This is a genomic window from Streptococcus sp. ELY_90, assembly GCF_058314475.1.
Genome location: NZ_JBZFUJ010000004.1, coordinates 1 through 115343, shown reverse-complemented (window position 1 = coordinate 115343; position 115343 = coordinate 1). Strand labels below are relative to the sequence as shown.

113 protein-coding genes, 1 pseudogene and 1 other annotated feature (1 of these 115 running past the window's edge) are annotated in these 115343 nt (G+C 42.6%); of the genes and pseudogenes, 29 read left to right on the top strand and 85 right to left on the bottom strand.

Annotated features, from left to right (window positions below; genetic code table 11):
* The 5 genes from AC4HAF_RS03915 to xerS form a co-directional block, all read left to right on the top strand.
* Positions 1 to 749, top strand: partial view of a glycosyltransferase family 8 protein gene (locus AC4HAF_RS03915; RefSeq protein WP_491096752.1) — the 3' portion only. Its footprint begins 94 nt before the window's first position; only the last 749 of its 843 coding nucleotides appear in the window; the start codon falls outside the window, past its left edge; the stop codon is at positions 747 to 749.
* Between the two features lie 52 nt (positions 750 to 801).
* Positions 802 to 1791, top strand: a complete 990-nt coding sequence (gene dhaK / locus AC4HAF_RS03910; RefSeq protein ID WP_491096751.1) for a dihydroxyacetone kinase subunit DhaK — start codon at positions 802 to 804, stop codon at positions 1789 to 1791.
* Between the two features lie 17 nt (positions 1792 to 1808).
* Positions 1809 to 2387, top strand: a complete 579-nt coding sequence (gene dhaL, locus AC4HAF_RS03905) for a dihydroxyacetone kinase subunit DhaL (protein ID WP_491096750.1) — start codon at positions 1809 to 1811, stop codon at positions 2385 to 2387.
* Complete coding sequence (gene dhaM / locus AC4HAF_RS03900; RefSeq protein WP_491096749.1) at positions 2387 to 2761, top strand: dihydroxyacetone kinase phosphoryl donor subunit DhaM; 375 nt, start codon at positions 2387 to 2389, stop codon at positions 2759 to 2761. Before dhaL ends, dhaM begins: the two co-directional genes overlap by 1 nt.
* Positions 2762 to 3059: 298 nt before the next feature.
* On the top strand, positions 3060 to 4130 hold the full coding sequence (xerS, locus tag AC4HAF_RS03895) for a tyrosine recombinase XerS (RefSeq protein WP_491096748.1): 1071 nt from the start codon (positions 3060 to 3062) through the stop codon (positions 4128 to 4130).
* 82 nt (positions 4131 to 4212) lie between these two features.
* Here the strand turns inward: xerS and AC4HAF_RS03890 are convergent, their stop codons facing one another.
* The 9 genes from AC4HAF_RS03890 to AC4HAF_RS03850 all read right to left on the bottom strand — a co-directional run bounded on the left by AC4HAF_RS03890 (position 4213) and on the right by AC4HAF_RS03850 (position 11130).
* Entirely contained in the window at positions 4213 to 5604 is a 1392-nt protein-coding gene (locus tag AC4HAF_RS03890) for an oxaloacetate decarboxylase subunit alpha (RefSeq protein ID WP_491096747.1), read from the bottom strand.
* Positions 5605 to 5722: 118 nt separating this feature from the next.
* The gene (gene citX, locus AC4HAF_RS03885; RefSeq protein WP_491096783.1) at positions 5723 to 6256 is read right to left on the bottom strand and encodes a citrate lyase holo-[acyl-carrier protein] synthase; all 534 of its coding nucleotides are present in this window, start codon (positions 6254 to 6256) and stop codon (positions 5723 to 5725) included.
* A 4-nt stretch (positions 6257 to 6260) separates the two neighbouring features.
* Positions 6261 to 7796 carry a citrate lyase subunit alpha gene (gene citF, locus AC4HAF_RS03880; protein WP_491096746.1) on the bottom strand — a complete coding sequence of 512 codons (1536 nt, stop codon included), beginning with the start codon at positions 7794 to 7796 and terminating at the stop codon, positions 6261 to 6263.
* 1 nt (position 7797) lies between these two features.
* Positions 7798 to 8685 carry a citrate (pro-3S)-lyase subunit beta gene (citE, locus tag AC4HAF_RS03875; RefSeq protein WP_491090466.1) on the bottom strand — a complete coding sequence of 296 codons (888 nt, stop codon included), beginning with the start codon at positions 8683 to 8685 and terminating at the stop codon, positions 7798 to 7800.
* Positions 8673 to 8981: a citrate lyase acyl carrier protein gene (citD, locus tag AC4HAF_RS03870; protein ID WP_491090467.1), complete on the bottom strand. Its 309-nt coding sequence runs from the start codon at positions 8979 to 8981 to the stop codon at positions 8673 to 8675. Before citD ends, citE begins: the two co-directional genes overlap by 13 nt.
* A 92-nt stretch (positions 8982 to 9073) precedes the next feature.
* Complete coding sequence (locus AC4HAF_RS03865) at positions 9074 to 9202, bottom strand: OadG-related small transporter subunit (RefSeq protein WP_491090469.1); 129 nt, start codon at positions 9200 to 9202, stop codon at positions 9074 to 9076.
* Between the two features lie 28 nt (positions 9203 to 9230).
* A complete protein-coding gene (locus tag AC4HAF_RS03860) occupies positions 9231 to 10352 on the bottom strand; it encodes a sodium ion-translocating decarboxylase subunit beta (RefSeq protein ID WP_491090470.1) in 1122 nt (373 codons plus the stop codon).
* Between the two features lie 29 nt (positions 10353 to 10381).
* On the bottom strand, positions 10382 to 10783 hold the full coding sequence (locus tag AC4HAF_RS03855; RefSeq protein ID WP_491096745.1) for an acetyl-CoA carboxylase biotin carboxyl carrier protein subunit: 402 nt from the start codon (positions 10781 to 10783) through the stop codon (positions 10382 to 10384).
* 17 nt (positions 10784 to 10800) lie between these two features.
* Positions 10801 to 11130: a hypothetical protein gene (locus AC4HAF_RS03850; RefSeq protein WP_491096744.1), complete on the bottom strand. Its 330-nt coding sequence runs from the start codon at positions 11128 to 11130 to the stop codon at positions 10801 to 10803.
* Positions 11131 to 11411: 281 nt separating this feature from the next.
* Here AC4HAF_RS03850 and AC4HAF_RS03845 point away from each other — a divergent pair, with 281 nt between their 5' ends.
* The 3 genes from AC4HAF_RS03845 to citG all read left to right on the top strand — a co-directional run bounded on the left by AC4HAF_RS03845 (position 11412) and on the right by citG (position 14560).
* Positions 11412 to 12815 (top strand): CitMHS family transporter, encoded by a 1404-nt coding sequence (locus AC4HAF_RS03845; protein ID WP_491096743.1) that lies wholly within the window; start codon positions 11412 to 11414, stop codon positions 12813 to 12815.
* Positions 12816 to 12981: 166 nt separating this feature from the next.
* Positions 12982 to 13683 (top strand): GntR family transcriptional regulator, encoded by a 702-nt coding sequence (locus tag AC4HAF_RS03840; protein ID WP_491090477.1) that lies wholly within the window; start codon positions 12982 to 12984, stop codon positions 13681 to 13683.
* Complete coding sequence (citG, locus tag AC4HAF_RS03835) at positions 13670 to 14560, top strand: triphosphoribosyl-dephospho-CoA synthase CitG (RefSeq protein ID WP_491096742.1); 891 nt, start codon at positions 13670 to 13672, stop codon at positions 14558 to 14560. The genes AC4HAF_RS03840 and citG overlap by 14 nt, the downstream gene beginning before the upstream one ends.
* Positions 14561 to 14668: 108 nt before the next feature.
* Here the strand turns inward: citG and AC4HAF_RS03830 are convergent, their stop codons facing one another.
* Positions 14669 to 15754, bottom strand: coding sequence for an AbrB family transcriptional regulator (locus AC4HAF_RS03830; protein ID WP_491096782.1), 1086 nt, complete (start codon positions 15752 to 15754; stop codon positions 14669 to 14671).
* A 216-nt stretch (positions 15755 to 15970) separates the two neighbouring features.
* Here AC4HAF_RS03830 and citC point away from each other — a divergent pair, with 216 nt between their 5' ends.
* Positions 15971 to 17017 carry a [citrate (pro-3S)-lyase] ligase gene (gene citC, locus AC4HAF_RS03825; protein WP_491090482.1) on the top strand — a complete coding sequence of 349 codons (1047 nt, stop codon included), beginning with the start codon at positions 15971 to 15973 and terminating at the stop codon, positions 17015 to 17017.
* 158 nt (positions 17018 to 17175) lie between these two features.
* Here the strand turns inward: citC and AC4HAF_RS03820 are convergent, their stop codons facing one another.
* From AC4HAF_RS03820 to AC4HAF_RS03760, 13 genes are all read right to left on the bottom strand, one after another.
* Complete coding sequence (locus AC4HAF_RS03820; protein ID WP_491096741.1) at positions 17176 to 18144, bottom strand: sensor histidine kinase; 969 nt, start codon at positions 18142 to 18144, stop codon at positions 17176 to 17178.
* The gene (locus tag AC4HAF_RS03815; protein ID WP_491096740.1) at positions 18141 to 18815 is read right to left on the bottom strand and encodes a response regulator transcription factor; all 675 of its coding nucleotides are present in this window, start codon (positions 18813 to 18815) and stop codon (positions 18141 to 18143) included. Before AC4HAF_RS03815 ends, AC4HAF_RS03820 begins: the two co-directional genes overlap by 4 nt.
* 43 nt (positions 18816 to 18858) lie before the next feature.
* A complete protein-coding gene (locus AC4HAF_RS03810) occupies positions 18859 to 20865 on the bottom strand; it encodes an ABC transporter permease (RefSeq protein WP_491096739.1) in 2007 nt (668 codons plus the stop codon).
* Between the two features lies 1 nt (position 20866).
* Positions 20867 to 21619 carry an ABC transporter ATP-binding protein gene (locus AC4HAF_RS03805; RefSeq protein WP_491096738.1) on the bottom strand — a complete coding sequence of 251 codons (753 nt, stop codon included), beginning with the start codon at positions 21617 to 21619 and terminating at the stop codon, positions 20867 to 20869.
* A gap of 178 nt (positions 21620 to 21797) precedes the next feature.
* Positions 21798 to 26042 (bottom strand): glycoside hydrolase family 70 protein, encoded by a 4245-nt coding sequence (locus AC4HAF_RS03800; protein ID WP_491096737.1) that lies wholly within the window; start codon positions 26040 to 26042, stop codon positions 21798 to 21800.
* Positions 26043 to 26252: 210 nt separating this feature from the next.
* Positions 26253 to 27587, bottom strand: a complete 1335-nt coding sequence (trmFO, locus tag AC4HAF_RS03795) for a methylenetetrahydrofolate--tRNA-(uracil(54)-C(5))-methyltransferase (FADH(2)-oxidizing) TrmFO (protein WP_491096736.1) — start codon at positions 27585 to 27587, stop codon at positions 26253 to 26255.
* Positions 27588 to 27807: 220 nt separating this feature from the next.
* A complete protein-coding gene (gene topA / locus AC4HAF_RS03790) occupies positions 27808 to 29925 on the bottom strand; it encodes a type I DNA topoisomerase (RefSeq protein ID WP_491096735.1) in 2118 nt (705 codons plus the stop codon).
* Between the two features lie 89 nt (positions 29926 to 30014).
* Positions 30015 to 30863 carry a DNA-processing protein DprA gene (gene dprA / locus AC4HAF_RS03785; RefSeq protein ID WP_491096734.1) on the bottom strand — a complete coding sequence of 283 codons (849 nt, stop codon included), beginning with the start codon at positions 30861 to 30863 and terminating at the stop codon, positions 30015 to 30017.
* A 400-nt stretch (positions 30864 to 31263) separates the two neighbouring features.
* Positions 31264 to 31812 (bottom strand): sugar O-acetyltransferase, encoded by a 549-nt coding sequence (locus AC4HAF_RS03780; RefSeq protein ID WP_491096733.1) that lies wholly within the window; start codon positions 31810 to 31812, stop codon positions 31264 to 31266.
* A gap of 55 nt (positions 31813 to 31867) precedes the next feature.
* On the bottom strand, positions 31868 to 32638 hold the full coding sequence (gene rnhB / locus AC4HAF_RS03775; protein ID WP_491096732.1) for a ribonuclease HII: 771 nt from the start codon (positions 32636 to 32638) through the stop codon (positions 31868 to 31870).
* Positions 32625 to 33476: a ribosome biogenesis GTPase YlqF gene (gene ylqF, locus AC4HAF_RS03770; RefSeq protein ID WP_491096731.1), complete on the bottom strand. Its 852-nt coding sequence runs from the start codon at positions 33474 to 33476 to the stop codon at positions 32625 to 32627. Before ylqF ends, rnhB begins: the two co-directional genes overlap by 14 nt.
* 280 nt (positions 33477 to 33756) lie before the next feature.
* Positions 33757 to 35088 carry an NtaA/DmoA family FMN-dependent monooxygenase gene (locus AC4HAF_RS03765; RefSeq protein ID WP_491096730.1) on the bottom strand — a complete coding sequence of 444 codons (1332 nt, stop codon included), beginning with the start codon at positions 35086 to 35088 and terminating at the stop codon, positions 33757 to 33759.
* A gap of 2 nt (positions 35089 to 35090) precedes the next feature.
* Positions 35091 to 36071 (bottom strand): NAD(P)H-dependent flavin oxidoreductase, encoded by a 981-nt coding sequence (locus tag AC4HAF_RS03760; RefSeq protein WP_491096729.1) that lies wholly within the window; start codon positions 36069 to 36071, stop codon positions 35091 to 35093.
* A gap of 117 nt (positions 36072 to 36188) precedes the next feature.
* On the opposite strand from AC4HAF_RS03760, the gene AC4HAF_RS03755 reads away from it, so the two are divergent.
* Complete coding sequence (locus AC4HAF_RS03755; RefSeq protein ID WP_491096728.1) at positions 36189 to 36740, top strand: TetR/AcrR family transcriptional regulator; 552 nt, start codon at positions 36189 to 36191, stop codon at positions 36738 to 36740.
* Between the two features lie 125 nt (positions 36741 to 36865).
* On the opposite strand, the gene AC4HAF_RS03750 is transcribed toward AC4HAF_RS03755, so the two are convergent.
* The 6 genes from AC4HAF_RS03750 to AC4HAF_RS03725 all read right to left on the bottom strand — a co-directional run bounded on the left by AC4HAF_RS03750 (position 36866) and on the right by AC4HAF_RS03725 (position 43781).
* Positions 36866 to 37312 carry an OsmC family protein gene (locus AC4HAF_RS03750; protein ID WP_491096727.1) on the bottom strand — a complete coding sequence of 149 codons (447 nt, stop codon included), beginning with the start codon at positions 37310 to 37312 and terminating at the stop codon, positions 36866 to 36868.
* 375 nt (positions 37313 to 37687) lie between these two features.
* Positions 37688 to 38026 carry an ATP cone domain-containing protein gene (locus AC4HAF_RS03745; protein WP_491090502.1) on the bottom strand — a complete coding sequence of 113 codons (339 nt, stop codon included), beginning with the start codon at positions 38024 to 38026 and terminating at the stop codon, positions 37688 to 37690.
* Positions 38027 to 38233: 207 nt separating this feature from the next.
* The gene (dapA, locus tag AC4HAF_RS03740) at positions 38234 to 39115 is read right to left on the bottom strand and encodes a 4-hydroxy-tetrahydrodipicolinate synthase (protein ID WP_491096726.1); all 882 of its coding nucleotides are present in this window, start codon (positions 39113 to 39115) and stop codon (positions 38234 to 38236) included.
* A gap of 40 nt (positions 39116 to 39155) precedes the next feature.
* Positions 39156 to 40232: an aspartate-semialdehyde dehydrogenase gene (locus tag AC4HAF_RS03735; RefSeq protein ID WP_491096725.1), complete on the bottom strand. Its 1077-nt coding sequence runs from the start codon at positions 40230 to 40232 to the stop codon at positions 39156 to 39158.
* Positions 40233 to 40641: 409 nt separating this feature from the next.
* On the bottom strand, positions 40642 to 42177 hold the full coding sequence (gene cls, locus AC4HAF_RS03730; RefSeq protein WP_491096724.1) for a cardiolipin synthase: 1536 nt from the start codon (positions 42175 to 42177) through the stop codon (positions 40642 to 40644).
* 191 nt (positions 42178 to 42368) lie between these two features.
* The gene (locus AC4HAF_RS03725; protein ID WP_491096723.1) at positions 42369 to 43781 is read right to left on the bottom strand and encodes a collagen binding domain-containing protein; all 1413 of its coding nucleotides are present in this window, start codon (positions 43779 to 43781) and stop codon (positions 42369 to 42371) included.
* A gap of 410 nt (positions 43782 to 44191) precedes the next feature.
* Here AC4HAF_RS03725 and AC4HAF_RS03720 point away from each other — a divergent pair, with 410 nt between their 5' ends.
* Positions 44192 to 44701 carry a helix-turn-helix transcriptional regulator gene (locus AC4HAF_RS03720; protein ID WP_491096722.1) on the top strand — a complete coding sequence of 170 codons (510 nt, stop codon included), beginning with the start codon at positions 44192 to 44194 and terminating at the stop codon, positions 44699 to 44701.
* A 71-nt stretch (positions 44702 to 44772) separates the two neighbouring features.
* Here AC4HAF_RS03720 and AC4HAF_RS03715 read toward each other — a convergent pair whose 3' ends face one another.
* Positions 44773 to 46209, bottom strand: a complete 1437-nt coding sequence (locus AC4HAF_RS03715; protein WP_491090510.1) for a glycoside hydrolase family 1 protein — start codon at positions 46207 to 46209, stop codon at positions 44773 to 44775.
* 192 nt (positions 46210 to 46401) lie between these two features.
* Entirely contained in the window at positions 46402 to 46848 is a 447-nt protein-coding gene (locus AC4HAF_RS03710) for a CHAP domain-containing protein (RefSeq protein ID WP_491096721.1), read from the bottom strand.
* Between the two features lie 214 nt (positions 46849 to 47062).
* Here AC4HAF_RS03710 and AC4HAF_RS03705 point away from each other — a divergent pair, with 214 nt between their 5' ends.
* Positions 47063 to 47965 (top strand): helix-turn-helix domain-containing protein, encoded by a 903-nt coding sequence (locus tag AC4HAF_RS03705; protein ID WP_491096720.1) that lies wholly within the window; start codon positions 47063 to 47065, stop codon positions 47963 to 47965.
* An 86-nt stretch (positions 47966 to 48051) separates the two neighbouring features.
* Here AC4HAF_RS03705 and AC4HAF_RS03700 read toward each other — a convergent pair whose 3' ends face one another.
* From AC4HAF_RS03700 to AC4HAF_RS03625, 16 genes are all read right to left on the bottom strand, one after another.
* Entirely contained in the window at positions 48052 to 49557 is a 1506-nt protein-coding gene (locus AC4HAF_RS03700) for a prolyl oligopeptidase family serine peptidase (protein ID WP_491096719.1), read from the bottom strand.
* A gap of 270 nt (positions 49558 to 49827) precedes the next feature.
* Positions 49828 to 51762 (bottom strand): beta-glucoside-specific PTS transporter subunit IIABC, encoded by a 1935-nt coding sequence (locus tag AC4HAF_RS03695; protein WP_491090515.1) that lies wholly within the window; start codon positions 51760 to 51762, stop codon positions 49828 to 49830.
* Between the two features lie 401 nt (positions 51763 to 52163).
* Positions 52164 to 53000, bottom strand: a complete 837-nt coding sequence (licT, locus tag AC4HAF_RS03690; RefSeq protein WP_491096718.1) for a BglG family transcription antiterminator LicT — start codon at positions 52998 to 53000, stop codon at positions 52164 to 52166.
* A 271-nt stretch (positions 53001 to 53271) separates the two neighbouring features.
* Positions 53272 to 54342 carry an ABC transporter substrate-binding protein gene (locus AC4HAF_RS03685; protein WP_491096717.1) on the bottom strand — a complete coding sequence of 357 codons (1071 nt, stop codon included), beginning with the start codon at positions 54340 to 54342 and terminating at the stop codon, positions 53272 to 53274.
* The gene (locus AC4HAF_RS03680; RefSeq protein WP_491096716.1) at positions 54335 to 55111 is read right to left on the bottom strand and encodes an ABC transporter permease; all 777 of its coding nucleotides are present in this window, start codon (positions 55109 to 55111) and stop codon (positions 54335 to 54337) included. The genes AC4HAF_RS03685 and AC4HAF_RS03680 overlap by 8 nt, the downstream gene beginning before the upstream one ends.
* A complete protein-coding gene (locus AC4HAF_RS03675) occupies positions 55108 to 55902 on the bottom strand; it encodes an ABC transporter permease (protein WP_491096715.1) in 795 nt (264 codons plus the stop codon). The genes AC4HAF_RS03680 and AC4HAF_RS03675 overlap by 4 nt, the downstream gene beginning before the upstream one ends.
* Positions 55886 to 57040: an ABC transporter ATP-binding protein gene (locus AC4HAF_RS03670; protein WP_491096714.1), complete on the bottom strand. Its 1155-nt coding sequence runs from the start codon at positions 57038 to 57040 to the stop codon at positions 55886 to 55888. The genes AC4HAF_RS03675 and AC4HAF_RS03670 overlap by 17 nt, the downstream gene beginning before the upstream one ends.
* Before the next feature lie 3 nt (positions 57041 to 57043).
* Positions 57044 to 57964 carry a UDP-N-acetylmuramate dehydrogenase gene (murB, locus tag AC4HAF_RS03665; protein WP_491091106.1) on the bottom strand — a complete coding sequence of 307 codons (921 nt, stop codon included), beginning with the start codon at positions 57962 to 57964 and terminating at the stop codon, positions 57044 to 57046.
* A 155-nt stretch (positions 57965 to 58119) separates the two neighbouring features.
* On the bottom strand, positions 58120 to 58605 hold the full coding sequence (folK, locus tag AC4HAF_RS03660) for a 2-amino-4-hydroxy-6-hydroxymethyldihydropteridine diphosphokinase (RefSeq protein WP_491096713.1): 486 nt from the start codon (positions 58603 to 58605) through the stop codon (positions 58120 to 58122).
* The gene (gene folB / locus AC4HAF_RS03655) at positions 58602 to 58964 is read right to left on the bottom strand and encodes a dihydroneopterin aldolase (protein ID WP_491090523.1); all 363 of its coding nucleotides are present in this window, start codon (positions 58962 to 58964) and stop codon (positions 58602 to 58604) included. Before folB ends, folK begins: the two co-directional genes overlap by 4 nt.
* Positions 58965 to 58970: 6 nt before the next feature.
* The gene (gene folP, locus AC4HAF_RS03650; protein WP_491096712.1) at positions 58971 to 59771 is read right to left on the bottom strand and encodes a dihydropteroate synthase; all 801 of its coding nucleotides are present in this window, start codon (positions 59769 to 59771) and stop codon (positions 58971 to 58973) included.
* Between the two features lie 9 nt (positions 59772 to 59780).
* The gene (gene folE / locus AC4HAF_RS03645; RefSeq protein WP_491096711.1) at positions 59781 to 60341 is read right to left on the bottom strand and encodes a GTP cyclohydrolase I FolE; all 561 of its coding nucleotides are present in this window, start codon (positions 60339 to 60341) and stop codon (positions 59781 to 59783) included.
* A gap of 22 nt (positions 60342 to 60363) precedes the next feature.
* Positions 60364 to 61641, bottom strand: coding sequence for a bifunctional folylpolyglutamate synthase/dihydrofolate synthase (locus AC4HAF_RS03640; RefSeq protein ID WP_491096710.1), 1278 nt, complete (start codon positions 61639 to 61641; stop codon positions 60364 to 60366).
* Between the two features lie 86 nt (positions 61642 to 61727).
* The gene (gene rarD, locus AC4HAF_RS03635) at positions 61728 to 62612 is read right to left on the bottom strand and encodes an EamA family transporter RarD (protein ID WP_491096709.1); all 885 of its coding nucleotides are present in this window, start codon (positions 62610 to 62612) and stop codon (positions 61728 to 61730) included.
* The gene (thrB, locus tag AC4HAF_RS03630; protein ID WP_491090530.1) at positions 62599 to 63465 is read right to left on the bottom strand and encodes a homoserine kinase; all 867 of its coding nucleotides are present in this window, start codon (positions 63463 to 63465) and stop codon (positions 62599 to 62601) included. The genes rarD and thrB overlap by 14 nt, the downstream gene beginning before the upstream one ends.
* Position 63466: 1 nt before the next feature.
* A complete protein-coding gene (locus AC4HAF_RS03625; protein ID WP_491096708.1) occupies positions 63467 to 64753 on the bottom strand; it encodes a homoserine dehydrogenase in 1287 nt (428 codons plus the stop codon).
* 106 nt (positions 64754 to 64859) lie between these two features.
* On the opposite strand from AC4HAF_RS03625, the gene AC4HAF_RS03620 reads away from it, so the two are divergent.
* The gene (locus AC4HAF_RS03620) at positions 64860 to 65741 is read left to right on the top strand and encodes a polysaccharide deacetylase family protein (RefSeq protein ID WP_491096707.1); all 882 of its coding nucleotides are present in this window, start codon (positions 64860 to 64862) and stop codon (positions 65739 to 65741) included.
* A gap of 134 nt (positions 65742 to 65875) precedes the next feature.
* Here AC4HAF_RS03620 and AC4HAF_RS03615 read toward each other — a convergent pair whose 3' ends face one another.
* The 5 genes from AC4HAF_RS03615 to rplJ all read right to left on the bottom strand — a co-directional run bounded on the left by AC4HAF_RS03615 (position 65876) and on the right by rplJ (position 70064).
* The gene (locus tag AC4HAF_RS03615; RefSeq protein WP_491096706.1) at positions 65876 to 66943 is read right to left on the bottom strand and encodes an acyl-CoA dehydrogenase family protein; all 1068 of its coding nucleotides are present in this window, start codon (positions 66941 to 66943) and stop codon (positions 65876 to 65878) included.
* Positions 66944 to 66970: 27 nt separating this feature from the next.
* Entirely contained in the window at positions 66971 to 67522 is a 552-nt protein-coding gene (locus AC4HAF_RS03610) for a carboxymuconolactone decarboxylase family protein (protein WP_491096705.1), read from the bottom strand.
* A gap of 244 nt (positions 67523 to 67766) precedes the next feature.
* Positions 67767 to 68813 (bottom strand): zinc-dependent alcohol dehydrogenase family protein, encoded by a 1047-nt coding sequence (locus tag AC4HAF_RS03605; RefSeq protein ID WP_491096704.1) that lies wholly within the window; start codon positions 68811 to 68813, stop codon positions 67767 to 67769.
* A 316-nt stretch (positions 68814 to 69129) separates the two neighbouring features.
* The gene (rplL, locus tag AC4HAF_RS03600) at positions 69130 to 69498 is read right to left on the bottom strand and encodes a 50S ribosomal protein L7/L12 (protein ID WP_027976153.1); all 369 of its coding nucleotides are present in this window, start codon (positions 69496 to 69498) and stop codon (positions 69130 to 69132) included.
* Positions 69499 to 69563: 65 nt separating this feature from the next.
* The gene (rplJ, locus tag AC4HAF_RS03595) at positions 69564 to 70064 is read right to left on the bottom strand and encodes a 50S ribosomal protein L10 (protein ID WP_491090541.1); all 501 of its coding nucleotides are present in this window, start codon (positions 70062 to 70064) and stop codon (positions 69564 to 69566) included.
* A gap of 32 nt (positions 70065 to 70096) precedes the next feature.
* Positions 70097 to 70229 (bottom strand) — a sequence feature (ribosomal protein L10 leader region).
* A gap of 235 nt (positions 70230 to 70464) precedes the next feature.
* Between rplJ and AC4HAF_RS03590 the strand changes: the two genes are divergently transcribed.
* A complete protein-coding gene (locus AC4HAF_RS03590; RefSeq protein ID WP_491096703.1) occupies positions 70465 to 72573 on the top strand; it encodes an AAA family ATPase in 2109 nt (702 codons plus the stop codon).
* A gap of 119 nt (positions 72574 to 72692) precedes the next feature.
* Positions 72693 to 73337, top strand: a complete 645-nt coding sequence (locus tag AC4HAF_RS03585; protein ID WP_491096702.1) for an endonuclease III domain-containing protein — start codon at positions 72693 to 72695, stop codon at positions 73335 to 73337.
* 127 nt (positions 73338 to 73464) lie between these two features.
* Here AC4HAF_RS03585 and AC4HAF_RS03580 read toward each other — a convergent pair whose 3' ends face one another.
* The gene (locus AC4HAF_RS03580) at positions 73465 to 74001 is read right to left on the bottom strand and encodes an ECF transporter S component (protein WP_491096701.1); all 537 of its coding nucleotides are present in this window, start codon (positions 73999 to 74001) and stop codon (positions 73465 to 73467) included.
* Entirely contained in the window at positions 73998 to 74849 is an 852-nt protein-coding gene (locus AC4HAF_RS03575; protein ID WP_491096700.1) for a pyridoxamine kinase, read from the bottom strand. Before AC4HAF_RS03575 ends, AC4HAF_RS03580 begins: the two co-directional genes overlap by 4 nt.
* 95 nt (positions 74850 to 74944) lie before the next feature.
* On the opposite strand from AC4HAF_RS03575, the gene AC4HAF_RS03570 reads away from it, so the two are divergent.
* Entirely contained in the window at positions 74945 to 76210 is a 1266-nt protein-coding gene (locus AC4HAF_RS03570; protein WP_491096699.1) for an aminotransferase-like domain-containing protein, read from the top strand.
* Between the two features lie 93 nt (positions 76211 to 76303).
* On the opposite strand, the gene mmuM is transcribed toward AC4HAF_RS03570, so the two are convergent.
* The 7 genes from mmuM to AC4HAF_RS03535 form a co-directional block, all read right to left on the bottom strand.
* Positions 76304 to 77260: a homocysteine S-methyltransferase gene (gene mmuM / locus AC4HAF_RS03565; RefSeq protein ID WP_491096698.1), complete on the bottom strand. Its 957-nt coding sequence runs from the start codon at positions 77258 to 77260 to the stop codon at positions 76304 to 76306.
* A 9-nt stretch (positions 77261 to 77269) separates the two neighbouring features.
* On the bottom strand, positions 77270 to 78646 hold the full coding sequence (locus AC4HAF_RS03560) for an amino acid permease (RefSeq protein WP_491096697.1): 1377 nt from the start codon (positions 78644 to 78646) through the stop codon (positions 77270 to 77272).
* A gap of 175 nt (positions 78647 to 78821) precedes the next feature.
* The gene (locus AC4HAF_RS03555) at positions 78822 to 80189 is read right to left on the bottom strand and encodes an FAD-dependent oxidoreductase (RefSeq protein WP_491096696.1); all 1368 of its coding nucleotides are present in this window, start codon (positions 80187 to 80189) and stop codon (positions 78822 to 78824) included.
* Between the two features lie 184 nt (positions 80190 to 80373).
* Positions 80374 to 80967: a ribosome biogenesis GTP-binding protein YihA/YsxC gene (yihA, locus tag AC4HAF_RS03550; RefSeq protein ID WP_491096695.1), complete on the bottom strand. Its 594-nt coding sequence runs from the start codon at positions 80965 to 80967 to the stop codon at positions 80374 to 80376.
* Positions 80968 to 80979: 12 nt separating this feature from the next.
* Positions 80980 to 82212 (bottom strand): ATP-dependent Clp protease ATP-binding subunit ClpX, encoded by a 1233-nt coding sequence (gene clpX, locus AC4HAF_RS03545; RefSeq protein ID WP_491090555.1) that lies wholly within the window; start codon positions 82210 to 82212, stop codon positions 80980 to 80982.
* Positions 82213 to 82429: 217 nt separating this feature from the next.
* The gene (locus AC4HAF_RS03540) at positions 82430 to 82927 is read right to left on the bottom strand and encodes a dihydrofolate reductase (protein ID WP_491090556.1); all 498 of its coding nucleotides are present in this window, start codon (positions 82925 to 82927) and stop codon (positions 82430 to 82432) included.
* Between the two features lie 83 nt (positions 82928 to 83010).
* Positions 83011 to 83850: a thymidylate synthase gene (locus tag AC4HAF_RS03535; RefSeq protein WP_491096694.1), complete on the bottom strand. Its 840-nt coding sequence runs from the start codon at positions 83848 to 83850 to the stop codon at positions 83011 to 83013.
* 229 nt (positions 83851 to 84079) lie between these two features.
* Here AC4HAF_RS03535 and AC4HAF_RS03530 point away from each other — a divergent pair, with 229 nt between their 5' ends.
* The 4 genes from AC4HAF_RS03530 to trhA all read left to right on the top strand — a co-directional run bounded on the left by AC4HAF_RS03530 (position 84080) and on the right by trhA (position 87778).
* Positions 84080 to 85252, top strand: coding sequence for a hydroxymethylglutaryl-CoA synthase (locus AC4HAF_RS03530; protein ID WP_491090559.1), 1173 nt, complete (start codon positions 84080 to 84082; stop codon positions 85250 to 85252).
* The gene (locus AC4HAF_RS03525) at positions 85233 to 86528 is read left to right on the top strand and encodes a hydroxymethylglutaryl-CoA reductase, degradative (protein ID WP_491096693.1); all 1296 of its coding nucleotides are present in this window, start codon (positions 85233 to 85235) and stop codon (positions 86526 to 86528) included. Before AC4HAF_RS03530 ends, AC4HAF_RS03525 begins: the two co-directional genes overlap by 20 nt.
* Positions 86529 to 86685: 157 nt before the next feature.
* Complete coding sequence (locus AC4HAF_RS03520; RefSeq protein ID WP_491090561.1) at positions 86686 to 87144, top strand: DUF1836 domain-containing protein; 459 nt, start codon at positions 86686 to 86688, stop codon at positions 87142 to 87144.
* Positions 87122 to 87778 (top strand): PAQR family membrane homeostasis protein TrhA, encoded by a 657-nt coding sequence (trhA, locus tag AC4HAF_RS03515; protein WP_491090563.1) that lies wholly within the window; start codon positions 87122 to 87124, stop codon positions 87776 to 87778. Before AC4HAF_RS03520 ends, trhA begins: the two co-directional genes overlap by 23 nt.
* 111 nt (positions 87779 to 87889) lie before the next feature.
* On the opposite strand, the gene AC4HAF_RS03510 is transcribed toward trhA, so the two are convergent.
* The 9 genes from AC4HAF_RS03510 to AC4HAF_RS03470 all read right to left on the bottom strand — a co-directional run bounded on the left by AC4HAF_RS03510 (position 87890) and on the right by AC4HAF_RS03470 (position 95660).
* Positions 87890 to 88399 carry a hypothetical protein gene (locus tag AC4HAF_RS03510; protein WP_491096692.1) on the bottom strand — a complete coding sequence of 170 codons (510 nt, stop codon included), beginning with the start codon at positions 88397 to 88399 and terminating at the stop codon, positions 87890 to 87892.
* A gap of 4 nt (positions 88400 to 88403) precedes the next feature.
* On the bottom strand, positions 88404 to 89414 hold the full coding sequence (gene fni / locus AC4HAF_RS03505) for a type 2 isopentenyl-diphosphate Delta-isomerase (protein ID WP_491096691.1): 1011 nt from the start codon (positions 89412 to 89414) through the stop codon (positions 88404 to 88406).
* An 8-nt stretch (positions 89415 to 89422) separates the two neighbouring features.
* Positions 89423 to 90421 carry a phosphomevalonate kinase gene (locus AC4HAF_RS03500; protein WP_491096690.1) on the bottom strand — a complete coding sequence of 333 codons (999 nt, stop codon included), beginning with the start codon at positions 90419 to 90421 and terminating at the stop codon, positions 89423 to 89425.
* Between the two features lies 1 nt (position 90422).
* Positions 90423 to 91355 carry a diphosphomevalonate decarboxylase gene (gene mvaD, locus AC4HAF_RS03495; protein WP_491096689.1) on the bottom strand — a complete coding sequence of 311 codons (933 nt, stop codon included), beginning with the start codon at positions 91353 to 91355 and terminating at the stop codon, positions 90423 to 90425.
* Positions 91356 to 91608: 253 nt separating this feature from the next.
* On the bottom strand, positions 91609 to 92373 hold the full coding sequence (locus tag AC4HAF_RS03490) for an amino acid ABC transporter ATP-binding protein (protein WP_491096687.1): 765 nt from the start codon (positions 92371 to 92373) through the stop codon (positions 91609 to 91611).
* 9 nt (positions 92374 to 92382) lie between these two features.
* Positions 92383 to 93057 (bottom strand): amino acid ABC transporter permease, encoded by a 675-nt coding sequence (locus tag AC4HAF_RS03485; RefSeq protein ID WP_491096686.1) that lies wholly within the window; start codon positions 93055 to 93057, stop codon positions 92383 to 92385.
* 9 nt (positions 93058 to 93066) lie between these two features.
* Complete coding sequence (locus tag AC4HAF_RS03480) at positions 93067 to 93759, bottom strand: amino acid ABC transporter permease (RefSeq protein ID WP_491096685.1); 693 nt, start codon at positions 93757 to 93759, stop codon at positions 93067 to 93069.
* A gap of 8 nt (positions 93760 to 93767) precedes the next feature.
* A complete protein-coding gene (locus AC4HAF_RS03475; RefSeq protein ID WP_491096684.1) occupies positions 93768 to 94625 on the bottom strand; it encodes a transporter substrate-binding domain-containing protein in 858 nt (285 codons plus the stop codon).
* Between the two features lie 27 nt (positions 94626 to 94652).
* Positions 94653 to 95660, bottom strand: coding sequence for a uroporphyrinogen decarboxylase family protein (locus AC4HAF_RS03470; protein WP_491096683.1), 1008 nt, complete (start codon positions 95658 to 95660; stop codon positions 94653 to 94655).
* Between the two features lie 246 nt (positions 95661 to 95906).
* Here AC4HAF_RS03470 and AC4HAF_RS03465 point away from each other — a divergent pair, with 246 nt between their 5' ends.
* Together AC4HAF_RS03465 and AC4HAF_RS03460 are read left to right on the top strand one after the other, a co-directional pair.
* Positions 95907 to 96818, top strand: coding sequence for a LysR family transcriptional regulator (locus AC4HAF_RS03465; protein WP_491096682.1), 912 nt, complete (start codon positions 95907 to 95909; stop codon positions 96816 to 96818).
* Between the two features lie 144 nt (positions 96819 to 96962).
* Complete coding sequence (locus tag AC4HAF_RS03460; protein ID WP_491096681.1) at positions 96963 to 97313, top strand: DUF1304 domain-containing protein; 351 nt, start codon at positions 96963 to 96965, stop codon at positions 97311 to 97313.
* A 127-nt stretch (positions 97314 to 97440) separates the two neighbouring features.
* Here AC4HAF_RS03460 and AC4HAF_RS03455 read toward each other — a convergent pair whose 3' ends face one another.
* The 10 genes from AC4HAF_RS03455 to AC4HAF_RS03410 form a co-directional block, all read right to left on the bottom strand.
* Positions 97441 to 98670, bottom strand: a complete 1230-nt coding sequence (locus tag AC4HAF_RS03455) for a sensor histidine kinase (protein WP_491096680.1) — start codon at positions 98668 to 98670, stop codon at positions 97441 to 97443.
* The gene (locus AC4HAF_RS03450) at positions 98660 to 99361 is read right to left on the bottom strand and encodes a response regulator transcription factor (RefSeq protein ID WP_491096679.1); all 702 of its coding nucleotides are present in this window, start codon (positions 99359 to 99361) and stop codon (positions 98660 to 98662) included. The genes AC4HAF_RS03455 and AC4HAF_RS03450 overlap by 11 nt, the downstream gene beginning before the upstream one ends.
* Positions 99362 to 99985, bottom strand: a complete 624-nt coding sequence (locus tag AC4HAF_RS03445) for a GTP pyrophosphokinase (protein WP_491096781.1) — start codon at positions 99983 to 99985, stop codon at positions 99362 to 99364.
* Between the two features lie 228 nt (positions 99986 to 100213).
* Positions 100214 to 100639 carry a hypothetical protein gene (locus AC4HAF_RS03440; protein WP_491096678.1) on the bottom strand — a complete coding sequence of 142 codons (426 nt, stop codon included), beginning with the start codon at positions 100637 to 100639 and terminating at the stop codon, positions 100214 to 100216.
* 121 nt (positions 100640 to 100760) lie between these two features.
* Positions 100761 to 100991, bottom strand: a complete 231-nt coding sequence (locus AC4HAF_RS03435) for a Blp family class II bacteriocin (RefSeq protein WP_491096677.1) — start codon at positions 100989 to 100991, stop codon at positions 100761 to 100763.
* A 390-nt stretch (positions 100992 to 101381) separates the two neighbouring features.
* A complete protein-coding gene (gene tpx / locus AC4HAF_RS03430; protein ID WP_491090582.1) occupies positions 101382 to 101876 on the bottom strand; it encodes a thiol peroxidase in 495 nt (164 codons plus the stop codon).
* A 151-nt stretch (positions 101877 to 102027) separates the two neighbouring features.
* On the bottom strand, positions 102028 to 103788 hold the full coding sequence (locus tag AC4HAF_RS03425) for an ABC transporter ATP-binding protein (RefSeq protein ID WP_491096676.1): 1761 nt from the start codon (positions 103786 to 103788) through the stop codon (positions 102028 to 102030).
* The gene (locus tag AC4HAF_RS03420; protein ID WP_491096675.1) at positions 103778 to 105580 is read right to left on the bottom strand and encodes an ABC transporter ATP-binding protein; all 1803 of its coding nucleotides are present in this window, start codon (positions 105578 to 105580) and stop codon (positions 103778 to 103780) included. Before AC4HAF_RS03420 ends, AC4HAF_RS03425 begins: the two co-directional genes overlap by 11 nt.
* 9 nt (positions 105581 to 105589) lie before the next feature.
* Complete coding sequence (locus AC4HAF_RS03415) at positions 105590 to 106018, bottom strand: MarR family winged helix-turn-helix transcriptional regulator (protein WP_491090589.1); 429 nt, start codon at positions 106016 to 106018, stop codon at positions 105590 to 105592.
* A gap of 63 nt (positions 106019 to 106081) precedes the next feature.
* Positions 106082 to 106231, bottom strand: a complete 150-nt coding sequence (locus tag AC4HAF_RS03410) for a hypothetical protein (protein ID WP_491096674.1) — start codon at positions 106229 to 106231, stop codon at positions 106082 to 106084.
* A gap of 223 nt (positions 106232 to 106454) precedes the next feature.
* Between AC4HAF_RS03410 and queC the strand changes: the two genes are divergently transcribed.
* The 6 genes and pseudogenes from queC to AC4HAF_RS03380 all read left to right on the top strand — a co-directional run bounded on the left by queC (position 106455) and on the right by AC4HAF_RS03380 (position 110430).
* Positions 106455 to 107108, top strand: coding sequence for a 7-cyano-7-deazaguanine synthase QueC (queC, locus tag AC4HAF_RS03405; RefSeq protein WP_491096673.1), 654 nt, complete (start codon positions 106455 to 106457; stop codon positions 107106 to 107108).
* Positions 107108 to 107554 carry a 6-carboxytetrahydropterin synthase QueD gene (gene queD, locus AC4HAF_RS03400; RefSeq protein WP_491096672.1) on the top strand — a complete coding sequence of 149 codons (447 nt, stop codon included), beginning with the start codon at positions 107108 to 107110 and terminating at the stop codon, positions 107552 to 107554. Before queC ends, queD begins: the two co-directional genes overlap by 1 nt.
* A complete protein-coding gene (gene queE / locus AC4HAF_RS03395; protein ID WP_491096671.1) occupies positions 107551 to 108267 on the top strand; it encodes a 7-carboxy-7-deazaguanine synthase QueE in 717 nt (238 codons plus the stop codon). Before queD ends, queE begins: the two co-directional genes overlap by 4 nt.
* A gap of 17 nt (positions 108268 to 108284) precedes the next feature.
* Positions 108285 to 108776, top strand: a complete 492-nt coding sequence (gene queF, locus AC4HAF_RS03390; RefSeq protein ID WP_491096670.1) for a preQ(1) synthase — start codon at positions 108285 to 108287, stop codon at positions 108774 to 108776.
* A gap of 103 nt (positions 108777 to 108879) precedes the next feature.
* Positions 108880 to 109167: pseudogene (locus AC4HAF_RS03385) on the top strand (DUF3021 family protein); the annotation flags it as partial.
* A gap of 276 nt (positions 109168 to 109443) precedes the next feature.
* Positions 109444 to 110430, top strand: a complete 987-nt coding sequence (locus AC4HAF_RS03380) for a hypothetical protein (RefSeq protein WP_491096669.1) — start codon at positions 109444 to 109446, stop codon at positions 110428 to 110430.
* 15 nt (positions 110431 to 110445) lie between these two features.
* Here the strand turns inward: AC4HAF_RS03380 and AC4HAF_RS03375 are convergent, their stop codons facing one another.
* The 5 genes from AC4HAF_RS03375 to gdhA all read right to left on the bottom strand — a co-directional run bounded on the left by AC4HAF_RS03375 (position 110446) and on the right by gdhA (position 114497).
* Positions 110446 to 111234 carry an ABC transporter permease subunit gene (locus tag AC4HAF_RS03375; RefSeq protein ID WP_491096668.1) on the bottom strand — a complete coding sequence of 263 codons (789 nt, stop codon included), beginning with the start codon at positions 111232 to 111234 and terminating at the stop codon, positions 110446 to 110448.
* Positions 111231 to 112064, bottom strand: coding sequence for an ABC transporter ATP-binding protein (locus AC4HAF_RS03370; protein WP_491096667.1), 834 nt, complete (start codon positions 112062 to 112064; stop codon positions 111231 to 111233). The genes AC4HAF_RS03375 and AC4HAF_RS03370 overlap by 4 nt, the downstream gene beginning before the upstream one ends.
* Positions 112057 to 112515: a DUF3021 domain-containing protein gene (locus tag AC4HAF_RS03365; RefSeq protein WP_491096666.1), complete on the bottom strand. Its 459-nt coding sequence runs from the start codon at positions 112513 to 112515 to the stop codon at positions 112057 to 112059. The genes AC4HAF_RS03370 and AC4HAF_RS03365 overlap by 8 nt, the downstream gene beginning before the upstream one ends.
* Positions 112505 to 112957, bottom strand: a complete 453-nt coding sequence (locus AC4HAF_RS03360) for a LytTR family DNA-binding domain-containing protein (protein WP_491096665.1) — start codon at positions 112955 to 112957, stop codon at positions 112505 to 112507. Before AC4HAF_RS03360 ends, AC4HAF_RS03365 begins: the two co-directional genes overlap by 11 nt.
* A 190-nt stretch (positions 112958 to 113147) precedes the next feature.
* Positions 113148 to 114497 (bottom strand): NADP-specific glutamate dehydrogenase, encoded by a 1350-nt coding sequence (gene gdhA / locus AC4HAF_RS03355; protein ID WP_491096664.1) that lies wholly within the window; start codon positions 114495 to 114497, stop codon positions 113148 to 113150.
* Between the two features lie 275 nt (positions 114498 to 114772).
* Here gdhA and AC4HAF_RS03350 point away from each other — a divergent pair, with 275 nt between their 5' ends.
* Entirely contained in the window at positions 114773 to 115279 is a 507-nt protein-coding gene (locus AC4HAF_RS03350; RefSeq protein WP_491090603.1) for an HdeD family acid-resistance protein, read from the top strand.
* Positions 115280 to 115343 lie beyond the last annotated feature (64 nt).

Here is a 115343-nt window from a genome sequence, read left to right as displayed (position 1 = left end):
GCTCTTGCAAGCAGCTGACGGTTTATATTCTGCAAAAGGGACTTTTGGACAGACATGACGAGATTGCAGCCTTTTGCCGTCGGCTGGGAATTGCTTATCAACCGATTGTGATCAGCAAAGATGACTTTAAAGACGCTCCAGTCAGCGATCGCTATCCCGAAACGATTTATTACCGGCTCTTGGCCCAGGAATATCTTCCTCAGCACCTGTCAAGAATTCTTTATTTAGACGCTGATATCCTTTGCCTTAATGACATTGTTTCTCTTTACCGGATGGAAATGGGGAGCAATTTATACGCTGCCGCCAGCCATGTATCAGATAAAGGTATAACAGATATTGTAAATAAGCTGCGCTTAAATAATTTTGAGGCAGAAAGTTATTTCAATACCGGCGTTTTACTGATGAACTTAGAGAAGTGCCGTCAGCAAATAGACCGTCAGGTCATTATGGATTATATCGCTAAAAAAGGAAGAACCTTGCTTTTGCCTGATCAAGATGTTCTCAATGCCCTGTACGGCTCACAAACAAGCCAAATTCCGGATGAAATCTACAATTACGACGCCAGATACAATATCATTTATTTCACCCGCAGTCTGGGAGAATGGGATCTTGACTGGGTTATCAAAAACACCGTTTTCCTGCATTTCTGCGGTAAAGACAAACCTTGGAACAAAGACTATAAAAGCCGCTATGCAGCCTTGTATAAACATTATCAGCATAAAGTCGCCATGTTAGAAAAAGAAAACTGATTTTTCAAAACACCCTATTCATTCATCATAGAAAAAATCGGAGGTAGAGCAGATGAAAAAAATTATCAATGATCCCAGACAAGTTGTGACCGAAATGATCGATGGTTTTGCTTATATGCACAATGATTTAGTCAGTAGATTGGACGGCTTTGATGTCATTATCCGCAAGGCAGAAAAATCAGGACAAGTCGGTCTCGTTTCAGGCGGCGGAAGCGGTCATGAACCTTCACATGCCGGTTTTGTCGGTCAAGGCATGCTTTCAGCTGCTGTTTGCGGTGCGGTGTTTACTTCACCGACTCCAGACCAAATTTTTGAAGCTATCAAAGAAGCTGATGAGGGTGCTGGAGTTTTTCTCATTATAAAAAATTATTCCGGAGACATTATGAATTTTGAAATGGCCCAGGATATGGCAGAAATGGAAGGCATCAAAGTTATGAGCGTTGTTGTGGACGATGATATTGCGGTGGAAGACAGCTTATATACCCAAGGCCGCCGCGGTGTTGCCGGTACCATTCTGGTTCATAAAATCCTGGGAGATGCTGCCAGAAACGGAAAATCACTTGAAGAAATCAAGGCGTTGGCAGATGAATTGGTGAAAAATATCCATACAGTCGGTCTTGCTCTCAGCGGCGCAACGGTTCCGGAAGTCGGTAAACCAGGCTTTACCTTAGCCGATGACGAGATTGAATTTGGTATCGGCATTCATGGTGAGCCTGGCTATCGCCGAGAAAAAATGCAGCCTTCTAAAGCATTAGCCAAGGAATTAGTTGAAAAATTAGCAGCGTCTTTCGCTGTCCAGCCCGACGATAAATTCGGTGTTTTAATCAATGGCATGGGAGCGACCCCTCTCATGGAGCAGTATATATTTGCTAATGATGTTAAAGACTCCTTCAGCCAAAAGGGCATTGAAGTAGTTTATAAAAAAATCGGTAATTACATGACCTCGATTGACATGGCAGGGATTTCACTCACCCTTATAAAACTCAAAGACAATGATTGGCTGGAAGCCCTGAACAGTCCGGTTGAAACACCTGCTTGGTAAGGAGAAAGAAATCGATTATGGAAGTAAAAACAGCAAAACTGTGGATGACATTATTTAATGATAAAATCCAGGCAAATAAAGACTATCTCTCTCAGCTTGATACACCAATCGGCGACGGAGATCACGGCGGCAATATGGCTCGCGGCATGACAGCTGTCATGGAAAGCCTCAATACTAAAGAGTTTGACTCAGCAGCTGATGTTTTCAAGGCTGTTTCTATGCAATTGATCAGCAAAGTCGGCGGTGCTTCGGGACCTTTATACGGATCAGCCTTCATGGGAATCACCAAAGCCCAAACAGCTCAAGGTTTCGTTTATGATCTGATAAAAGCCGGTTTAGATATGATTAAACAAAGAGGCAAAGCCGAAGTCAATGAAAAGACGATGGTCGATGTCTGGGCTCCTGTACTGGAAGATATTAAAGCCGGTCGGTTGACCAAAGAAAGTATACAATCCTATGTCGAAAAGACAAAGGATATACGAGCTACCAAAGGCCGCGCTTCCTATTTAGGAGAACGCTCCATTGGACACATCGATCCTGGATCATACTCTTCCGGTTTATTATTTGAATCTTTATTAGAAGCAGGTGCATTGTAATGTCGGAAATTGGAATCGTCATTGTCTCACATTCAAAAAATATTGCACAAGGTGTGGCAGACTTGATTCAAGAAGTTGCTAAAGATGTCGCCTTTACCTATACTGGCGGTAAGGAAGACGGCGGAATCGGCACCGGTTTTGACCAGGTACAAAAAGTCATTGAAGACAACCCTAAAGAAACTCTTCTAGCTTTCTTTGATTTGGGTTCTGCCAAAATGAACTTAGAAATGGCCGCAGAGTTCTCAGCCAAAAATATCATTATAAATAAGGTTCCAATCGTTGAAGGAACTTACGCAGCAGCCGCTCTTGTACAAGCAGGAGCAGATTTGCCAGCAATTGAGGAACAATTAAAAAATTTAACTATCGAGAAATAAAAGCCGGCCAACAACCCAAATAATCTCTCTGACAGGTTAATCATCAGATCAACAATCCCCCGTAACAGTTTTGCTGCGGGGGATTGTTCGTATAAAGCTAAGAAAGTATTATTGGGCTAAATGTTTTTTTGACTTATTTAACTTTAATGACTATTAGACTTATGATTTAGCACTTGCTATCGTGACATAGCCATTAACATCTTTCCGAAAAACTGTAATTTTCTTGAAAATTATATAAGGGTGTGATATACTCCTATTATTAGATAAATATCAATGACTTTTTATTTAGGAGATAAACATGAGACGTGAACTGCTGCTTGAAAAAATTGATGAACTAAAAGAGCTTATGCCCTGGTATGTTTTGGATTACTATCAGTCAAAATTAACTGTTCCATACAGTTTTACGACGCTATACGAATATCTCAAAGAATATCGGCGTTTCTTTGAATGGCTGATTGATGCCGGTGTTTCGGATGCTGAAAAACTTGCTGACATCCCTCTGGAAACCCTTGAAAACCTCAGTAAGAAAGATATGGAATCCTTTATACTTTATTTACGAGAACGGACCCTGCTAAACTCCAACACCAAGCGTCAGGGTGTTTCTCAGACGACTATCAATCGCACGCTGTCAGCCTTATCCAGTCTTTACAAATATTTGACCGAGGAGGTTGAAAATGCTGATGGGGAACCTTATTTTTACCGAAATGTCATGAAAAAAGTTTCGACTAAAAAGAAAAAAGAAACCTTGGCAGCCCGGGCTGAAAATATTAAACAAAAGCTTTTCTTGGGCGATGAAACCATGGAATTTTTAGACTATGTTGATAATGATTATCAAAACAAACTTTCTAAAAGAGCTCTATCGTCTTTCCGAAAAAATAAGGAACGCGATTTGGCTATTATCGCCCTGCTTTTAGCTTCCGGTGTGCGTTTGTCGGAGGCGGTCAACCTTGATCTTAAAGATGTCAATCTCAAAATGATGGTCATTGAAGTGACTCGTAAAGGCGGTAAAAGAGATTCTGTCAATGTGGCTGCTTTTGCCAAGCCTTATTTAGAAAATTATATCAGCATCCGCCAGGCGCGCTACAAGGCCGAAAAGACGGATACTGCTTTCTTTTTATCGGAATACCGCGGTCTGCCTAATCGCATGGATGCTTCTTCTATCGAAAAAATGGTTTCCAAATACTCAGAAGACTTTAAAATCCGTGTGACTCCCCATAAACTGCGGCACACACTGGCGACAAGGCTCTATGATGCTACTAAATCTCAGGTCTTAGTCAGCCATCAACTGGGACACGCCAGTACTCAGGTAACCGACCTCTATACACATATTGTCAATGACGAGCAAAAGAACGCTTTAGATAAACTTTGACACATAATTTAAATTATGTAAAACAAACTCATATAAAATAAAACCTGAGAAAAATCTTCTCAGGTTTTATTACTGTTCATTATTAGTCAAAATCAATTTTGACAGCTACTGTCTGTACAGGCACATCATAGAATGGATCTTCACGGCGGCCTAAGAAATCTTTAGCCTGCTGAGGGAAGGAGGCATAGCTGAGCACATCTTCTTCACTTTTAGCGTACTGGGCGATTTCTTGGCGCAGGGTTGGCAGCTGAGGTTCGATGAGATCTGCCGGCCGTACAGTGATGACCTCTTCATCACCAATGATTTTTTCTTTAATATCCTGATCGATCGGTGCAGGTGGACGGCCATACAGTCCTCGGACATAGTCCTTAATTTCATTTGGCACGACCTTATAGCGTTCGCCGGAAATAACATTCATCAAGGACTGGGTACCGACCATTTGTGACAGCGGAGTTACCAGAGGCGGATAGCCCAAGTCGGCTCTGACACGCGGCACTTCTGCCAAAACGTCATCATAACGATCTGCCAGGCCCTGTTCAGTCAGCTGGCTGAGCAGATTTGACAGCATACCTCCGGGAACTTGATAAATTAATGTTTTAGGCTCAACATCCTTAACTTTAGGATTGAGGATGCCTTCTTTACGGTAATAATCGCGCACGGTATTAAAATGAGCTGCTGCTTCTTCGACCTTTTTCAAATCGATGCCTGTTTCAAAGCCCAGCTCTTCTAAAGCAATGACCAAGGATTCTGTAGCCGGCTGACTGGTTCCTCCGGCAAAGGAAGAAACAGCTGTATCAATAATATCAGCTCCTGCTTCAGCTACTTTCAGATAAGTCATCTCTGAAATACCGCTGGTCGCATGCGTATGCACTTCCAAAGGGAGACTGACGGCTTCTTTGATCCGTTTGACCAGATCATAGCCTGTCTGCGGTGTCAAAACACCGGCCATATCTTTGATACAGATAGAATCTGCACCGATTTCAGCGTATTGTTTTGATAAATCTACAAAATAGTCTACTGTATGGACAGGACTTGTGGTGTAAGAAATAGCTACTTGTGCATGACCGCCGGCTTCTTTGGTTGCACGAACGGCTGTTTGCAGGTTGCGTGGGTCATTCAATGCATCAAAGATACGTACAATATCAATGCCGTTTTCAACTGATTTTTGAATAAAGGAAGTCACCACATCATCAGCATAGTTGCGGTAACCAAGCAAATTTTGTCCGCGCAAAAGCATCTGCAGTTTGGTGTTTTTGACGTGTTTGCGAATGGTGCGCAGCCGTTCCCAAGGGTCTTCGTTTAAAAATCGAAGGCAGGAATCAAAGGTGGCGCCGCCCCACATTTCTAAAGCGTGGTAACCGGCTTCATCTAAAGTTTTGAGAACTGGCAGCATTTCTTCAGTCGTCATGCGTGTTGCAATCTGGCTTTGCTGGCCATCTCTTAAAACCGTCTCCGTAATACGGATTTTTGTCATTTCTACTCCTTTCATAAGAAATAAGGGTTATTAAGCAAACAAAGCAATTATCAGTTTCATAAAGAATCATTAAAAATTCTAAGGAAACTGATGGTTTTTACTCGGCTTACAGTTTCGTTTAATGCTGTTTAAGCAGGCTGACGATAGCTGAGCGCATGTCTTCAATGCTGTGTTTGCGCGAGCGTCCGCAGACTTTGGCATCCTCATGACAGATATAGCACTGCCTTGCAGGAAAACCCAGTTCTCGTCGGCTGATCGGCTGAACTAAGCCGGCTTTAACAGCAAGCACATCTAAATCCATCAGGCGGCCGACAGGTTTTGCGGTTTCTACAGCAATCATTTTTCTTTTTAATGTCTCAGGAAGCAAACTGCTTATCAGATAATATTCCCAGCCCGTATCGAGCATCAGCAAATGATCAAATACAGTGTCTTCATTCAGCTGATGCCTGATGTCCGTGACAATCTCTTCAAAAGCCTGATTTAATACCGGAGATGTCTTTACAGGACCTGGGATATTCATGGTCAAACAAAGCAAGCTCTGTCCTTTGTATTTTTCAAGAAGAGCTCTTTGCCTGAAGCTGCGCTTTTCCCGTGCAGCCATCATATCCTCTAAGTCAACTTGCGGTCCGTCAAAAACGGTTTGGCTGCTCAGCATGTTAAACATTGTGCACAACATCAATCAGGCTGCCGTCACGGTATTCTATAAGCGCAACAACTTTGTCGCCATATTGAATAGGTTCCGGATTGCCAACGATTGAATAAGCTTTTTCTTTCAGCTCGTCAATAGTAAATTGCGGCACTTTCAAATCTTTGAAGTGTTCCACCAGATCAGGGCGATTAGGATTGATAGCAATACCTACTTCTGTGACAACCACATCTACACTTGTTCCCGGAGTAATGACTGTATTGACCTTGTCAACGAAGGTAGGAATGCGTCCGCGAACGAGCGGTGAAATAACCAAACTCATTTTTGCAGCAAAGGCTGTATCACAGTGTCCGCCTGATGCTCCGCGGATAACGCCGTCTGAGCCGGTCATAACGTTAACATTGAAATCAGTATCTACTTCTAAAGCAGACAGCACGCAGGTATCCAGCTGATTGATAACAGAACCCTTGCTGAGCGGAGAGGCGTACATATTGGCATCAATTTCGTAGTGCTTTTCAGCATTGCGATCCATAGACATAGCTGATGGATGGTCAAAGTCCTGAACGTCCATAATCTTATCAACCAGACCTTCTTCCAGCAATTCAACCATAGCGTTGGTAATACCGCCGAGTGCAAAATTAGCCTTGATGCCGTCTTTAATCATCTGTTCACGCATGAAACGTGTAACAGCCAGTGAAGCTCCGCCGGTACCGGTTTGGAATGAGAATCCTTCTTTATAGTAAGGGGAGTTTGTGATAACTTTGGCAGCATATTCAGCAATCAAGAGTTCTTTAGGATTTTTAGTATAGCGTGTTGCCCCTTTAGCGATACCTTCAGGATCCCCGATAGCATCGACCATAACAACATAGTCCACATCTGTCTGCGGAATGCTGATAGGGGTGTTAGGATAAGGTACCAAGGTATCTGTAATGATAACGACTTGGTCAGCATACTTGGCATCAATCATGGCATAGCCGAGTGAACCGCAGGTTGCCTTACCTTTTGTTCCGTTAGCATTGCCGTAAGCATCGGAACTTGGTGCTCCCAGAAAGGCAACATCAATATGGATATCATCTGCAGCAATAGCCCGGGCACGGCCACCGTGCGAACGGATAACAACAGGATTTTCCATAATGCCTTCTGAAATAGCAGCCCCTACCTTGTCACGCAGACCGCTGGATGTGATATTAGTGACCACACCGTTTTTGATATGTTCAATCAGCGGTTCATGGACATTGGCGATAGAACTTGGGGCAATAGAGATGTTTTTAATACCCATTTTAGCGATTTCATCCAGCACCATATTCATGACATAATCTCCTTCACGAAAATGATGGTGGAAAGAAATAGTCATGCCGTCTTTAAGACCGGTTTTTTCAATAGCTTCGTGGATAGAAGACAACAGCTTGTCATCAGCAGGTTTGACCGGCTTAACATGTCGGCTTGATTCCTTGTAATCCTTAATATGTGCGAGTTCTCCTTCGAATACACCGTAGCGCTCAGCGTATTCTTGAGGGATATCACGACCTAATTTATTTTTTACCATCTTAAATATCCTCCTCAGTAAGCAAGCCAGCCGCTTTTGCTAAAGCAATGACACGTTCTGCACGTTCAACGATTGGTTTATCAACCATTTTACCTTTGAGCGAGATAACACCTGAGCCTTTGGCTTCAGCATCGCGAATTGCCCAAACAACTTCTTTAGCGTTTTGGATTTCTTTTTCAGTTGGTGCATAAATTTCATTAACCAGCGGAATTTGACGAGGGTTGATGACTGATTTACCATCAAATCCTAACTGCTTGATTAAGCGGACTTCGTTTTGGAAGCCTTCTGGATTGTTGACATCTGAATAAACGGTATCAACCGCTGCGATGCCGGCTGCACGTGCGGCATGGAGAATCATGCTGCGCGCAAAGAACAGCTCCTGTCCATCAGGATAACGGCGCGTTTTCATATTTGTCACATAATCCTCAGCACCCAATGCAATACCAATTAAACGATCAGAAGCTTTGGCAATGGCAGGAGCATTAAGAACGCCTTGAGCGGATTCGATAGCTGCCATCATTTTAGTTCGGCCGATTTCTATGCCGTTGTCACGTTCAACTTTTTCGATAACCGCTTCAACATCGACAATGTCTTGAGCGTCTTCTGTTTTTGGCAGGCGAATAACATCAACACCCGCAAGGATAACAGCTTCAATATCTAAGGCACCGCAGGTATCCAAACCATTGACACGGACAACAGTTTCTACCTTGCTGTAATCAAACGTCTTCAGTGCAAAATGGACCAAAGCTCTTGAAGTATCTTTTTCTTTGAGAGAAACAGAATCTTCCAAGTCAAACATGATCGAGTCAGCTCCGTACAGCGGGGCATCTCTCAGCATAGCCGCATTAGCACCAGGGACAAACATCATTGTTCTTCTTAAACGTTCCATGAGTCAATCTCCTTCCAGTTGTAAGCCTCTACTTGAGCGGCGCGGTGAGCGGCAGCGATTGTCCGAGCCTGAATAGTACAATCCAAAGCTCCCTTGTCCACTGCTTCAACTGCTGCTGCTTTTACATCTAAATGCTTAAGCGTTTCTTCAATAACTTTACGAATTTGTTGACCAAATTGCTTTTCAACACTGCTTTCCAATTGGATAGTAATGCCTTGAGCATCGCTAGGGTTTACTGTCACCATGATATCGCTTGATTCAAGTGAACCGGCAACAGCTGTTTGTTTGATATCCATAATTTCACCTCACATATTTTGATAGGCGGCGCTGGTGAGATAGCTCTCACGGGTGTCGCAATAATATTGGATTGCTCGTTAAATCTTTATCCTTACTTATCAACCGGAAATATCTTTATAAGGGCTTCTGCAGCAATGTACAAAATACCTAGTACAATAAAGATACCGGCCATCCCCAAGCCCATCAGTTCAAAGGCCTGAAGCAAATCTTCCATATTCATATCATTACCTCTCTTTTTATCAGGGTTATCAGCTGAAGAATGACAGCAGCAAACCGCCGGCAATAACAGAAGCAATCTGTCCTGAAACGTTGGCTCCTACTGCATACATCAAAACAAAGTTTTGAGGATCTTCGTCTGTCGCCATCTTTTGGATGACCCGGCTGGACATTGGAAAGGCTGAGATTCCGGCTGCACCGATCATTGGATTGATCTTTTTGTGACGGAAGATATTCAAAATTTTAGCAAAGAGAACACCGCCGACCGAGTCCATGATGAAAGCTACCAGGCCAAACAAGATGATCAGCAGAGTCTGTACATTCAGGAACAAATCAGCCTGCATTTTAACCGAAATGGTCAAGCCCAGCAAAATGCTGACAATGTTGACCAATTCATTTTGTGCGGTCTGTGACAGTCTGTCCAATACACCGCATTCGCGCAGGAGATTCCCAAACATCAGGAATCCAACCAAAGGCAGGGAAATAGGTGCGATAAATCCGGCAACAATCGTGATCAGGATAGGGAACAGAATTTTTGTCAGTTTTGAAACGCTCTCTGCTTTGTAAGTCATGCGAATTTGGCGTTCTTTTTTGGTCGTTACCAGTTTAATAGCAAATGGCTGAATGATAGGAACCAAAGCCATGTAGGAATAAGCTGCAACGGTTATCGGCCCTAACAATTTGGGGGCCAGCTGATTGGCGACGAAAATGGATGTCGGCCCGTCTGCTGCACCGATAATACCGATTGAAGCGGCTTCTTTGATATCAAAACCGGCCATGACAGCTACGACAACGACAAAGAAAATCCCGAATTGAGCCGCCGCTCCAAAAAGCAGCATAAACGGATTTTGAAGCAGGGGACCAAAGTCGATCATAGCACCAATCCCGATGAAAATCAGCAAGGGGAAAAGCTCTGTATTAATCCCGAATTTGAAGAGAATATCAAAGACCCCTTCTTGTTTAACACCGTTAACGACTTGGGTCAAAACCCCAGTGCCGGGGAAATTTACCAAGAGCGTTCCAAGTCCCATAGGTACTAAAAGTGTCGGCTCATATTCCTTTTTAATCCCCAGATACATCAAAACGGCTCCGATGAGCATCATAATAATCTGGGGAAGTGTAATGGATGTAATTCCTGAAATTAAAGTTTCCACAAACTCACTTCCTTCTAATATAATTTGTTCTAAGCGATTGTGATTAAGCCGTCACCGGCGTTGACAACTTGTCCCGGTGTTACATGGATGGCTGAAACGGTACCAGCTGATCCGGCGACAATTTCGTTTTCCATCTTCATGGCTTCCAAAATCATCAACGGCTGATTTTCAGCAACTGCATCACCGACATTAACAAGGATTTTCAAAATCGTTCCGGGCATTGGAGCCGGCATAGCATCAGCACTGGCAGGTGCAGCTGCTGTGGGAGCTGGAGCCGGACTAGGCTGTGCCTGTACTTCTTCTTTTGGTGCTTCCTGAACAGGTGCAGGAGCCGCAGGCGCTGCTTGAACTGGAGCTGGTGTACCGCCGATTTCTTCCATTTCAACCAGGTACTCCTTACCATCTACTGAGATTTTAAATTTACGTAACATTAATAAATGCCTCCTTTTTATTTCTTTTGATAAATATTTTTAACAGCTAACTGGCAGTCCGAAGACTCTCCGGCTGCGATACTGGCTGCAATCAGTGAAACCTTTAAAGCTTCAGGATTGCGCTGTAAAATCTTTTTAACAGCAAATTGACTGTCAGGATAATCACCGGCTGCAATGGCTGTCGCGATAACACTGACCAGCTGATAATCAGATTTATCGGCTGGTATAAAAGCAGGAATAGGTTCCCATTCGGTCTGAAAGGAATTCAAATTATTTTCAGACTTGTTATCATTTACTTTTTCAACAGGTTCCTGTGATTTATGAAACAACCGCGTAAAAAGACCCATCTGTTTCTCCTTTCTTTTTAACTGGGCAGCAGGCAAGTATTTTTTGCCGAAACAATGCTTCTAAGCCTATTATATACTGGATTTGAAAATTTTCATGGCTTTTTTGTGTTCTTTTTTAAAGCCCTTTCAAAATGTTTTTTTTGTGTTCTTCTTCAGAAAGGCTATTCCTTTTTTAAGCGCTTTCATTTATACTAGTCTTGTACAAAAAATCTTGCTTCTTGTTTAAGTTCTGTGTTTTTCATTGGATTTAGATAAGAAAGATTAAAAAGGAGAGATAACTTATGTTATTAACAATTTTAGCGTATGCTATGATTATCGTCTTCATGTATGTTGTCATGAAGAAGAAAATGTCGCCTTTCACGGCATTGGTAATAGTTCCTCTGGTGGCTACTATTATTGTTATTCTGACAGGAGTCGCAGACTTTAAAGCTGACCAAAGTTTTGTCGAATTCCTGGGAGACGATAAAATAGCAAACAACTTGACAGCTATTGGTCCTATGATCTTATACGGGATCAGTAATACTGCTAACACAGGGATTATGCTCCTGTTTGCCATCTTGTATTTCTCATTGATGCTGGATGCAGGTCTCTTTGATCCTATCACAGAAAAGATGATTCGCTTTGCTAAAGGCGATCCAATGAAAGTCTTGATGGCCACTGCTGTCGTTGCAGCTGCTGTTTCGCTAAACGGTGACGGTACAACAACTACTCTTATTTGTTGTTCGGCCTTTCTTCCTATCTATAAAAAACTTAACATGAGAGTCATGAACCTCGGTGTCTTGATTATTCTGCAAAACACCATCATGAACTTGCTTCCTTGGGGCGGACCGACAGCCCGTGCCATGTCCGTGTTAAATGTTGGTTCTGAAATTCTTGGTTATCTTGCACCAGGTATGATTTTGTCACTCCTTTATGTCATCTTCTTCGTTGCAAGAAGCATGGGTAAAAAAGAACGCAAACGCTTGGGAATCACCGAGTTATCTGAAGATGAAATTTCATCCTTAATCGAAACTAATGATCCTGATACAATGGCTATCCGCCGTCCTCAAAACTTTGTCTTCAATGGCATCCTGACAATTGTCTTAATTGCTTGGCTGGTTGCCGGATCCTTTATCCCGGCTATTGAAATGCCATCACTCTTCCTCTTTGCAGTCGGCACCTGTATCGCCTTGATGGTCAACTATCCTAAATTAAAAGATCAATCAAAACGTATCGGTGAAAACGGCGGCGATGCCGTTCAAGTTGTTATCTTGGTCTTTGCTGCAGGTATCTTCATGGGACTCTTCCAAGGTTCCGGTATGGCTGGTGCTCTTGCTCAAAGCTTTACAACAATTATTCCAAAACAACTCGCTGGTTTCTGGGGTGTGGTTATTGCCCTTATCTCTGCACCAGGTACCTTCTTCCTTTCAAACGACGGCTTCTACTACGGTATCATGCCGGTCTTGGCAGAAGCTGGTGCCAAATACGGATTTGACAATATGGCCATGGCCTTAGCTTCCCTGATGGGACAAGCCTTCCACTTATTGAGTCCGCTGGTTGCCTTCATCTACCTGCTGCTTCGTTTGACAGGTTTGGATATGGGCGAATGGCAAAGAGAATCCGCTAAATATGCAGTTGTTGTGTTTGCCATCTTTATCGTAACAATCCTGCTTATCGGACGTCTGCCGTTCTACATTCCGCAATAAAAATAACTGTATAGTTGCAAATAAGAAAATCGCAGCTTGTTTGCAGCCGATTCTCTTAATAAAGGACTTGGGGCAGTTTGCCCTAAGTCCTTTTTATAAATATTTTTGGAAAAAGCTGATTATTTTCGGTATAATAAAATTAAGATTAAAAACATAGGGAGAATTCATGAATTCAGTTGTAAATGCTGTGAAGAATAATTTAGATTTATCACAGAATGTTCCTTTGAAAGTTGCCTTTTACGAGGCCTTGCGAAAAACGATTATCCTAAGCGAGATTCCTGCCGGTTCCCGCATCAATGAAAAAGAACTGGCAACAGCACTCAATATCAGCCGGACACCGATTCGCTATGCGCTGGGGGTTTTGCAGGAAGAAAAATTAGTTGAGCATATTCCCAAACGCGGTATTATTGTGCGCGGCATTAGTTTAAAAGATGCTATCGAGATTTTTGATATTCGCAAGGCTTTGGATACCTTAGCAGCAACCAAGGCTATGTATCTGATGAACGAGGAAGACTTTGCAGAGATGAAAAAAATCCTGACCGACTGTGAAGGATTTATTGATGACGGCGATATCGAAACCATTCTGGATAACTTTAACCAGTTTAACGACCTCATCTACCGCAAAAGTCAGATGCTGCGTCTGAGAGAGATTGTGACGGAGCTGCAGACTTATCTCAGATACTTTAGGGAAATCTCCATTGGCTCTGTAGAAAGACGTAAACGCGCTTTAAAAGAGCACTGGATTATTTACCGCGGCATGCGCAACAGAGATGTTGAACAAATTACCCTGATTACACATGAACATTTGAATTCTTCTTTAGAATTTATCCTGCAGCAAATGGAAAGCCGGCAAGATGGGCACCATTAACGAAAACCTTGAGTGTGTCAGCAGCCTGGCTGTCAAGGCTCTTTTATATGAACTGGCTCTGTCTCCAAAGCCCGGATTGGTAGACCGTTATGATACAGGTGCCCATGATGATATGGGCTTTTATACCTTTACAGACAGCATTATGGCACTTGAACCTTTTTTTCGCCTCTATATTCAAACCGGCTGGACCTATCACAGCGAACATCCTGAACAGCTCTTTCATCGTCTCAGAGCCTTAGGCCTTAAGGCCGAGTCGGCTATGTTTACTGCTACTTTAGGGATCAATACCCACAAAGGAGTTAACTTTTCCTTTGCTTTGCTGCTCGGCGCTACTGGAGCTTATTTGGCTGAGCATCCTGAACTGCTGCAGAGAAGACCGTGTTTCACTCCTGCTGACAGTCAAGCTGTCTGCACCTTAGCCGCTGGCATGACTAAACGCTTGGTTGCCCATGATTTAAACCATTTGGAAAAGAAATCTGAATTGACTCACGGCGAACGCCTTTTTCTTGAACACGGCATCAAGGGTCCCCGCGGAGAAGCCGCTAGCGGCTATGCTTCACTGACGCAAAAAGCCCTGCCGTTTTTAAGACAGGAGCTGAGAAAAGGAACAGACAAAAATGCCGTACAGCTCCAACTGCTGCTTTACCTTATGTCATTCGTTGAGGACGGCAATCTCATTCACCGCGGCGGGATTACCGCTTGGAAAGAGGTCAAACAGGAATCTGAGATTCTCTTAAAAAACACACCGTCTAAAGATCTGGCCGGTCGGATGAGTGCCTACAACCAAAAGCTGATTGAGCGCCATTTAAGCCCGGGAGGCTCTGCTGATTTGCTGTCTTTGACCTTCTACTTTGCTTTTTTGGAAGGCCTTCTTTAATCCATAGCGATCTTCTTAAAATAACCGGTACAGTTATTACTTGGAAATAAGCGCAAACATGCTGAGGACTCCTCAGCATGTTCGTTTTTTTAATTTTTCTTTTTGTCCTTACAGAAAATGCACAATGAATCTTACTAAGATGGGCATGATAATAACAGTATAAAGGGTGCGGCTGATTTGAATCCCTGCAATTTTAGGCATATCCCCGCCTAATTCTCCGGCAAGCAGGGAAATATCTGTTGCCCCAGCCGGCGATGACGCAAAAAGGGCAGACTGCAAATCTAAGATTCCCCTCTTGTACATAACAAAGCCAAAGAAAGCATTGATAATCAGATAGCTCGTCAGCAGCAAAATGATGGGGATGATTAAATGGCGTAATTCCATCAGACTTTTCTGCGTGAAATTAATGCCGATGAGTGAACCGGCACAGACCTGCGCCACATAGCGGATAGCCTTTGTCAGCTGAGCGGTGTTTTTGCTAATCTTTAGAATACTGGAAAAAATAAGAGAGAAAATTAAGGCACCGACCGGAATATCCAGCCACAGTCCAATCAAGCCGCCAACACTGGCAACTGCCAAAATCAAGGCGTTATTCAGCCACTCCTCTTTTAAAGACCGCTTATTTTCGAACGTTTCTTCGGACATGTCCGTTTTTACCATATCTGAAGAAGAAAGAACAGTCTCGTTTTTTTGATTATCAGGAGCAAAACGTTTCGTGATAAAAGCGACCCACATCGGCAAAATGATTAAGATTCCTACCAGCCGGGCAGACTGCAAGGTAGCAACAATATCCGACTGCGCTCCCATATCAATACTCATGAGAGAGACATCAACAATTCCGCCTGGCAGACAGGATAAAAAGGCCGTTACAGCGTCCATGTTAAAAAATAGGATAAACACAAAACCCATCACTATCATATTGACAGTAAACAGCAGCATCAAAGAGGCGATAGACACGGCCAGTTTAGGAAGATTGAGCAGATCTTTTTTGGAAACCTGCTGTCCGATATAGGCACCGCTGACAATCTGAGCAAAAATTTTTAAGGAGGCTTCCATTTTCATTTCTCCGGTAAGGATGGAAAAAACAGCCACAGCAACCATGCTGCCAATCATAAACGGTGCGGGTACCTGCAGCTTTTTGGCAGCTAGTCCGCCCAGAAGGCCTATTAAAAGCGTAAAAGCAATTTCTATCATCATTTTTCCTTCTTACTTAAATAAATCAAGCACCACTGCTTCCTTTTTATTATGACACAATTAAAACTGTTTATAAAGGCATTTTAGGTTCTAAAAGTGTTTCGGATGCCTGTTTGTGTTTAAAAAATGCTTAGTTAGTGTTAAAATAGAAGAAATGTCAGCGCTTAATTGCATTCGTTTTGCTTGCAAACAATCTCTATTTATAAAGGAGCAGCCATGTCAACTTATCCGATTTCAAAAATTTACCCTTCTGATAAAAACAGTTTGCAAAAGATTGATGCCCTGCTGGAACAAGAAGGCATTCACCGGGATGCCAATCTGGATTATACCTGTGCTATGTTTGATAATGACCTCAATGTTATTGCGACCGGCAGCTGTTTTGGCAATACGCTTCGCTGTTTAAGCGTCAGCAGCCGTTACCAAGGTGAGGGGTTGCTCAATGAAATTGTCACCCATCTCATTAACATTCAGTTCGAGCGCGGCAACACCCATATCTTTCTTTATACCAAACCTTGTACGGCCAAATTCTTTGGTGACTTAGGTTTTTACGAGATTGCCAGAGCTGATAATCAAATTGTGTTCATGGAAAATAAGAAAGATGGTTTCACCCGTTACCTCAAAAGCCTTCAGCTGCTGGAACGTAAAGCTTCAACTGCTGCTGCCTTAGTAATTAACGCCAATCCTTTCACCCTGGGACATCAGTATCTGGTTGAAAAAGCAGCTGCTGACAATGATGTTCTCCACCTGTTTATGGTCAGCGAAGACAGCAGCCTTATCCCCTTTGAAATTCGCAAACGACTGATTTTAGAAGGAACTGCTCATCTAGCCAATATTTGCTACCATGAAACCGGTCCTTATATCATCAGCAAATCAACTTTCCCAAGTTATTTCCAAAAAGATCAGGCAGCTGTTATTGAAAGTCAGGCGCGCATTGATTTGGCCATTTTTACGCGTATCGCCCAGCATTTGGGCATCCAAAAGCGCTATGTCGGTGAGGAGCCGACAAGTCTGGTTACCGGTATTTACAATCAGATCATGCTTGAGGAACTTCCTAAGCACGGTATTGAGTGCCTAGTGATTCCTCGCAAAGCTTATAAAAGCGGTCCAATCAGTGCTTCAACCGTCCGGCAGGCTCTCAAGGAAGGCAATATGGACATCTTAAAAGAGCTCCTTCCTCCGACAAGTCTAAGCTATTTTTTGAGCCCTGAAGCCCAGCCGCTTATCCGTAAGATTCAAAAAGAAGCCAATGTTATCCACTATTAGTCCAAATAAACAAAGAGAGACCGAAAGTTTGAATTCTTAGCAAAGAATACCAACACTTTTAGTCTCTTTTTATAAGGGCAGTCGCTGAAATTCCGAACGACTGTCTAATTTTTAACTGCCCGATTTCTAAAATATTCAGGGCAAGACAGCATTTGCCGTCACGAAAGGGGAAATGCTCCTTTCCTTGTGATGTAAACTTGAGTTCCCCGGTCAATCTGACTGTCAACAGCAATGTCCAGCTCAAGACTGTTCAATATCTTTTTAGCCATATAAAGACCTAATCCCGTGGCTTTTTGATGTTCATGCCCGTTGTAACCCGTAAAACCTTCCTCAAAAAGTCTGGGAAGATCTTCTTTTAGAATCCCCATGCCCGTATCTTCAATAAGCACCTGATTTTCTTGAATCGAAATAGTGATACGGCCGCCATTTTTATTATACTTAATGGCATTATCCAAAATTTGCGAAAAGACAAAGCTCAGCCATTTTTTATCTGATTTAAGCTCCCAGTCACCCTTGATATTTACCGAAATATCTTTTTGTAAAAAGAAAATCTGATTTTTCTTAATCAAGTCAATAAGTATCTCACGAACCTGACAGTTTTCAAAACGGAAATCACTCTGATTCTGACTGAATTTGACATAGTTTAAGAGGCGGGCTAAATCATTTTCCAGCCTCAAGAGCTGGCCTTGCACATCACTTTGTTTCAGCTGGTTGGTCTGTGCCATCAAGGAAATTGCAGAAATCGGCACTTTCATCTGATGGGACCACATTTTGATGAGCTGCTGCAAATTTTCTTCCCGCGTTCTATAAGAAAGTCTGTCATCCAGCTGCTCTTCTAACACTTTTGCAAGTGCTGCCTGATAAGCCAAATCGCTGGGGGCCTGCAGAAAACTCAAATTTTTCAGTTCCCTGACCGTCAGAAAATGGTGCAGGCTTTTTAATTTTTGATAAAATTTCCAGTACCAATACAAACTGACAATAAGCAAAATGGTAAGATTAAAAATGAAACTGCTGATAAAGTAAGAAAACGGCAGATGATAAAGATAAAAGGTCAGCCAAAAAGTTAAACTAAGCACTAAGTACAGGCTGTACCAAGAGCTGTATTCTTTAAAAAACGCTCTGATCATTTGATTAAATACCCCACTCCTCTGACTGTATGAATTTTGTCAAAATTCAGTGCCAGCACCTTTTTGCGCAGCCTGGTCATATTGACGCTGAGCGTGTTTTGATCAATAAATTCCTCGCCTTCCCACAGCTGATTAAGAAGAGATTCTTTCGTCACCACTTCACCCTTGTGGTCAATCAACAAAGAGAGAATCTTTGTTTCTGTCGGTGTCAGCTGAATTTTTTCCTGCGTTTCAGTATTGGCAAGCACCCCGTCCAACGTCAGCTCGAAGTCCTCAATTTGATGGCTCTGTTTGGTAAATTCATTAGCCCGGCGCAGAAAAGCCGCGATTTTAGCATCGAGGATTGGTAGCGAAAACGGCTTGCTTAAAAAGTCATCGCCGCCCATATTCATTGCCATAACGGCATTCATCTCTTCATCCGCGCTGGAGATAAAAATAATCGGCATGGTCAGCAGATGCTTTCTGATTTCGGTTGTCCAGTAAAACCCGTTAAAGTAAGGCAGGGTAATATCCATGAGCACTACATCCGGTTTGAATTCGGTGACTTCCTGCAAAATAGCCCTGAAATTATCCACGCTTTTGACATGGTAGTGCTGTCCTAAATGATTTTTTAACAGGCTGACGATGGTGATATCATCTTCAACGATATAAATTTTTCCATGCTTTTTCATAGTTTTATTCTACCAAAAAAGCGGCGAAAAATCGCCACTTCTTCTATCTTTCAATCAATTTGTAATACGTTCTGCTGGTGATTTTGTAAATGATAAAGTAAATGATTAGTATGCCGGAAATAGTCAGTGCGCTGACTGTATAAATCAGCCGGTCGCTCTGCACACCAAATAAGAGAAGGAGCTGTTTTAAAATCGGCAGCGCAAAGATAAAGTGGATAATAGCAACAGCTAAAGGCATAAAGAAGACTAGGATAATCTGTGAATTGATGGTCTTTTTAACCTGTTTTAAACTCATTCCTACTTCTTGCAGGATCCTATAAGAGCGTTTGTCCTGCGTTCCTTCAGATAATTGCTTATAGTAAATAATCAAAGCGGCTCCTAGCAAGAAGGCTATCCCCAGTAAGAAACCTGTAAAAAGAAAACCGCCGGACAATTTCAAGACTTCCTCGCGATAACCCTGGGCAGTTGAAAGAGCGGCAAACAGGCCGTTTTTTTGATTGACGAGAGCACCGCCGTTTTTCTTGGAGAGATCCGTTAGGACCTGCTGCTCCTTTTTAGACAGATTAGCATAAGCGCAGTAAGAATAAGTAGATGGCGTTCGGGCTAATTGATTATAGGCTTTCGTCATAGCTGCCATTACGCTGTCATCAGAAACGATGAGGAGCCCTGCCGGAACAGCGATATTTGAAGTCTTCATATTTTTGATGCTTTTAACAGAAGCAACTTTTTTATAATGCTGGCCCAGCCAATTAACTTTATCAAAATGAAAGGACTGGTTCTGGTTGTTATTATAAAAAGCAACCTCATCTGCAGCAAGCTGCTTGACCTTGTTGCCCAGCTTTCTGAAATCATCCTGAGTAATAATCTCTATCGCACCGACTTTATCAATATTCTTATAAGAAGGACTGTTCGAAACAAATGAGCGTCTTACATTGAGGGTTTTAGACTGGCCGTAAGGAACAGCGAAGTCCACTGACTGGTATTGATCAAAGGACTTATGAAAGTTTTTGTCTGCCTGTTTAAGCGGAAGAACAGCCTTTGTCTCAATCTGCTCCTCTGCTTCTTTACGGTTAGTGATATGATAAAAATCAATCATCGTATTCTTAGGATAACTCATTTGAACAAGGTTTTCGTTGCTGGTATAAAGGGCAGCTGTTGAAAAAACCGTTACAAAAGCCATGATAGCAAGGAGTGTAATGTTGGCAAGCCCGACAGCATTTTGCTTCATACGGAAAATCATCTGCGATGTTGTAACAAAATGCTCAGGCTTGTAAAAATAGCGTTTGCTTTTGCGGCGGAATTTCAAATACCATGTGATGAAACTGATATAAAATAAATAGGTTCCCAAAATAACCGCTAAGATAGCTTGGAAAAAGCGCACAATCCCTGTGAGAGCGCTCAAATGTACTGAAGAAACAGACAAATAATAACCATAGCCCAGAGCCAAAACACCGATAACAGCTAATAGAATATTGCCTTTGGGTTCACGCTCACCCTGGCTTTGATTGCCGAAAAGATTGAGCGCCGATGCCCGGTGGATTTTAATGGCACTGACTGCTTCAAGCAGAACAAAAATAACTGCAAATAAGAGAATATTTACAACAAACGCTTTGGGATTGATGGAAAAATTCAGTTGGTTATAGTGTACCAGATTAACAAAAATCAGGTTAAAAAAGTTAGCAAAAACCATACTTAAAATAACGCCCAAAACCATAGTTACCAGATAAACGATAGCTAACTCTATCGTTGACAGCCAGATGATCTGCTTCTTGTTCATGCCCAGAATATTATAAAGTCCAAATTCCTGATTGCGCTGTTTTAAGAGGAAATTATAACTGTACAGACACATGATAGCGGCAAAAATAGTCAGAACGACATTGGCCAATCCTAAGGCAGTCGTACCAGTCCCCATGCTTTTAGCAGCCGGACTCAGCAAAATGAGCAGTGTGATACCGCTGAATAAAAAGGTTGTGACACTGACCAGAAAGAAAGGGGCAAAATGCTTGAAGGACTGCTTGATATTATTGAGAGCTAATTTGATATAAAACATCCTACTCACCTCCTAGAAGAGCTGACATGGTCAGTGAGATATCTTTGCTGAATTCCTGATTGTTTTTGTTTCCTTTATAAATTTGGTGAAAAATCCGCCCATCCTTGATAAAAAGAACACGCTTGGCATGGCTGGCTGCATTGGCCGAGTGGGTCACCATCAAAACGGTCTGACCGTCAGCGTTAATAGTCTCAAACAAATTCAGCAGATCTTCTGAATTACGGTAGTCAAGAGCTGCTGTCGGTTCGTCTGCCAAGAGGATCTGCGGGTTGGTAATTAAGCTGCGGGCGATAGCAACACGCTGCTTTTGCCCGCCGGAAAGCTCAAAGGGCCGCTTTTCCAATAAATCCTGAATTCTCAGCTTTGACGCAATGCGCTGCAGGCGCTTCTCCATTTCTTTATAACTCTTGCGGTCCAGAACCAGCGGCAAAAAGATATTGTCTTTGACAGAGAGCGTATCCAGCAGATTAAATTCTTGAAAGACAAAACCTAAATTTTTCAGACGAAAGCCGGCCAACTCTCCTTCCTCAATCTTGGTAATGTCTTTGCCGTTCAAAATAACCGTTCCGTTAGTCGGCTTTTCAAGAGTCGCCAAAATGTTCAGCAAGGTCGTCTTACCAGAGCCGGACTCTCCCATGATGGCAATAAATTCACTCTTATCAACTTTAAAATCGACATCCTGCAGGGCGCGTGTTTCCTCTTTTGAAAAACGCGTGCGGAAGACTTTTTCTAAATGATTAATTTCTAAAAACATAATGTCTCCTTTTTTCATTATACCTTAATTCATTTGGAAGGTCACTTCCTTTTGGATACCTTTATTCTATACCAAAAAAGACATCCAAGCCTTACACTTGGATGTCTTAATCTTACATAATTGTAAGGTTAAGCAGAACGGTCTGATAAAATGGGCTTGCACTGCTTCTGCTCATTTCTTAAAAGAACGGGTAAAAGAAATGATAGAGATTGCCAAAGGTATTGTAACCACGGCTGATGCGATATTGACTGCGGAAGGCATCTCTCTGCCGTGAGAGACCTCCGTGACGGTATTGATGATTACGGTCAAAATAGAATCTGCGATTGTTAATGGTATTCCAGCCGGTTACAGCATAGCCATTATTATCGAAATAGTACAGTCTGCCATCAGATGTTCTGACATAACGGTTGCGGATTTGATCACCTGAATCAGCATCATAGTAACTCAAGCGACCGTAGCGATCCGTGATAAACTCACCCTTAGCCTGAACACCGTTAGCTTTGAAGTAGAGGTGCTGTCCGTTGATTGTTTGGGCACCTGTTACGGCAAAACCGTTGGCACCAAAGTAGAACCATTGGCCTTGAGCATTGCGGACAAAGCGATTAGTAATTAGATCACCTGAATCAGCATCGTAGTAACTCAAGCGGCCGTAGCGATCCGTGATAAACTCACCTTTAGCCTGAACACCGTTAGCTTTGAAGTAGAGGTGCTGTCCGTTGATTGTTTGAGCACCTGTTACGGCAACACCGTCAGCACCAAAGTAGAACCATTGGCCTTGAGCGTTTCTGACGAAGCGATTAGTGATTTGATTACCGGAGTTTTGATCAAAGTACCTTACTTCACCATCTTTCGTAGTGACAAATTCACCTTTGACTTGGAAGCCGGAAGCATCATAGTATTGAACATCACCATCAACCTCAGTCAGTCCGACTGCCATGACACCATCTTTGAAATAACGCCATTGTTGGCCGAAGAGATAATATCCGTTCTCATAACGTTTACCGTCGTTGCCGTAATAAGACAGAACCTGATTGCCGTTGTCATAGATAGCATCTCTTAACTGCACACCGTTTGGCAGGAAGTAGTAATTGTCGCCGTCTATAACCTGAACACCGGTTACCATGTAACCGTCAGCATCGAAGTAATACCAGTTATCACCTTCACTGATAAAGACAGCTTTAGCCTGATTGCCGCTGGTTGAATAATAGATATAACCCTTGCCGTCATAAACGAAGCCGCTTGGACTTTCCTGATTCAGCAATTGTTTTGGCAGGAAGAGATGATCCTCATCAAGGCTGAAGTAAGTGTTGGTTGCCTGATCTCTCAGGACATAGCCGGCACCGCGTCCAAGAATATTGGTACCGTTGAAATATTTAGCAGACCATTGCTTGATTTTCACAGACGGATCCATGGGCAGACCGGTTGAAATTTGTTTTCTGGCAAATAATTCAGGGTATTTAGCCTGAAGTTCATCCAAGAACTCACCGCCGTATTTAGCCTGCTGGTCATTTCCTGAACTCTTGCTGTCAACTACATAAAGGCTTTCTTTGATTTGAGATCCTGAAACAGGATTGCCGTATTTGTCAACACGCGTTACTGAAACAACTTCTTTTTCAGGGAAAGCGTACATTTGATCCGGCACCCAGTCAGCCATGACTTTGATTCCCTTGCTGTGAAGAGCTTTAATAGCATTGACAAGGTCATCAGCTGTACCGTATTTATTAGCTTTTGAAATACCTAAATCATAACGGTCGGTAAAAGCGTAACCGTTTTGGATAACAGAGTCAAGGAAGCTTCCGTCAGTAGATGAGACATATTGCGGCGCCATCTCAAAATCAGTAATTCCCCATTCAGCAAATTTGTCTGCATTTTTAGCAATAACAACGTTGGTGTACTCTTCTCTTGTTGTGGCAAATGCTTGGAAGTTAGAGAAGCCTTCAAACATGACACGTGAATCAAGAGCTGCATTTTGATGGATAGACTTGCCGTCTGTTGCTGCTGTTTCGCTAGGGGCAACACGGATATCCTGATCTTCACTGGCACCTACCGGTACCCAAACAGCTAAATAGCCTGATACCTGAGGGTTGGCATAACCCTTGATATCAGCAGCCGTAAAGATCAGCTCACCGTTTTCATTGGTATAGCGGACCAGTGCTGCTGCTTCTTGGTCGGTATTATAGGTTGCAACACCGTTGTCCGTTGTCAAAATCAAAGGACGGTAAGCTTGGTTCTTATGAGCCGCACCCATGTTGATTACCAAGCGTTCATCCTGATTGAGACGAAGACTTGGCTGATTAGCTTCAATAACGGCAATACCTGACTGACGCGTTAATTGGTCGCCTGTTTCAGTGGCAGTCATTGCACCTTTACCGTAGCGAACAGATGTCAGAACAGTTTGATCCCATTTTGTACGGTCGGTGTTGGAAAGGTAGTTTACTTTCATGCTTTGACCGCCGGAAACGTATTTAATACGAGCTTTCAAAAGACTTTCGATGGCATCAAAATTAATAGTTTTGTTAGCCATGTATTGACCGTCATCAGTAAACATATCTCCATAATAAATACGCGGAACACTGGATTTATTGGTCAAAATCAGGGCATAAGAAAGAGCCGTATTGTAGTGAGTATATTTCTTATTGGTTGCTTTCAGATCATCGTTGTAAATCTTGAAGGCTTTTTCAATTTCTTCTTCTGTGAATGAATACCCAAATGAATTTGGATTGATTTCAGCCTTGATGATATCACGAATCAGATCCTGCACTTCACTGTCATGAGCACGTACAAAGGAATAAGACGGAATCTCAGCTGTTTCAGCACTGTCATTTGTACGGTCAACCAAGCTGTTGGTAACCAAGGGTTCAAGACCTGAACGAACATTTAAAGGCCGTGCCAATGACCAAATGAAAGACAAACGGAGCTTATTGTCCATATTGATCATGTTATCGCCATCATCATGCAGATATGGAGTATCGTTATCGCTCCAGGCTTCTAAAATAGACAAGTGGTCATTAGCGTTTTTGTCACTCTTATTGATCCCTTGGACATATTTTAAATAGTCGCCGGCAATCTGAAGCAAGTCAGCATCAACATTGTCCACGGCATCAACACGGATAGAGTCAAAATTGGCATCAGGATCATTTGCATAAATAGAACCAAAGTTCATCAAGAAATGCAGCCAGTTCAATTGCTCTGCCTGAACAACTGGGTTGGAATTATCGACGTCATTAGCCAGCAGGAATTCATAGCCGCCGATAGTCGGATCGGCTGTATAGCGCGGATCTTTTTGACCGGTTTGATTAGTCGGTGTGCGGTTCAAAATGCGGTAAGCAGAGTCCGCATACGGTGTCAATGAGCTTTCGTTATCATAAAGCAAAGCACCGTTTTGCAAGTGATCATCAAACGGTTTTTCACTGTCACTGTTCCAGGCTGACTGTGTTTTAACAAAAGCAGAGATTGTCTCACGCAGCCATTGTGTATTTTGCATGACAGAAATCTTTTCTTCAATCTTAGCTTGAACCATCTGTGCAGCTAAATTCAGCTCTGCCTGACTGGCTGAATCACTGTAAGTTTTATCAAGTCCAAGCTGGCTGCTCATATAATTAACGTATTGACGCTGTACTTCTTTATCCGGCCACCAAGTCATCAAAAGCGGACGAAAATCATCTTGTTCTGATTCAGTCCAAGTCACGCCGTCTTTTAAGATATATTTAGGACGGTACCAAGATTCCGCAGTCAAATAGTTATCAATTTGTTCAAAGTTTTCAGCCGCAGTGCTGTATACTTGATTGTATTTAGCAAAAGAATTTTCAGCGGTTGCCAAAGAAGATTCTGCAGCAACCTTGACACTTGATGTATCGGTATAAGCACCGGTTTCATCGAAATACAAGGTTTTTCCGTTGACAGCTACTGTGTAATTTTTTTGAACAGACCCGTCAGCATTATAATAGTAATACTTACCATTAACTTTCTTGACATTGGCCATACCTTCAAGAACTTTGACATCAGCAGAAGTATCTGCTGCTTGTGCCGGACGGCTGACAGCATCACGTGCTGTCTCAGCAGGATTTGTCTGTACTGCGGTCCAGCTTTGTTCTTTTTGAGCACTTGTTTGTGCCTGAGTTGTTGCGTTTACCGCCTGAGTCTGATTTTCAGCAGAAGTAACAAGGGTATCAGCAGCTGTTGTTTGAGCCGGACTTGTAACTTCTTGGTTAGCTGTAACATCATCAGCAGATGTTACAGCAGATTCTTCTGCCGTGGTAACAACATTGGCATTTGAATCCGTTGAGGGACTGACTGTTTCAGCTGACTCTGCCTTGACCAGCCCGCCTGACAGCGCTGCTAAAGTCATCATTGCTGATGCAACAGAAACGGTTACCCATCTTTTTTTAACTTTGCGCAATTTATAATGCACTTTCTTGTCCATTAGGAACCTCCCAAATTAAGATGTTTTTTCACAAAACGTCATTATTGTAACACTTTTCTAATCAAAAAACAACGATTATCATTTTATATTAAAAATGTAAACGTTTTTCAAATTTTTTCAACATTTTTTGAAAAGCAGGTACATAAGCCCATCATAAAAGGGTTGAGACTGTCAGCCTTAACCCTTTAAAAACCACAGCAATGAATAATGTTAAATAACGATGAAATCAGTTAATACCTGAAGTGAACGCTGAGCGATTTTTTCATAACGTTCTTTTTTATCACGGATGCGCGGGCCTTCCAATTCCTTAATAATACCAAAGTTAATATTCATGGGCTGAAAATGCTTGCTGTCAGTATGCGTAATGTAATGCGGCAGAGCCCCAATGGCAGTTGTCTGAGGAAAGACTGCTGCTTCTTCTTTTTTCAAGCGGCGGACAGCATTGATACCGGCAACAAGCCCAGATGCGGCAGACTCTACATAGCCTTCAACTCCTGTCATTTGGCCCGCAAAGAAAAGATTTGGATTTTGGCGTGTTGCAAAAGTAGGCTCTAAAAGATTGGGAGAATCCATATAAGAATTGCGGTGCATGACACCATAGCGCACAAATTCTGCTTTTTCAAGCCCTGGGATCATCTGAAAGACACGTTTTTGTTCTCCCCATTTCAGATGTGTCTGGAAGCCGACAATATTATAAAGACTTCCGGCCGCATTGTCCTGACGGAGCTGTACAACTGCATAAGGCGTTTTATAGTCACCATCACGAGGTCCTTTATAATCATCCGGATATTCCAGACCGACAGGCTTCATAGGACCGTAAAGCATGGTTTTAATGCCTCGCTTAGCCATGACTTCAATAGGCATGCAGCCCTCAAAATACTTTTCCTTTTCAAAAGAATTAAGCGGTGCTTCTTCTGCTGTTATTAGAACCTCATAAAAAGCTATAAACTCTTCCTTGGTCATCGGACAGTTGAGATAGGCTGCTTGACCCTTGTCATAGCGCGATTTGAGATAGACTTTTTCCATGTCGATAGAATTCTTATCAACAATCGGTGCAGCCGCATCGTAAAAATAAAAACCATCACCGCCGTTGAGTGCGTGAATTTTCTCAGCCAAAGCATCGCTTGTTAAAGGACCTGTGGCGATAACTGTAACCTCATCCTCGGGAATTTCTGTGATCTCATCACGTATAACTTCAACAAGAGGATGATTCATGACCTCATCTGTCACCTTTTGCGAAAAACCATCACGATCTACGGCTAAAGCGCCGCCGGCGGGTACACGGGTGCTTTCCGCTGCTCGCATAATAACAGAATCTAAGCGCCGCATTTCTTCTTTCAAAAGTCCAACTGCATTGGTCAAACTGTCGCCGCGCAGAGAGTTGGAACACACCAGCTCTGCAAATTTATCCGTTTTGTGCTGCGGCGTAGATTTAACACCGCGCATTTCATAAAGTTTGACAGGAACTCCGCGTTTAGCAATCTGATAAGCTGCCTCGCTTCCTGCAAGTCCTGCACCGATAACATTGATGTAAGATTGAGACATAGCACTAATACCTCTTGGGAACACAGACAGTGCTGCCATCACAGCTCCAAATATTTAGCCGATGGTGCAGCGCAATTTCTTGTTCCCTCAAATCTTTCTATAAAGTAATATATGTTATTATACCATATTTAAAACCTGCTTGGGCCGCTGCTTTCAGGCAGACAGGTGCAGAAAAGCAGCAAAAAAGTTTGCATAATTTTTCTTATGCAAACTTTTTGAGCTATTTAATAATTTCTTCCTTATAATCACAGGCTTCGCTGCTGCAGATAACCTGTTTTCCGCCGCCGCGAACTTTTTTCTCAACCAGGAAGTCTCCCGATTTAGGGCAGTTCCGGCCGACTGGTTTATCCCATGATGTAAATTCACATTCCGGATAGCGGTCGCAGCCGTAAAAGATACGGTTGCGTTTTGTTTTACGCTCAATCACCTGACCCTTACTGCAAAGCGGACAGGTAACGCCGATTTCTTTGGTAATGGCTTTAGTGTTATGACATTCAGGGAAGTTGCTGCAGGCGTAAAATTTGCCATAGCGGCCTAATTTAATAACCATTGGATGTCCACAGACATCGCAGTCAAAACCTGCAGGCTCATCCTTGATTTGAATCTTTTCAATTTCTGTTTCAGCCTTGGCAAGCTCTTTTTCAAAAGGCTTGTAAAAACTATCAATAACCTTCTGCCACTGCTCATGACCTTCTTCTACTTGGTCGAGCTTCCCTTCCATCTCGGCTGTAAATTTGACATCTACAATATCCGGGAAAAATTCAAGAATCAAACCATTGACAATCTCACCGAGTTCGGTTGGTTCAAAGCGCTTCGCTGCGAGTTTGACATAATAACGTTTTTGAATCGTCTCAAGAGTCGGTGCATAGGTAGACGGCCGGCCAACGCCATTTTCTTCCAGAGTTTTAATGAGCGTCGCTTCAGAATAGCGGGCAAGCGGTTGGGTGAAATGCTGTTCAGGATTAGTTGAAACCTTCTTAACAGTGTCACCTTCTGCCATATCGGGAAGCATTTTATTCTTATCAGAGTCATTGTAGACAGCTAAGTAACCGTCAAATTTCACCTGACTGCCGTTAGCGGTGAAGCGGACACCGTTTTGTTCAAGGTTAACCTTCATGGTATCGAAAACAGCAGCCGTCATTTGACTGGCAACGAAGCGATTCCAAATAAGCGTGTAAAGCTTCAGCTGATCCTTGTCTAAGTATTTGGCAATAGATTCAGGTGTCTGGTTGACATTGGAAGGTCTAATGGCTTCGTGAGCGTCTTGAGCTCCGGACGCATTTCTGACGCGATTGCCGTGCTTGGCGTACTTATCTCCAAAATGCTCAGAAATAAAATTAGCGGCGTCACTTTGAGCAACCGGACTGATTCTGGTCGAATCTGTACGCATATAGGTGATAAGCCCCTGCTGGCCGCTGGAACCCAGTCTGATGCCCTCATAGAGCTGCTGAGCAACCATCATGGTCTTTCGTGTTCTGAAATTAATTTTATTGGCGGCATCCTGCTGCAGCGATGACGTGGTGTAAGGAAGCGGTGCATTGCGCTTGCGTTCCTTTTTTTCTACCCTACTGACAAGAAATTCATCACTTGTAATACGAGCCAGTATTTCCTTGACCGCTGCATTGTCTTTAAGTTTGACTTTTTTGCCGTCAAGTCCATAAAAGCTGGCTTGAAATTTTTTGTTTCCTTTTTTAAAGAAGCCGTCAATACTCCAATATTCTTCCGGTTTAAAAGCCTTAATCTCATTTTCACGGTCAATAATAAGCTTCAAGGCAACGGATTGGACACGTCCTGCCGAGAGGCCTTTTTTGACCTTTTTCCATAAAATAGGTGAAATGGAGTAGCCGACAATTCTATCTAAAACACGGCGCGCCTGCTGGGCGTCAACAAGATTCATATCAATCTGACGCGGCTCAACAAAAGCATTTTTTACAGCATCTTTGGTGATTTCATTAAAAACAACACGGTTTTTCCCCTTGGGATCAAGGTCTAAAATATGGGCTAAATGCCAGGAAATAGCTTCCCCTTCACGGTCCGGGTCACTGGCCAGAAAAACCTGCTTGGCATTTTTGGCTTCTTTTTTCAGAGAATTGATTAAAGGACCTTTGCCGCGGATATTGATATATTGGGGTTCATAGTTATTGTCAAAATCAATGGACATGCTTGATTTTTTCAAATCACGGATATGCCCTACCGAAGCAACAACCTTGTATGACCGTCCAAGATATTTTTCAATCGTCTTTGCCTTGGCAGGGGATTCAACGATGACTAAATTCTTTTTAGGTGCTGTCCTTTTTTTGCCTATCTTTTTTGTTTTTACTGCAGTTTTACTTGTCAATATTCTACACTTCCTATAAGTTATAAACTCCTAGAATAATATATCATTTTTAGAATACTGTCAAGAACAAACTTTTTCTATAGGAAAACTTACTTTCTCAGTCCATACTCACTTAGGATATCCGTGCCTGATGCAATGCACTTGGCACCCTCCTGAATAAGGTGGTGGCAGCCGTCTGAGCGTCCGTCTAAAATATTGCCCGGAACAGCAAAAACATCCCGGCCTTCTTCCAGTGCCCGCTCGCAGGTAATCAGACTGCCTGAGCGTGTTTTTGCCTCTGCTACTACAACTCCTCGGGAAAGTCCGGCAATAATGCGATTGCGCTCCGGGAAATGGTATTTAAGCGGCTGACTGTTGGGCTCGTATTCTGATAAGATCAGATGATTTTTTGCAATATAACTTTGCAGCTGGCGGTTCTCTTTTGGATAGTATCTATCCAGTCCGGTACCGATGACGGCAATAGTCGCTCCGCCGTTTTTCAGGATGGCTAAATGTGCAGCAGTATCAATCCCGCGTGCCAGACCGCTGACAACAACAAAGCGATTGTCCAATTCACGCACAATTTTTTTAACGGAATCGACACCGGTTTTGCCGGCATTCCGAGAACCAACTACAGCAAGTTTAGGTCTGCTCATGAGTTCCAAGTCCCCCTGATAAAACAAAAGAACAGGCGGGTTGTAAATACTTTTAAGCTCCAAAGGATAGTCTTTATCTAATATAGATAAAGACGGAAAACGATTGAACTCATCGCGCAGCTCTTTGCTTTTGAGATTTTTATAGAGCTCTATAAAAATCAACGGCTCCTTACATTTGGAAACAACTGCCATATCACGCAAAGACAGAGATTTTTCTTTCTTTTTCTGATAAGCAAGAATATTTAAGATATTAAGGTTGGTCAGCCCCGCTTTTTTTAGTTTAAATAGTTGAAAATTATCCATTTTATACCTCGCTATTTAAACTATTCGAAAAAGGAGTGGGAAAGAACCTAAAAATTGAAAATTTTGGTTCTCACCACTCCCTAGTTTCAAGGTGGTGACCTGAAACGGTCTCTCCCCAGACCGTTTCACTCCCACCCCCGCACAGCTCAAAAGGTCTGGGGGACCTTTTGAGGTTGGAAATAAGATGAACGATGTTCATCACATTTGTTTAGGTTTTCCGCTTTGGCCTTGTGGCAAAAGCAAAGCCAGCCAGCAGTGGTTCATTGGTGATAAAGCACCTAATGAACTATGCAGGAGTAAGACTTCTTGGCCTAGCCAACAAGTCTTACTCCCAACCACTGCGTCAAGAGCTTATTCCAAAACAGGAATATTGGGCGAGTTTTTACACCGCCTCTTAAGATTATAATTTTTTAATAATTCTTGCAGGATTGCCGGCAATCAAAACATTGTCACCAAATGACTTTGTGACAACACTTCCTGCTCCGACAACAACATTATCACCCAAGCTGACGCCTGGTAAAACAGTTGCTCCGCCGCCTATCCACAAGTTGTCGCCGATTGTAATCGGAGCACCGTATTCCAGGCCGGAAATACGTTTTTTGGCATCCAGCGGATGCAGAGGGGTTAACAGCTGAACATTGGGACCGATCATCGCATTGTCACCGATACGAATCTCACAGACGTCAAGAAAGGTACAGTTGAAATTAGCATAGAAATTTTCGCCAACATGGATATTGCAGCCATAATCACAGGCAAAACGAGGCTCAACCATAATGTTGCTGCCGGTCATTCCCAGCCAGTCTTTGAGCAGTTCCTGGCGCTTGCTGCGGTCAAGCTCACTATTAAAGACCGCCATTTTTTCACGCGCTGCTAACCGCAGCTGTTTCAATTCGGCGTCACCTGCATCATAGAGCTGCCCGGCCAGCATTTTCTCTTTTTCTGTCGTCATGTTGCTCCTTTATTTCTCATAACTACCCACAAAAACAGCTCTTTCTTAAAGGCAGCTATTGTTGATGTATCATACTCTTAATTGGCTCAAAACTTTGCCGGTGAAGCGGAGTTACTCCTCTTTCCTGCAGCCCCTTTAAATGTTCCTTGGTTCCGTAGCCGGCATTTTGAGCAAACCCATAACCCGGAAATTCCTGATCGCAGGCTGTCATCATACGATCACGCGTAACCTTAGCAACAATAGAGGCCGCTGCAATAGAGAGTGATTTGGCGTCTCCTTTGATAAGCGAGGTTTGAGAAATGTCAGTACTAAGTTCCATCGCATCTATCAACAGATGCTGGGGCCGAACAGAAAGCTTCTCTACTGCCTCCAACATGGCTAATTTAGTTGCTTCATAAATATTGACTTGATCAATCACACGGTTTGACTGACTGCCAATGCCTATTGCAACAGCATGTTTGACAATATCATTGTACACAGCCTCATGCTTAGATTTTGGAATTTTTTTGCTGTCATTAAGCCCTCTTATCTTACACTCAGGCGGTAAAATAACAGCGGCAGCAACAACAGGACCTGCCAAAGGCCCTCGGCCAACTTCGTCAATTCCGGCTATAAGCTGACACCCATTTTCATAAAGCAGCTTTTCATAAGTTAGCATGCGCTCCAAACGCTCATTCTCTGCTTTTTCGGCCTGAATCTGCTTTTGCCGCTGCCTTACTGCCTGCTGAACGCCCGAGCGCTGATCTGTTGCCAAAGCCTCAAACAATTCATCCTCTAAGCTGTTAACCGCAGCTAACTGCTCTTTGATTTCTTTAATCGTCGCCATCTAACTCACTGACCTCATCTAATGTGTATCTGCCAAATTTACCATCACGGACTTCCTTGACAAAAAGAGAATAAAAGCGGTCATAGTCATCACGAAACCCCGTTTTTTGTGTCAGAGACATGATCATCTCAGGTGCTGCTTCACTTAAATCAATTCCTTTGAAACGGTCTTTCAAACGTTCCGGATAATTGTCTTTGAAATAATTAAGACCAAAAATCGTGACATCATCCATGGGCAGAAGATTATCCTTGATTGCCCCTGTCAAGGCCAGCTTAAGTCCTACCTTTTCGTCTTCAAACTTCGGCCAGAGAATGCCGGGCGTATCTAAAATTTCCAAATCTTTATTAGATCGAAGCCACTGCTGACCTTTTGTAACTCCCGGTTTATTGCCGACTACTGCTATTTTTTTACCGGCCAGGCGATTCATCAGCGTTGATTTTCCGACATTGGGAATACCGATAATCATCGTCCGCAAGGTTTCTTTTTGAATACCGCGTTCACGCAGTTTGGCAATTTTAGCGGCCATCAGTTGCTTCGCCGCTTCGCCTACTTTTTTAACGGCACTTTGTTCTTTAGCATTAATAGCTAGAGTTTTAATTCCCTGATTTTCAAAATAATCTTGCCATTCTTTGGTACGGCTGCCATCTGCCAAATCTGCCTTGTTCAGAATCATGAGCTTAGGCTTATCCCCTACAATTTTAGTCAGCATAGGATTTTGACTGGAAAAAGGCAAACGGGCATCTACTAGAATCGTAACAAAATCAACATGTTTGATATTTTCCTGCACTTGCCGGCGGGCTTTAGACATGTGACCCGGAAACCATTGAATAGTAGCCATAGTGTGTTTTCTCCTTGTTTTATAAGCTTTTTGCAGCCTAGTTCATTATTTTTTTGATGTGTCGAGCAGTTATTGGGTAATATTGGAAGAGTGAAAGTATTTCTCGATGCTGTGTTCTATTTTACCATTTTTCTTGCGATTGTGCTTGCGGCTCACAGTATTCTTTGCACCCTTCCAGCAGAAAAACGATAGTTAATATATTTTAAAATACAAAGCAGTCACGCTATTGCGACTGCTTCCTTCTTGCTTATAAAATGCTGCACCAGAGAGGTCAAGAAACTCATTTTTCTTCTCTGATACTGTATTGGTAAGGAATTTCAAGATTTTCTCGCAGAGTTTCTCCTTCATAGTCTTTATGGAAGATACCTCGTTCTTGAAGAATTGGCACAACCTGTTCGACAAAGGCACGTACGCCATCGTGGGCAAGGTCTGGTACGATAGAGAACCCATCTGCTGCACCAGCTTCAAACCACTCCTGTAAGAAGTCTGCTACATCTCTTGCCGTTCCAACGACTACAGGGTGATAATTGATGACACCGTGTGCCAGAGTATCAACTGGTGAGTAACCTTCTTTCAAAACCTCTAAGGCATGAGGCGAACGTGGGTCATGCCTATTGGCACGCGCCATTTTCAGCCAGCTTTCCGGCAGCGGCTGATAAGGATCAATTTCTTGAAAGTTAAGACCAACCATAGCTCCAAGATAAGCAAGGCGCCGCGTCAATTCTTCCTTATCAAATTCCAGCACTGCCCGGCGGCGGGCAAGTGCCTCTTCCTTGCTGCCTGCGATGGTAAACATAAAGCCTGTAAAAACAGTGATATCATCAGCCGAGCGACCGTAAGCAACGGCACTTTCTCTCAAAACATCTCGATACTCTCGTGCTTTTTCGATAGTGAAAGGATTAGCATAGACACCAGAAGCAAACCGGCCGGCTAAACGCACCCCTTCAGGACTTGGCCCAGCTTGGAAAATCGGCGGTTGGCCTTGCTCAGAGGACGGAATAGGGAGAGGTCCTGCTGTTTGAACGTAGTCCCCCTTGTAGCGGAGAGGTTTGATTTGATTAACGTCTGCAAACTGGCCGGATTTCTTATCATGAAGATAAGCCTTTTCTCCCCAAGATCCCCAGAGTCCCTGGACAGCTTCAATCATCTCATGTGCCCGTCCGTAACGCTCACGGCTTGATTTCAAATGTGTCCCAAAATTTGCTGCTGTCGCTAGTGTTGATGTTGTAACGGCATTCCATCCCACACGGCCATGACTGATGACATCCAGTGCCTTTAAATGGCGGGCAAGATTGTAAGGCTCATTAAAAGTCGTTGAAAAGGTGCCGACAAGACCAATGTTTTTAGTAGCTCTTGCAACCGACGCCATTGCAACCAAGGGATCCATGGAATGCATAGGCGTGTCGCGGCTGATGTCGTTGGCAAGAGCAGGGGTATCTGCCATAAACAGGGCATGGATTTTACCTGCTTCAGCTAGCTGCGCCATCTCAACATAGAGGTCCATATCCGTGTAAGCATCTGCTCTTGCTTCCGGCAGGCGCCAGGTTTTAAATTCACCGTCGTAGCCTGACACCATCTGCAAGACAATTTTCATTTGTTTTTGCTTTGTCATACCTATACCAAATCCTCAATCCCAGACATGAGTTTATCCATGATTACCGCTACAGGTTCAATCTTGTCAATCATGGAAATGCCCAAACCAAAGGATGCAAAGCCCTTGCTGAGGTCTCCAAAGAGCATGCCGTCACGCATACCGTTATAGCCGCGCTGTACTTCAAAAATCTCTTCTTCACTGGCTCCTGCTTGGCTCATTTTCAAAAGTTTATCAGGAATTTCTCCCGGCAACGAGCGGTAATAAGCTGGGACTGTACGATAAAGCAAGAGATCTGCAGCATCCGCTTTTAGCGCCATATCTTTGATATTTTGTGCCAAAATAGATTCTTCTGACATCATGAAAGCTGTACCGACATAGAGACCTTCTGCACCGAGAGCAAAGGCTGCGCGGGCAGTGCGCGCGTCAGCAATCCCACCAGCTGCCATCACCGGCACACGGCCTTTCGCAGCATCTACAATCATTGGAACGATTGAGAAAGTTCCGATAACCTTGGTGGGAACTGTACCGCCTTCGTCAAAGCCGGTCGCTACAACAATATCTGCACCGCCTTGAATGGCTTCTTCTGTGTTTTCGGCAGTTGGTGTTTCCGCACGGAAAACAACCTTAATGCCTTTTTCTTTAAATTTAGCAGTCCAGTAAGCCGAAAACTCTCCCACCATAATAGCGACTTGGACATTCTCTTCAGCCATGAGGTCAAGCATCGGACCTGTAAACATATCGGTCAGCTCACTGCCCGGTGCTACATTAATGCCTAGCGGTTTGTCAGTAATCTGACGCGCAATGTGGATCTCACGGCGCATGTTTTCAATCGTTTCTTCGACAGTTGTCGCTGCCACTTTCTGACCGGCGCTGATGCCCAGTACCCCAAGGCCTCCTGCTGCACTGACTGCACCGGCATAACTACCATTGGTCAGCCAAGCCAACGGTCCTTGAATGATTGGCTTTTCAATCCCCAGAATTTCTGTAATACGATTTGCCATTTGTTTTCTCGCTTTCTTTGTGGTATATTATTTATATTACAATTGTCATTTAAAATCGTCAATAAACAGCTTTAAACATTCTGTCACTTACATGACAGAAAAGAAAGGACTGTCACTTTGAAACAAGACCTACGCTTTGAAAAAACAGAAAAAGCCCTTCAAGAGGCTTTCCTGATCTTATTGCAAAGCAAAGATATCTCTAAGATATCTGTCAAGGAGCTGTGTGAGCTGGCACAGGTTTCTCGCAATGCTTTTTACCAGCATTATGAGACAAAGGAGCATCTCTGTGAAAGTATGCTTAAAGAGATTCTTCTTTCTATCGAAGAGGCCTGCCGGCCTCTCGTCAAAGACTTGACGACGATCACAGAAGCTGAAAGCCGGTTGTTTTTGGACAACATTCTCCTTGCTGTTGAACAGCACCGTTTTATTATTTACCAATTACTGACCAGCCAGCCTGCCGTTTTTTCAGCGGCTTTTCATGAGATGCTGGTCTCTGCCAATCTGCAGTCCGGTAATAGTATCGGAAGTGTACCTGACAGTTCCTATATACACATTTTCTCTGGAGGAATTGTTGCCTTTGTCAGCTATTGGCTGCTGCAAACCAGCCTCAGCCTTGAAGAAGCTCAGGAAAAACTCTACGACGTTTTGGGGCAGCTTAAGACTGTTTAACTCTTGCTCACTGCTATATCACAAAAACGGCCGCTCAATGACAAGCAGCCGTTTTTAGCAATAGTTAAAGACATCAGCTTTTTTGGCAAGTATTTAGCTGATTAGAAAATACAGCCAAGAACGATTTATCTGCTTTCTTTGACTGCTGCTGTTCGAATAACTTTGACGCCGTTTTGCAAGTTGTCACTTACCGGACAGCGCTGGTCCATAAAGTCAGAAAAAGCATCAATTTTGTCCTGAGGCTCATCTGTCACAAAATGTGTTGAGTAACGAATTTCCTGAAAACCGTTGCGAGCATCAGACAGTCCCATAAAACCTTCCGGATCAAGATCGCCTTCAACTTCTATCCAAAATTCATCATAGCTGAAATTTTGGGATTCAGCAAACGACGCACAAACAATTGATTGGCAAGCACCAAAAGCACACAATAAAGCTTCGACAGGATTCATTCCTGTATTTGTTCCTCCAAGTTCTTCCGGTTCATCTAAGACAAATTTGAAACCACGTGCATCGGCTTCTACCTGCAAGCCGGATGCTGTTTTTTTAGCTGTAACTTTAAATGTTTCTAACATAGTTTTTGCCCTCCAGACAATTTTATAATTGATGTGCTTACCTAGCTTGATTATAGCGCTTTCAGCAATAATTAGCAATTATTCAGAAGCCGTGCTTTTGCACTATAAAAATCAGCTGTAAGCTCAGGCTTACAGCTGATTAATGATAAAACAAAGTCCTAAAACCAGATATAAGACAAAGTCCTTATTTCGTTTTTTCTTTTATCATAAAGCAAAACCTCCTAAAGCCGCTTCACTTTTTTATTATAGCATGGAGCTTCTTTCCATTAGATTTTCTAACCGCATTTTAAATCTAACTTAAATAATATTTTTGTAAAAAAAAGGACAAAATCAATTTCTTAGAGAATACTGATTTTGTCCTGAACTCTTCTTGTATTATTTGAGCTGTTCAAAATGCAAATGCACATTGATATGGTCGCCATAGCCGTTTCGTTCCAAATCGCGCTGAAGGCGGTAAGAAATATAATGTTCGGCAATATTGATATAACCGGCATCCAGCAAACGATGCTCCACCAAAGACTGAATCATACTGATTGTCGGACGCTCTATGTGAGCTTCTTCCAAATCGACGATAACCTTTTTTGTCACCTGTGCCAAGTCCTGACGCAAAGCATCATCTAATGCGTAAACCGTCTGAGCCGCTTTAAGGATAGCTTGATAAATTTTATCAGGATCAAAGTCAACAACCTGTCCGCTTCGTTTGGTAACTTGCATAGAAACCTCTTTCTAAAATTCGTTCAGCGCTTTTAACGTTTATATTATTATCTAAATTGTTTGAATAATTGTCAAGTCTTTTAACCTGAACAATCCTTCTTCGGGTCAAAAGACAAAGCATGAAAAAGCTCTGATTCTTGCAGCAAATCCATTAAACACTACTCTGTCAAAGAACAAAGGGAAAGCAGAACGCTCCCCCTTAACTTTCTAATTTTCAACAATTTCAATAATACGTTTGGCTTCTTCTTCTGTACAAGCTACAAGCGGCAAACGCAGAGGCCCTGTTTCAAAGCCTTGATGATTGAGCACAGCTTTCACAGGAGCCGGACTGGCAACCGAGAAAAGAGCCTTCACTTTTGGCAGGAACCGGCGCTGAATCTGTGCAGCTTTTTTAATGTCACTGTTTCCAATCGCCTCAACCATATCAAACAGCTCATCGCCATTAGTATGCGCAGCCACACTGATAACACCGTCTGCTCCCAGATTAAGGGCATGGAAGGCTTCACCGTCTTCACCGGTATAAATCAAGAAATCATCTGGTTTGTTCTCAACTAAATATGCGATAGTATCAAGATCAGTACATTCTTTCACCCCGATGATATTGGGATGCTGAGCTAAGCGCAGCATGGTATCTGCTTCAAGCTTTGTAACCACACGTCCCGGAATATTATAAATAATAATGGGGAGATCACTGGCATTGGCAAGAGCTGTAAAATGCTGATACAGCCCCTCCTGAGTCGGCTTATTATAATACGGAACAATAGCGAGTCCGGCTGAGAACCCGCCGAATGCCGCAACTTCTTTAGCGAAATTAACAGAATCACGCGTATCGTTTGTTCCGACACCGGCAATCAAAGGCACCCGTCCTTTAACAATCTTTTGGACAGCATCAAATAACTCTAATTCTTCATCATGGGTAAGGGTCGGACTTTCAGCTGTCGTTCCAGCCAGAAGAAGCCCTTGGGTATGATGCGTAAGCAAGTGCTCAATAAGTTTTGGAAGAGCTGCAAAATTGATAGACCCATCTTCGTTAAACGGTGTCACAAGTGCTGTAATAATTTTGGCATCTTTAAAATCGGTAATTGACATAACCTCTCCCTTTCATGTGTGTAGCGATTAGTTTGCGGCTTTATTTGAGTTCAAACTTTAATTCGGCAGTAGGATGTACCAAACCGCGGTCATGAAGGCTTTCAGCAATCTGAACTGAGTTCCAAGCCGCTCCTTTGAGCAGGTTGTCCGAAACAACCCACATATGAATACCCTTTTCGACATCTAAATCTTTACGGATACGGCCGACAAAGGTTTCACGCTTGCCGACAGCATTAACTGCCTGAGGATAAACTTGATGGTCGGTATCATCTTCAAGAACTGCACCCGGAAACGCTGCAATTGCTGCTTTAACTTCCTCAATCGGTGCTGTTTCTTTTGTTTCAATATAGACAGACTCAGAATGCGAGAAAAGAACAGGAATACGAACACAGGTCGCTGAAACAGCAATAGAATCATCTTCCATGATTTTCTTGGTTTCGTTGGTCATCTTCATTTCTTCGTAAGTATAGTCATTGTCGGTAAACACATCGATTTGCGCCAGAGCGTTAAAAGCAATCGGATAGTGCTTTTTATCACCGCCGGACGGCAAAATATCTGCATGGAGATCTCTGGGTTCAACACCGTCATTGACAACTTCTTTGATTTCTCGAACCGTCTCATTGATGGCTGACTGGCCTGCTCCTGATACAGCCTGATAAGTTGAAACAATAACCCGTTCAAGTCCCCATTTTTGACGGACCGGCTCAAGTGCCACCATCATCTGGATTGTTGAACAGTTAGGGCAGGCAATAATACCGTTGTGTTTGTCCATGGCATGAGCATTGACCTCAGGTACAACCAAAGGAACATCAGGATTTTGACGGAAATGGGATGTATTGTCCACAACTACTGCGCCAGCTTTAACTGCATAAGGAGCAAATTTAGCCGAAACAGAACCGCCGGCAGAAAAAAGCGCAATATCAACTCCTTCAAATGATTCTTCGGTTGTCAGCTCAACAGTAATGTTTTGTCCTTTATATTGCAAAACCTTGCCTGCAGAGCGCGATGATGACAAAAGACGTACTTTGTCAATCGGGAGCGTAGACTGCTCCAATTGTTGAATCATACGAGTTCCAACGGCACCTGTAGCACCAACGACAGCAACTGTGTATCCCATAGTCTGATTTACCTCTTTGTTATTATTCGTTTAATAGGTTTAATTATACTACTTTTCAGTTAAAAATAAAACCCTGTAAAGGCTGAATTTGAAATAAAAGGAGCAAGATCAGCCATCTGAAAATCATAACTGCTGTCTCGCTTCTGCATATAAAATTACTCTTTGGGCAAACTGACAGACTTTAACAGCTTTTTGTCTGCAGTTACCGATAACGGGAAATTGCAAACAAAAAGCCGGGATATCAAAATCCCGGCTTTAAAAGGCACCTTATCAAAAGATGTGACAAGCAGGTTCACACAGCTTGCCAAGATCCGCTCCTGCGTTATGATCTCCTTAGCGCGTGTGGCATAGCCACAATCGACTCATCGCATATATTTATTGTAACACAAGAATAGTGATTTGCCAAATTTTACAGAAGCGGAGCTACCAATTTAACAACGACACCAATTATTTTGGTAGAAATTTTCTCTTTTCTAAGAGTTGATCGCGTTACCCGTCTTGATTGCTTAAGTGTCTCCTGAAAATCCCTCTCTACATCAACGATGCAGTCTGTCTGATACATATAGGTGGCACATTCAAAATGATGGTAGAGACTGCGATAGTCAAGATTAATTGTTCCTACCACTGCTTTGATACCATCAGCTACAAAAACTTTGGCGTGCACAAAACCGGGTGTAAATTCGTAAATCTTAACCCCTGCATCCAACAGAGCGGGAAAATAGCGTTTTGCCAAAGCATAAGGTACCTTTTTATCAGGAATACCCGGCATAATAATTTTGACATCAACACCGCGTTCTGCAGCGAATTTCAGGGCATGCTCTAATTCGCTGTCCAAAATAAGGTAGGGGGTCATAATATGGACGTAGTCTCTGGCTTGATTAAGGATATCAATATAGACATTTTCCCCCACTTTTTCATGATCAAGCGGTGAGTCGCTGTAAGGAATGACATAGCCGTTTGCCGCCACCTTATACGAATTTTTCACATAAGGCTCAAAATAATAATCCTTATTGGTCGTGGACCACATCTGCAAAAACATCAAAGTGAAAGAAGCTACTCCCTCTCCCTCCAGCATAACAGCCGTATCTTTCCAATAACCAAAGCGGTTAATATGATTGATGTATTCGTCTGCAAGATTTATTCCGCCATTAAAGGCAACCTTGTTGTCAATAACCAAAATCTTGCGGTGATCACGATAGTTATAATAGGTAGACACAAAAGGTGAAATAGGAGAAAATACCTTAGCGTTTATTCCGATTTTCTTCAGCCTTTTGACATAGTCAAAAGACAAGGTTGACAGCTCCAGCATGCCGTCATACATGACACGGACCTCCACGCCTTCTTTGGCCTTTTGTTCTAAGATGGAGAGAATCTCTCCCCACATCAGACCTTCAGCGATAATAAAATATTCTAAAAAGATAAATTTCTCTGCTTTTAGGAGCTGTTTTTTCATCTCTTCAAATTTCGACTCTCCATCAGGAAAATAGGTGACCTTGGTATTTTCGTAGACAGGAAAACCGCCGCTTCGGTGAAGATACTGAGCTAGATTATAGGTTCTGGCATGGCTCTCCTTCAGCCGGTCCAGAATTTCCTGATCATGCTGAAAATAAGGTTTAATCGCCTGAGTTGACTTTTTCATAAGCGTTTTCAGCTCTCGATAGCCCCAATCCTGCTTCGTATAAATTAAAAAAAGTGTCCCTAGAAACGGAAAAGGCAGAATAACCAAAAGCCAAGTAATGATAGAAAGCGTATCCATCTGACTGTTAACCAGATAAAGCACGGCTCCTGTCATTAAAATGACTTCTACAATTTCCAAGTGCAGTCTGTAGTGACTGAACCAGAGAAAGGTAGACAGCAGCAGAAAAATTTGAATCAGAAATAGAATAATAATAATTGTTGCTCGGCTAAAAACCCCTCTTAAAAGTCCTTTTCGGCCCTTTTTCAATAACCTTTTGGCTGTATTGTTACTACTGATAACATAAACCTCCTTAGATGATTATTAAGCTTATTATATCATAAAAAACCCTGTCTTAAAAAAGACAATTCCTGCAAAAATGACTTGTGAACAAAGCCAAAGTTTGAGTTTTCATCAAAAAAAGCAGGAACTATCAGTTCCCGCCTTATTCATATCTTTGATTAACGGCGTGTTCTATAGAAGTAAACTCCTGCTACTATTACAATAACAATCCCAATAGCAGTCAGCCAAAGACCGGCTTGCTCACCAGTGGATGGCAGGACAAGTCTTACTTTCTGCTTAACTGTTTCTTTAGAAGTCGTTGTTGCGTTTGTCGTCAAAAGACCTTCTGACGTTGTCGCCGTTGCTGAGTTGCTTGTTGTTTCTTCTTTTGCAGTCGTTGTTTCTGCCGAAGTTGTTGTTGATGCATTGCCTGTTGTCGTTGCGGCTGCTTCGGTAGTCGTACTGTTTTCCGTTGTTGTCGTCTCTGTAGCAGTGCTGCTTTCCGTCGTAGAGGCTTCAGTTGTTGTCTCAGACGAAGCCGAAGTCGTTGTTTCAGCGGCAGTTGTTGTCGTTTGCAGCTCTCTTCTTTGTCTTGAGCTGGCTTTGCCATAAGCAGACTCAATGCGGGCGTAGCCAACTGTATCAGAATAATTTACGTTATTTCCAGAAATTGCAATGGTGTTGGTCATATCATTACCAACCGACTGTGATTTAGTCAAACGTGTATTATAGGAAATAAAGATAGCATTATTGGTCGTACTGCCAAAGGTATAAGTAAATCCAACCGCTGAACCGGTGTTATTTGTTTGATAAGAGAGATTTTTAGAAAAATCTTCTGCATAGGGCCTTGAAGCAGCCTCATCCAAACTGTCTACATCATCACCTTCAATATATTGCAAGCGCGCAGCCAGCAAAGATTCTTTGACAATTTCCTGACCTTCACCAACAACGTCCGTTAAAGTAAGATTATCAATCGCTGCCTGTTTGCTGTTGATCAGTACTTGCCAATGAATAATACTTGGATCGTTAGGATCTTGGTAACCCGTTTTATAAACAGCAGGACTTACTGGTACAACCTCTTTTTCTTCAACCGTAGTAGTATAGGCTACCCCGTTGTAGGTGAAATTAAGCGTCCCCGGAGTTGTTATGTTGTCATGATTGACCTGTACGTTGAAATTGAGTGACATCTCCTTATCAAGAGGAAGCTTTTCAAAAATATCTGTAAAGGTCACAGTTACCTCTTGTGTTACCGGATCAGTAACCGCCTTGCCGGCCAGCTGACCGCTGGAATGCAAAACATCAAAGGTCAGAGCTGTAGTAAAACGCAATTGTTCCGGAAGTTTTAAAGTCAAGGTATCACCAGCTTTAATACTCACCTCATCCGGAAATGTGATGCTGTTACTGACTGCCAACGGTTCCCAATAGCGAATAGATGAATCAGCAGAAAGCGGTGTACCGTCTGACTTGGTAACTGAAGACGTATTTGCATAATTGGTAACTTGGTCAGCTTTTACAGTTTTTGTCATCCAAAAAGCTCCTACTAAAATAGTAAGAATTGAAACTAAGCTTAAAAGTTTCCATTTCATTTTCATAATAAAAAGAATTTCTCCTTAAAAATTTTCGTAGAATATTTCAAAATGTTATATCTACATCACGTATTTTAACATAAAAACATTGTTTTTAATAGAAGAATTCTAAATGTCGTTAATTTGTTATTTTTAAAAAAATTCTAATCTTTTACTAAAGAAATATGAAAACACATTGATACATCTGCCCTTTCAATTTTTCATCTTCTCATTTTCGAAAGTTGTTTTCTAATTTTAGCAACCCCTTTCATGAGAAAAGAACGAACACACTGTTTTCTTTCTCAAAACGATAATTTTGCCTTTTAATATAAAATAATTTACTCATATTTATTATTTTATATAAAAATATAATTGACAGTTTATTATTTAATTTATATAATATAGTATAAAATAATTGACAACAAGGTAATTGTACTATGCCCAAAAGAATTTCGCATTCTAATCAAAACATCAAGCGATTACAGGTTAATCTTTCCTCTCTTCGAAACATCGCCAATTGGACTGCCGAAGATTTAGCAAAAAGGATTGGTGTTACAAAGCAAACCATCAGTAACCTTGAAACTTCTGACGGAAAAACCAATCAAATGAATCCTACTCAGTACCTGGCCATTCGTTCAGTCATTGATAATGAGATTATCAGCAGCGAAAATCCTGTTCTGCGCGAATCAATGAATTATCTCTTCAGTCAGAAACACAGTCTGGAGATAGATAGCGAGACCACAATAATGCAGGATTTAAAAATTGCCCAGCTTGGTGCTGCCTCCAAGGCGGCCTACCTTTCCCAGCCTAAAAACAGTGAGCAGACAGAATTAGAAAGAAAGGCAATGGCTGCTTTTGCTCTGCTTCCTTTGACAACTTCAATTTTGGGTACTTCTTCTGCTGTTTATAAAACTTTTTCATTTTTTAATGATATTATAAGTCAGTAATTAAACACTGTAGATACATCATAAAAATGCCGGGATAAAATCCCGGCATTTTTTAAACTACTTTTACCTGTTTAATCATAAAGACTCGCTCCATTTGTTTCGATGACTTTTTTGTACCAATCGAAAGATTTTTTCTTATAGCGTTCCAAGCTTCCGGATCCGTCATCATTGCGATCTACATAGATAAATCCGTAGCGTTTGCTTAATTCTGCCGTAGAAGCTGAAACCAAATCAATCGGTCCCCAAGTTGTATAGCCAAGCAATTCTACTCCGTCTTGCAGAGCTTCTCCAACCTGCACCAGATGTTTTTGCAAATAATCAATTCGATAGTCATCTTCAACTGTAGGTCCATCCGGACCTTGAACCAGAACATCCTTAGCACCTAAGCCGTTTTCAACAATAAAGAGCGGCAGCTGGTAGCGGTCGTAAAAATCATTGAGCACCAAGCGCAGGCCAACCGGATCAATCTGCCAGCCCCATTCGGAAGCTTCCAAATAAGGGTTGGCAATGCCTCCCATGATATTGCCGCGGCCGCTTTCATAGGCTTCAGGATTGTGTGCTGCTGCCACACTCATGTAATAAGAAAATGAAATAAAGTCAACTGTATTTTCCAGCATTAATTCTTTATCCCCGTCAGCAAACTGTATCTCTATATTATTTTCCTTGAAATAGCGCTTAATATAATTTGGATACTTGCCGCGTGCGTGCAAGTCACTGAATAGATAATTTTGGTTTTCAAATTCCCGAACCGCTAATTGATCAAGCGGATTGGCTGTCATTGGATAGGCAGGCATGGCAAGCACCATACAGCCGATTTTAAAATCCGGATTGATTTCATGGCCGACTTTAGTTGCTAAGGCTGATGCTACAAGTTCATGATGAACTGCCTGATAAAGATCTTGTTTGCTTAATTTTTCAGGGTCTGTCATAATGCCGCCAGACATAAAAGGAGCATGCAAAACAGAATTAACCTCATTAAAAGTCAACCAGTACTTAACCTTATCTTTATAACGTGTAAAAACGGTTCGGACATAGCGTTCATAAAAGCCAATCAGGTCCCGATTAGCCCAACCGTTGTATTTGCGAGCTAAGTGCAAAGGGGTTTCGTAGTGAGACAGTGTGACTAAAGGTTCAATGTTGTACTTTGCCAATTCATCAAAGACCTTATCATAAAAAGCAAGTCCGGCCTCATTCGGTTCTTGATCATCGCCGTTTGGAAAAATACGTGTCCAAGCAATCGACAGCCGAAAAACCTTAAAACCCATTTCTGCAAAAAGGGCAATGTCTTCTTTATAGCGGTTATAAAAATCAATTCCTATTAATTTAAGATTGTCCTCTGTCGGTTCATCCGTAATTAAGGGACTTGACGATCCGGGCTGAGCAACACCTCCTTTAGGCGTCACATCTTGTACTGACAAACCCTTGCCGTCTTGATTATAAGCACCTTCAAATTGATTAGCGGCTGTAGCGCCGCCCCATAAGAATCCGTCTGGAAATGTGTAAGGCATAGTGAGTTTCCTTTCAAGTTTTGATACTATTATTATATGATTTTTAGAAGAGAGAAGGCTGACACTATCTTTGGAAATACTGATACTATGCTTTGATATTCAAAAAAACAAGAAAAGCAGTCTCAACTTTAAATTTTGATTCTCTTTTCTTGTTATTCTCTGTCTTTTTTTGCTGCTACAGCAGCTGCTTACTTATAGATAAATAAAAACAGCTTGAACTTGCGGTGTTATACGGCGCCAATTAAGAATTTTAGGCTGTGGCATTTCGCTGATGATGAAACTTCCGTCACTGTTGAGATATTCTACAAAAGCAAGATGATCCTTTTTATTTCCATCTGCATCGTCTCTTAAAAAACAAGCGACAGCTCCGACTCTGGCTGCACTTCCTACGGAGCAGCCTTCTTGCTGAGCCTTGTCAGCCCACTCATCAGCTTCACCCCAAAGGGGACTAATGGCTTTACCTAATTGGGCACAACGATTATAAATATACCAAGCCGCCTCACCTTCAGTATAGGGATTGCCTTCACTGCTCATTTTGACTGTATGTTCATTTGGCAAACTATAAATCAATTGTGCTTCCTGCCGGCTGTTTAGCCTGGCATTGTAAAAACCAGTTAAAATAATGTCCTTTTTGTCCACTTTCGTTTATCCCCGTTTGATGCTTTATCATGCAATGTCTTATACTAAAAATTATATCTGCAAATATTACAAAAGTCAACAATTTTATTTCTATTTTATTACAGAATATTTCTTAATTAAGACATTTCTTCTAAACAGATTTTCTTTTTAATCTCTTACTGCCCATTATATGCTATAATAATACTATCCTATGATTTAGTAAGAGAGACTAGGGATGAAAGATTTTTTAACAGACGAAAATTTTAAACATACAACAGATTTTGAAAATCAGCTTCTGCCTTATAAAATTTTTGAAACGGCTATTTCTAATGGGCGTCCAGACACACTTTTTCACTGGCATCCCGAATTAGAAATTTCCTATATTTATGAAGGAACCGCTCAATATCATATCGATTATGATTATTTCAACAGCCGGTCAGGTGATATTATCCTCGTACGTCCCAATGGCATGCATTCCATTCACCCTATCGGCGATAAAAGTCAAAAAGCTGAAACTTTGCTGTTCCATTTAGATATGGTCGGTTACTCGCTTTTAGACCAGACAAGCCTTCGTTATCTGCAGCCCCTGCAAAATTCCAGCTTTAAACTGGTTCCTTGTATTAAACCCGGCATGTCCGGCTATGAAGCAATCAAAAACTGTCTCTTTACTATTTTTGATATTTACCATAAGCAAGGACGGCACTTTGAGCTGCTTTTAAAAGCTAGGCTGCAAGAGCTGGTCTACTTACTCTATTTTCACCAGTATGTTCTGCGCAAGTATTCGGATGATATGTACCGAAAAAATGAAAAAATCCGCGAGTTAATTGACTACATTCATCAGCATTATCAAGAAGAGCTTCCGATCGAAATGCTGGCAGACCGCTTCGGTTACAGTAAGACCCATTTTATGACGGTATTTAAGCAGCATACCGGAACATCATGTACCGAATTTATTATCCAATTTCGGCTCAGCAAAGCCTGTGACCTGCTCGTTAATTCAATTAAGCCCATTCTTGAAATTTCAACCGAAGTTGGTTTCAATAATCTGTCAAATTTTAACCGCCAGTTCAAGCGGTATTATCAGATAACCCCCAGTCAATACCGAAAAACGACTAAAAAACCCGTTAAGTCCGGCTAAAATAGTATAGCTCCAATATCTATAACTGAAAAACGAACAAGCGTACTTGTTCGTTTTTACGATGCCTATTTTTGCAGGCAATTATGTTATTTCTTTTGATCATTCAGCCAGTCAAAAACATCCGTATAGATTTTTCCGCCCCATTTAACAGTGGCAGAACCACCCTTTGTCTTATTGCTGGGCTTAAATCCTGATAACTTTGAAGCTTTTTTGACAGCTGATGGGTCTTGAACGCCTGATACCTGATCGTTAAAGAAATATGTCCAAGACCAATGCCCGTTGTAAACAGTATCTTTCATATCAAATCCCTGTACATTTTTATAATACGAGAACCATTTGTTCTTAGCACCGCTGTCAATCAGGGCTTTGTAAATCGGCAGCGAGTAATTTTCAGGATTGACAACTTCATCTGCCGCTGAATGAACAAACCAGATAGGAATATTCTTTAAGGTTTTCACTTTTTTGCTGTCAAACCAGACCTTATCTGTACGAATAGGTGATTTTCCGGAAACGCTGTTCTTATCTTCTACTGTTTTGTAGCTACCGTCAGCATTTCGTTCGTGTTCATAGTAAGAATAAGCGGTTGCTTGAGGAACCAAAGCTGCAAAATAACGGGGATAGTGCAAAGCCATATTGATGGTCATATATCCCCCATTCGAGCATCCTGTCAAATAGATACGATCAGGATCAACGTCTTTATTATCAGCTACATATTGCTTGATTGTATCCATCAGTGCCTGAGTATAGCGTGACACACCTGAGCCTGAACCATTAGTGCCATCCCCTTCATCCATCCAATACGTTGGCGTCTGTACCGTTAAAATGTAAGCTCCGGTTTGCTTTCCTGATTTAAAATGACTTTGGATGTTCTTTTTAGCAAGAGCAGTCACTTCATTGCCAAGCAGCGTAATATCTTGGTCGCTTCCGCCTTCACCTTGTCCATGCAGCCAGATAATTAAAGGATTTTTCTTACCGGATTTCAGACTTTCAGGCTCATAAGCTGCATATTTTAGAGTGATGCTTTCTTCTTTTTTAGTGAAAGGATTGGTGTAGTTTCCCGAAAAATCACCCCTGTTCTTAAAAACATCTGAATCCGGGGAAAGTCTTTTATCAACAGCATCACTGGTGCTATCTAATCGAGCAGATTTTCCATTTTGGCTGACGTTCAGTCCTTTGATAGATACAGGGTATGTCTTAACCCACTGATTTTGAAATACATCCATGTTGTAAATAAAAGGTGATGCATTTTTATCGGCATCTTCAGCATCATATGTAACAGGCATTTGAATCGTTAAATAACGGCTTTCTTTAACTGTGCTCTTTTTGCCGGTTTTATCAGACAAATAAACCTTTTGAACGCGTCGGCTGACACCTGCAGTCTCAACTTTGAGTCCTTTGGACGATACCTTTGAAACTTTCTGGTCTAATCTCACAAGCAGCTTAGGAACAGCAGGTCCAAACTCATAACCCTTGATAATGATTTTAACATCATTGATATGATTTTCGCTTTCAGACGCCAAAGCACGATCTGCTGACATAAAAGCAAGACTCAAGGCTCCTAAAGCAAGTAATTTCTTCATTTCTTTTTTCATCAGACTTACCTCACATAATTAAAACGCTTTCATTTTAGCTTGGTAACTGCCTTTTTATCCACTCATAGGAATCCCTCCTTATCAAAAAATCTCTGACTTTATCTTAGCAAAGCCAAGCACCGCCTTCAAGCACTTCTGCTGCTTTCAATAGGATAATATCATTCTTTCGTATTTTAATACCATTGAATCAGAATAGGCACAGAGCTTATAAGAATTTTATAACATAAAAATAAGACCGGAATTTTTTCCGATCATATAGACAATTCATTTTTATTTGACAGCTGTCAGGAGATAATCGCCCGCTTCAACAGTTCGCTCCTGCGTTGTCAGGACATCTTCGTATTGGTCTGAATTAGTCACGATGACTGGCGTGATAACCGGCAGACCGGCTGCTTTAATCGTATTGACATCAAACTCAAGCAGCTTCTGACCGGCTTCAACCTTATCACCAACCTCAACAAAACCTTTAAAGCCTTTGCCGGCAAGTGAAACAGTATCCATACCGATGTGAATCAGGATTTCAGCGCCATTTTCAGTCTTCAAACCGATCGCATGTTTAGTCGGAAATACTAAGGTGACTTCTCCTTTGGCCGGAGCAACAACAGCACCGTCATCAGGATCGATAGCGATTCCTTTGCCCATAGCTCCTGATGCGAATACTTCATCGGGAACATCTTCCAGTTTAACGACTTTACCAATCAGAGGACTGGCGATGATTTCTTGCTTGATTTCTTTTAGTTCCTGAACAGTTTCTTCTTCTGAAACGCCGTCTGCACTTTCAGCCCCCGGTTGGCCGTAAAGATAAGGAATTTTAACAAACTGAGTTAAAACAAAACCGAGAACAAAGTTCATGACAATCGCAATCAAGAAGTGAATGAGAGTCATTGAGTCTTTAGGGTTGATGAATGATGGAATGGCAAAGAGTCCCAAACCGCCCATAACCTGCATTTTAACATTGAAAAGAGACAAGTAAGCACCTGAAATAGCTCCGGAAATACAAGTCATGATAAAGGGCAGACGCATTGGCAGGGTAATACCATAGATAGCAGGTTCTGTTACCCCAAACAAAGCAGAAATAAAGGCTGGGATAGATAATTGTCTGACTTTATTTTCTTTGGTACGCATCATGATGTTAAGCAAAGCACCTGCTTGTGCAAAACAGATAGCTACGGTTGCAACGAGGATAAAGCCGGGACCTTTTTGCAGCTCCAAAATAGCCAACGGAACAAGTCCCCAGTGAAGTCCAAACATAACCAGTATTTGCCACATAGCACCCAAAGCAATACCGTAGATAATTGGGCTGAGACTGTAAATACCTGTAAAAATCGCACCAACAAGGTCAGAAGCCCAGCTCATAACAGGACCGATAACAAGGAAAGATAAAGGAACAGTAATCAAGATGGTAAAGAAAGGAACCACGAAGACCTTGACAACATCCGGAATAATCTTTTTAAAGAATCCTTCAATTTTAGATCCTGCCCAAATAGCAACAATAATAGGCAAGACCGTTTGCAGATAGCTGGAAGCCGGGAAAATGATCGGAATACCAAAGAAGGTTGAATAAATTGGTGATTCAATCAAAGTGCCTTGGAATAAGGTATAAAGCGGCTCTTTGGCAGTAAAGCTGGCAGCTATATTTGGATAGACCATGGCAAAACCGATAGCCAGAGCTGTGAATTGTTCCATCTTGAACCGTTTTGCTGCGGTCAATGCCAAGATGAGCGGCAAGAATTGGAAGAACCCATCACCTGCTGCGTTAAGGACAACGTAGGCACCATCTGTTTCGGGAACGCCTACCGCTGCCATAATAGCAACCAGCCCTTTAATCATACCTGCTGCTGAAAGGGCACCAAGCATAGGTTGGAAAAGCCCGGATACCAAAGCGATAAAGCGGTCAAACAAATTGCCCTTTGGCACATCGCCCTCATCAATATCAACACTGCCTTCACCAGTGATTCCGCTGACTTTCAGGACAGCAGCGTAGACATCTGGAACATGATTGCCGATGACAACTTGGAACTGTCCTCCTGCTTTCACCACGGTTACAATACCTTCCCGCTGTTTGAGGTATTCTTCGTCGGCTTTACTTTCATCCTTGAGAGTAAAACGCAGGCGGGTGATACAGTGGACTAATTTGACAATATTATCTTTGCCGCCGACATGCTTGACAATATCATTTGCCAATTCAGTATAATCTTTAGCCATTTTAGGCTCCTTTCATAAGATGCTAAGCCGTTAAGCGACTCACAGGAAAATAGGAACCATGACGAAGATGCTTAGCATCTAGGAAATGGTTGTCTTTTTCCAAAGAGTCGTAGGCGTGTTCGATTAAACAAGATGCTAAGCCGTGAGTAACTTATCACTATTAAATAACCGAATTCAGCCGTTCTGGCTCTAGCGTAGTTATTTTTAGAATAATTACCGTTTCACACGCAAAAAAACCTAAACAAATACCAAATGACCAGACAAAGACACACTCTTTGCAATCACTTCGTATTTATCTAGGTTTTGCCTGCTTAACCAGTAACAATCCTTTATGAATAGTATTATAACACATCATTTTATTTTTGCGAGCGCTTTTATGAAATAATTTAAAAAAACTAGTCTTACTGACTAGCTTCCAGGCGCTGGATATGAATGGTGAGATAAACCTGCTCGTCTTTACTCATAGCAAAGTCATAACCGGACGCCACATAGGATTTAATTTTTTCGGTACAGGCAAAAGCCTGCGGATAATTTTCCTTAACTTGATCATAGAGGAAAGCATCATTTTTTCCCTGAACAAGACCGTTTGCAACACGCTGAGCAAAATATTGGACATGGGTGACAAAACGGTTGTAACTGATCGACTCTTCGTCTGTAACTTGACCAAAATGCAGGCGAACAATTTCCAAAATATCAATCACAATTTTGGATATTAACCGGTTTTTTTCCAGCAAACCACTGTCTTTTTGGGCATTGATAAAATGCAGAGCAATTGAAGCTGCTTCATCATCAGCCAGCTCTACTCCCAGCTTTTCTTTGATGTACGCGATAGCTTCTCTGCCCAGCTGAAATTCTCTGGGGTAAAACTTCCTCACTTCCCAAGCCAGCGGATTTTGCAGTGTCAGCCCTTCTCTTGTCCGATTGATAGTATAGTGTAAGTGATCAGCCAAAGCAATGTACAGCGAAATATCAAAGTTTTGTTCTAAAACTTCCTGTCCTTGATGGATAATATCAAGAACCATCTTGATCTCGTCACTGTCGAGATCAACATAGACACGTGATAATTCACCTGCCATATCCGTATCCTGCAAAACAAAACGTTTTTCGATTAATGCCTGATCAACCTCATCGCCGGGCTTCTTTTGAAAGCCCAAGCCCTTTCCCATGACAATAATCTCTTCATCCTTATCCCCCAGGACCTGAATGACATTATTATTAAATACTTTATCAATTTTCATAGTATTTTCCTCAGCCTTTAATAAATGAGCATTTGTTTATATCATATCAAATAAAATGATAAAAAGTAAAGAATTCTTTCTCATGGGCTCGGATAAAAACTCATTTCTTTTTTATATATTTGACGCAGCAGCAACGAGGCTAGCTGAATCAGCCTTCGCTGGAATCACTAGCTGAAGTCCATTTCACCGCAAGGGCAAAGCAAAAATAAGGCTATCCGTGCTGAGGCCACCAGATCTCAAGAGTAAAATATCCGGACTTTCTCACTTCTAGCTACTTGCGGTACATTTTGAACTGCAGATAGAGATCATTATAGACACCCAGCCATTTTTTACCGAGATTATCATAGACTTCCAGGCGGCTGACCGTTTTAGCATCGGGATAAAAAGCCTTATTGTTTTTGATATCAGCCGGCAGCAGCTCTTTTGCCTTGGCATTTGGCGTCGCATAGCCGATATAGCTGGCATTTTGAGCGGCATTCTGCGGTTTCAGCATAAAATTAATAAAGGCATAGGCTTCTTTTTGGTGCTTGACTGTTTTAGGAATGACCAGATTATCGAACCAGAGATTTGAGCCTTCACTGGGCACAAGATAGTGTAAATCCTCATTAGCATCCAGCATTTCGCTGGCTTCACCGGAAAAAGTAACGCCCAAAGCAGCATCACCTCTGATTAAATACCCTTTCATTTCATCTCCGACAATTGCCTTGATGTTGGGAGTTAATTGGTTCAGCCTGTTTTCAGCTTTTTTTAACTCCGTGGTATTTTTAGTGTTTAAACTGTAGCCAAGACTGTTCAGGCCAAATCCGATGACCTCGCGGGCACCGTCAACCAGCATGATACTGTTGGTATAATCCTTATTCCACAGATCACTCCAGTGTTTAGGAACTTTGTTTAGCATTTTGCTGTTATAAACAATTCCCACCGTTCCCCAGAAATAAGGAATCGAATAGGCATTTGACGGATCGAAGCTTTTCCCGAGAAATTGCGGGTCAAGATTATTCCAGCCTGTAATTTGCGACCGATCAAGTTTTACCAAAAGCCGTTCAACTCTCATCTTACTAATCATGTAATCGCTGGGAACAGCGATATCATAGGTTGTACCGCCTTGTTTGATTTTAGTGTACATGGCTTCATTAGAATCAAAGGTCTCGTATTGAACCTGAATGCCGGTTTCCTTGGTGAACTTGGTTAAAAGCTCGGGATCAATATAGTCCCCCCAATTATAAATGACCAGTTTATCAGACTTGCCGCCGCTTGCCTGCTTATTCATGTAAAAAACCAAACCGGCCAAAATGAGGACAATGGCTAGGACACTCCCCATAAAAGAGTAAAGTTTATGCATGCCTGTCCTCCTTATCCTGAGAAATAAAATAATAGCCGATGACAAGCAGAATGCTGAAAAGAAAGACTACAGCAGACAGAGCGTTGATTTCCAGTGAAATGCCCTGCCGTGCTCTGGAGTAGATTTCCACCGAAAGGGTCGAAAAGCCGTTACCGGTGACAAAAAAGGTAACGGCAAAATCATCCAAAGAATAGGTGAAAGCCATAAAATAACCGGCAATGATACTGGGTGTTAAATAAGGCAGCATGACTTCTTTGAGCATCTGAAAATGGCTGGCGCCTAAATCATAAGCAGCATTGATCATATCATCGTTCATTTCTTTCAGTCTCGGCAGCACCATAAGAACAACGATAGGAATGGAAAAGGCAATGTGGCTGAGAAGCACCGAAATCATACCTAATTTAAAGCCAATAAAGGTGAAAAGAATCAGAAAGGAAGCGCCGATCATGACATCAGGAGCCACCATAAGAACATTATTAACTGATAGGATAGTATTTTGCGACTTTCTTTTTGTTTGATAAATAAAGATAGCGCCAAAAGTTCCGATAATCGTTGCCAATAAAGAACTTAAAAAGGCGACAAGAAAGGTTTCGGCTAAAATCAGCATCAGCCGTTTGTCACCGAACATGCTCTCGTAATGTTCCAGAGTAAAGCCGGTGAAGCGATTCATGTCTCCGGCCTGATTAAACGAATAAAAAATCAGGTAAAAAATAGGGATATAAAGGATTAAAAAGACAAGGATTAAATAAAGATTGGCTATTTTTTTCATTTATTTCTCTCCTTTGTCACCCACATAATAAGAAGCATGGTCAGAATTAAAACCACTCCGATGGTTGAACCCATCCCCCAGTTCTGCGTTGTCAAAAAATGCTGTTCAATAGCCGTTCCCAGTGTAATCACACGGTTGCCGCCAATCAGACGCGTCAGCATAAACAAGCTGAGACTGGGAATAAAAACAGACTGAACACCGCTTCTGACGCCGTTTAAAGACAAGGGGAAAATAACCTTAGTAAAGGTCTGCAGATCAGTTGCTCCCAAATCGCGGCTGGCATGGATTAAATTGGGATCAATATCATCCAGCGCATTGAAAATCGGCAGAATCATAAAGGGAATTTCAATATAAGAAGCCACAAAAATAAAGGAAAAATCTGTAAAGAGAATCTGCTGAGGAGCAAGCCCCATAAACTGCAGGAAATTATTAACTCCGCCCTCACGGCCAAAGATGCCCATAAAGGCATAGGCTTTAAGCAAGAGATTGATCCAAGTCGGCAAAATAACCAGCATCAGCCAGAGCTGCTTTTGCTTAAGACGTGTCAGAATCAAAGCAGCCGGATAGGCAATCAGCAATGTCACCAATGTGATGATAGCAGCATATAAAATCGAATTGAGACTCATCCGCAGATAGGTCCAGCTGGCAAAAAAAGTCTGGTAGTTGCCAAGTGTTAAGTGGCCTTCAATATCAAAAAAAGATTTGTAAAGAATAAGAGCAACCGGTGCTAAAACAAAAAGGCCTATCCAAAGAAGATAGGGGAGAGAAAAGGCATTAAACTTTTTCTTCATAGCGCTCCTCCTCTATAGCATTGATCAGGCCATCTTCGTGTTCTTCGGTTTCAGCGTATTCTTCAAGGCGGGCGTCAAACTCTTCTTCAGTTTCATTAAGACGCATAATGTGAATATCTTCGGGCCTGAAATCCAGTCCGATGATCTCACCCTCAATAGCCTTGCGGGTCGAATGGATCATCCACTCATTGCCAAGGTCATCATAGGCAATGATTTCATAGTGAACTCCGCGAAAGAGCTGCGTGTCTACTTTAACCTGCAGCTTGCCTTCTTCCGGCAGTGTGATTTGCAAATCTTCCGGCCGGATAACCACCTCAACAGGCTCGTTGGGGCGCATGCCGCCATCAACAGCCTCGAACTGCTTGCCGTTGAATGCCACCAAATAATCTTCAATCATGGTTGCCGGCAAAATGTTCGATTCCCCAATAAAAGTTGCCACAAAATGATTGATGGGCTCATCGTAGATATCAACCGGGGTTCCGGATTGAACGATTTCACCATCATTCATGACAAAAATCCAGTCACTCATTGCCAAGGCTTCTTCCTGATCATGGGTGACAAATACAAAAGTAATGCCCAGTCTTTGCTGCAATTCCCGCAGTTCATACTGCATTTCGGTTCGCAGCTTTAAATCCAGAGCTGACAGCGGCTCATCCAGCAAAACGACCTTGGGCTGATTGATGATGGCACGGGCGATAGCCACGCGCTGCTTCTGGCCGCCTGATAATTTATGGATAGAGCGATTTTCAAAACCGGCCAAACGGACCATTTTCAGGACTTCTCTTACTCGGTTTTCAATTTCTTTTTTGGCTATTTTTTGCAGTTTGAGCGGAAAAGCGACATTCTCAAAAACAGTCATATGAGGAAAAAGCGCATAGGACTGAAAGACTGTATGGACATCACGTTTGTTGATCGGCAGATCGTTGATTCTCTTGCCATCAAGAAAGATATCGCCGCTGCTTACGTCCAACAGGCCTGCAATAAGGTTCAGTATGGTTGATTTTCCAGAACCCGAGGCACCAAGCAGCGTATAAAATTTTCCTTCTTCCAGCTCAAAATTAATATCTTTTAAAACAACTGTACCGTTATCGTCAAAAACTTTCGAAACATTTTTAAAGGCAATGATAGGATTAGTCAATGCTTATGCGTCCTCCGCTTGTACTTCTTTTTCGCCAATAATGCGAACTTCCGGCTCCAAAGTAACTCCGGAATTTTCTTTAACCCTGCGGATCACATCCGCAATTAAATCCTCGTAATTTTTGGCAGATCCATTGTCAATATTAACCATAAATCCGGCATGCTTTTTGCTGACTTCCACACCGCCGATGCGATGCCCCATGAGCTGAGCTTCCATGATGAGCTGGCCCGCAAAATGCCCTCTGGGACGTTTAAAAACAGAGCCGCAGGACGGATGTTCCAAGGGCTGTTTCAAAGCCCGCAGGTGGTTGAGGCGCTGCATTTCCTGGCTGATAACTGTATAATCGCCTGGTTTGAGCGAAAACTTAGCCGAAATTACGACTTCTTTATTGTCCTGCAAGGCTGAGTGACGGTAGCCAAAACGCATATCCCGTGCTTCAATCGTTTTAATCTCACCGTCTCTGGTCAAAACCTGCGCAGAAATCAAGATATGAGAAATCTCGCCGCCATAGGCACCCGCATTCATAAAGACAGCGCCTCCGACACTGCCCGGAATACCGCAGGCAAATTCAAAACCGGTCAGGCTGTGGTACTGAGCAACCTTGGTCGTCTCAATTAGATTGGAACCTGCCTCTGCTTCAATAACATAACCGTCAACTGTAACGCTATTAAGCTTGTCAAACATGATGACAAACCCTCGAATTCCGCCGTCACGGACAATCAGATTGCTGGCGTTGCCTAAAACCATCCAGGGCAGATTGTGCTTGTTGGCAAATTTAACAATTCTTGCCAATTCATAGCGGTTGCGCGGAAAGGCAAGAAAATCAGCCGGCCCGCCAACTCTGGTATAGGTATACTTCTTCAAAGGTTCATTAAAACGAATGTCAATACCTTCTAAACTTGTTTTCATTTCTTCTAACATGATAATCTCAATTCTATACTTTTCGATACTAAAAAATCGGTAATTAAAACCGATTTTATTATATCAAATTTTAGTTACTTTGACGACAGAAGACATGATTTTTAATACATCATTCTCTGCCCAAAGCCATGCCTGATAAAAAGCCCGCCAGTAGCAGATCAGTCCTTGAGACGTTTAACCCCGGACTTATCTGCTGCTTTCAGCAACTCCGCTGCCGACTTCTTCAGCAGCGGGTGGATAAAGCTAGCGGCAATTTCAGTTAAAGGTACCAAAACAAAAGCACGCTCCTGCAGATAAGGGTGAGGCACTTGCAAGTTTTCTTCGTCAATAATCTCAGAGCCGTAAAAGAGGATATCAATATCAATGGTTCTTGGACCCCAGTGTTCATGGCGGACACGGCCCAGGCGGTTTTCAATCATCTGGCAACTGTGCAGCAGCTCCTGCGGTGACAAATCAGTTTCCAGCTGACAGACCAGATTTAAAAAATCGGCCTGATCTGTTTTGCCCCAAGCTGCAGTTTCATAGATGGAAGATTGGTTAATTAGGCGGGTCTGAGGCAGATCAGCCAGACCGGCCAAAGCTTTTTGTAAGTGAGCTTTCCTATTTTCAATATTGCTGCCCAGGCTCAGATAAACACCGGTCATGGGCGTTCACGCTTTAATTCCACGCCAACAGCATCGTAATGGCCGGCAATAGGCGGGTTTTCTTTGCTGATTCGGACGGTAACAGCCAAAATAGCAGGAAAATGTTCAAAAATATCTTGGCAGACAGCACCCGCGAGCCTTTCAATCAAGGCATAGCGGCTGTTTTCAACACGGTGTTTGATCACCTCAAACACTTTGCCGTAGTGGACTGTATCTTCCAGATTGTCTGTTTCGGATGCAGCCTTTAAATCGGCTGTTAATTCAGCGTCCACGACAAAAATCTGCCCCAGAGTCTGCTCTTCAGAAAAGGCCCCGTGATAAGCGTAAAACCGACAGCCTTTTAAAATAATCTTATCCATAATTCCTCACATTAACTGGCTGGCCACCTTGACAATATCTTTATTGACCGGCACATTGTGCACTCGGACAATCTGACAGCCCTTACCAATGGCATAAGCAGATAAGGCAGCTGTTGCCATGTCGCGTTCCTGCGGTTTTGTATTGCCGCCAAGCATACTGTCAACAACACGTTTTCTGGAAATACCAAACAAAACAGGGTAGCCAAGACTTGTAATCTGATCCAGCTCTTTTAGTAATTTTAAATTTTGTTCAATATTTTTAGCAAAACCAAAGCCGGGATCAAGCCAGATATTTTCTTTTTTGACGCCGGCTTTTGCTGCTAATTCTGCACGTTCCAGCAAAAAGCGGCTGACATCCTGAGTAATATCACTGTAGACCTCATCTTTTTGATTATGCATGAGAATGATGGGCACATCCTTTCTTGCTGCCAAGTCAAACATGCAGCCGTCGTAGAGCCCCGACCAGACATCATTAAGAATATCGGCGCCTGCTTCAAGCGCTGCCTGAGCTGTTTCGGTCTTATAGGTGTCAATGCTGATGAGACAGCCAAAATGCTCTTTAATCGCTTTGATAACCGGCACAACCCGCTTTATTTCATCCTCGGCGGAAACAAAAACAGCTCCCGGACGGGTTGACTCTCCGCCAACATCAATAATCTTCGCCCCTGCATTCAGCATTTCTTCTGTTTGCTTGAGTGCCTGGTCAACAGAAAGGTACTGCCCGCCGTCTGAAAAAGAATCCGGGGTCACGTTGAGAATTCCCATAATGACTGCCTGATCTGTCAATTCATGTTTGCCGATCTTCATGCTAACTCCTTAATTGTGAATCATGGAAATAATTTCCTGCCGGACTTCTTTGTCAGACCGACAAGTGCCCTTAGCTGCGCTGGTTACTGTTTTACTGCCGGGCTTTTTAATCCCCCGCATGGTCATGCACATGTGCTCCGCCTCAATCATCACAAAAACACCTTTAGGCTTTAGCGCCTCTTCAAGTGCATCAGCCACTTGAGCAGTCAAACGCTCCTGCAGCTGCGGACGTTTGCTGGCCACTTCAACAGCACGCGCCAGTTTACTGAGTCCCGTTACACGGCCGTCACTTGGGATATAAGCCACATGAGCCACTCCGTAAAAAGGAACCAAGTGGTGTTCACACATGGAGTAAAAGGGAATATCTTTAACTAAAACAACTTCTTCATGATTTTCAGAAAAAACTGCTGTAAATTGATCCTTAGGATCCTCATGTAATCCGGAAAACATTTCCTGATACATTCTGGCAACACGCTTTGGTGTATCTAACAGCCCTTCGCGCTCTGGATTTTCACCGAGTGCCTCTAAAAGCTGATAAACAGCCTCTTCAATCTTTTTTTGGTCTGACATTTACTTTCTCACCCATTTTTTCTTAATACAATCTATTATAGCCTATTTCTTTATTTTTCAAAAGGTCTTTTCTGACCTGCGAAATAAAATAGAGCGATCCCGTGATAACAAAGAGATCCTCTTGCCGAGCATTCCTAAGCCTTTGCAGCCAAGCCGAAAAATCAGGAACCTGTTCATATTTCGAGGGATAATCTTCCAAAGCAAGGGCTCTGGGATAAGGAAATGTTGTCACTGTCACATCCGCAAACTGACTCAGCTGCACAAGCATACTGTCAACTGGTTTGCCTGCAATAGCCGCAAAAAGAATATGAACGTTTTTGTCAGCGTACTGCTCTTTTAAGAGATCCGTTAATACAGCGACACTTTCATTGTTGTGAGCCCCGTCAATCATGAGATTTTCTTCGACAAACTCCATTCTGCCTGCCCAGCGGCTGACTGCCAAAGCACTTTTAATAACGGTTTTGGTCACATTTGGGAATTTTTTTTGCAGCAAAAGACATGCCATAACAGCCAAGGCAGCATTGGCTCTCTGATGCCGTCCTTTCATCGCAAGACGAATATCAGAGATGACTTCATAACCATAATTGAAATCAAATACGTCTCCCTTATCTGAAATCTTAAAATCTTCTCCCAGCTGATACAGAGGACTTCTGGTTTCCTGTGCTTTTTGATAAAAAACAGCCTTAACATCGCTGCGCTTTTCAGCAAAAACAAAGGGCACGCCTTCCTTTAAAACGCCGACCTTTTGCTGAGCGATTTCAGCATGGGTATTTCCCAAAACAGTCTGATGATCCAGCCCGATTGAGGTACAGATGACTGCCTGTGCTTTAAAAACATTGGTTGAATCATACAGGCCGCCCATGCCCGCTTCAATAATCACCAGATCAACCGGATGAATCTGACCAAAATAAACAAACATCAACAGTGTGATGATTTCAAATTCGGTTGCCGCTTCAAGACTGGTTTCAAGCGGCAGACGTTCGACCACGGGCTTAACCAGCTGAACCAGATTGATAAGTTCTTCTTGGCTGATCATTTGGCCGTTCAAAGAGATACGTTCCCTGAAATCAATTATATAAGGGGAGGTAAAGGTCCCGACATCATAACCCGCTTTGCTAAAAATAGTCTGCAGGTAATTGACTGTCGACCCTTTACCGTTAGTACCGACAACGTGAATCCCGCGAATATTTTGCTGGGGATTGCCCATTTCCTCAAGCATCCAGGCCATCCGTTCCAGACCCGGTTTGATACCAAATTTTAAATTGTCATTTATCCAGGCTAAGGCTTCCTGATAGTTCATTGTTTCTCCAATTCACAGGCTAAGGATTAAAAATCTGCCTGCTTTGCTTTCTTTTTAGAATTTATGAAATGGTCTTTGCTATGCACTTACCTGCTTCTTTTCATCATTATGAGCTGCCCCAGAATAAAAATGAAAACCGCCAGCCAAATAAAAATAAAACCGCGCAGTTCACCGACAGTGATGGTTTCGCCAAAAACCACAAGAGCAATCAAGAGCTGTATGGTAGGGTTAATATACTGAATGAATCCGATTAGGTTAAGGGGCGCTCTTTTAACTCCTTCTGCAAACAGCAAGAGCGGAACAGCAGTTACAAATCCGGAAACCATGAGCAGAACATTCTCCCAAAGACTGTAATCAAACAGGCTTTCACGGCTGAAAAAGAGAAGATAAATCAGTGCCAAAGGTGCTATAACAGCGGCTTCCACCAGCATAGCGACATCACTGGAAAGTTTGACGTTTTTCTTAATCAATCCGTAAAAAGCAAAAGAAAAGGCCAGCAAAAAAGTAATCACAGGGATGTCTCCCGTATGATAGATAAGAACACCAACACCTAAAGCAGCTAAACTCACTGAAAAAGCCGTCCACCTGTCCAAATGCTCCCCCAGAAAGATTAGTGATAAGAGCACAGAAACCAGGGGCATAACATAATATCCCAAACTTGCTTGGGTGGCTTGCTGGTTAGTGACAGCATAGATGTAAGAAAGCCAATTAACAGCAATTAAAAAACTAGCCAGAACTGCGGCAGCCCCTGCTTTTTTATCTGTTACTAAGCCTTTTACCTGCTGCTTATAAATGCTCTGACGTTTAGATAAAACCATATAAAGCAGCATGGTTACTAGGGTCCAAAGGATACGGTAGGAAAAAACAGCATAGGCATTGACCCCTGACAGCTCCTTCCAAAAAAGGGAGATAACTCCCCATAGTACATATGCTTCTAAACCGAATAAAAGTCCCCGTCTAGTCTCTTTCAACCCTCACTCCTTCAGTATCGACAGACAAAAGATAGGTTCTGCCATCCAATTCCAAAGAATCAATCGCTTCTTTGATTGCTTCTTCCTTGTTTTGATCAGTTAAAACGATGACAGTCGGCCCCGCTCCTGAAAGATAGGTCGCATAGGCGCCGTTTTTTTCACCAACTGCTTTAATCGCCGGAAATTCTTTAATAAGGGATCTGCGGAAGCGTTCATGAAAAAGATCGCCTTCAATCGCTTTACCGGCAGTCTTTAAATCACCTGTCAGAAGTCCTGCAACAGCTACATTGGCAATTGAACTGGCTGCAACGGCTTCTTTGTAATTCAGCTGATCTGGCAGAACATTGCGGCTGTCGCTAGTCTTAAGCTCATAGTTAGGAATAAAGGCCACAAAAGAACACTGAGGGAAATCAGCGGCAACATAATTGACCTTCTCATCGACATAGCTGGATACCACAAGATTGCCCAAAATCGCCGGCGCCACATTGTCAGGGTGACCTTCGATAGCTGTAGCAATATTCAGCTTTTCACCGGCTGTCAGCTGTAAATCTGCCAATTGATTCGCCAGCTCGATCCCGGCAACAATAACAGAACTTGACGAGCCAAGCCCTCTTGCCAGAGGAATATTACTGGTCATCCGCAACCGGTGAGGCTGCAGGTTAGGGGCAACCTTCAAGGCTGTCACAATCAATAAATTACGGTCATCGCTCGGGATGTTCTCCAAATCATGGATAATTTCCCAGGAGTCGGCTGCTTCTAAAACTTCGATAGAAAGATATTTGGAAAGAGCGACACCGACAGAATCAAAACCCGGTCCGACATTAGCCGATGTTGCAGGTACTGTAATTTTCATCCTATTCCCCCAGCACTTTGAAGGTGTTGACCAATTCAAAATCGGCAACGGCTTTCAGTTTCTCAGTCACATTGGCTAACTGCGTTTTGCTCAGAGAGTGCGTAATAATGACCACACGCGCTGTTTCGCCATTAGCTTTCTGCTGCAGAACTTGTTCAAACGAAATATCTTCTGAATTAAAAATTTCAGCTAAGCGCAGCATCTTGCCTTTTTCATCTGCAGTATTGATGGCAAAGTAATAGTGGCTCTTAACATCATCAGGATGCGCAATCCGAGTATCGCAAACAAATTCATTAAAAGGCTTGCCGACGTTACCGTCTTTAATGCGGCGGGCAATGCGAACAATATCTGCCGTCACAGAGGTTGCTGTCGGTTTCTGTCCGGCACCCGGTCCGTAGTACATGGATTCGCCAATGCCGATAGACTCCACAAAAACAGCATTCATCACATCGTTGACACTGGCAAGCGGATGAGATTTGGGCAGGAAGGTCGGTGAAACCTCAGCAAAAATCCCTGATTCGGTTTCTTCAACAGAGCCTACCAGTTTAATCACATAGCCCAGCTGCTGAGCCACACTGACATCATCAGGCGTAATGCTTGAAATACCCTGATGGGCTACCTGATCAAAATCAATGGTCATCCCAAAGCCGAACTGACTTAAGATAACCGCTTTATAGGCGGCATCAATCCCTTCGACATCATTAGTTGGGTCACTTTCGGCATAGCCCAGAGCCTGCGCTTCTGCCAAAGCAGCTTCATAGGTCCATCCTTCATCAACCATCTTGGTCATCATAAAATTAGATGTTCCGTTAAGCACACCTAAAATGCGTGTTACCTTGTCAGAAGTCAAAGAATTGGCCAAGGTCCGCAAAATAGGAATACCGCCGGCAACAGCCGCTTCATAGTAAAAAGCAACGCCCTGATCCTTTGCCAATTTAATCAGTTCCCTGCCGTGTGTGGCAATCAGATCCTTATTCGCAGAAACAACGTGTTTGCCGGCTTCAAGCGCCTTTGTAATAAAGGTTTTGGCAGGCTCGATGCGTCCCATCAGTTCGACAACAATCTCAATCGTCTCATCGGATAAAATGTCATCAATATCAGTTACAAAGTTAAAATCATTGCCCTCAGCCAAAAGACGGTCTTTTTCTTCATCATCTTTAACCAAGACCTTAGCAATTTCCAACCGGTCTCTTGAAGCAGCTGTGATTTTCTCGCTATTTTCCTTTAACAAAAACGGAATACCGCTTGCCACTGTCCCGAAACCAAGCAAACCAATTTTTATAGACATTTCTTTCTCCTTGCAAAAAACATTTTTTTCATTATATCAAATTTTCAGCAGAATTTACAGCTAATTACCTCTGCCTTTATGCTATAATTAGCTGAAGGGAACATTTATGATTAAGAAAACTAAAAAGCTGACCATTATCAATATTATCTTGATGCTTGCCTGCCTTGCAGCTTTGGGAGGTCTTATCCTTGCACTCAGGCGGCAAAACAGCACGGTGCGCACGAAACCAGCTATTTCTGTGACCACAATCAGTCAGGATAACGTTCAGCAGACAGCCCCAAAAGCCAACTGGACAAAGCAGAATCAGCCTGTTCGCATTCCTATTTTGATGTACCATGCTATTCATGATATGGCGCCCAGTGAGGCAGGCAATGCTAATCTCATCGTGTCACCTGCTGTTTTTGAAAGCCATATCAGACGCTTGAGCGAGGAAGGCTATTATTTTTTAAGCCCCGAAGAGGCTTATCGGGTTCTCAGTCAAAATACTCTGCCTGCTAAAAAAGTTATTTGGCTGACTTTCGATGATAGTTTGCTTGATTTTTACACTGTCGCCTACCCTATTTTAAAAAAATATCAGGCCAAGGCAACCAATAATGTCATTACCGCTTTTACAGACGAAGGCAGATCCGGCAATCTGACTATTAAACAAATGAAAGAAATGAAAGCAAAAGGCATGTCCTTTCAGTCGCACACCGTTAATCACCCCGACTTAGCAGTTTCTGATCAAGAAACGCAAGCCAAGGAATTGTCAGCATCAAAAACTTATTTGGACAAAGAACTTGATCAAACCACGACAGCCATTGCCTATCCGGCAGGACGCTACAGCGATGCTACGCTCAGCTTTGCCAGTCTATACAAATTGGGCCTAACAACCAACGAAGGCTTGGCCAGTGCTGAAAACGGGCTGCTGTCTTTGAACCGCATACGAATTCTCCCGGATACCAGTGCGGATATTCTGATGCGTACTATTGCTCCTGCTTTGCCATAATTTTTTAAAAGAAAACAAGGTTGAGACAAACTTGATATCCCTCTGCACAGCGGACAGTGAAAAACAAAAATTCACTGAAAACTATGACAAAGGTATACCGCATTTGTCTCAGCCTTGTTTTTTTATTGTTCTGATTAGGCTCTTGCTAAAATATGCCGAAGCTGCACAGCACTTGGAGAAACAATGGGCAAAAAAGCTCCTTCATTCCAGCGGCGGATAAAACCAGAAGCTGACCCTTTCAGGTAACCTCTGCCGCCGCTTGCCTGCAATTCTAACAGTAGGCTGGCAGCAACAATATCAACAATGTCTATACGCAGCTGAAAGAGCTGACGAGGATTGTCAATAAAGACCTCTTCTGCTTCCAGACCTTTAAACAAACTCTGCCGAACAGCAGTCAGCTTGTCCTTTGTTTCATCGTACTCTTCTTTAAGCACCGAGCGATTGCTGCTTAGGCTTTGTGCTACCTCATCCAATGAACGCTCTGCTAAGCCAAAAGCCAGACCAAATTGATAGCCCAAAAATTCCGGCCGCGTCTGAGCCAAAAAGCTTTTGGCATCATCAGACAGTATCCAACTATCATCCAAAGGCACATTATCAAAGCTTAAGGCTGCCGTGTTAGAACCTTGCAGAGCTGCAAATTCTAAATCAGCTGAACGCGACAAACCGGCTGCTTCGGAAGGAATGACCAAAACGATAGGTTCTTTGCTGCTGTCTTCAAATTGAGCCGCAAAAACAGCCACAAAACAATCTGAACGCAGATTCGTTACCCAGGGAAGCCTTCCTCTCAGATAGTATTTTCCATCTTGTTCTGCCAAGGTAACATTCAGCTCTTCAATCTTTGATAGAAATTTAGTAGCATTTGACAGAGCCGTTCCGGCAGCCAGCTTCCCTGTTAATAAATCCGGCAGCCAAGACTTCTTCAGGACGTCGTTGCTGCTAGCAAGAAGCGTTTCAATAAAAGTTCGATGTCCCCATGATATAAAAGAAGCCGTCAGTGAATGGCAGGCCAGCTCTGATAAAAATTCGACTACTTCTGTCTTACTGCCGCCTTGGCCGCCATAGATTTCAGGCACCGCAATACCAAAAACACCTTCTGCTGCAATGCGCTCCAAGAGCTGATCAGCCCAATCTCCGGACTCTTTGTCAATCTGATCGGCATGAGCATCCAGCCAAGTTATAAAATTTTCCGAAAAATAAGCCATTGTCATCCCCCCTTTCCTCATGCGGAACTATTTTGCATATTGCTGCAACTCCGGATTAATCGGTGTATCCGCCATATTATTAGCATAATTGCAGAGCGACGCTAGGCTGACACCTAAGACAACATCAAGAGCATTTTCCCGAGTATAGCCTGCCTCCAAAAAATCGGCAAAGGCTTCATCTCCGACACGTCCTTTGGTGTTAATCACGGCAATGGTAAATTTAGCCAGTGTATCAAGCTTAGGGTCATCATCAATAGGCGTACTGTTGCGCAAGGCTTCCAAAAGATCGGGTGCCATCTGAATCTGCTTAATCGAAAAGGCCGTGTGACCGGCGACACAAAAGGCACAGCCATTGGTTACAGCAGCTGTAATCTGAACCACTTCCCTTTCTGTCGGTGTCAGGGAATTGCGGCGGTTAATGGCTCCAACGGTGCGGTAAGTTTCCAGTGCTGTCGGCGCATTAGCCAAAAGTCCGATAAGATTAGGAATATAGCCGCCGTTGTCCTTTTCGACCGTGTGCAGGGTTTCTTTGACTTCCTCAGGTGCAGTGTCAATGGTATGTATGGTAAATTTAGACATAAAATAACCTCGATTCTTTTGATATTGCTGATAGGATACCATCTCCTGCGCGTCCTGCATAGTCTAAATTTTTTATGGCCGGCTATAAGCATTAATTATGGAGAAAATGGGCAGCGTTTTTGAAACAGTAAGCTTTCTGTGCTTATCTTGCATCAAAAAATAAGAGGACATGCAAAAAAGACTGGGCAAAAATGCCTGCAGTCTTTCTTACTTGTACTTGATTTATCCTAATTTACCAGAGCTATCAATCCATGACAATCATTGCTTTGATTGTTTTTCTTGCTTCCATATCCTTGTAAGCCTGATCAATGTCATCTAATTTATAACTTTGCGTAAAGACCTTACCGGGATTGATTTCACCATCAAGGACAGCCTTCAGCAAGACACTCTTATCATAAGTTGTCACCGAAGCAGGTCCCCCTGCAAAAACAGTATTTCTCATGAAATAATCTCCCGGATTGATGTCATCTGTATGCGGAACTCCGACACGGCCGACAACAGCACCCGGACGGGCAATCTTGATCGCCGTTTCGGTTGAGAGCTGTGTGCCGACACATTCAAGCGCAGCGTCTGCACCGTCTCCGTTTGTTAATTCCAGAACCTTAGCAATACCCTCTTCGCCGCGCTCTGCCACAATATCAGTCGCACCAAATTCTACAGCCAACTCTTGACGGTCTTTGTGGCGGCTCATGATGATAATTCGCTTAGCACCGCGCATTTTAGCTGCAATAACGGCACAAAGCCCAACAGCACCGTCGCCGACGACTGCAACGGTATCACCCTTTTGCACATTTGCAACTCGAGCTGCATGATAGCCTGTCGGCATCACATCAGCAAGCGACAAGAAAGAGGCAATCATCCCTTCGCTGTAATCGCTCGGCTGACCAGGAACTTTCACCAAGGACCAATCGGCATGGGCATAGCGAACATATTCGGCCTGATAGCCGGAGCTAAAGTTAGTACTGGCATCGTGCCCCTGACATCCGCCCTCAAAGCCGGCACGGCAGGCCGCACAGTGACCGCAGCCGTGTGTGAAAGGTGCAATGACAAAATCACCTTTGGTGACCGTATTGACGTCAGAGCCTACCTCTTCAACAATCCCGATAATCTCATGACCGGTGTTATCTGAACCACTTTCTTTTTGGTCGTCACCGCGGTAGGACCAAAGATCCGAACCGCAGACACAAGAACGCACCACACGGATAAGAGCATCATCAGCTTCAATAATCGCTGGTTTATCTACAGTTTTAACAGCCATTTGGCCTGCTTTAACAAATACAGTTGTTTTCATAATATCCTCCTTAACAATATTAGTCATACTTTACCATATCATATCAGGATAATCAAATCTGAGCATTGATCAGACAATCAAAATTTTACCGTTTGAAGAAAAGACTCTTTTCTTTGATACTTCCTTTTTAAGAACTGACACAATTCATTAAGACCCTAGCCGCAAGAAAATAAATCGTGATGCCAGATAAGACAAAATCCCCACCAAGAATAAATCTTAGTGGGGATTTAAAATATTAAGCTAATTTTCTTATCGCCTTGACACTAGCGAAAAGGCTTTAAAACTCGGCTTTCTGTTTTAAACAATCAGTAATTGATTATTTAAGCGTAACAGTTGCTCCAGCTTCTTCAAGTTTAGCTTTAAGTTCTTCAGCTTCTGCTGCTGCAACGCCTTCTTTAAGAACTGATGGTGCGTTGTCAACAAGACCTTTAGCTTCTTTAAGACCTTCGCCTGTAATTTCACGAACAACTTTGATAACAGCAACTTTCTTGTCACCGCCGGCAGTCAATTCAACGTCAAATGAATCTTTAGCTGCAGCTTCTTCTCCGCCGGCTGCACCAGCAACAGCTACAGGGGCAGCTGCAGTTACGCCAAATTCTTCTTCGATAGCTTTTACAAGGTCGTTCAATTCAAGAATTGAAGCTTCTTTAATTTCAGCAATAATGTTTTCAATGTTCAATGCCATTGTTAATTTCCTCCAAATGTGTTTTTTATAAAATAGTTTGCAGCTTCAGGCTGCTGTTTGAAGACTTAAGCAGCGTCTTCTTTGCTTTCTGCAACAGCTTTGACAGCATATGCAACGTTGCGGACTGGCGCTTGAAGTACAGACAAGAGCATAGAAAGAAGTCCTTCTCTGTTTGGAAGTGTTGCGAGAGCCATGATTTCTTCTTTAGAAGAAACAGCGCCTTCGATTGCACCGCCTTTGATTTCAAGTGCTTCAGCATTTTTAGCAAAATCGTTGATAATTTTAGCCGGTGCAACAACATCTTCATTTGAAAATGCTACAGCAGACGGTCCGGTAAAGACATCATCAAGTCCTTCGAGACCGGCTTTTTCAGCTGCACGGCGCAGGATTGAGTTTTTGATTACTTTAAATTCAATATCGCTTTCGCGAAGTGAACGGCGAAGAACAGTATCTTGTTCTACAGTAAGACCGCGTGAATCAACAACAACGATACTTGCAGCTGCTTTCATTTTCTCAGCAACAGCATCAACTAATTCTGCTTTTTTAGCAATACTTGCTTCACTCATCAGTGTTTAACCTCCGTTTTTATTTTTGGCTGGATACAATAAAAAAATCGTACCCAAACCCAGACACGAAAGTACAATACGTTTTTTAAGTTTACGTTTTGTGCCTCGGCAGGAATATTATGAGCACGGCTCCCCTGCTGTCTTAGGTCAGTTTTTTTCAAAACCTCTAATATCATATCATATTCTGAAAATAAGTCAACCCATATATATTTTTTTAAGACTGGCAGAAAATATTTTTATTATATAATACATAATCCTTGATATATAACAACACAGGTGTTATAATATAGACAAATAGCTGATAAAGGCTGTAACAGCAAGGCTTTACTTTGAGAAAGGCTTTGTAACTGTTATAGTATAATTAGCTCAGCTATTATTTTAACAAAAAGAGGTAATAATTATGGCAAATGACTTTTACGGACGTGATCCATTTGGAAACATGGATGACATTTTCAATCAACTAATGGGAAATATGGGAGGCTACAACTCAGAACGACGCCGCTACCTGATTAACGGCCGCGAGGTAAGCCCCGAAGAGTTTGCACAATACCGGCAAACAGGCAAACTCCCTGCTAATGCTGACGCTCAGCAATATCAAGAAGCTGCTCCTAATGCACCAAAGAAAGATGGTATTTTATCCAAACTGGGCCGCAATCTGACAGACGAAGCACGCGCCGGTAAGCTGGATCCGGTCATCGGACGCAATAAGGAAATTCAGGAAACTGCTGAGATTCTGTCTCGCCGCACTAAAAACAACCCTGTTCTCGTCGGCGATGCGGGTGTTGGTAAAACAGCTGTTGTTGAAGGTCTGGCTCAGGCTATTGTCAACGGTGATGTCCCTGCTGCTATTAAAAACAAGGAAATCATTTCTATTGATATTTCCGGTTTGGAAGCAGGTACACAGTATCGCGGCTCCTTTGAAGAAAATATTCAAAATTTGGTCAGCGAAGTCAAAGAAGCCGGCAATATCATCCTGTTCTTCGATGAAATTCACCAAGTTCTCGGTGCAGGAAGTACGGGCGGCGACAGTGGCTCCAAAGGTCTGGCGGATATTCTAAAACCCGCTCTTTCCCGCGGTGAATTGACAGTTATCGGTGCAACAACTCAGGATGAATACCGCAATACCATCATGAAAAATGCTGCTCTGGCCCGCCGCTTTAATGAAGTCAAAGTCAACGCTCCCTCTGCTGAAGCTACCTATAAGATTTTACAGGGAATCTCAGTTCTCTATGAAAAACACCACAATGTTGTTTTGCCTAAGGAGGTTTTAAAGGCTGCAGTTGATTTGTCCGTCCAATATATTCCGCAGCGCAGCCTGCCGGATAAGGCTATTGACCTTATCGACATGACTGCTGCTCACTTGGCTGCTCAGCATCCGGTGACAGATGTTAAGACGCTTGAAAAAGAAATTCAAGCAGAAAAGGACAGACAGCAAACAGCGGTTGACAAAGAAGATTATGAAGAAGCTTTGAAAGCTAAAACTAAGATTGACAAGCTGCAAGCTCAAATTGATAATCATACGGAAGGCAACAAGGTAACAGCAACCATAAATGACGTGGCCGAAGCTGTTGAAAGACTGACTGGTATTCCCGTGTCACAGATGGGAACCAGCGATATTGAACGGCTGAAAGAAATGACTTCCCGTCTCAAGGGTAAAGTTATCGGACAGGATGATGCGGTTGAAGCTGTTTCTCGTGCTATCCGCCGCAATCGTGCGGGCTTTGATGAAGGCAACCGCCCTATCGGCAGCTTCCTTTTTGTCGGACCTACCGGTGTCGGCAAGACTGAGCTGGCTAAGCAGCTGGCCTTTGACATGTTCGGCTCAAAAGATGCTATTATTCGTCTTGATATGTCCGAATACAGTGATCGCACGGCTGTTTCTAAATTGATTGGGACAACCGCCGGTTATGTGGGCTATGATGATAACAGCAACACCCTTACCGAACGTGTACGCCGCAATCCTTATTCTATCGTCCTGCTTGATGAAATCGAAAAAGCAGATCCGCAAGTCATCACCCTGCTCTTGCAAGTCTTGGACGACGGCCGCTTAACTGACGGTCAGGGTAATACCATCAATTTCAAAAACACTGTTATCATTGCAACATCAAATGCCGGTTTTGGCAATGAAGCCTTTAGCGGAAAAGACGAGGATGTCAAAATTATGGACCGTATCGCTCCTTACTTCCGTCCGGAATTCCTCAACCGCTTCAACGCTGTCATTGAATTTTCACATCTGACCAAGGAAGATTTGGACGAAATCGTTGAGCTGATGCTTTCTGAAGTAAATATCACGCTCGCTAAAAAAGGAATTGATCTGACTGTCAGCGACAGTGCTAAGGCGCATCTGATTGAAGAAGGCTACGATGAAGCCATGGGCGTTCGGCCGCTTCGCCGCGTTATCGAACAGGAAATCCGTGACAAAGTTACTGACTTCTACTTAGATCATACCGATGTCAAGCACCTCAAAGCTGACATGAAAGACGGCAAACTGGTTATTGAAGAAAACTAATTTTTCCATAAGTACATAAAGCTCAGCTCCTTTAGGGGCTGGGCTTATTGTCTATTTGAAAATGCTTGGATAATTTGTTAAAGTAAGGTTATTCTAAGAGAAAGCCTGCTATCTATCCTATGGAACTTACTTTATACGACCTATATCAAAAAATGCTTCAACACATGGGGCCTACTAACTGGTGGCCGGCTGACAGCAAACAGCAGATTATCATCGAAGCCATTCTCATTCAAAATACGACCGAAAAAAATGCCACACGCGCCTCACAGCTGATCAAAGCTGAGACAGCTTACGATTTTCGCAGGATACAGGAGCTGTCCTCAGAGCAATTAGAACTGTTAGTTCGCCCGGCCGGCTTTATGAAAAATAAAAGCAAGGCGATTCGGACAGTCTCACAGTGGTATCTTGAGCATCAGGAAGATGCTCATGCTGCTCTGAAACAATACGGGCAAAACCTGCGCCAAACCCTGCTGAAACTCCACGGTGTCGGTCCCGAAACGGCCGACGTTCTTCTGACCTATATCTTTGATCAGCTGCAGTTTATTGCTGATAAATATGCCAGAACGCTCTTTAGCCATCTGGGTCTTTTCGGCTTAACCGATTATCAGAGTTTGAGCCGTCAGCTGAATCGGCTGCCGGCTCCTTTTACTTATCAGGATGCTCAGGAATTTCATGGCTTGATTGATGAATTTGGCAAAGAATACTTTCATCCGCCCAAAAATTTTGAAAACAGCTTTTTAGCCGGTGACAGCCTCATTTTATAAAATAAGGCTGCTTGTCTGTAACTTTTACTTGCTGTCTAAAACACTGCAAGTGTGCACCTGTTATTTTTGAATAATAAAAAAGAGTGGAACTATAGTTGCCCCACTCTCATTTTTTTACTTCATTCGACTATTGTTTTTTGCCCCGGACAATACCTTTGAAAACAGGGTACAGCAAGGGCACTGCAAGAGCAGTTACTATTGAAGTTCCGAAAGTTCCGGTAATTTTGACAAGAGCTCCTGTCATGGCTGCAAACAAAGGCAGATTCCCCACTAAGCTGTTAATGATGGTGTACTTGACTAGGTTGAGAATGATTTTTGTCAGGGCAGCAATAATGCCGACAGCAAGGATATTGCTTGCCGTATCCTTTGATTTCATAGCCTTCTCATAAACCAGATGCAGCACATAGCAGACAATCAAGGATTCTAAAATCGTTATCCAAACTTCTGCTGCATAGCCATTTAAAATATCAAACAAGCCTAGTCCCAGCGCTGCCGCTAGAGCGCCAAATTTAGAACCAAAAACAAGGACAGCCACAACGACCAATGCATTCCCCAAGTGAATAAACTGCGGCCCTACTTGTATCCGTAAAAATTGAACACTGACCAAGATCAAAGCGGCAAACAGGCTGACTTCTATTATCCGACGCAATTCTTCTTTTTTCATTTTATTTCCTCCAATAACAGGTGATGCTGTTTGATAAGATTGAACAAGTGCGGCTCGTAGCAAAGACCGTATTTTAAGTCACGCTTTAACGCTAAAGTAGTCTGGATGGCTCTATCCAAAAACGTTAAGGCTAAGCCGGCGGATTTTTCCAAAGCAATTCCCTGGAAGTAGCCGCTTGCCAAGATAGCGGTGAGCATATCGCCGGTTCCATAAAACAGCTGAGGGTAGCGTTTAGCCATGACATAAACAGTTTTATCGGTCTTCTTTTGATACAGAGCTAGGCCAATCTTATCTTTTTCAAAAGACACTCCTGTCAAAATAACCGTTTCAGGACCGATGCCAGCCAATCGCCGCAAAAGATTCTCAATATCAGCTGAGTCATAATCATCTCCAAGATAAGCCGTATCAGCCAAGAACGCTGCTTCTGTCAGATTAGGCGTAATGACATCTGCCTTTTGACAGAGACGGCGGATATTTTGCGCATAATCCTGATCAAACCCTTGATAAAAATGCCCATTATCCCCCATGATAGGATCTACAAAAAGAGGAACTTCCTTTTTTTCAGCAAAATCAATCAGCAAAGCAATTTGCTCTTTATTTTTTAAATAGCCTGTCACCAAACCGTCAAAGACAAGATCCAATTCCTGCCACTGTGAGAGAAAACCGGCCATGCCGGCTGTGCAGTCATCTATGTGAATATTTTTAAAGCCGCCCGTATGCGAGGACAACAGCACTGTCGGCAAAATAACTGTTTCTGCCTGACAGGCTGCCATAATGGGCAGGCTGCCGGCCAGAGCAACCTTGCCCAGTCCGGGCAGATCACTGGCCACCAGTAAACGCGGTATCATAAAAATTCCTCAATTTCTTTTCAAAACTTAAAATTATTGTAAGAAATTTTAGAATGAGGTACAATAGGAACAAAATCAAACTGTATGGGGACAAAATGACTAGTAAGTATCAAGAAATTTTATCTGCTGTTGTTCAGCAAATTGAAAGCGGCAAACTCAAACGAGGGGATAAACTTCCTTCTATCCGCCGGCTGAGCGCCGAATTTAACTGCAGCAAGGACACCGTCCAAAAGGCCTTATCGGAATTAAAATATCAAAAATATATCTATCCCGTTCCTAAAAGCGGTTACTATGTTTTTGAAGACAGTCACGAGGAAGAACCACTCCTCAAGGTTTCGTCCAGCGATTACAACAATATGGCCTATGAAGATTTCAGAACCTGTATGAACGAAACCTTAGTCGGCCGGGAAAACTACCTTTTCAATTATTACCACCGGCAGGAAGGTCTGGAAGAGTTGACCCAGTCTTTGCAAAACCTGTTTTTAGACCAGGCCGTTTACAGCAAAAAAGAAAATATTGCTGTCACGTCCGGAACTCAGCAGGCACTCTACATCTTGTCCCAAATGGACTTTCCCAACAAAAAACAGACCATTCTTTTGGAACAGCCTACCTATCATCGCATGAATGCTTTGGTGAAGTCACAAAATCTTCCTTATCTGACTATTGAGCGCAGTTTTGAAGGCCTTGATTTTAATCTCTTGGAAGATTTTTTCCGCCGGGAAGATATTAAATTTTTCTACACCATTCCGCGGCTCTCCAATCCTTTGGGTCTCTCATACAGCCTCAGAGAAAAACAGCTTTTGGTAGAGCTGGCGCAAAAATATGATGTTTACATTGTAGAAGATGACTATATGGCAGATCTTGATAAAACAGCCAATGTTTCCCTGCATTATTGGGATACAAATGACAAGGTCATCTACCTCAAGTCTTTTTCGGCAACGCTCTTTCCGGCTCTGCGTTTGGGAAGCTTAGTCCTGCCGAAAAAACTTCTGAAAAGTTTTCTGGCCTACAAAAGTTTAATTGACTATGATACCAACCTCATCATGCAAAAAGCGCTGTCGCTTTACATTGATAATGGCATGTTTGCCAAAAACAAGAAACATCTCAAACAAATTCGCAGCCAAGAGCGCTCTGAGCTGAAAAAAGAGATCCCGCCGGCTCTTCTTAAACTGCCCCATCATCTCTTTCATGATTCGCTGGTTCTTGAGCTGCCTCCTAAAACAAAACCTTCGCTTTTAAGGCACAGACTGAATACACCTGATTTTCTGGAAAAAAATTATATCAAAGACTGTCCTTACCAGTTTGTTCACCTGCAAAAAGGCAGCAATTGGCAGGAAGCAGCCGCCCTTTTGAATCTCTAAAACAGCCAAAAAAGACTGAGTTATTTGCTCAGTCTTTTTTAGCTGCAGTTGGCGCAAAAGCTGCTCAACGTTCCTGCTGAAAATATAAATACTTTAACGGCGCTTTTTTAGTCCCTGACTTAAGCTCTTAATGTCAGCGGGTCTCGTCCGGCAGCAGCCGCCTACAACTTTAGCTCCCAGATTTTGCCAAGAAAGGGTATTTTCTAAAAGCGTATGTGATTTGTCAGCCGTCTGAGTCCATGCTTGATGTCGGCCGTCATAGACCTCCCCTGAGTTAGGATAAGTTACCAGCGGTTTATCGGTAACGGCACTGATTTTCTTTAAAAGCTCATCATAAACCAAGGGTGAGCTGCAGTTAATACCCACAGCCAAAATCTGCGGTACTTCGTCCAGCAAAGCTGCGACGTCTTCTATAGCAGTACCGTCAGAAATACTGCTGCTGTTTTGAGCGGTAAAGCTCATATAAGCTTCTGCATCAGGAAACTCTTCCTGCAGCAGTTCAGCCAGAGCCTGAGCTTCCAAAAAACTGGGAATAGTTTCTAATGCTAACAAATCACTGCCTTTTTCCAGCAAAATAGCAATGCGCGGTCTGTGAAAATCTTTGAGCGCTTCTTTGTCTATATCACCGTAATCGCCGGTATATTCGGAACCGTCAGCCAAGTAAGCGGCATAAGGCCCGACATCGCCGCTGATCAAAGGATAAGGACGCGCTTCTTTTTCTTCCTCGCTTAATTCCCGCCAGACGTTTTCCCTGGCATTTTTAGCTAAATCAACGGTCAAGGCGATGATTTTTTCAGCTTCTGTTTGACTGAGCCCATGCTCACGCAGCCCCTGCAGGCTGGCTTGGTAGCTGGAAGTTGTTACAATATCAGAACCAGACCGCAAATAAGTTTCATGAACAGACCTAATTAAGTCAGGATCTTCTAACAGGTATTTTGCTGACCATAATTTTCCCGACACGTCATGCCCTAAAAATTCCAGCTCCGTTCCCAGAGCACCGTGCAAAATCAAATAATCTTCCTGTTCTAACAATGTTTTAAAACGTCCCATAAAACCTCCTCAAAATTTACCATAGCGCCAATAATAATAAAGATAGCACAAGGCTATAAAGGGTACACCAAAATAAAGCCCTGCTCTTTGTGAAGCATCCCAAGCAATACCAATAATGGAAATCAGCAATAAAATAATGGTCACATAGGGCAGCACCGGCGTAAAAGGCGTTCTGTATGACAGCTCTTTCTCGCTGTGATCTTTTAACCACTCCTTACGGAAATTGATCTGCGCCATAGGAATGGACAGCCATACGACCACTACTGCAAAACCGGCGATAGATACAAGCGCCAAATAAACCGTATCTGCAGCATAAATACTTGAAAACAGAGCCAAAACAGCACCGGCCATAGACAAAAGCAAGGCTCGCATGGGAACACCGTATTCATTGATTTTGACAACCTTTTGGCTGATCATGCCCTCATTGGCCAAAGACCACAGCATGCGGCTGGAAGCGTAAAGTCCTGAATTTCCTGCTGACAAAATAGCCGTTAAAATAACAAAATTCATAATATCAGCAGCAAAAGGAACGCCCATCTTATCAAAGACATCAACAAAAGGAGCGCTTGACACACCTGCTTCTTTCATCGGTAAAAGTGAAGCCAAAACCACTATAGTCAGCACAAAGAAAATCACCAAGCGCCCGATTGTTGTCTTAATGGCCTTGGGCACTGCTTCTTTAGGGTTGTCCGTTTCTCCTGCAGCAATACCGATCAGCTCAGTTCCGCTAAAGGCATAGTTAACTGCCAGCATAACTGAAACAAGAGCTGCAAAGCCTTTGGGAGCAGCTCCGTGAGCCAGCAAATGCTTAAAAAGGATTACTTCATGCCTGCCATCAAAGGAAACCAATCCAACCATAGCTCCAATTCCCAAAACAATAAAAACGAGAATGGCAAGCACTTTAATGCTTGAAAAGAAGGATTCAGCCTCGGCAAAAGAGCGGACACTGAGGGCATTGATCCCAAAAATAATCAGGGCAAAAAGCGTCGCAAATACCCAAGTCGGAACATGGGGAAACCACCGTCCCATGAGCATGCCTGCTCCCAGAAATTCCGTTCCCAGAGCAACGGTCCAGCAGAGCCAGTAGAGCCAGGCAACAGTAAATCCGGTTCCGGGGCTGATAAATTTAGTCGCATACGTATGAAAAGAACCCGTGACAGGCATGGCAACCGCCAGCTCTCCCAGCGACAGCATCACCAGATAAACCACCACTGCACCAATCAAATAGGAAATCACCGCTCCTAAGGGTCCTGCCTGTGCAATCGTATAACCGGAACTCAAGAACAGCCCGGTTCCGATAACACCGCCCAAAGACAGCATAAAAAGGTGGCGGCTGGTCATTTTTCGCTTGAACTGACCTTCGTTTTCAAAATTATGGTTTTCCATAAACCCTCCTAATGTCTGATACCTCTATCATACCACAGAAAGGCAGGAATTCAGACATAGTTTTTATCTATCATCCGATATAGAAAAACTATATGCGCAAGCAGCCACCTTTGCTCAAATTGGCATACAAAAACGATAGAAGTATTGCTTTCTATCGTTTTGAGACTTATTCTGATTAAAAGCGTGCCAAATCCAGGGCATGCTGAGCGGCTAAATTAAGCAAACTCCACTGACGGTCAAAGCCGGGCTGGAAGAAGAAATCAGCCTGCGCTAAATCTTCTAAGGTCATCTTATGACCAATAGCTAATGATAAGACGTTGCCCTGCGCTGTTACATCATATTTAGATAGGACAGCACCGCCCAGAATTTGATGTGTCAACGGATTAAATGTCAGACTGACATAAACTTTGGGATTGCTGTCATCAGGAATGTAAGCCGGACGCAGGCGATCTTCATAAAAACTGGTTTTAAAGGCTAGTTCACATTTTTCAGCTGAAAAAGCATTCAAACCGCTGGCTGCGAAATGATAATCAAACAGACTCAAGGCTGAAGAACCAACGACACCGGCAAAGGCCTCATGCGGCTTGGCTTCAAAAATATGTTGGACCAAATATTGCGCTTCACGGCGGGCAGTGGTTGCTAAAGCAATCGGCATAGGTTTGCCGGCCGGAATAGACAGAGGTAAAACAGCATCGCCGATAGCATAAACATCCGGAAGATTTGTTCTAAAATACTCATCTACCTTGATAAAGCCGCCATCTTCTAAATCTAGCGTGCCCTGCAGCCAGTCTGTATTAGGTTTGACACCTGCAGCAACAATAACGAGGTCGGTCTCAATAGTGCCCTTATCCGTTACTACCCTTTCAACCTTGTCGCTTCCCTGAAAACTTTCAATTTTAGCACCCATGCATAAGTTAACACCATTTTTTTCAAGTTCCGGTTCTAAAATAGCAACCAATTCCGGATTTAAATAAGTTCCCAGAGGACGGTCAATAATATCTATCAAGGTGACATTCTTACCGGCACTAGCAAAAACGTCTACTGCTTCCAGACCGATATAACCGGCTCCAACAACGACCACATTCTGAACGGTATCTGATTCCAGAGCAGACTTAATCTTAGTTGCCCAATCATAGCCGCGCATCAAGAAAATATTATCAAGATCGTTTCCTTCAACAGGAAGCATGGCAGGCTTAACACCGGAGCTTAAAATCAGCTTATCGTAAGCTGCTTCTTTTTCCTGCCCGGTTTTTGTGTCAGTGACAGTAACTGTTTTTTTATCGCCATGAATAGCAGTAACTCGGTGGTTGTTAAAAATTGTCCCGCCTCGTTTTTCCAAATCGGCCGGCGCAAAATTACGCACATCATCTTTGGCCGTTACCTCACCTTTTAGATAAAGCTCCATCCCGCAGGACATAAAGGAAACAAAATCCCCCGCTTCGTAGATAGTAACCTCAATATCAGAGTACCGATCTAATAATTCTATAGCAGATTCGTGCCCGCCATGTGAAGCTCCGACAATAATAACTTTTTGGCTGTCCATAGGTTTTACCTCCTTAGTTACCTTTATGGTACGCTTTCATTCTATCTTAGACAACCTAGGAGGTCAAATGATTGAACTATGAATTGCTAAGCGCTTTCAAACATTGTTTAAACACTTTAAAAACAAACAAAAGACAGCTCAGAAGAAAGCAATTCTGCTTTTTTGAACTGTCTTTGACAAAAATTTATAAGTGTCCCAAAATACTGTCCCAAGATGCATCCAGACCGGTACGGTCAACGGATGAAAACACAATGAACTGATCAAGCGCATCAAAGTTCAGCTTCTTTTTGATGGCTGCTTCATGCTTATTCCACTTGCTGCGGGGCACCTTATCAGCCTTTGTAGCAACCAGTATAACCGGAATGTCATAATATTTCAGAAAATCGTACATTTGAACATCATCTGCACTGGGATCATGACGAAAATCAACCAGACTGACCACTGCTCGCAAGTTATTGCGGCTAATTAGGTATTCTTCAATCATTTTTCCCCATTTGGCACGCTCAGCCTTAGAAACCTTGGCGTAACCATAGCCCGGAACATCGACAAAACGCAGTTTATCATCAATATTATAAAAGTTCAGCAGCTGGGTTTTGCCGGGCTTGCCGGAAGTTCTGGCAAGATTTTTCCGCCCTAAAAGCGTATTAATAAAACTTGATTTGCCGACATTTGAACGTCCGGCCAGAGCCACTTCGGGCAACTCATCCTGCGGATAATGCGATTTATTTGCTGCACTTAACAAAAGAGAAGCGTTATGGGTATTTAAAGTTTCACTCATACGGTCTCCTTATTAGGAAGCTGTCTCAAGAATCGGTTTGTCTGTTCCTTCAACCGCTTCCTTCGTAATGCGAACACAGGTCACATCTTCCTGACTTGGAATTTCAAACATCAAATCCAGCATGGTTTCTTCAATAATAGACCGAAGTCCCCGTGCGCCTGTTTTACGCTCAATTGCCTTTTGAGCGATAGCTTCCAGAGCATCCTGATCAAATTCAAGCTCAACGCCGTCATAAGACAAAAGCGTCTTGTACTGCTTAACCAGAGCATTTTTAGGTTCGGTCAGAATCTTGACCAGATCATCAACAGTCAGCTGTTCAAGAGCTGCTAAGACCGGCAGGCGGCCGATGAATTCCGGAATCAAACCGAATTTTTGAATGTCTTCAGAAATGATTTCCTGCATATAGGATGCTTTATCATCAACCTTCTTATTGTTTTGCCCGAAGCCAATGATCTTTTCTCCCAAGCGCTGCTTGACAATATCTTCAATACCATCAAAGGCACCGCCAACAATAAAGAGAATATTTTTAGTGTTGATTTGAATCATTTCCTGCTGCGGATGCTTGCGGCCGCCTTGCGGCGGAACACTGGCAACCGTTCCCTCAATGATTTTCAGCAGCGCCTGCTGAACCCCTTCACCTGAAACATCGCGGGTAATAGAAACATTCTCACCCTTTTTGGCAATTTTATCAATTTCATCGACATAGATAATACCGCGCTCCGCGCGTTCCACATTATAATCAGCAGCCTGAATCAGTTTCAGCAGAATATTCTCAACATCTTCACCTACATAGCCTGCCTCAGTCAAGGCAGTGGCATCTGCAATAGCAAAGGGAACATTGAGGCTCTTAGCCAAGGTCTGAGCCAAAAAAGTTTTTCCGGAACCTGTCGGGCCAATCATCAGAATATTAGACTTTTGCAAGTCAACATCCTGGTCTTCCTGACTTTCTGTGAAACTGATGCGCTTATAGTGATTGTAAACAGCAACAGCCAAGGCACGCTTAGCGCGATCCTGCCCGATTACATAGCTGTCCAAAATTTCTAAGAGTTCCTTAGGTTTTGGCACTTCGGTCAGATCGGCAAGAACTTCTTCTGCTAATTCTTCGCGGATAATCTCTTGCGATAATTCAACACATTCATTACAGATAAAGACGCCGTTGCCTGCAATGATTTTTTTGACTTCATCTTGATTTTTGCCACAGAACGAACAGTGAACCGTGACATCAGTAGTTCTATTTCCAGCCATTTTTTCCTCTAATTTCTAATCTCGTTTAAAATAAGGTTCCATAAAAAGCATGAATGGTATTTACAATATTTGTAAAAGCATTCAATAAGAAAAACACTCCTAAACCGTAGCGATTTTTCCTAAACGCAGGGATTGCGCATAAGATACAAATCACAAACAAAAAGGCAGTAAACACCCCAAAAATACTTCTTTGCATAATCTTAGGCAAATCTCCTTGCTACTTCTTTTCCCAAACAGTAATGGTAAAAGGATAAGCATTTTTATCATCACTGTCAAAATCTGTGCTTGCTGTTTCTTTAAAATCAGACCAATCGAGGTCCGGGAAATAGGTGTCTCCCGAAAATGTTCCGTGAACTTTGGTTCTGACAAGCTCATCATAATGATCTTCAAAGACTTTATAAATACCAGCACCGCCGACAACATAAAGATTTTTGTCCTGATTGTCAAACCAAGCAAGCACTTCTTCCGGACTGTGCAGAGCCTTGACACCATCTGCCTGAAAATCCTGATCCCTTGTCAAAATTAAGGTTTCCCGGCCAGGAAGTACTCGGCGCTTCATCCCATCAAAAGTGACACGCCCCATTAAAAGTGCATGCCCTGTTGTTGTCTCTTTAAAATGCTTCAGCTCTTTGGGAAGATGCCAGGGAAGCCTGCCGTCTCCACCAATCAAACCATTTTCATCTTCTGCCCAAATGGCAATAATTTTCTTTGTCATTTTTACAGATTACCTTTTATTCTCATTTCTTTTATTTTAACAAAATTTATTAAAAAAAGCTCAGAAAAAATTTGTCTGCCGCCTCAGATGGCCAAATCAAACTTCAGCTGCGGTTTAACCGGACTGTAGTCTGTCAGCTCAAAATCCTCAGGTTTAATAGCAAAGAAATCGGTTTTATCAGGAACGTTCAGTACTAAGCGGGGCTGACAGACTGACGGCTCACGTCTCAAAAGCTCCTTGGCTTGTTCAAACTGATTATCATAAATATGGAGGTTGTTGATAAAATAGAAAAATTTACCGACCTTCCAGCCAAAATGTTTAGCAACCATCATTTGCAAGGCAACATACTGCATAGCATTGATATGATGAGCCACCAGCATGTCATTGGAGCGCTGAGTCAGTGTTGCATCCAGATAAATGTCCTCACCCACACGGCGGACATCAAACATGGTCTGAAAGGCACAAGGAAGCAGGCCATCTGTTTTTTCAAAGGCTTCATAATCCCAAAGGCTGATGACATTGCGGCGATTCCAAGGATTTTCAGCCAGCTGCTTGAGAATTTTATGCATGATATCATGCTTTTTGACAATAGCACCGTAGCGCTCACCAATGGTTCCGGTCTGTCCGACTTCCCAGTCATTCCAATACTTGACGCCGTATTTATCATTCAAAACAGACAAGTCATTGGTCTGATCCTGATATATCCAAAAGACTTCTTTAATGGCTGACTTGATAGCAATCGGACGCAAAGTCGTAATGGGAAATTCATCCTTTGCCAAATCATACTCAGCAAAGGAGCCTGTGATATATTTAGAATTGGCTGTCTGGCCATTCTTATACTTGGGCCGTGCCTGTTCGCTCCAAGCACCTGTTTCTAAAATTTTATGAATATTTTCCTTAAAAATAAGATCTGCCTTGGTCATAGCTTTCCTCTCTATGTATGTAGGAAATCAGCACTGAATTTCCTTTTAAAAAACATTATAGCAGAAAATTTATAAAATATTGTAAAAAAGATATCCCTGTCTAATATTAGGCACAGGATGTTTTTTAATTTGATTCTCAAAAGTTTATTCGTTAATTTTATTTTAAATTGTGATAAAATAACTATGACATTTTACAAAAAATATAATTAAAAGGAAAAGAAGGAACACTATGGCAATTGGAATTGATAAAATTGGTTTTGCGACCAGCCAATATGTCTTGAACATGAAAGACTTAGCTGCAGCCCGCGGCGAAGATCCTGAGAAATTTAGCAAGGGTCTTATGCTTGATGCGCTCAGTATCGCTCCTGTTACAGATGACATCATCACTTTAGCGGCCGGGGCTGCTGAGGAAATTTTAACAGATGAAGACAAGGAACTGATTGATATGGTCATTGTGGCAACCGAGTCAAGTGTTGATCAGAGCAAAGCAGCTGCTGTCTATGTTCATCAGCTGCTGGGAATCCAGCCTTTTGCCCGCAGCATCGAAATGAAAGAAGCTTGTTACAGTGCCACTGCTGCTCTTAATTATGCCAAACTCCATGTTGAAAAGCACCCTCAGTCGCGAGTGCTCGTTCTGGCCAGCGACATTGCCAGATATGGGGCTGCCAGTCCCGGTGAGTCAACTCAAGGGGCAGGCAGTGTGGCCATGCTGATCAAAAAAGATCCTGCTATTTTAATTCTTCATGATGAAACGCTGGCACAAACGCGTGACATTATGGATTTCTGGCGGCCTAATTACTCAGTAACACCTTATGTTAACGGTATTTATTCGACCAAACAGTATCTGGATATGCTGAAAACAACTTGGACTGAATACCAAAAGCGCTTTGAAACTTCTTTAGCTGATTTTGCAGCCTTTTGTTTCCACCTGCCCTTTCCTAAGTTGGCCCTCAAAGGTTTCAATAAAATCATGGACAAAACTCTGCCCGATACCTTGCAGGAAAAGCTGAGAGCAAATTTTGAGGCTTCCATCCTTTACAGCCGGCAGATTGGAAATATTTATACAGGTTCGCTTTTTTTGGGACTGCTCTCCCTGCTTGAAAACAGCCGAAATTTGGCTGCTGGCGACAAAATCGCACTCTTTAGTTACGGCAGCGGCGCTGTTGCAGAAATCTTTACAGGAACCTTGGCCGAAGGTTTTAAAGAACAGCTGCTGAGCAATCGTTTGGAAAGTCTTGCACAGCGCAGCCCCTTATCTGTAAGTGAATACGAAAAAATGTTCTTTGAAGAAGCTGTTTTAGATAAAAACGGCAATGCTTCTTTTGAAAATTATAAAACAGGCAGCTTCGCTTTAAAAGAAATCACGGAACATCAGCGAATTTATGGTAAAATCAATGACTGAGAACAAAATAAACTGGACAGGTTTTTCAAAAAAATCTCTGAAGGAGCGAATCAGCCTGCTGGCAGAAATGCAGCTGCTAAGCTCTGAAAATTTAGACAATCTGACCTATAACCGCCAGCTCCCGCTTAAAACAGCTGACCAGATGGCAGAAAATGTTATCGGAACACATTCCCTGCCTTTTGCTCTAGCGCCTGACTTTCTTATTGATGGCAGAGAGTATCAGGTTCCTTTTGTTACAGAAGAACCATCCGTTGTTGCTGCCGCCAGTTTTGCTGCAAAACTAATCAAGCGTTCAGGCGGCTTTGCAACGGTCATTCATGAGCGTCAAATGATTGGCCAGGCCGTACTTTATCAGGTTCCTGACCTCAATACAGCCAAGAAAGACATTCTGGCTCAAAAAGCTCAGCTCTTGCTTTTGGCTGATGATGCCTACCCTTCTATCGTTAAACGCGGAGGCGGCGCACGCCGCCTGACAGTTGACATTAAAGAAGAATTTCTTATTGTGTATCTGACAGTTGACACCCAGGAAGCTATGGGAGCCAATATGGTTAATACCATGATGGAGTCCCTGATGCCGATGCTGGAAGAAATATCCGGCGGCAAACAGCTGATGGCAATTCTGTCTAATTACGCAACTGAATCTCTGGTAACAGCAAGCTGTCAGGTTGACCTCAGATTTCTCAGCCGCAATAAGGCGCAGGCTCAGACATTTGCCCGCAAAATAGAGCTGGCAAGCAGGCTGGCGCAAATCGACAGTTATCGAGCCAGCACCCACAACAAAGGCATTTTCAATGGCATCGATGCTGTTGTCATGGCAACGGGCAATGATTGGCGGGCTGTCGAAGCGGGCGGCCATACCTATGCCGCTAAAGACGGCCAGTATCGCGGTCTCACGACTTGGACATTCGATCAAAAGCAGCAAATTCTAAAGGGTTCGCTGACCCTGCCTATGCCCGTAGCAACCAAGGGAGGATCTATAGGCCTCAATCCCAGCGTTCGCACAGCCCATGACTTGTTGGGCAATCCAAATGCCCGTGAACTGGCAGCTGTCATCGCTGCTGTCGGACTGGCCCAAAATTTTGCAGCGCTCAAGGCATTGACCAGCACCGGTATTCAGGCAGGGCACATGAAACTGCAAGCCAAATCTCTCCTGCTGCTTGCCGGCGCAAAAGAAACCGAACTTCCAAAAGCTATCGGTCAGCTTCTTGAAGCCAATCACATGAATATAGAAACCGCACAGACTATTTTACAAAACCTAAGAGATGAAAACACCTAGACTGCAGCAGTCTGGGTGTTTTAGTGTTTTAATGAAGAATCGGCTGCTTTTGCTGCTGTGCAGTTATTTTTGCGGGTCAAGAGTTTTTCCTTGACATTGTTTTTAAATAATTATATAATCTGGTTATGAAAACTAGATAAACTAAAGGTGATAATCTATGATTTATTCTTATCCTCTATGGAAAGAACTGCCGGAGCTGGACTTGTATCTTGATCAGGTACTCTTGTATGTCAATCAGATTGCAAGTTTCTCTTCTCAAAATGATAAAGGACTGACAGCAGCCATGATTAATAACTATGTCAAACATGGCCATATTGACAAACCTGTCAAGAAAAAATACAGCCGCAAACAAGTGGCTCGTTTGATCGTCATAACCAGTTTGAAAAATGTTTTCGCAATTCAGGAAATTAGCCAGACACTGGAAATACTGACAGCTAACCATCAGTCAGAAACCAGTTACAATCATTTTGTCGCCTGCATGAACGGCGACAGTACTGAGGATGTTCCGGCGGTAATTATTTCTGCCTGCCAAACGCTGAAACTCTATCATCAGACGCATCAGCTTGTTTTAGAATTACAAAGAGGTAACACAGATGAACCCAGCACAAACACTTAAATTAAGCAAGCGCTTAAGCTTTGGCGAAGAGGTCGCAAACAGTGTCACGCATGCTGTCGGTGCTGTCATAATGCTTATTTTACTGCCGATTACTGCCATTTACAGCTACCAGTCTTACGGTATGAAAGCGACTGTCGGTATGTCTATTTTTGTCATCAGTCTCTTTTTGATGTTTTTGTCATCAACGGTCTATCATTCAATGCAGTATGACTCGCCGCAGAAATATGTCCTGCGCATTATTGATCACAGTATGATTTATATTGCTATCGCAGGGTCTTATACACCGGTTGCTTTGTCTCTTGTCAGCGGGCGGCTGGGCTATCTGATTATTATTTTGCAGTGGGGAACAACTATTTTTGGCATTTTATACAAAATTTTTGCCAAAAAAATCAATGACAAGTTCAGTCTCTTTCTTTATTTACTAATGGGCTGGCTGGTGATTTTTATCATTCCGGCTGTCATTAGTAAGACCGGTCTTACTTTTTGGCTCCTTATGCTTGCCGGCGGACTCTCTTATACAGTCGGTGCTTTCTTTTATGCTAAGAAAAGACCATATTTCCACATGATCTGGCATCTTTTTATCCTGCTTGCTTCGGCTCTGCAGTATACTGCCATCGTTTATTACATGCTGTAAAATAAAAAAGCGCACAGTCAGTCAAACTAACCTATTGCGCCATAAATTTATGATCTACTGAAGTGCCCTTGAAAAATCTTTGTTTCAAGGGCATTTTTTTGTAACAGCGTTTTAATGCCAAAAATAGCTTTCCAGTTCTTTAAAACCGATAACTGTCAGTTTGTCAGCACTTACTTCTTCTTTGATCTGCTGCAAAAGGCTGACAATCTCATTTTTTAACTCCTCGGAATGATTGGCTTTTGCAAAATACCGATTAATAAGGGCGTCCAGTTTTTGAGAACCGTCTTTGGAAAAAATTTTAAAATAACGGTTCTTTCTCTTAAAGATTATAAGATAGCTGGTAAATTTTTTGTCAATTTCCCTCATTGAGCCATCATCAGAAATGGAAAAACTCCGCTTGTACACAGTTAAATTTGTGTAGCCCCTTGCCAAATAATCAGAAATATGGTCTGCATCATCACTGACAGCATAAAGATCATTGGTCAGACGAGAGAGCACTTGGTTTGTTCCGGCAAAATAGACTTTATCTGCTGCTGTATCTGCGTTCATCAAATCATCTGAAAACAATTTAGGAAAGTCCGCCATCTCTGTTTCGAAAAAATTAAAACTTTTAAGCAGCATCTGACTAACTCCTTGAATTTTTGGCCTGCTGGGCATCGTTTAATTTCCCGTATAAGATATAATCGACATTTTTCAAGTCTTCAATCGTTTTGCAGTTGAGAGTACACATGATTAGCCGCAGGTCATCCTTCCAGCCGTTAATAATCGCAATGGCATCCTCAACAGAATAACGTTCTACCAGCTCAAGAACCGTGCGTGATAAGCCGACCGCTTTGGCTCCTAAAACAAAGCATTTCACCATATCCAAAGGATGCCTGACACCGCCCGAAGCTAAAATCTCTACTCGATTTACCAGAGGCTGAGCATTTAAAAGTGCCTGCAGGGTCGTCTGTCCCCAGTCGTTGAGATAAGAACGGTTGCCCCCGCGCTGATTTTCAATATAAGCAAAACTGGTACCGCCGCGGCCGGAAATATCAAAGGTCTTAATACCCAGCTCGGCAGCCGTTTCAATCGTTTTAACATCCATGCCAAAACCGACTTCTTTAAGAATAACCGGTACAGGAATCTCTCTGGCGTAATCCGCAAGATTGGATTTCCAGCGGCGAAAATCACGTTCGCCTTCCGGCATGAGGAGTTCCTGCATGAGATTGACATGAACCTGCAGAAAAATAGGCTTCATCTGTGCTGCCGTCTGCTGCCCAAGTTCAACAGGCTTATCAAGGCCGATATTGGTCGCCAAAAGCAAATCAGGGAAGTCCTGATGAGTCGGATAAGAGTCCTCCTGATTGTTTTTAAGGGCAGCGCTGTAAGAGCCCGTCACCATGACGACTCCTGTCGCCTGTGCAAGCTGAGCCAATTTACGATTAACGGCTCGTCCTTTTTCTGAACCGCCGGTCATGGCATTGATGTAGAAAGGAAACTCAAAGTCGCGTCCAGCAAAATGTGTTGATAAATCAATCTCATTCAGATCATAATCAGGCAGAGAATGATGGATTAGCTCCATATCGTCAAAACTATTGTAGGGAGCTTCATATTTAAGAGCATATTTGATATGATCGTCTTTTCGGTTTGCCATGCGTTCTCCTATAATTTTTCTTGGTAAAGCAATTCGATGCCGTGGGTCTGCCAGCGCTCTATTAATGTCTGACTGGCTTTTTCATCAAACGACAGGGCAATGCCGCAGTCACCGCCGCCTGAACCCGATGATTTGGCAGCAGCATCCAGCCCCCGACTGGCAGCTTTCAGTTCTTTTAACTTATCACTGTAGATGGCAGGGCTGAGTGCGGACAAAAGTTCGGACACAGTCTCAATTTCTGCTTTGACAGCCGATTTTTCTCCCGCTTCTAAAGCTGCCTTTAACTTAAGAACAGCTTTTTGAGTCTGTCTGAGAAAATCATCTGTAATGGCCGATTTGACCAAATTAATCATATGGCGCGAAATCGCTGCTTCTTTAGTCCAGCCGACCAGAAAATCACAGGGCAGAGCCGGTTTCACCACATCAATGTTGTAATCCCAGTTTTCAGCCAGAACAGTCTTTAAGTCATAGCGTTCAATCCAGCTGCGCACGCGGCTGCGGTCAAAGGCTGTAAAGCAAATCAAGTCCTCGTAGGCAATGCAGGCAATATCCCCCATGGAACCGTTATCGCCATGCTTGATTAAGGTATACGAAGCTAACTTAAAAAGCGTGTCCGCAGACAGATTCACATGATAAAAAGCAGCTAAAGCTTTCAAGGTCAAAACAGTCACACTGCCGCTGGAGCCAATACCGAATTTGATGCCGCTGCGCTCCATTTTGCCGGTAATATCCAGGGTAAAAGGTCTTAGATCAGACACCTCCTTACCTAAAAAAGCTGCCCAAACAGCAATCGTCTCCTGAATCAAAGAGTAATTTGCATCCGCTGTCAGCCCTGTACGATAGTCAAACATATCAGACCAGATAGAAATCCGGCCGGCCGGTTTAATGGCAGCCGTCATATAGATAGGAATATTCTTGATAAGAGCCGACTGTTTAGGTGTTAAAACAGCGTATTCACCGGCGATGTAGAGTTTACCGCCGGTCTGTACCCAAATAGCATCATCCATATTACAGTTCCTTTGTTTCAGACTTGATAATCTGATAATCCTGAGCCAGCAAATCAGCCAAGCGCTCCAAATCTTCTGCCAAGCACAGAACCTTAACATTGGGGCCTGCATCCATGGTAAAATAGCATTTTTCGCCTTGCTGCCGAAGAGCTTTTACGCTTTCCATCGCCTCATAGGACTTTTCTGTCAAATAAGAAAAAGGAGGCTCTGCCGTCTCTGTCGTTGCATGCATGGCCAGGGCATTGCGTTCCGTCAGCTCTCCCACTTTTTCAAAATCATTGGCTTCAAGATAGGTCAGCATGTCTCTGTAATCTTTCTCGGATTGGGCAATCCAGTCCTTAAAATTAGGGGAAGTTTCCGAACAGCGCTTCATGCCCTCTCTGCTGGAAACAGGCTTTTTAGCATCATCTAGAATCAGCATGATCATGGCCAATTTTAAATCGGTCTTGACCTTGTAAATCTCATCGGAATCCTTATCCCAAGCAGCTAGCGGTCCAAAGAAAGAGCGTGAAGCAGAGCCGGATGCAAATTTTGCCAGCTGAGCCAACTCACTCTGACTGAGATGCTTATCAAAAAGATCATTAGCAGCCTTCACAAGGGCTGACAAACCACTGGAGCTTGATGACAGACCTGCTGCTGTCGGCATATTATTAGACGTTTCTATTTTCACAAAAATCGGCTGATCTTTTCGAAAATAGTCCAAAATCTTGCTCATCTTGGCGTGCTCTTCTTTATTTTGCAAAACACCGTCAATATAAAATTCATCAGCAGCGGCATTTGGCAAGAGCGAAAGTTTGGTCTCCGTATACATGTTTTCAAGCGTCAGAGAAATACTGCTGGTTGCCGGAATCATCTTTTCGGCATCGGCCTTTCCCCAATACTTAATAATAGCAATATTAGCATAAGATTTGACACTTACAGTTTTTTCAGTCACCTTGAAACTCCTTTTCACCTACCATTTGGCCGCATGCCTCACCTTCTTATTTTAATATAAAAATGAGAAAAAAGCGACCCTTAATAGCTGGCAAGCAGTCGGGTCAAACTTTGGTCGTTCTTACAGCTGCAAGCGTATCAAGACAAAATAAAAAGGACAGAACTCTGCATAATACAGAATGCAATCCTTCTCATCTATTTTTATCTAACTTATGAAGCGCTCTTTTTATATTTAAATTTTACCAGTACTAATATTAGAGAACATAATTGACAGTATAAGTATCATCGGATAGGATACGAGCCAGAAAGCGCCGTGTTCGCTCTTCCTTAGGCCGCAGAAAAAATTCTTTAGGGCTTCCTTCTTCAATAATATGTCCGCCGTCCATAAAGATAACATGATTAGCGACGTCTCTGGCAAAACTCATTTCATGCGTCACGACAACCATGGTGATTCCCTCTTCAGCCAGCTGTTTCATGACGCCTAAAACATCACCGATCAATTCTGGATCCAAGGCTGATGTCGGTTCATCAAAAAAGATAACATCAGGTTTCACCGCAATAGCACGCGCAATGCCGATGCGCTGCTGCTGACCGCCCGACAGCTGACTGGGATAATAATCTCTGTAACTTAGCAGACCCACCTTTTCTAAGGCCTCTAAAGCTATGGTCTCTGCTTCTTTCTTAGGAATTTTCCTCGCAACAACAAGACCTTCCAAAATATTCTCCAGAGCCGTTTTGTTAGCAAAAAGATTGTAATGCTGAAAGACAAAGGCAGTTTTCTGCCGAATAGTCAACACCTCTTTGCGATTCAGAGCAGCTAGGTTATAGGACTGATCGTCCAGAATCAGCTGTCCCTGATCCGCCTTCTCTAAATGATTGAGGCAGCGCAGAAAAGTCGTTTTCCCTGATCCGCTGGGCCCCAGAATGACAACAACGTCACCCTTATTGACCTTCAGACTGACATCGTCAAGGACAGTCTTATCGCCAAATTGCTTTGATAAATTTTTAATATCTAACATAAGTTCTCCTTAAGCAAGCTGCTTCTCCAAGCCTGAAAATCCCCACTGAATGAGACCGCAGATAATAATATAAATAATAAAAATCACCAGGTAAGATTCAAAATACTGGTAACCATGAGCCGCTTCTACTTTGGCAATGGCCGTAATATCCTTAACCGTCATAACAAAAACCAGTGAGGTTCCTTTGACAATATTAATCACTAAATTACAGAGATTGGGGAGAGCATTTCGCAAAGCCTGGGGAAAAACAATTCTGAGATAACTCTGACTTGTTGTCAGACCGATAGATTGGGCTGCTTCCAGCTGCCCCTTATCAACTGTTAAAATGGCAGAGCGTAAAATCTCCGATAAGGTCCCTGTTGTCATCAAGCTAAAGATAATAAAAGCATAATAAATAGGATTGAGTTTAAAAATATCAAGCCCGATTGATTTTAAAATCGTATTTAAAATACTGGGCAAAAGGCTGTAGAAAAATAGAATTAAAAGAATGGGCGGTGTTGCTCGGATAAAAGCTAAATAAATCACAGAAAAGGTTGTTACTCCTTTAATCTTGTAGATTCTGCCCAGCGCCAAAAAGAGAGCCGGAAAGAAACTCAGCAAAATCGAGACAGCCATAATAGCCAAAGTAACAGGAACACCTTTTAAGGAGAGTAAAAACGTCTGAACAATATAATTAAAATCCATAATCCCTCCTTAAACATTTCCCTTTGTAAGACGGTGCTCCATCAGATGAGAAACCACTGACAAAATCAAGGCAATTCCCCAATAAATAAGGGCAACTGCTGTATAAGTTTCCAAGGAATAATTTCCCAAATTACGGCTAATCAGCAAATTACCGGCTCCCATGACATCTGCCAAACCAATCGTATAAGCTAAGGCAGCATCTTTCATTAAATTCAAAACAGCTGTTGTGATATTGGGCAGAGCAATTTTAAACGTCTGCGGCAAAAGAATACGTCTGAAAGTTTGAAAACCTGTCAGTCCAATACTCAGTCCTGCTTCCAGCTGTCCTTTAGGAACCGCTAAGTAAGCCGCTTTAAAGACTTCCGATATAGAAGCAGCAAAAAGCAGAACCATGGTTACAACAACAAAAACAGTCCGTGACCAGCCATCAACATCCAGATGAAGCCACCATGTCAAAAATTCAGGCAGACCGTAAAAAACCAGAAAAAGTAAGACAATCGGCGGAGTGCATCTCAGTGTAAAAACATAACCTTTAGCAAATCCGGCAAGACCAGTATCAGATCCCACCTGTGCCCAAGCAAGCCCTGCTCCCAGAATACTTCCTAAAAGAACGGTCACAAAGATAACCCATAAGGTCAAAGGTAGGGCAGATATGATGGTCGGCAAAAATTTAAAAACATAAGACGGTGTATAAGAAACCATACAATCTCCTATTTTGTCACATAGTTAAAGACATTTTCCCCAAAGTATTTCTTAGACAGTTTTGATAAAGTTCCGTCTTTCTTCAGTTCTTTGATTGCCTTGTTATATGCTTTTACAAATTTCTTATTGGATTGATTACGATGTATCAAAGGATAAGTTTCAATACCCCTGTAAGGAATCCAAGTTAACTTATCAGCATATTTATGATAAGCCCCATCCTTGTCTTTAACAGCCTGTTCAAACGACAGTTTGATATCAAAGTAAGCATCGTAACGTTTCTCAAGAACCCAAGCATAGGCATCTGCCATGGTGAAACTTTCCGCGGCTTTGAGATCAATAGGTTTATCCTTGTGATTTTTATTGTAATCTTCAATCACATTCCACTGAGCATTTTGCGGTGAAATGGGAACCAGTTTGCCGCTTGATTTGGCAAAAGAATTAATATCCGTGATTGCTTTTTCATCATCTTTTCGGATGGTAAAGCCAATGACGCTGGCCCCGATAGCATCCTTAGGAATTATAAATTTCTCAGCCCGTTCTTTTGTATACCAAGCTCCCTTAGTGCCGACATCATATTTGCCCGACTCTAGGCCAATCAGTAAATCTTCGTCACTTGTTCCTGTATATTTAAATTTATAGTCAGGCAGCTTTTTATCTATCGCTTTTAAGACCTCTACTTCATAGCCGGTACTTTCACCCTTGTCATTAACATAGTCGTATGGGGCATAATTTTGCGTATGAGCGACCTTAAGGGTCTTTACCTTATCATTTGCTGCATGATTTCCTGCCAATTGACGTCCAATCGCAGTCCCGCCAATAATTAAAACAAGAATGCCGCCAGCAGCTAACCACTTTTTCTTAACCATCTAATCTCCCTTTCTTTTTTTGTGTCCTTATAAAGCTGCCGCTTCTTTAACCCAAGCGATGCGTTCAGCAGCAATATCACTTGGAATCGTGCAGTCAGCACCGATAATGGTAGCTCTTTTACCTGCTTCTTGCAGCAGGGCTTTCACCTGTGCCTGAACTTCTTCTTTACTGCCACGATACAGCAGCCCTTCTGTTGTGTTCACAAAACCGCCTAAAACGGTCTTACCGCCAAAAAGCTCACGGCCTTGCGATAAACTGATACCCTCAGGGCCTACTGCCCAATTATAGACTTGAGCCGGATAATCTTTAAAGAGCCTGATATCATTGGCAGCCCCTTCATAACCGCAAATATGCAGAACGCTCAAGCCTTCTGCCTGATGAGCTGCTTGAAGAACAGTCAAATCACTGGGCGAAATATATCTGCTGTAATCTTTGGAATTGATACGCTCATCTTGAATAGACTGAACGCTGAAATAAATACCTTCGATTCCAGTTTCTTTAATGATTTTTCGTACCAAGACAGCAATATCAGCAGCAATAACATTCAAAACGGTTTTTAACGTCTGCGCATCTTCCTGGAAAAAGCGCGCAATAATACTGTCTCCGCTGGATACCTTGCCGGCCAGCTGCCATTTCAGATAGGTCACCGGAGCAAAAATATTATAAATTGCTACGATATCTTCTGTAAAACTGTTTTTAATGGCTTTAACCAGCTCTACTTGCTGATCAAACCAAGGATGCTCCTCGCCGATTGAAGCAATACCAGCCAGCTCCTTGACGGAGGTCACATCTTTAGTGATGACAGGATTGGGATAGGTGAAAAAGCCGTCACTCATGATTTTGATAAAATCAGGCTCCACCTCTTGGATAAATTTTCGGTGTCCTTCCAGATTTTTATTGAACAGGCTGCGGCTGTTGAGACCTTGCCCCAGTTCTTCTTCCGGCAAAAAATGATACCAAAAACCGACCGGTACTTTGTCAACATCCTCACCTCTGAACGCTTTTAAAACCCATTCTTTTTTACTGTCTGCCATAAGCCAACCTCCTTTGGAATAAATATGATTTTATCTTACCACCTCCTAAACTCCCTGTATAATCTATCTTTTTTATGGTAAGTCATAAGTTTTATTTATGGCTGTTTAAAAACAGAAACAGTGTCAGAAAAAAGGTTATAGGAAAAATGTATCAGCTCTTTGCTTTTTTCTATCAGCTTTTTGCAGATTTTATACTGCTTCTTTTGTTATAATGTCAAGAAAAGCTCAAGTAAGAAGGAAATCCTTATGAACATTCAACAATGCCGCTATGTTGAAGCTATTGCTAAGACAGGCTCTTTCAGCGAAGCTGCCAAAAAACTTTATGTCACCCAGCCCAATCTTTCCTCATCCATCAAAGAATTGGAGGAAGAGCTGGGTGTACAGCTCTTTATCCGCTCCAATACCGGAACACGCTTGACAGATGACGGTTATGATTTTCTGAAATATGCTAAGCGCATTTTGGGAGAAATAGATCTGCTTCAGCAGCGCTATCAGGATAATTACAAGAACAGCTTTACCATCAGTTCGCACCACTATGACTTTTTAACCATTGCTCTTCTTGAAATAGCAGAGACTTTTAAAGACGACTATCAGCACTTCCACATCATTGAAACAACGACCAAAAAGATCTTGGAAAGTGTGCTCAATTTTGAAAGTGATTTGGGGATTCTCTATCTCAATAATGATAACCGCCACATTCTGGAACGCTATTTTAAGCAGCATAACCTGACCTTTACAGCACTTGGTGATTTCCCCACACGCATTTTTTTAAGAAAGGGGCATCCTTTGGCCAATCAAAAACTCATCGAAAAATCACAGCTTAAGGATTATCAGCAGGTGCGCTTCAGACAGGAAACAGCCGGTCTTAACTTTGATGAGGATACCTTGGATACGCCGGAAAACCAGGCTGTTTTTTACAGCAATGACCGCGGCACTGTCATGAATATCCTCTGCGGATCTGATGCCTACGCTTCAGGACTGGGCATTGTCAACAGTTTCATCAAAGACCAGATTGTTTTGATCCCTCTTAAGGACAGTGAAACACACACCCTCGGTTTTGTGACCAATAACCGCAAGCAAGGGTCTGCCATTACACAAAAATTCATCGCCGCTGTCAGGGAAAGCCTAAAGGAACACAGCAAGGATGCAAGCAACTGACACATTTCAGCCAGCAGCGAAACTAGTCATGGCAAAAAGACTGTATTTGCTAAACTTTGGGTTAATATCAGTAAAAATCAGTCTAAATAGTTGCAAAGCCAAAGGACAAATTTTATAATACTAAGGCAATATAAGGAGGAAGAGATGTCAGTCGTCAAAACTATTTTGGTAATTTTAGTTGCCTTAGAATTTTTCTACATCATGTATTTGGAAACTTTTGCAACACAATCCGCCAAGACCGCACAGGTTTTTGGGATGAGCCGGGAGAAACTGGGTGAAAAAGAAATCACCCTGCTTTTTAAAAACCAAGGAATCTACAACGGTCTTCTCGGTCTGGGACTGCTCTGCGGTTTGATGTTTAATACAGGTATTATTTTGCCGATTTTAATCTACATCATTTTGGTCGCTGCATACGGTGCTTACAGCAGCAATCCTAAGATTCTTCTCATGCAAGGCGGACTAGCGATTGTCGCTGCTCTTTTCTATCTTTTTTAATGAATTGCATTGAATGTATCATTAACTTTTTTCACAATAAAAACGAGCTCGATCTGACTTTTGGCATTTTACCAAAAAGTCGGATTGGCTCGTTTTGTTTTTATAGCTCTGCTGATCCAATAAGGAGCTACAGAATCACTTTAAAGGTGATGGTATCATTTTTATAGGAAACTGAGATTTTTCCTTTAAAAATTTTAACAATGCTTTGTGCCATAGAAAGTCCGATACCGTATCCTGTTGTTTGAGTATTATGAGATTCATCTTCACGGTAGAATCGGTCAAAAAACCGGCTGTAGTCAAGTTTTGATCCTTGTGCATAGGTATTAGACACTTCTAACTTTGCCTTTTTCAGGCCGTTGGTGCGGCTGAGGCTGACACTGATCTTGCCGCCGGCATCACAGTATTTATTGGCATTGTCCACCAAAAGAGTGACCAGCTCAAAAAGTGACTTTTCCTCAGCCTTGACATAGATACCTGAATCAATCTGCAGTTCAAAGCTTTTACCGTCCTTGGCAATCAGGCCCTTAAACGCTTCAGCTGCTTCTTTGGCAACAGCCGAAAAATCGACCTTATCAAGCACTACATCCGGCTGCTCCTCCAGTCTGGCCAGAACAATCAGCCGATTGATTAAATGCGTCAAGCGCTCCACTTGTTCTTTAGTGCTCTTCGTCCACTCCGTTTCGCCGGCAGTTAATTCCTGCAGTTCATTATTGGCAGAGATAATGGACAAGGGTGTTTTCAATTCGTGTCCGGCGTTGGTAATAAAGCGCTTTTGCTTTTCATAATTTTCAATATAAGGCTTAATGGCAAAACCGGAAAAAACAGAAACCACAATAATGAAAAAGAGCAGACTGTAAAAAGACATTTGCAAAGCCAGATTAAGAAGATCGGCCCGGTCATCAAAATATCTGGTAGAATCCAAAACAACCACTAATTGACGGGAGCCGCTGATTTTAGTCACACGATAAGAATAGGAATGCCCGTCTCTTCTAAAATGCCCGTTTATCTCATTGAAGTTGATATTTTTCATATAATCTTCCAGCTGCTGCCTTGTCAGCTGCGGAATATGTTTGAGATTGACAGAGATGGGTACCTTGTTTTCATCAGTGATAAAACTGTAGTATTGGTATTGATTAAGGACAGCTTCTGACACTCCCCTGTCGCCAAATTCTCTGTTGACTTCGGTTGACTCCGGAAGTTCCCCCTTATTTTTAGAAAGAACCGTCAGCACAAAATCAATTTCACCATTGCTTTGCACATAGCGGGCAGAATAAAAAACAGTTATAAAAGAAGCTAAAATGAATAAAATAGCCAAGGAGGCAATGGCAATAAAACGAAAACGTATTTTACGAAACATGAGCATCACCTGCTGACTCAACTAAACGAAATTCGCCGTCTTCTTCACCTAAAATGGCAAGATCAGCCTTAATGGCCTTCAGTTTTTGACGGAGATAAGACACATAAATAAAGACATAGCCTTCATCAATCTCAGGATCTTCATCTTTAGCCCAAACATGCCGAAAAATTTCTGCCGTTGACAAAGACTTATTGGGATTGAGCATAAAAAACTCCATCAGCTTTGCTTCTTTTCCGGCTAAGCGAATGGTATTGACCGAGGTCAGCTCCTGCTGAGCAATGTTAAAACTGACGCCGCCCAAGGTTAAAATTTTTTCGGTAAAAGTATCCAGCCGCCGCGCCAGAGATGCTAAACGCGCCAGCAGTTCTTTCAAGGAAATCGGCTTTGTTAAATAATCATCTGCACCGGCTTCAAGTCCGGTCACCTTATCTTCAATTTCTGACATGGCTGTCAGCATGATGACATGCGTTCTGTCTCCGCCTGCACGAATTTCACGCAGAGCCTCAAGGCCAGTTTTAACGGGCATCATGATATCTAAAATCATGACATCATACATTTTTTCTCTGGCTTTCTCCAAAGCAGCTTGGCCATTGTAAACAGGATCAACCTTATAGCCTTGATGCTCTAAAGCCACAGTATAGGCACGAGACAGCTGTTCTTCGTCTTCTGCTAATAAAATATTCAGGGTCATTTAGTCACCGCTTTCTGCGATTAAATTGCGAATGGTCTGCATGGACAAATCGCAGGAGGCCAGCTCATCAGCACAGCGTTTCAATTCCTTGGCGATACGCTCAGGATTTTTGATATCATGTTTGTATTTCATTTGATGCTCCAAGCTTGCCCAGGAATCCATAGCGATAGTCCGCAGCTGTATTTCAGCAAAGTATCTGCCCGGAAGCTGCCCTAGGCAGTCTTCAAAAGGTGTTTCTATTTCTAAAATCAGATGGTAAGAGCGATAGCCGTTGGGCTTTGCCTTATAGATATAGTCCTTTTCATTATAGACACTGACACCGTCCATCTGCTTTATGATGGCAACTGTCTTATAAATATCATCGACAAAGCCGCAAACAATTCGAATACCAATCGCATCCCGAATGTCCTTCAAAGCAGACTGTGCTGTTAAGGGCAGGTTTTTACGCTGACATTTTTCCCGCATGCTGTCATCGGTTTTGATGCGTGCAAGAAAGTGTTCAAAAAGTTTAAAGCCCGTCTCAGTCTTGACCTTAACATTTTCCGCTTGAATCCGCCGGCTCAAATCATCTGTAATCTGATTCAAATAGCCTTCATATTTCCCATAAATTGTTTCTTCTGACATCATTAATCCTTTATTGATACTTGCTTTCTATTATATCATACAAGATTAAAGAATCCTTATTTTACTAAAGGACACCCAAAATTTCTAATATCGGAGGATAGCACACATGGTCTCACATCATTTTGATGAAAGATTTGACCTTGAAATTTTGATATATTATTTGACTGAAACAAACACCAAAAAACTTACCATGCAGGCAATGGTAAGTTTTAATCCATCATTGATTGATTAATCGTCAAATCTTCTTGAAGACTGCGGAGCCTGTCTGGCGTATTTTATCCCCCATAACAAAAAGATAAAAAGGATAAAACTGATGACGGCAACGGCTGAAAAAATAACGACGCTGTAAACTTCTTTTACATGAATAGCCTTATAGCAGCTTAAAATGGTTAAAAACAAAAAGACGGCAGCAAAGATGAGCTGATGAGCAACGGCGGAAACAGAAGTTTCTTTTGGGGCAGACTTTCTGATTTCTTTGACAAAATAATAATTCAACGCCGCCGTACATAAAGTGATAATTAAAAAGCAAATCTGAACAAGCAAAGGAGACTTAAAAATGGCCTGTGTCAAAACCATAATCAACAGACAAACAGCCATCAGCTGAGCTGTTAAAAGTCTCCATAGCTTCAATTTCTGACTTTTCTTCTCGAACATATCTTTCCTCCTTATCTCCCAAAAGAAGTTTTCATATCAATGGAAATAAACAAAAGGAAAGAAAAGCAGGAAAGTTTCTGCTTTTGTACTTTTCCTTTATAAATCTTATTGTAATGAATAATTAACCGTAGGAAGTCATTGCTCCTCCAGCACCTCCAACTAAAGCTCCAAAGACCCCAGTACCAATAGCGTATGGTCCAAGAAACGCTGTTCCTCCCGCAGTAGTCATGTAACCTTGACCAGCACCTATCGCAATACCAGCTGCACAGTCCCATCCACGACCTCCGCCTTCGACAGTCGAAAGAATTTCCTCGTCCATAATTGTAAATCGTTCAAATGCCAGTGTATTCATAATAAAACTCCTTTTTCATTTTTTTATCTTATCTCTTGGCCAAGAAACACCTTTAGTATAACTTATTTTGATCCCTTTGTGTAGTCATTGTCGTAAATGGTATCAAATAGGTCGTGAATGGATATTTTATTGAGAAATCAAGAGTCATTTTTCCCATTCACGACATATTTTGGACCGTTCATGACATTCAATCCAATTCTTTTAAATTTTTTAGCATAATGAAGGCAGACTTATGAAAGAAAAAGTAAAAAGAATCGGTCCAACGCCCCGATAAACAAAAGAAGATTTATAAAGCCATCATCAGCACAAAAAAACTTACCATACAATAATGGTAAGCTCAATATACAATTATCCAACTCTCTTGACGGTCGCTATGCCTTTTCTATTAGCTTATTTAATTGCCTTGACAGCTGCTACTGCTGCTTCGTAATTGGGATGGTTGCTCATGTTTTCTAAATACTCAAGATAGGTAATGTTATTGTTCTCATCTAAAACAAAGACTGCCCGTCCCAGCAAGTGCAGTTCATTGATCAACAGCCCGTAAGCCTTGCCGAATGAATGATCGTAATAATCCGAAAGTGTCACTGCATCTTCTAAACCGGCAGCACCGCACCAGCGGGCTTGAGCAAAAGGCAAATCAACAGATACTGTAATCACAACCGTATTGTCAGCATCTGACAGTTCTTGATTAAAACGGCGCGTCTGAGCATCGCAAACCCCTGTATCAATAGACGGAACAACACTGATAACCTTTTTCTTGCCGGCGAAATCAGCCAATGTTTTTTTAGACAAATCTGTAGCTGTCAAAACAAAATCCGGTGCCGTGTCACCGACCTGCAGCTTAGTCCCTGCCAAAGTAACCGGTTTTCCTTTAAATACTGTCATAATATGCCCTCCTTTTTCTTGTCCTTATTGTAGAATAATTCTTACTTTTTAGCTACTCATTTGACCGTAAATGCAGTAGCTGTGAAAATCTTCAGACATTTAATGTTATCAAAAAAATGAGAGCGGAACTTTTGTTCCCTCTCATTCTTAATTAAGCCGCATCATCATCTTCTGTGAATTGACTGTTGTAAAGGTCGGCATAGAAACCATCTTGAGCCATCAGCTCGTCGTGATTGCCTTGTTCGATAATGTTACCGTCTTTCATAACAAGAATAAGATCGGCATTGCGAATAGTGGAGAGACGGTGGGCAATGACAAAGGATGTTCTGCCTTCCATCAGTTTATCCATCGCTTTTTGAATCAGCTCTTCTGTTCTGGTATCCACAGATGAGGTTGCCTCGTCCAGAATAAGGAGCGGTGAATCTTTGAGCAGCGCCCGCGCAATGGTCAGCAGCTGCTTTTGACCGACTGACAAGGTCACCGAATCATCTAAGACGGTATCATAACCCTCAGGCAGTGTTTTGATGAAGTGGTGAACGCCGACAGCTTTAGCTGCTGCAAGGACCTGCTCATCTGTAATATGTTCCTGATTGTAAATCAGGTTTTCTTTGACGGTTCCTTCGAACAGCCAGGTATCCTGAAGTACCATAGCAAAGGCGTCGTGCACTTCCTCACGCTTCATGTCATGCACATTGACACCGTCAATCGAAATGCGGCCCTTATCAACTTCATAAAAGCGCATCAACAAATTAACAATAGTTGTTTTACCGGCACCTGTCGGTCCGACAATAGCCACTTTTTGTCCGGCTTTTGCATGGGCTGAAAAATCATGGATAATCGTTTTATCAGGCTGATAACCAAAGAAGACATTGTCAAATGTGACATCTCCTTTAACGGTATCAAGCTGCCTTTTCTTGTGGTCTTCTGCTTCCATTTCATCTTCACTCAAGAATTCAAAGACACGTCCCATAGCAGCATTGGCCGACTGGAGCTGCGTAATGCCCTGAGCAATCTGGGAAATAGGCTGCGTGAAAATGCGGACATAGGTCATGAAAGCAACAATAGTTCCCATGGTCACATCACCATTAAGGGCCATGCGGGCTCCTACAATACAGACCATGACATAGCCAAAATTACCAATGAACTGCATAAGAGGCATCATCACTCCTGAGAAGAACTGTGACTTCCACATGCTTGAAAACAGCTGATTATTTAAAACTTCAAACTGCTCTTTACTTTGCTGGCGCGCATTGTAACTGGAAACGACATTGTGGCCTGAATAAATTTCTTCAGCGTAGCCGCTGACTTTGGCCAGATTTTTTTGCTGGCGCTTAAAGAACGGCTGACTTTTTGCTATGATGACACTGGACAGAGCAAAGCCTGCAAAAACAGACAAAATAGCTGTTGCGGCCAAAGAACCGTTTGTCTTGATCATCATAAAGATTGAACCAATGAGAAGGACAACAGCAGCGACCATAGAAACCAAACTTTGGTTAAAGGATTGGGTCATCAAGTCCACATCATTGGTCACACGGGACAAGGTATCCCCTTGGGAATGGCTGTCAAAATACTTGAGCGGTACTTTATTGATTTTATCTGCAATCGCATTACGCAGACGCTGAGAAAACCCTTGGATTAAGGTTGATACAATAAAGCTTGCCGCATAGGAAACCAGGGCTCCGCCAATATACATCAAGGCTAGGGCAAAGGCGATTCCTGCAATTTTATCCAGATCAATCTTTCCTGTAAGCCCCTCAGTCATTGTATCGGTTATTTCCTTAAGACGGTCAGGTCCGATAACCGTAATTGTACTGGATACAACCGTAAAAGCAGCAGCCAGAACAAACAAAGCCTTATAGCCTTTAAGGTAAGGAGCCATCTGGCTTAATAATGATTTCTTTTTATTGTCCATTTTCCAACTCCTCCTTAGATAATTGTGAATAAGCTATTTCCTGATAAATGTCATTATTGGCCAGCAGCTCTTTATGGGTTCCCTGAGCGACGACCTTGCCTTGGTCCAAAACTAAAATTTGATCGGCATTCATAATGGTTGATATGCGCTGAGCAACGATTAGTTTGGTCATATCCTTGGTTTTCTTTCTCAGGTCAGCACGCAGGATTCTATCAGTCTTATAATCAAGTGCTGAGAAGGAATCGTCAAAAATAAGGATTTCAGGTTTACGAGCTAAAGCTCGGGCAATGGCCAGACGCTGTTTTTGTCCGCCGGAAAAATTCGTTCCGCCCTGTGCCACTTCTGTATCAAGTCCTTTTTCCTTGCTTTCAACAAAGTCCTTAGCCTGAGCCAGCTCCAAAGCTTCCCACATTTTCGCGTCATCAAGCGGTGTTTGGCTGCTCTCTCCAAATTCCATATTCGATCGGATCGTGCCGCTGAAAAGCACAGCTTTTTGCGGAATATAGCCGATTTTCTTATTTAAATCATCATGGCTGTAGTCCTGAACCTTGACACCGTCAACCTTGATCCAGCCTTCTGTCGCATCGTAAAAACGCGGAATCAAGTTGATCAGAGTTGATTTTCCGGAACCAGTTGAACCAATGAAAGCTACCGTTTCCCCGGCTTTTGCTTTAAAGGAAACATGTTCTATGACAGCACGGGAATTCTTGCTGTAACGAAAAGAAACATCGTGAAACTCAATTTCTCCTTTATGGCCGTTATCTTCTTTAGAGGTTTTCTTGAACTGGACAGACGGCTCAAGCGCCAATACTTCGTTGACCCGTTTAGCAGAAACAAGAGCCCGCGGCAGGATAATGAAGATGGCCACCATCATCATAAAGCCGATGACCACCTGCATGGCATAAGAAGAGAAAACAACCATATCACTGAAAACATCTATCCGGTCCTTAACCGCTGCTGCCGCTGCAGGCATGCTGGTTCTTGGAATGTTAATGTCATCAATCAAATAAGAGCCGATCCAATAAATAGCCAGTGTCAAACCGCTTGAGACAACTGTCATGACCGGATTCATCAGTGACATGAGTCTGTAAACAAATAAATTGAGTTTGGTCAGGCTTTTATTTTCTTCTTTAAATTTATTTTCCTGATAATCTTCCGCATTATAAGCACGTACAACACGAACACCGCTCAGAGACTCACGGGTCGTTGAGTTGAGAGCATCCGTCAGACCTTGTACCTTACGCTGCTTTGGAAAGGCTACAAACATCAAGACAGACAGCAGCAGCAAAACAATCAGCACAGCCACTCCGACCGCACCGGTCCACTCATCGCTCTTGCCCCAAATTTTAGTCAGTGCCCAGACAGCCATGATAGGACCGCGAGTTACTACCTGCATTCCCATGGTAATCATGATTTGCAGCTGAGTTAAGTCATTGGTTGTCCGCGTCAGAAGGCTCGGAATGGAAAATTTCTTAATTTCAGCATCCGAATAATCCATCACCTGATTAAAAATATCTGAACGCAGGCGTGTTGTAAAGCTGGCAGCTGTTCTTGCTGCTAAAAAGCCGACAAAAACTGCCATTAAAAAACTGCCAAAGGAGAACATGAGCATTTTCGATCCCGGCTTCATGATATCCGAAGTCGTCGTTCCTTTTGTCTGCAGCAGGGCCGTAATCTTTGACATATATTCCGGTGTTTTTAAATCCATCCAGACAGCCAGACAAATAAAGACCGTACTAAGGAGAATCATTCCCCATTCCTTGGCACTTAATCGTTTAAAAATTTTAAACATCAGTTGCTCCTACTTTTCTAAATTTTTTTTAATTTGCTCAAAAACTCTGTGAGCCGTCTCAAGATCGGCTTTATCAATACCTTTTAGCAGCTGCTCATGAATCTTTTGGTGGAAGGCAATAATATCCTCAGCCTTTTCAAGACCTAAAGGCGTCAGCACAATCTGCTTACAGCGTTTATCTTTTCGCGAAGGAATGATTGAGATAAAGCCGTTTTTAGCCATACGTTTGATAAGATTGCTGGCAACAGACTTTGAAATCTGCAGTTTTTCCTCAATATCTTTGATAAAAATTTCCTTATCGCGATTTTTAAACAGATAGATGACTGTGCGTCCTTGCGGTCCGGCCAAGTGTTCAACGCCGTTTTCCTTAGCCATTTCCTGAACTGCTGTTTCCATTGTATTGATAAAATTTTTGAACAAACCGAAGGGTTCTTTCATGAAAAACACCTCACTTTTTCTGAAAACTCCCTTAATAGTTCTCATGGGAATTATTATAATACTTTAATTATAATTGTCAACAAAAAAGTCTTCATGAGAACTATTTTGACATATTATTTTCTGCTGGAAAAAATTTATCGCTTTTTGAGAACAGGCAAACGCCAAGATAGAGGCAGTCTTATTCTGCTCAGCTTGTCCTGTACTGTCTGCCATAATGCCCGGCTCAAAACTGAAAATCAGTGCTTATTGCAGCCGATTTACTCAGCCGAGAAACAGGTCTTGATTTTTACCAGTCTTCGTGTTAAGATATGAAAGAATTTAATAAGGATGTTTGGGAAAAGCCATCTGTAAAAAAAACCAGTCGATTAAAGACTATACAGGCTTTTACCTTTAGGGTAAGGGCCTTTTTCTCTGCATCAAAAGAAAAGAGGATTTTATGAAACGTCAATCAGCTCTCGTCGTTTTCAGCGGCGGCCAAGACTCAACTACCTGCCTTTTTTGGGCTCTGAAGCACTATGAACACGTTGAAACAGTAACTTTTTCCTACGGTCAGCGGCACAGTCAGGAATTAGCAGTTGCCAAAGAAATTGCTGCTGAACAAGGCGTAAAAAACCATATGCTGGATATGTCGCTGCTGGGGCAGATAACAGACAATGCACTGACATCTGATATCGCTATTGAAAGTAAGGACGGTGAGATGCCCAATACCTTCGTCGACGGCAGAAATCACCTCTTTTTGTCCTTTGCTGCTGTCCTCGCCAAACAGCTGGGGATTACAGATCTGGTGACAGGTATCTGTCAGACAGACTTTTCAGGCTATCCGGACTGCCGCGATGTCTTTGTCAAATCACTTAATGTCACTTTAAACCTTGCCATGGATTATGAATTTGTCATTCAAACCCCTCTGATGTGGCTGGATAAGGCTGAGACATGGGCTTTGGCGGATAGTCTGGGCAAGTTCGATTATGTCCGTGAGAAAACACTGACTTGCTACAAGGGCATCCGCGGCAAAGGCTGCGGAGAGTGCCCTGCCTGCCAGCTGCGCCAGGCAGGACTGGACAAGTATCTTACTCAGAAGGAGAAAAACTAATGTTTGCTGCACCCAAAGAAATCAAAAAAGAAACCGGACAGTCTTTGATATACTGTTCCAGACGTGTACTGGTATCAAAAGAATTCACCTTTGATGCCGCTCACCATCTCTTCAACTATGAAGGAAAATGCAAAGCCCTGCACGGCCATACCTATCGCTTGCAGATTGCTGTCAGCGGATTTTTAGATGACAAGGGCATGGTGTACGATTTTGGCAACCTTAAAGCTGTTTACCAAGAGCATCTGGAACCGTATCTGGATCATGCCTACCTCAATGAAAGTCTGCCTTATATGAATACAACAGCTGAAAATATGGTTTACTGGATTTTTAAAACCTTTGAAGCTGCCCTGCCCAAAGAACGAGGCCTGCAGATGGAGGCTGTCCGTCTGTATGAAACGCCTTCTGCCTATGCGGAATTTAAAAGGGAATGGGAGTTTGAAGCATGAAAAAACAGCGCCTTTTAAAACTGCCGATTCTTGAAATTTTTGGTCCCACCTTTCAGGGAGAAGGCCGGGCAATCGGCCAAAAAACCATGTTTGTGCGCACAGGCGGCTGTGACTATCACTGCGATTGGTGCGACTCCGTCTTTACTTGGGACGGTTCTGAAAAACCAACCATGATGACGAGCGATCAGGTCATTGAGGAACTGGACAAATTAGGACACTATGATTATGTCACACTCTCGGGCGGCAATCCTTGTCTTTTGGCTGCTAATATGGCAGAACTCGTGGCCAAATTAAAAGACCGTCAGGTGACACTGGCTGTTGAAACACAAGGCTCACGCTGGCAAAACTGGCTAAAGGATATTGACCAAGTCACTCTAAGTCCCAAACCGCCTTCCAGCAAAATGGAGGTTAATTTTGAAACATTGGACTTTATCGTCTCACAATTAGACCCACAAAAAGTCACCTATAAAATTCCCATCTTTGATGAGCTTGATCTGGATTTCGCTAAAATGATTCAAAAGCGCTATCAGCCCGATGTTTTATATCTATCAGCCGGAAATCCTGAACCTACAGCTTCCGGCGATATTGTCCAGCATCAGCTGACAAGGCTTAAAGATTTATGGGAGCGCATTGCTCAGGATGACTCCTGGGGCAATGTCCGAGTACTGCCGCAGCTCCATACATTAATTTACGATAATCAGCGCGGCGTTTAAATTAGAAAGGTAAAAACATGTCACAAACTCAAGAAATGAAAGACTTAACACTTTTGGGAAATCAAGAAAACAACTATAACTTTACTTACACACCTGAAATTTTAGAAGCTTTTGATAACCGTCACAAGGACAACGATTATTTTATTAAGTTCAACTGTCCGGAATTCACTTCTCTGTGCCCCATAACAGGGCAGCCTGATTTTGCAACCATTTACCTGTCTTATATTCCGGACGAAAAATGTGTCGAATCCAAATCACTCAAACTCTACCTTTTCAGCTATCGCAATCACGGAGATTTCCACGAAAACTGCATCAATACCATCGGCAAAGACTTGGTTGAACTGCTGCAGCCGCGCTATCTTGAAGTTTGGGGCAAGTTCACACCGCGCGGCGGGATTTCGATTGACCCTTATTATAATTACGGCCGCCCCAACAGTAAGTATGAAGAAATGGCACACTACCGCTTGATGAATCACGACCTTTATCCCGAAACCATTGACAACCGTTAAAAGTTAAAAGCAGAGCAAAATCTATTTCCAAAATTTGATTCAGCTCTGCTTTTTTAGAATTTAAATCTCAGCCTGTTTTTAGCATTTTCAGCATCTGCTCTCTTTGTATTTTAAGCAAAATCCTGATTTCGCTTGGCAGACTTTCTGCGACGGTATTATTTCGACTGCCATTGCAGGAGCCTGGAATATCTATGATATCAATTCATGGTCTCTTAGAAAGCGCAGTCTGATTCATTTTCTCCTTATGGCAATCATTGTTTTGCCAACCGTTTTAGTCAGCGGCTGGTTTCCCATTCGCGGAATGGGCGATATCTTGATCCTACTAGCTGTTTTTGCTTGCTTTGGACTTGTTTTGTGGACGATTGGCTACTTTGCCTTCAGGAACAAATAAAACCTAAAGCAGGCAATTTTCGATTTCACCTCAGAAAAAACACTTAAAATCACGCTAGTGTAACAGTGATTCTAAGGGTTTTTTGTATTTCTTTAGCATATTTGCAAATCCTGATCCTCTATTTTTCAATTAACATCCCCATTTGCAGCGTTTTATGCTATACTTAAACTAACAAAGAAAGCGCTTTCTAAGTTAATGGCACTCCTTCCGCCGAAAGTGACTATTTCCATCAACTGCCATAAAACTGTTAGTTGCCAATCTAAAAAGGAGACTCCTATGAAAACATTTATTAAATCTAAAGTCGGACGCATCATTCTTATCATTTTAGGGATAGCGCTGATAGCTGTGCTGTTTGCAGGTGGCTACGAAGTGTTTAAATTAAGGCGCCAAAATGATTATCCAGCCTACTATGGAGCTTTAATGAACAAGCACCTTCCCTATACAGAAGCAGAAATGGACTACCTGGTCGCTGTAAAAAGGTATCAGGACCCCCTCTTCTTTAATGAGAAAGCTTATCGAAAGGCCATGAATTCTGGCACACAGACTCTTTCCGACCGGCAGGAAAAGACCCAACTGCTGAACTGGGCTGACACCTATCAAAAGAGGAAACCGCAGGAATTAAAAGCAAATGAATCTTGGCTTCCGAGCACTGATGTTGCTGTTTCGATTCCTGAAAATTGGGAGCAGACCTATAAAGATCGGCAGGCGCCTACCGGCAACTCCGGAAAATACATGCTTATTCTCAATCATAAAGGGAATTCAGGCGCTTTCGCCTATTTTAAAATCATCGTAAATTTTAAAAGAACATATAGCTCTGTCAAAGACTATGCAGCTTCAAAGGAGGGGAAAAAATTTGCTAAAATAAACAAGTCCCAGTATGCCTTTGCCCAAGAATTAAAGAGACAGGAACAGATGCGATTTAACAGAAGTATCGATAATGTCGCCAATTCTCATAACTTAGTAAATGGATTTATTACCTATGCACCTGTGACCATTCATGGCCGAACAGTCTATGCCTATCAGCAAACTATACCTTATGCTGACGGTGAAGTTATCGAAAGTATCTACCTGTTTCAAGTCGGAGACAATATTGTATCAGCCAATTTCTACTATCGGGCTAAAGATAAGGAAAAGTTTAAAGACTCCCTGGAACAGGCCATCGCTAAAGCTCACACTTTCGAACTAGACTACATGCGAAAAGACGAGCCGAAACATCACGGTATTACCAAAAAAGAGGAGAAACGAAAGCAAGAAGAAAGGTAACCTCTGAGAGCCTGTCTAGGCACTCAAATCCTTCCTTTGATAATAAGCTGCGCTGACGATCAAGCTAATTGCAATGACAGCTCCAGCAAGAGCTAAATAAGCCGGCTGTAATTTGACCTGACTGAAGACATCTGCGCCGTTAGCAAAATAGTAGGGTGTCAGGTATTTGAGAAATTCAATATCCGGCACAATGCGGCACATCATATCCATGACATAGAGCAGCAAAACCAGCCCAAGTGAGAGACCAATTTGTTTTTTACGGCTGAAAGCAGAAACTAAGAAAGCCAGGCTGGCAATTTCAATCTGCAGCAAAAAGGCTAAGGCGTGATACCTGAGAAAGAGATCATAAGAAAAGTCTAAATCAATCTGCCAGATTCCAAATGCTTCCAGTCCTATAACGATCAGATTAAATATCAGCAGCATAAGGATCAGGCTGATATACTTCCACTTCAGGATATTCAGGCGTCCAAAAGGAAGGGTGTAGAGAAATTCACTCGTGTGCCCTTCTTCTTCCTTGGACAGACTGCTTGCTCCCATCATAGCCGCAAACATCCCTGCTCCAAGTCCGAACATCAAAACAATCTCGGTCGCAAAATAGCCGTCTAAAGTAGCGATACTGACCTTATCCATCCCCAAAGCCTTGGCCATCTCTCCCATATTAGCATAAAGAGCTGCTGTATCTGCCAGCTGATCCTCCACACTTTTGTATAAGACAATGCAGCCCCAGCAAACCACTCCTACTGCCAAGGACCAAATGAGCAGACTTTTGACAGTCAGTTTTAATTCATGTTTTAATAAAGTCATTTTGCTGCCTCCTCATAATACTGCAAAAAGAGGTCTTCCAGCGGCGGTTCTTCAACCAGAAAATCATCTGCCTGCATGTCTGTTAGACGAGTCAGCAAGTCGCTGCTGGAACCTGTAAACGTAAAGGATTCTTGCTTATTATCCTTCCAAACCGTCACGCGCTTGGACTGACTGTGTGTCAGGTTTTCGATTGTATCGATTTTAAGGATCTTTCCGTCCTTGATAATAGCTGCGCGGCCGCAGTAATTTTTGATGTCAGACAGGACATGAGACGATAGAAAACACGTGCTGCCCGCTGCACAGGCCTCTTTAACCAAGCTAAAGAAACGCTCCTGCATGAGCGGATCAAGTCCTGAAGTCGGCTCATCCAAAATCAAAAGCTCCGGCTGATGCTGCAAAGCACAGACAATGCCGACTTTTTTACGGTTGCCCAGAGACAGATCCTCGATTTTCTTCTCCAGCGGCACCTCTAAAAGCCGACAGAGCCTGTCCGCTTCTTGCGAACAGTCTTTTTTTCTGGATTTAGCCGCAAAAGCAATGACATCTTTGACTTTCATATTAGGGTAAAACATGGCTTCCGATGGCATGTAGCCGATATGTTTGAGATTTTTTACTAAAGTTCCGTATTTACCGCCAAAGAGGGTCATCTTACCTTCGCTTGCTCGGATCAATCCCAACAGACAGCGAATAGTCGTCGACTTGCCGGCACCATTGGAACCTAGAAAACCAAAGATTTCACCCTTTTTAACAGACAAGGTCACATCTTCTGCACCCATATGCTTGCCATAGTATTTTTTCAGATGCTGAATATCAATTACCGTTTCAGTCATGATGAGTTTCCTTTCCTTGTTTGTAAGTATCCAAAAGCTGATTAAGGTTCTTGCTGTCAATATGGCGCTTGATTTTATTGGCAATAAAAATAGTCAGGTATTCCAGCATCACATAGATGACAAAGCAAGCAGCTGCCAGAAGATTGCCATCAAACCAGCTCAGCCATTGCCCAATAAGGCCATAGAGGCAGGAACAAACGATTAAGCCTAACAGTTCTCTCCCTGCTAACCTATCAGTTTCATCAAAGTTTTTAAACAGAAAAACCTGAATCTGAGTGATAACATAGGCTGCAATAACCATTTCGATTAAATAATAGATATTGGCTGTTGTTCTTCCCTGCAAAAGCTGGTAAACAGCATAAAAAAAATAAACACAAAAACAATAGATAGCTGTCTTATATTCATTGGCAATTTCCTGACTTAAGAAACGTTCCCACCGCTTAGTCTTCATCTTTAATTCCCTCCTGCAAGACCTGTCTGAGTTTATTGGCGTATTTACGTGAGATAAGGACACGTTCACCATTGTCCAGAGTGGCTTCGATCCGGCCAAAGGACTGGCTGCTGAAATACTGAATCCTGTAAAGGTTGAGCACCATAGCCTTGGCAGAACGAAAGAAGCCCTTAAAAGCATAAGTGCTGACTAAGTCTTTGAGACTGTAGGCGACTTGATAGACATCTTTTTGCGTATAGGCAAAGGTTTTACTGTCAATACTCTCAAAATACAAAATATCATCCAATAAGAGGTAGCGTTCCCCCTGCTCATTTTTTCCGAGAATTTTCTCACGCCCCTGAGAGACTAAGTCACTGATGGCCTGAACAGTGGGAGTCATTTGTCGGTAACGCACGATAACTTCTTCGTCACCATCGGAAATATGCTCTAATCGTAACTTCACTGCTTTTCTCCTTTGCGATTATTATAGCAGAAATTTAAGCAGCATAAAGCCAAAGCCGGTTAAGTTGCATTTTCAGCTGATAAAATGCAAAAAAGGAAGCCCTATTATGGACTTCCTTGCATTTTATTGGGAGGTCAGATTTAAAATGCTCAGCCATCAGCTGCTAAACTTAAAAGCAACCGTCAATCCCTTAGACAATACCTTGTGCTGACATCGCTTCAGCCACCTTGAGGAAACCAGCGATGTTTGCACCGACAACGAGGTTGCCTTCTTGACCGAATTCTTTTGCTGCCGCTGCTGAATTTTCGTAGATACCTTTCATGATATCATAAAGTTTGCTGTCTACTTCTTCAAATGTCCAAGAAGTACGGCCGCTGTTTTGTGCCATTTCAAGGGCTGATACAGCTACACCGCCGGCATTGGCAGCTTTAGCAGGACCAAACGACACACCAGCCTTGAGAAAGACATCAATAGCTTCAAGTGTTGAAGGCATATTGGCACCCTCAGAAACAGCAATCACACCGTTAGCCACAAGTGTTTTAGCTTGTTCTTCGTTAATTTCGTTTTGAGTCGCACATGGGAAAGCAAGATCGGCTTTAACGTCCCAGACAGAACCTTGACCTGCTGCTGTAAATGCAGCATTCGGACGAGCTTCTGCATACTTAACGATACGTTCGCGTTTTACTTCTTTGATTTCTTTCAAGAGCGCAACGTCAATGCCGTCCGGATCGTAAACATAGCCAGATGAATCTGACACCGTAACGGCTTTAGCACCAAGAGCTTCTAATTTTTCACAAGCATAGATGGCAACGTTACCTGCACCTGACACAAGAGCTGTTTTACCAGCAAAATCTTCGCCGCGCGCTTTAAGCATTTGTTCTGCAAAGTAAACAGCACCATAACCGGTTGCTTCGGTACGGGCAAGCGAGCCGCCCCAAGTGAGGCCTTTACCGGTCAAAACACCGGTGTATTCGTTGCGAAGGCGTTTGTATTGACCGTAGAGGTAGCCAATTTCGCGTCCGCCGACACCGATATCACCGGCAGGAACGTCTGTATCTGCACCGATATGCTTGCTGAGTTCAGTCATAAAGCTTTGGCAGAAGCGCATGATTTCATTGTCTGATTTGCCTTTAGGGTCGAAGTTTGACCCACCTTTACCACCGCCGATCGGCTGACCGGTCAGTGAATTTTTAAAGATTTGCTCGAAACCAAGGAATTTAATGATAGATTGGTTTACGGATGGGTGGAAACGCAGACCGCCTTTGTAGGGACCGATAGCTGATGAAAATTGTACACGGAAACCGCGGTTAACTTGAACCTTCCCTTTGTCATCAACCCATGGTACACGGAAAGATACGATGCGTTCGGGTTCTGCCAAACGTTCCAAAAGATTTTCCTCGATATATTGTGGGTATTTATCAAAAACCGGCACCAGAGATTCAAAGACTTCTTCAACTGCCTGAAGAAACTCTGCTTCGTGTCCGTTTTGCGCCTTAACTTTTTCAAATACGCTGTCAACGTATTCTTTACCTGTCGTCATAATGCATTCCTCCGAAATTGAGTTTGGTAATTTTTATTACGTAAAATATTATAAATTTTCTGAATTTTCTTGTCAAGTCTTTTTTGCTATTTTTTTGAAAAAATCAGCTTTTTATGTCATATAATCTGACATCATATGAAATTTATGCCTTTTTAGCCTCATGTTCCGCTAAAATATCCCATCTGACAGCCGAACGATTTTAATAATCACAGATTTTTGACAAGACGTCTCCTATTTTATACAATTAAGAATAAACGCTTTAAGGAGTTTTTCATATGAAATGGTTTACGCTTACTTCAGGAGTTTTAACACTCTTAATCGGTTTTTGGATTTTTGCTAATCCACTGGTCGTAACAGCTTCAATCGGCTGGCTGCTGGCACTGGTCATTTTCTTCGTAGGGATTACCGGTTTTATTGATTATATGTCAAAATCAGGGGAAGAACGTAATATTTGGAATTTACTGCAGAGTATTATTTCCATTATCTTTGGTTTTATCCTCTTAACGTCCTCCATTTTTTCACTGACAACAGCAGTTGTCACCATTGCTGCTTACTGGATTTTGGTCATTGGTATCCTGCGTCTGATTTCTGCCTATCGTCTGAAAAAGATAGGATTTCCTGATACCAGACGTCTTCTGATCAGCGGTATTTTCGCCTGTCTTTTAGGGCTTATTCTGCTTGGACAGCCTCTGCTGTCGTCTGCTATCATCGGCCGTTTTGTTGCCCTTCTTTTGATGGCAACCGGTATTTCAAGCATTTTTGTTTTTCTGCGGCTGCCTTAACCATTTGACTTCACAGCAAATCAGCATCAATAGACAGAACAAAGACTGGAACGAAAGTTCCAGC

Bases quoted from the DNA above. Each gene is read 5' to 3' on its own strand.
- AC4HAF_RS03810 (WP_491096739.1), bottom strand. From the start codon at position 20,865: ATGTTTTATATCAAATTAGCTCTCAATAATATCAAGCAGTCCTTCAAG.
- AC4HAF_RS03830 (WP_491096782.1), bottom strand. From the start codon at position 15,754: ATGATAGAAATTGCTTTTACGCTTTTAATAGGCCTTCTGGGCGGACTA.
- AC4HAF_RS03675 (WP_491096715.1), bottom strand. From the start codon at position 55,902: ATGAAGAAAAAGTTTAATGCCTTTTCTCTCCCCTATCTTCTTTGGATA.
- AC4HAF_RS03435 (WP_491096677.1), bottom strand. From the start codon at position 100,991: ATGAATACACTGGCATTTGAACGATTTACAATTATGGACGAGGAAATT.
- ylqF (WP_491096731.1), bottom strand. From the start codon at position 33,476: ATGGCTACTATTCAATGGTTTCCGGGTCACATGTCTAAAGCCCGCCGG.
- AC4HAF_RS03500 (WP_491096690.1), bottom strand. From the start codon at position 90,421: ATGGATGATGCTATTTGGGTACAGACCGGCGGTAAACTCTACATCGCC.
- AC4HAF_RS03865 (WP_491090469.1), bottom strand. From the start codon at position 9,202: ATGAATATGGAAGATTTGCTTCAGGCCTTTGAACTGATGGGCTTGGGG.
- citC (WP_491090482.1), top strand. From the start codon at position 15,971: ATGTCAACTTATCCGATTTCAAAAATTTACCCTTCTGATAAAAACAGT.
- AC4HAF_RS03700 (WP_491096719.1), bottom strand. From the start codon at position 49,557: ATGAAAAAAGAAATGAAGAAATTACTTGCTTTAGGAGCCTTGAGTCTT.
- trmFO (WP_491096736.1), bottom strand. From the start codon at position 27,587: ATGTCTCAATCTTACATCAATGTTATCGGTGCAGGACTTGCAGGAAGC.
- AC4HAF_RS03765 (WP_491096730.1), bottom strand. From the start codon at position 35,088: ATGACAAAGCAAAAACAAATGAAAATTGTCTTGCAGATGGTGTCAGGC.
- AC4HAF_RS03485 (WP_491096686.1), bottom strand. From the start codon at position 93,057: ATGGATTTTAATTATATTGTTCAGACGTTTTTACTCTCCTTAAAAGGT.
- AC4HAF_RS03370 (WP_491096667.1), bottom strand. From the start codon at position 112,064: ATGACTGAAACGGTAATTGATATTCAGCATCTGAAAAAATACTATGGC.
- AC4HAF_RS03845 (WP_491096743.1), top strand. From the start codon at position 11,412: ATGTTATTAACAATTTTAGCGTATGCTATGATTATCGTCTTCATGTAT.
- AC4HAF_RS03590 (WP_491096703.1), top strand. From the start codon at position 70,465: ATGGCAAATGACTTTTACGGACGTGATCCATTTGGAAACATGGATGAC.
- AC4HAF_RS03640 (WP_491096710.1), bottom strand. From the start codon at position 61,641: ATGAACTATCAGGAAGCCTTAGCCTGGATAAATGACAATTTAAAATTT.
- AC4HAF_RS03800 (WP_491096737.1), bottom strand. From the start codon at position 26,042: ATGGACAAGAAAGTGCATTATAAATTGCGCAAAGTTAAAAAAAGATGG.
- dhaM (WP_491096749.1), top strand. From the start codon at position 2,387: ATGTCGGAAATTGGAATCGTCATTGTCTCACATTCAAAAAATATTGCA.
- AC4HAF_RS03530 (WP_491090559.1), top strand. From the start codon at position 84,080: ATGGCAATTGGAATTGATAAAATTGGTTTTGCGACCAGCCAATATGTC.
- folP (WP_491096712.1), bottom strand. From the start codon at position 59,771: ATGAAGATCGGCAAACATGAATTGACAGATCAGGCAGTCATTATGGGA.
- AC4HAF_RS03695 (WP_491090515.1), bottom strand. From the start codon at position 51,762: ATGGCTAAAGATTATACTGAATTGGCAAATGATATTGTCAAGCATGTC.
- citE (WP_491090466.1), bottom strand. From the start codon at position 8,685: ATGGAACGTTTAAGAAGAACAATGATGTTTGTCCCTGGTGCTAATGCG.
- folK (WP_491096713.1), bottom strand. From the start codon at position 58,605: ATGACCGGTGTTTATCTGAGCCTGGGCAGCAATATTGAAAATAGGAAA.
- AC4HAF_RS03465 (WP_491096682.1), top strand. From the start codon at position 95,907: ATGAACATTCAACAATGCCGCTATGTTGAAGCTATTGCTAAGACAGGC.
- AC4HAF_RS03745 (WP_491090502.1), bottom strand. From the start codon at position 38,026: ATGCAAGTTACCAAACGAAGCGGACAGGTTGTTGACTTTGATCCTGAT.
- AC4HAF_RS03455 (WP_491096680.1), bottom strand. From the start codon at position 98,670: ATGTTTCGTAAAATACGTTTTCGTTTTATTGCCATTGCCTCCTTGGCT.
- rplJ (WP_491090541.1), bottom strand. From the start codon at position 70,064: ATGAGTGAAGCAAGTATTGCTAAAAAAGCAGAATTAGTTGATGCTGTT.
- AC4HAF_RS03750 (WP_491096727.1), bottom strand. From the start codon at position 37,312: ATGTTAGAAACATTTAAAGTTACAGCTAAAAAAACAGCATCCGGCTTG.
- AC4HAF_RS03380 (WP_491096669.1), top strand. From the start codon at position 109,444: ATGAAAACATTTATTAAATCTAAAGTCGGACGCATCATTCTTATCATT.
- AC4HAF_RS03685 (WP_491096717.1), bottom strand. From the start codon at position 54,342: ATGCATAAACTTTACTCTTTTATGGGGAGTGTCCTAGCCATTGTCCTC.
- AC4HAF_RS03580 (WP_491096701.1), bottom strand. From the start codon at position 74,001: ATGAAAAAAGAAGAATTGCGTCGGATAATAGAAGTCAGCCTGTTTGCC.
- AC4HAF_RS03585 (WP_491096702.1), top strand. From the start codon at position 72,693: ATGGAACTTACTTTATACGACCTATATCAAAAAATGCTTCAACACATG.
- AC4HAF_RS03715 (WP_491090510.1), bottom strand. From the start codon at position 46,209: ATGCCTTACACATTTCCAGACGGATTCTTATGGGGCGGCGCTACAGCC.
- queF (WP_491096670.1), top strand. From the start codon at position 108,285: ATGTCACAAACTCAAGAAATGAAAGACTTAACACTTTTGGGAAATCAA.
- AC4HAF_RS03365 (WP_491096666.1), bottom strand. From the start codon at position 112,515: ATGAAGACTAAGCGGTGGGAACGTTTCTTAAGTCAGGAAATTGCCAAT.
- citF (WP_491096746.1), bottom strand. From the start codon at position 7,796: ATGGTAAAAAATAAATTAGGTCGTGATATCCCTCAAGAATACGCTGAG.
- AC4HAF_RS03520 (WP_491090561.1), top strand. From the start codon at position 86,686: ATGATTTATTCTTATCCTCTATGGAAAGAACTGCCGGAGCTGGACTTG.
- AC4HAF_RS03570 (WP_491096699.1), top strand. From the start codon at position 74,945: ATGACTAGTAAGTATCAAGAAATTTTATCTGCTGTTGTTCAGCAAATT.
- AC4HAF_RS03540 (WP_491090556.1), bottom strand. From the start codon at position 82,927: ATGACAAAGAAAATTATTGCCATTTGGGCAGAAGATGAAAATGGTTTG.
- AC4HAF_RS03780 (WP_491096733.1), bottom strand. From the start codon at position 31,812: ATGACGACAGAAAAAGAGAAAATGCTGGCCGGGCAGCTCTATGATGCA.
- mmuM (WP_491096698.1), bottom strand. From the start codon at position 77,260: ATGGGACGTTTTAAAACATTGTTAGAACAGGAAGATTATTTGATTTTG.
- trhA (WP_491090563.1), top strand. From the start codon at position 87,122: ATGAACCCAGCACAAACACTTAAATTAAGCAAGCGCTTAAGCTTTGGC.
- AC4HAF_RS03470 (WP_491096683.1), bottom strand. From the start codon at position 95,660: ATGGCAGACAGTAAAAAAGAATGGGTTTTAAAAGCGTTCAGAGGTGAG.
- AC4HAF_RS03850 (WP_491096744.1), bottom strand. From the start codon at position 11,130: ATGGGTCTTTTTACGCGGTTGTTTCATAAATCACAGGAACCTGTTGAA.
- AC4HAF_RS03525 (WP_491096693.1), top strand. From the start codon at position 85,233: ATGGTAAAATCAATGACTGAGAACAAAATAAACTGGACAGGTTTTTCA.
- AC4HAF_RS03555 (WP_491096696.1), bottom strand. From the start codon at position 80,189: ATGGACAGCCAAAAAGTTATTATTGTCGGAGCTTCACATGGCGGGCAC.
- AC4HAF_RS03415 (WP_491090589.1), bottom strand. From the start codon at position 106,018: ATGAAAGAACCCTTCGGTTTGTTCAAAAATTTTATCAATACAATGGAA.
- dprA (WP_491096734.1), bottom strand. From the start codon at position 30,863: ATGGATAATTTTCAACTATTTAAACTAAAAAAAGCGGGGCTGACCAAC.
- AC4HAF_RS03575 (WP_491096700.1), bottom strand. From the start codon at position 74,849: ATGATACCGCGTTTACTGGTGGCCAGTGATCTGCCCGGACTGGGCAAG.
- AC4HAF_RS03890 (WP_491096747.1), bottom strand. From the start codon at position 5,604: ATGACAAAAATCCGTATTACGGAGACGGTTTTAAGAGATGGCCAGCAA.
- AC4HAF_RS03535 (WP_491096694.1), bottom strand. From the start codon at position 83,850: ATGACCAAGGCAGATCTTATTTTTAAGGAAAATATTCATAAAATTTTA.
- citD (WP_491090467.1), bottom strand. From the start codon at position 8,981: ATGGATATCAAACAAACAGCTGTTGCCGGTTCACTTGAATCAAGCGAT.
- AC4HAF_RS03610 (WP_491096705.1), bottom strand. From the start codon at position 67,522: ATGTCTAAATTTACCATACATACCATTGACACTGCACCTGAGGAAGTC.
- AC4HAF_RS03450 (WP_491096679.1), bottom strand. From the start codon at position 99,361: ATGACCCTGAATATTTTATTAGCAGAAGACGAAGAACAGCTGTCTCGT.
- queD (WP_491096672.1), top strand. From the start codon at position 107,108: ATGTTTGCTGCACCCAAAGAAATCAAAAAAGAAACCGGACAGTCTTTG.
- dhaL (WP_491096750.1), top strand. From the start codon at position 1,809: ATGGAAGTAAAAACAGCAAAACTGTGGATGACATTATTTAATGATAAA.
- AC4HAF_RS03615 (WP_491096706.1), bottom strand. From the start codon at position 66,943: ATGGCTTATTTTTCGGAAAATTTTATAACTTGGCTGGATGCTCATGCC.
- AC4HAF_RS03510 (WP_491096692.1), bottom strand. From the start codon at position 88,399: ATGCTGCTTAAAAGTTTTAATTTTTTCGAAACAGAGATGGCGGACTTT.
- AC4HAF_RS03425 (WP_491096676.1), bottom strand. From the start codon at position 103,788: ATGGACAATAAAAAGAAATCATTATTAAGCCAGATGGCTCCTTACCTT.
- AC4HAF_RS03445 (WP_491096781.1), bottom strand. From the start codon at position 99,985: ATGTCAGAAGAAACAATTTATGGGAAATATGAAGGCTATTTGAATCAG.
- AC4HAF_RS03680 (WP_491096716.1), bottom strand. From the start codon at position 55,111: ATGAAAAAAATAGCCAATCTTTATTTAATCCTTGTCTTTTTAATCCTT.
- AC4HAF_RS03350 (WP_491090603.1), top strand. From the start codon at position 114,773: ATGAAATGGTTTACGCTTACTTCAGGAGTTTTAACACTCTTAATCGGT.
- citG (WP_491096742.1), top strand. From the start codon at position 13,670: ATGGGCACCATTAACGAAAACCTTGAGTGTGTCAGCAGCCTGGCTGTC.
- AC4HAF_RS03705 (WP_491096720.1), top strand. From the start codon at position 47,063: ATGAAAGATTTTTTAACAGACGAAAATTTTAAACATACAACAGATTTT.
- AC4HAF_RS03840 (WP_491090477.1), top strand. From the start codon at position 12,982: ATGAATTCAGTTGTAAATGCTGTGAAGAATAATTTAGATTTATCACAG.
- queE (WP_491096671.1), top strand. From the start codon at position 107,551: ATGAAAAAACAGCGCCTTTTAAAACTGCCGATTCTTGAAATTTTTGGT.
- gdhA (WP_491096664.1), bottom strand. From the start codon at position 114,497: ATGACGACAGGTAAAGAATACGTTGACAGCGTATTTGAAAAAGTTAAG.
- rnhB (WP_491096732.1), bottom strand. From the start codon at position 32,638: ATGGCGACGATTAAAGAAATCAAAGAGCAGTTAGCTGCGGTTAACAGC.
- AC4HAF_RS03460 (WP_491096681.1), top strand. From the start codon at position 96,963: ATGTCAGTCGTCAAAACTATTTTGGTAATTTTAGTTGCCTTAGAATTT.
- AC4HAF_RS03420 (WP_491096675.1), bottom strand. From the start codon at position 105,580: ATGTTTAAAATTTTTAAACGATTAAGTGCCAAGGAATGGGGAATGATT.
- queC (WP_491096673.1), top strand. From the start codon at position 106,455: ATGAAACGTCAATCAGCTCTCGTCGTTTTCAGCGGCGGCCAAGACTCA.
- thrB (WP_491090530.1), bottom strand. From the start codon at position 63,465: ATGAAAATTACAGTACCTGCAACATCGGCTAATGTCGGACCGGGTTTT.
- AC4HAF_RS03805 (WP_491096738.1), bottom strand. From the start codon at position 21,619: ATGTTTTTAGAAATTAATCATTTAGAAAAAGTCTTCCGCACGCGTTTT.
- AC4HAF_RS03440 (WP_491096678.1), bottom strand. From the start codon at position 100,639: ATGTTCGAGAAGAAAAGTCAGAAATTGAAGCTATGGAGACTTTTAACA.
- yihA (WP_491096695.1), bottom strand. From the start codon at position 80,967: ATGAGTGAAACTTTAAATACCCATAACGCTTCTCTTTTGTTAAGTGCA.
- AC4HAF_RS03625 (WP_491096708.1), bottom strand. From the start codon at position 64,753: ATGTCTATAAAAATTGGTTTGCTTGGTTTCGGGACAGTGGCAAGCGGT.
- AC4HAF_RS03815 (WP_491096740.1), bottom strand. From the start codon at position 18,815: ATGAAAAAGCATGGAAAAATTTATATCGTTGAAGATGATATCACCATC.
- fni (WP_491096691.1), bottom strand. From the start codon at position 89,414: ATGGCAAACCGAAAAGACGATCATATCAAATATGCTCTTAAATATGAA.
- AC4HAF_RS03720 (WP_491096722.1), top strand. From the start codon at position 44,192: ATGCCCAAAAGAATTTCGCATTCTAATCAAAACATCAAGCGATTACAG.
- AC4HAF_RS03480 (WP_491096685.1), bottom strand. From the start codon at position 93,759: ATGGTTTCTTATACACCGTCTTATGTTTTTAAATTTTTGCCGACCATC.
- dapA (WP_491096726.1), bottom strand. From the start codon at position 39,115: ATGTCAATTACCGATTTTAAAGATGCCAAAATTATTACAGCACTTGTG.
- tpx (WP_491090582.1), bottom strand. From the start codon at position 101,876: ATGACAGTATTTAAAGGAAAACCGGTTACTTTGGCAGGGACTAAGCTG.
- AC4HAF_RS03560 (WP_491096697.1), bottom strand. From the start codon at position 78,646: ATGGAAAACCATAATTTTGAAAACGAAGGTCAGTTCAAGCGAAAAATG.
- AC4HAF_RS03735 (WP_491096725.1), bottom strand. From the start codon at position 40,232: ATGGGATACACAGTTGCTGTCGTTGGTGCTACAGGTGCCGTTGGAACT.
- AC4HAF_RS03855 (WP_491096745.1), bottom strand. From the start codon at position 10,783: ATGTTACGTAAATTTAAAATCTCAGTAGATGGTAAGGAGTACCTGGTT.
- AC4HAF_RS03475 (WP_491096684.1), bottom strand. From the start codon at position 94,625: ATGGTTAAGAAAAAGTGGTTAGCTGCTGGCGGCATTCTTGTTTTAATT.
- dhaK (WP_491096751.1), top strand. From the start codon at position 802: ATGAAAAAAATTATCAATGATCCCAGACAAGTTGTGACCGAAATGATC.
- rplL (WP_027976153.1), bottom strand. From the start codon at position 69,498: ATGGCATTGAACATTGAAAACATTATTGCTGAAATTAAAGAAGCTTCA.
- AC4HAF_RS03725 (WP_491096723.1), bottom strand. From the start codon at position 43,781: ATGAAAATGAAATGGAAACTTTTAAGCTTAGTTTCAATTCTTACTATT.
- folB (WP_491090523.1), bottom strand. From the start codon at position 58,964: ATGGATAAGATTATTTTAAAAGGCTGTCGGTTTTACGCTTATCACGGG.
- AC4HAF_RS03820 (WP_491096741.1), bottom strand. From the start codon at position 18,144: ATGATCAGAGCGTTTTTTAAAGAATACAGCTCTTGGTACAGCCTGTAC.
- clpX (WP_491090555.1), bottom strand. From the start codon at position 82,212: ATGGCTGGAAATAGAACTACTGATGTCACGGTTCACTGTTCGTTCTGT.
- licT (WP_491096718.1), bottom strand. From the start codon at position 53,000: ATGAAAATTGATAAAGTATTTAATAATAATGTCATTCAGGTCCTGGGG.
- AC4HAF_RS03620 (WP_491096707.1), top strand. From the start codon at position 64,860: ATGATTAAGAAAACTAAAAAGCTGACCATTATCAATATTATCTTGATG.
- AC4HAF_RS03760 (WP_491096729.1), bottom strand. From the start codon at position 36,071: ATGGCAAATCGTATTACAGAAATTCTGGGGATTGAAAAGCCAATCATT.
- AC4HAF_RS03410 (WP_491096674.1), bottom strand. From the start codon at position 106,231: ATGGCAGACAGTACAGGACAAGCTGAGCAGAATAAGACTGCCTCTATC.
- AC4HAF_RS03490 (WP_491096687.1), bottom strand. From the start codon at position 92,373: ATGTTAGATATTAAAAATTTATCAAAGCAATTTGGCGATAAGACTGTC.
- folE (WP_491096711.1), bottom strand. From the start codon at position 60,341: ATGTCAGACCAAAAAAAGATTGAAGAGGCTGTTTATCAGCTTTTAGAG.
- xerS (WP_491096748.1), top strand. From the start codon at position 3,060: ATGAGACGTGAACTGCTGCTTGAAAAAATTGATGAACTAAAAGAGCTT.
- AC4HAF_RS03605 (WP_491096704.1), bottom strand. From the start codon at position 68,813: ATGAAAACAACTGTATTTGTTAAAGCAGGCCAAATGGCTGTTAAAACT.
- AC4HAF_RS03375 (WP_491096668.1), bottom strand. From the start codon at position 111,234: ATGACTTTATTAAAACATGAATTAAAACTGACTGTCAAAAGTCTGCTC.